Source organism: Stenotrophomonas sp. Pemsol (genome assembly GCF_003586545.1).
GTDB classification, from domain to species: Bacteria; Pseudomonadota; Gammaproteobacteria; order Xanthomonadales; family Xanthomonadaceae; genus Stenotrophomonas; species Stenotrophomonas sepilia.
Map to the genome: position 1 here is coordinate 4,099,667 of NZ_CP025780.1, position 111,990 is coordinate 4,211,656.

Below are 111,990 nucleotides of genomic sequence, written 5' to 3' on the forward strand. Positions count from 1 at the left end.
CCCTGCACGCCCAGCAGCAACATGCCGCGCGGCGGGTCCAGGCCGGCCGGTGCCGAGCCGGCGATGAAGGCCACCCGGCGCTGGCTGATCCAGCGCTTGAGCCGGTTGGCGCCGGCCACGTCGCCGAAGCGTGCGCTGTCGTGCTCGAAGAACAGGTGGCCGCTGCGGTTGAGCAGCTCGAACTTAAGCCGTGCCAGCTGCGGCAGGTCGTCGTCGCGCAGCGCGCCATCGGCGTAGATCAGCTGGCGGGCAATGCGGCGGGCATCGACCAGGCTCAGGCCCTGCAGGTTCTTCAGGATCTTCTTCACCGCCTCGCTGTCGACCTCGACACGGCGGCCGCCGTGTTCGCGCGCATAGGCGTCGGCCTCCTCGCGCAGCATCTTCAGCAGGGCGTTGGCATCGGGCAGGCGCGGGTTGAAGCGCACCGCCAGTGCTTCCAGCTCGGCCGGCAGCTCGACCTTGGCGCCGATCAGCACCAGCACGTGCGGCTCGCTGTGGCGGCGCTGGATCAGGTCGCGCAGTGCGCGCTGGTGGCTGGCATAGCCCAGGTAGGGGTGGAAATCGAGCAGCAGGTAGACACCGCGCTGATCAGCCTGGCGGATCATCTGCAGCGCGGCGCTGGCATCGGGCGGGCCGACCGGCGGATCCTCGCGGTCCAGGTCGATGCGGCGCAGGCCCTCGGTGATGGACCAGCGGTGCAGGGCCCGCCACACGTGCATCAGCGTCTGCCGGAACAGTTCAACGATGCGCCCCTCATCCTGGGTCTCGATCACGATCAGGGGGGTATTGGCGCGGATCAGTGCGCTCAGGTCCTGCAGTTCGCTCATGCCGGTTCGATCCTTCGGGGGCGCCACGATAGCAAAGGCGATGGCCACGGGTTCAGCACGGCGCTACCTCCCGTCACCACCGCCGGTGTACGCTCGGGGCACGTACCCGGAAGCGAGGCTGGCATGAAGACGATCCTGGTGGCCGGTTCCAAGGGCGGGGTGGGCAAGACCACCGTCGCCACCCACCTGGCCGCGTACGCGGCATTGCAGGGCAAGGCCACGGTGATCGCCGATGCCGACCCGCAGGGTTCCAGCACCCGCTGGGCACAACGGCGTGCCGGGCTGGAAAGCGCGGTGCTCCCCATCGATGTGTATCGGAAGAAGCAGTGGGCGCAGAAGCTGCCCGACGGTACCGATACCGTCATCATCGATGCACCCGCCGGTGCGCTGGCCGACGATATCCCCCATTTCCTGGACGCGGCCGACGCCGTGGTGGTGCCGGTGCTGCCCTCGGCGCTGGATATCGAAGCCATCGTCGGCTTCCTCAACAGCCTGGCCCAGAACCCGCGCGTGCACAGCCGCAAGCTGCCGGTAGGGCTGGTCCTCAACCGCACCAAACCCTGGACGCAGACCTCGCAGCAGGCATTGCAGATGCTGGCCGAATGGCCGTACCCGGTGGTCGCGCAGCTGCGTGACAGCCAGAGCTACGTGGTCATGACCGGCCTGGGCCGCAGCCTGTTCGACTATCGCTCCGCCCAGGTGCGCGAACACCAGGCCGACTGGGAACCGCTGCTGTCCTGGCTCAAGCTTTGATGCCTGCCTCACTTCTCCTGCTGCATCCTCTTCTCCATGGAAACCCGCGATGCGTGAACTGATCCTGCTGCGCCATGCCCATGCCGAACCCGCCGTTTCCGGCCAGGCCGACCTCGACCGGCCGCTGTCGCCGGTGGGGCTGGCCGAAGCTGAAGCCGCCGGCAAGTGGTTGAAGGAAAACAACCTGCTGCCGGACTGCGTGCTGTGCTCGCCGTCGCGACGTACCCGTGAGACCCTGGAAGCGGTGATGACGGCCATCGGCTATGTCGAGAAGCGCCTGGAAGACCGGATCTACGAAGCCACCCCGGGCACCCTGGCGGCGCTGGTGGACGAACGTCGCGACCTGGACCGGGTGCTGATCGTGGGCCACAACCCGGGCTTGGAGCAGCTGGTGGCCCTGATGACCGACGGCACCAGCAGCGACTACCGGGGCATGCCGCCGGGCGGCGTGGCCGTCCTCGGCTTCCCGCGCGAGGTCTCGATCGAGCCGGGCGTGGCCAGCCTGAACGCGTTCTGGTGGCCGTGATCCGATGAGCCAGGCGCGGCGCAGCCGCTTCCTGCTGCCCGCGTTGCTGGCGCTTGGCCCGGCCTGGGCCGCTGTGCCCCCACCAACCCCGTTGCCGCCGGTGTCCGCCGAAGCGCCGCGGGTACTGCGCCTGGATACCCAGCGCTCGCGGATCGGTTTCGAGGTGCGGACCCGTTTCGGCCAGCGCATCGAAGGCGTATTCCCGCACTTCGAGGGGCGCATCGAGATCCTGTCCGACGGGCGCCACCAGGTGCACCTGAAGATGTTCACCCGTTCGGTGGAGATCCCTGGCAAGGCGCGCTACACCGGCTGGATGCGCGGCGAAGAGTTCTTCGATGCAGGGCGCCATCCGGTGGTCGAGTTCGACTCGCTGCCGTACTGGCCGGAGACGGTGGAACAGGGGGGCGACATCAACGGCCGGCTGACCCTGCGCGGCGTCAGCCACCCCGAGTCGCTGCGTGTCGAGAAGGCGGAGTGCGCCCGACCCGGCTATGATTGCGATGTCGTCAGCCGCGGTACCGTGCAGCGAGGCCGGTATGGAATGGACAGCTGGCAGCTAGCCCTGAGTGACCGAGTGACCTTCGTATTACGTGCGCGCCTGAGCGAGGCGCCGAAACCGTGAACCTCCTGCTGCGTCTACTGGCGCTGGCAACGGTGTTGCTGGGCAGCGGTTGTGCATCGCTTTCGCATGCCGAGCGCGACCGTGCCGAAGCGATCGCCGTGCAGGCGCGCTCGACCGTGGTCGGCTGCCAGCGCGCCGACCGCTGCGCGCAGGACTCGCCGCTGCGTGCGCTGGCCGGGCGGGCGTTCACCGAATCCACTCCCGAACAGCCGCGCCACTACGCCACCCTGCTCGACGAGGGCGAAGGTGCGCTGGTGGCGCGCCTGAACCTGCTGCGCAGCGCTACCCGCAGCATCGACCTGCAGACCTACATCTTCGACAAGGACGACAGCGCCCGGCTGGTCATCGACGAGCTGCTGGCTGCATCGCGGCGCGGGGTGAAGGTGCGCGTGCTGATCGATCAGCTCTCGGCGATCTCCGACCTGCAGATCCTCGGCGCGCTGTCCGGCGCGCACCAGAACTTCCAGCTGCGGGTCTACAACCCGACCTTCGGCAAGGCCCGGCTGAACTACTTCGACTATGCCGGCAGCGTGCTGTGCTGCTTCCGCCGCTTCAACCAGCGCATGCACAACAAGCTGCTGGTGATCGACGATGCGATCGGCGTGGTCGGTGGCCGCAACTACCAGGACGACTATTACGACTGGGACCGCGAGTACAACTTCCGCGACCGCGACGTGCTGATCGCCGGCCCGGAGGCGCGGGCGATGGCCGCCAACTTCGATGCCTTCTGGCATGCCAGGCGCAGCGTGCCGGCCGAGCGCCTTAACGATGTCGGCCGCACCCTGCTGCGCGAGGGCGTGCCGACCCTGCCGCCGGCCAGCTTCCGCCGCCCCGAGCGGGTGCAGCGGGTCAGTGCCGAAGCCAATGACATGGACTTCGTCAGCCGTTCCTTCGTCGATACCGCCTTGCCGGTGGCCTCGGTGCGCTATGTCGCCGACCTGCCGCGCAAGCACCGGCGCGAGAAGGCCGATGCGCCACTGGCGGGCCAGCACGTGACCGAGCCGCAGCTGGATGCGCTGATCGCCGGCGCGCAGGAGGAAGTGATCCTGCAGACGCCGTACCTGGTGTTGTCCAAGCCGGCGCAGAAGCTGTTCCGCGAGCTGCGCAAGCGCCCGCAGCCGCCGCGGGTGGTGGTGTCCAGCAACAGCCTGGCGGCCACCGACAACCCGATCGTGTATGCGCTGTCGTACAAGTACAAGCGGCGCAACATGCGCGAACTGGGCTTCAACATCTTCGAATACAAGCCGTTCCCGCTGGATGCACCGGTCGACTACCGCAACCTGTTGCCTGATCCGATGGCCGCGCCCGGAGGTGACGACGACGGCGGGCGCAATCCGCTGATTGGCGGCAGCGCCGCGGGCAGCAATGCCGGCGACAGCCGCGATCGCGATGAGCATCCGGCACCCACCGGCAAGCAGGGGCCGGTGAACCACCCGCGCACCGGCAGTGCCTACCAGAACGCGCGCGAGCGCCGCCGCGCGGCCGGCAGCGAGGTCGAGACCCGCCTGCTGCGCACCGAGACCCGGCCCTCCTTCCTGGGCAGCAAGGCGGTCAACAAGCCGTTGCCGGTCACCCGCAAGGGCGCGCGCATGGGCCTGCATGCCAAGTCGCTGGTGGTCGACCGCCGCATCGGCGTGGTCGGCACCCACAACTTCGATCCGCGCAGCGAGAACTACAACACCGAAGGTGCGGTGATCATCGACGACCCGGCCTTCGCCGAGCAGCTGGCCGAGAGCATCCTGCGCGATACCCACCCGCAGAACTCGTGGACGGTGGCGCCGCGGGCCAAGCCGCCGGTGCTGTCCGGGCTCAACTACAGCGTCGGCAAGGCCTCCGAGGCACTGCCGATCCTCGACTTCTGGCCGTGGCGCTATGCCACCGACTACGAGTTCAAGCCCGGCCCGGACTGCCCGCAGCCGCTGCCCCGGCAGGACCCGGACTTCCACCGCTGCTATGTCGCCGTGGGCGATTTCCCCGAGGTCAATGTCGGCCCGAAATGGCTGCTGGTCCGAATGCTGACCGCATTCGGCGCCGGCCTCGTTCCCATCCTCTGAAGGTGCCCGCATGACCCTGGTGTTCCGCGAAGCCGTTTCCCTCGAGCAGCTCAACACGCTCAGCCGCAACACCGCGATCGAGTCGCTGGGCATCGTCTTCAGCGCGGCCGGCGACGATTGGCTGCAGGCCACCATGCCGGTGGACGAGCGCACCCGCCAGCCCTACGGCATCCTGCATGGCGGCGCGTCGGTGGTGCTGGCCGAGACCCTGGGCAGCAGCGCCGGCAACCTGTGCGTGGATACGGCCAAACAGATCTGCGTAGGGCTGGAGATCAACGCCAACCATGTACGCGCCGTGCGCTCGGGCACCGTGACCGGCACCGCTCGTGCACTGCACGTCGGCCGCAGCACCCAGCTGTGGGAGATCCGCATCGAGGACGAGCAGGGCCGCCTGGTGTGCATCTCGCGGCTGACCCTGGCGGTGGTGGCGGCCGGCCACGGCTGAGCCCCGGACGGCCGGTGACGGCAGCGGAACCCAGCGTTCCCCGCCGATTGCCCCGGTCGATGGGTGTTATGGCCTAAATCGGCTGGCAGCGATGACGGCCCTCCGGTATCGTGCGCGGATGACTTCCCCCACTCCGGCCCCCCGCGGCGGCGTGGCGCGTGTGTGCCGTTACCTGTACCGCGTACCGCTGCTGTTGGTCCACATCGTTGTGTTCCTGCCGCTCATCCTGATCGGCATGCTTCGGCCGTGGGGCGAACTGCGCGTGGGCGAGGCGACCCTGGGGGCCAAAGTGGTCAACTGGTGGCAGGGCGGGCTGATGTGGATCTTCGGCTTCCGCCTGGTGCAGATCGGCACGCCGCTGCCCGGCGCCGTGCTGTTCGTCGCCAACCACGTCAGCTGGGTCGACATCTGCATCCTGCACAGCCAGCGCATGATGGGCTTCGTCGCCAAGCGCGAGATCGCCAGCTGGCCGCTGGTCGGCTGGCTGGCCGCGCGTGGCCAGACCATCTTCCACCAGCGCGGCAACACCGAATCGCTCGGTGGCGTGATGCAGGTGATGGCCGATCGCCTGCGCGAAGGCAAGGCGGTGGGCGTGTTCCCGGAAGGGCGCACCCGCGGCGGCCACGAAGTGGGCCCGTTCCATGCCCGCATCTTCCAGGCTGCGGTTGAAACCGGCGTGCCGGTGCAGCCGGTGGCACTGGTGTACGGGCTCAAGGGTGATGCGCAGACCATTGTCGCGTTCGGCCCCGGCGAGAGTTTCTTCGCCAATTTCCTGCGCCTGCTCGGTGAGCCGGCGCGGCGTGCAGAAGTGCACTTCCTGGCACCGATCGGTGCGCAGGACCTGGAAGGCCGTCGGCGCATCGCGGAGACGTCGCGCGCGCGCATCGTGGCGGCCATGAGCACCGAGTGAGGGTGCGGTGGCCCTGATCCCGCCACCCGTCCTGGACGCCGGCACGCCGACGCTGCACGCGGCTGACTACCAGCCCCCGCGCTGGCTGCGCAATCCGCACCTGCAGTCGATGCTCAGCTCCAGCCGCATGCGCCTGCAGCGCGGCCTGCTGCTGCTGGCCGCGACCGGTGCGATCAGCGAAGAACTGATCCTCGACGGCGGTGATGGCGTGCGCCTGCAAGGCTGGCACAGCCACATCGAAGGCCGCGAACCCAAAGGCATGGCCCTGCTGCTGCACGGCTGGGAAGGCAGCGCCGAATCCAGCTACATGCGCATGGCGGCCGCGCGCATGCTCGAACAGGGCTTCGACGTGGTGCGGCTGAATTTCCGCGACCACGGCAATACCCATCATCTCAACCCTGGCATCTTCCACTCCAACCTGATCGACGAAGTGGTGCATGCCGCGGGCGATATCGCCCAGCGCTGGCCGCAGTTGCCGCTGGTGGCCGCCGGTTACTCGCTGGGCGGCAACTTCGTGCTGCGCCTGGCCCTGCGCGCGCCAGCGGCCGGCGTGCCGCTGCTGCGCGTGGCCTCGGTATGCCCGGTGCTGGACCCGGCGCTGACCATGGAGAGCATCGAGAACGGCCCGGCGATGTACGACTGGTACTTCCGCCGCAAGTGGGCCGGTTCACTGCGGCGCAAGCGCGACCTGTTCCCCGAACTGAGCGACTGCGACGACCGCGTACTGAAACTGGACATCCGCGCGCTGACTGCCTGGCTGGTCGAGCGCCACACCAGTTTCGGTTCGTTGCAGGCCTATTTCGATGGCTACTCGATTGCCGGCGATCGGCTGTCCACGTTGCAGGTGCCGGCCGACATCCTGATGGCGCAGGACGACCCGGTGATCCCCTACGCGACCTTCAGCGACTGGCAGCTGCCGCACCAGGCGCATCTGGAAACCGCCAGCTGGGGCGGACACTGTGGCTTCCTGGAAAACTGGCGCGGTGACGGCTTCTCCGAGCGCTGGGTGGCGCAGCGCCTGCAGCGCGTGCTGCAAGGCTGAACCGGCACGGGCGCGCAGGCCGCTACAATGCGGGTTTGCCCTTGAACCGGACCGCCATGCAAGACCAGATCATCCAAGCGTTGCGCCAGAACGAGGCCGACCAGGCCGTGCAGCTGGCCCAGGCGTGGACCCGTGATGAACCCGGCCAGGCCGAGGCCCACCGCTGGCTGGCGCTTGCGCTGCAGCAGCAGGGCAAGGCCGAGGACGCGATGGAGGCCCTGCAGCAGGCGCTGCAGCTGGCCCCGGACAACGCCCAGCTGCACCTGCAGCACGCCGGCCTGCTGCTGGCCCTGCGCCAGTTCGACGGCGCAGGCGAAGCACTGACGCGCACCACCGGGCTGGACCCGAACGCATTCGCCGCGTACCTGATGCAGGCCCACCTGGCGATCGGTCGCAACGATTTCGATGAAGCGCAGCGCCTGTCCACGCTGGCCTCGCGTGTCGAACCGGACCACCCGGAGCTGCTGACCATCGATGGCATGATCGCGCTGCGCCGCGATGATGCCGATCGCGCGCTGACGCTGCTGTCGGCCGCCAACCAGGCCCTGCCCAACGACATCCGCGTGCTTTACGCACTGGGCTTCGCCTACCTGGGCAAGAACATGCTGGCCTTCGCCGAGCAGGCGTTCCGCCGCGTGCTGGAACTGAACCCGACCATCGCCTCATTGCATGGCCTGGTGGTGCAGCTGGCCATGCGCCAGGGCAACCTGGACGCTGCGGCAGAAGCGATGCAGATCGCGCTGCAGCAGGAAGGCCTGGATACGCCTTCGATGCGCCGCCTGGCCGGCGAACTGGCACTGCGCAGCGGCCAGCCGCTGCAGGCGCTGGAGCACCTGCTGCCGTTGCTGGAATCGCTGCCTGATGACCGCGACGTGCTGCAGCTGCTGCTGATGTCCTGGCAGCGCCTGGGCCGCGAAGACGAGGCCCGCGCCCGCCTGGATGCCGCCCTGGAGCAGCACCCGCAGCTGCACGACCTGTGGCTGGCACGCCTGGCGGTGGAGGAGGTCGGCAGTGCCACCGCCGCCGCCACGGTCGAGCGCTGGATGGACGCGATGCCGGGCCACCTGCCGGCGCTGGAAGCGCGCCTGCGCCTGCACGACATGGTGGGCGAACACGCCCAGGCCGAAGCGATCGCTGAGCGCATCGTCAGCCTCGAACCGGGCCGCGTCAGCGGCGAAACCCGCCTGGTCGAAGGCCTGCTGCAGCGCGATCCGGCCGCCGCGGTCGCCCGCGTGCAGGCGCTGATCGACATGGCACCGGAAGGCCACCGCGCCGACCTGCGCACCTGGCTGGGTGAGATCCAGGATCGCGCCGGGCAGCACGAAGATGCGCTGCAGACCTGGCTGGCCCTGCAGGCCGACCAGGCCCCGCAGCGCCTGCCGCTGCCGCCGCAGGCCAAGGCACCGCCGAGCTGGCCGGACAAGGGCGAGATCGACGGCGATGCCACCTCCGCGCCGATCTTCCTGTGGGGCGCGCCAGGGTCGGGCGTGGAGCGCGTGGCGACCGGCCTGGCCGCGGCCAGCCCGGTGCTGCGCAGCGACCGCTATACCTCCAACGCACCCGACGACGCCTTCCAGAACTACCACACGCTGCAGGACCTCGCCTCCGGCGTGCTGACCCCGGAGCGGCTGGTGCAGCGCTGGCGCGAACAGCTGCCGTCGCGCGGCGTGCAGGACGACGCGATCATCGACTGGCTGCTGTGGTGGGACAACGCGCTGCTGTGGGCGCTGCGCCCGCAGTTGCCGCAGGGCCGCCTGCTGGTGGTGCTGCGCGACCCGCGCGACATGCTGCTGGACTGGGTGGCCTATGGTGCCGCCGCGCCGCTGGCAATGACCTCGCTGGCCGAAGCCAGCGAATGGCTGGCGCGCGCGCTGGCCCAGGTCGCCGCTTTGCACGAGGACGATCTGTACCCGCAGGTGCTGCTGCGCATCGACCAGATCGGCAACGATCCGCAGGCGATGGCCGAACTGCTGGGCCGACTGTTCGAGCGGCCGATGCCGCCGGCCGCGCAGCTGGGCGCGCCGCGCTTCCCGCCGGGCCACTGGCGCAACTACCGCGACGTGATGAGCGCCGCCTTCGCCAAGCTCACCCCGATCGCGGTGCGCCTGGGTTACCCGGAAGAGTGAGGACACGCCGATGCAACTGAGCAGCCACAGCCTGACCAACGGTGCACCGATCGACCGCGAATTCGCCGCAGGCGATGCGGCGGGCTTCGCACCGGACCGCAATCCGCACCTGGCCTGGAGCGATGTGCCGGAGGGCACCCGTTCGTTCCTGCTGGTATGCGTCGATCCGGACGTGCCGACCGTGCCGGAGACGGTCGGCCGCACCGACATGAGCGTGCCACGCGACCAGCCCCGCTGTGATTTCGTGCACTGGGTGATGGCCGATATTCCGGCTTCGGTGCGCGAGATTGCCGCAGGCAGCTGCAGCGACGGCTTCGTGGTGAAGGGCAAGACCACGCCGGCCGGGCCGGCCGGCAGCCGCCAGGGCCTGAACGACTTCACCGGCTGGTTCGCCGGCAACCCGGACATGGCCGGTGACTACCTGGGCTACGACGGCCCCTATCCGCCGTTCAACGACGAGCGCGTGCACCGCTACTTCTTCCGCGTGTTCGCGCTGGACGTGGCATCGCTGCAGCTGCCGGCACGCTTCACCGCCGCCGACGCGTACCGGGCCATGCACGGCCACGTGCTGGCCGAAGCGGCACTGCACGGCACCTACACGTTGAATCCGGCGCTGGGCTGAGGCGGCATAACGGGTCGTGCCGGCCGCTGGCCGGCAACGCCCGTGTGCTGCCGGATCCGCGCATGGCAGCCGGCCAGCGGCCGGCTCTACCCACAACGAAGAAGGGCGGCCTTGCGGCCGCCCTTCAAGTGCCAGCCGACTGACAGTCGGCTCTACATCACTTCTCGATGGCCGACTCGACCACCATGTCCAGCACGTACGCCTGCGACGGCGCATCGGCCGGCGGGTTCTTCACTTCGTAGCGCTTCACGCGCACTACGTTGCGCACGCCGTCTTCGTGGGTGTAGCCCTCGATGTTGCCGTAGAAGTTCTCGAACTTGCCCGGCTCACCCTGCTTCAGGCCCTTGTCGTCGAACTTCACTTCGCGCACCTGCAGGCACTGGTAGTCCGGGATCAGCGGGTGCGAGCACTTCTCGGTCTTCGCGGCCACTTCCAGGAACACGGTTTCGCCGGCACCGCCGTAGCGGGTTTCAGCGGTCGGTTCCGGGTTGAACACCAGCACGTCGCCCTTGGCATTGGTCAGGGTCAGCTTGCCATCGGCATCCTGCTCGGCCTTCAGTTCGCCCTGCAGGCGGCTCGACACGGCTTCGTCCAGCGCCATCAGCGCCTTGTCGGTGCAGGCCATCATGGTCGAGGCCATCGCACTGACCGTCAGCTTGCCGTCGGCCAGGGTGTAGCCGCCGCCCATGCGGTTGCAGGTGTTGCTGACCGACAGGCGGCCATCAGCGAAGTCCAGGGTGACCGGCTTGTCTTCGCGGGCGAACAGCGCGTCGATGCGCTTGCCGTCGGCGCCGGTGGCCTGCTGCAGCAGCCAGTGCTGGCTCTGCAGGCGCTGCGCATCCAGGTGCGCCAGCGTCTGCTGGTCCGCTGCCTTGGTCGCGGCCGGGGCCACGTCGTCGCCGCCATTGCCGGCCGGGGCCGGGGTCTGGCTGCAGGCGGCCATCAGGGCCAGCGGGAGGAGCAGGGTGAGCTTGCGGTTCATGGTGATTCTCCTTGGGGAACCGTGGGGAAAACGGGGTGGGGCCGGCAATGGGGTTACCGTGCGGCCGGCGCTGTTCAGCTGCCGGAGGGCAACCACAGCAGCAACGCAGCGCCCAGCGCGATGCGGTAGATCGCAAAGGCGGTGAACCGGTGCGACTTGATGTAGCCCATCAGCCACTTCACTACGACGAAGCCGGTGATGGCCGCGGCAAGGAAGGCCACGCCCACCTCGGTCCAGTTCTCGCTGCCCAGCTGCCCGGCCTTGGCCAGTTCCAGGAAGGTGTAGGCGCTGGCGGCGAACATGGTGGGAATGCCGACCAGGAACACGAACTCGGCGGCAGCGGCGCGACGGCTCAGGCCCAGCAGCATGGCCAGGAAGATCGCCGAGGCCGAGCGCGAGGTACCGGGGAACACGCCGGCCACGACCTGCGCCAGGCCCACGCCGATCGCCACTGTCCAGGTCACCTGGTCGCGGTCGGGCAGGCGCGCGGTGTAGGCCTCCACCAGCAGCATCCAGACGCCACCGATGATCAGTGCCCAGGCCACCGGGCTGACCGTCTCCGGCAGCGACCAGCCGGCCTTGCGCACCACCAGGCCGACCACGGCGGTGACCAGGAACGCAGCGCCCAGCTTGAACACGTACTCACGGTTCTCGCGTTGGTTCAAGCCGGTGGCCAGCTGCAGCAGGCGCTGGCGGAACACCAGCACCACGGCCACGATCGCGCCGGCCTGGATGACGATGTTGAAGAAGTCCGAGCGGGCACCCAGCCAGTGCTGGGCGATGAGCAGGTGGCCGGTGCTGGAGATCGGCAGGAATTCGGTCAAGCCTTCGAGGATGCCCAGCAGCAGGGCGGAGAGCAGGTCGGACATGGACGGTGCGGGCACGCGCGGCGGAAGGAAGAAGGTCGAGAGGATAGACGATCCCTGCTGCACCAAACGGGTGCGTCTGTTGGCGGGCGCACCGGTTTGGTGCGCACCGTTCTGCACCGGCGCGGGGCAGCCATATTGAAATCAACGACTTGCGGGTATCGAAAAGTTGGCACGGTCATTGCTTTACCTCAGCAGGCATTCATCCCCATCCGAGGTCGTACCGATGTCCGTGGAAAACGTTGAGAAGCTGATCAAGGACAACCAGATCGAGTTCGTCGATCTGCGTTTCGTGGATATGCGTGGCGTCGAGCAGCACGTCACCTTCCCGGTCAGCATCGTCGAACCGTCGCTGTTCGAAGAAGGCAAGATGTTCGACGGCAGCTCGATCGCCGGCTGGAAGGGCATCAACGAATCGGACATGGTGCTGCTGCCGGACCCGTCCAGCGCCTACGTCGACCCGTTCTACGCCGATCCGACCATCGTGATCAGCTGCGACATCCTCGATCCGGCCACCATGCAGGCCTATGGCCGCTGCCCGCGCGGCATCGCCAAGCGTGCCGAGGCCTACCTGAAGTCCTCCGGCATCGCCGAAACCGCGTTCTTCGGCCCGGAGCCGGAATTCTTCATCTTCGACTCGGTCCGTTTCGCCAACGAAATGGGCAACACCTTCTTCAAGGTCGACTCGGAAGAAGCGGCGTGGAACAGCGGCGCCAAGTATGACGGCGCCAACAGCGGCTACCGTCCGGGCGTGAAGGGCGGCTACTTCCCGGTTCCGCCGACCGACACCCTGCACGACCTGCGCGCGGAAATGTGCAAGACCCTGGAACAGGTCGGCATCGAAGTGGAAGTGCAGCACCACGAAGTGGCCACTGCGGGCCAGTGCGAGATCGGCACCAAGTTCAGCACCCTGGTGCAGAAGGCCGACGAGCTGCTGCGCATGAAGTACGTCATCAAGAACGTCGCGCACCGCAACGGCAAGACCGTCACCTTCATGCCCAAGCCGATCGTCGGCGACAACGGCAGCGGCATGCATGTGCACCAGTCGCTGTCCAAGGGCGGCACCAACCTGTTCTCCGGTGACGGCTACGGTGGCCTGAGCCAGCTGGCGCTGTGGTACATCGGCGGCATCTTCAAGCACGCCAAGGCCATCAATGCCTTCGCCAACTCGGGCACCAACAGCTACAAGCGCCTGGTGCCGGGCTTCGAGGCGCCGGTGATGCTGGCCTATTCGGCCCGCAACCGTTCGGCCTCGTGCCGCATTCCGTGGGTGTCCAACCCGAAGGCGCGCCGCATCGAAATGCGCTTCCCGGATCCGATCCAGTCCGGCTACCTGACCTTCACCGCGCTGATGATGGCCGGCCTGGACGGCATCAAGAACCAGATCGACCCGGGTGCACCGAGCGACAAGGACCTGTACGACCTGCCGCCGGAGGAAGAGAAGCTGATCCCGCAGGTCTGCTCCTCGCTGGACCAGGCGCTGGAAGCGCTGGACAAGGACCGCGAGTTCCTCAAGGCCGGCGGCGTGATGAGCGATGACTTCATCGACGGCTACATCGCGCTGAAGATGCAGGAAGTGACCAAGTTCCGCGCGGCCACCCACCCGCTGGAATACCAGCTGTACTACGCCAGCTGACCGGGCGCGATGGCGGTGGGTCCCCCCTCCCACCCGCCGCCATCGCTTCCGTTCTCGCGGCTGGGGAGCCGCGGTTGTAGGGGGTCAGATCCGTTTCGCGCCGCGAAAGGGCTCTGACCCCACCCCAGGGGCAAGAGAGAGACCGGATACGCGACCAGGGCCGCCCTCCCTCCCGCGTCGGTCGTGCAAGGAGAGAGGCACGGCCGTCCCGGCCCTGTACGTGTCCGGTGCAACAGCCACGGTCATCGCCCTGATGACCTGTGGTTGCCTGATGCCAACGCGCGCTGGCGCGCTGGCCCCATCCACCATCGGGACATGCGCATGAAACTGATCTCCGCCATCATCCGACCGTTCAAGCTCGACGAGGTCCGCGAGGCCCTGTCCGATGCAGGCGTGTCGGGCATCACCGTGACCGAAGTGAAAGGTTTCGGTCGCCAGAAGGGCCACACCGAGCTGTATCGCGGCGCCGAGTACGTCGTCGATTTCCTGCCCAAGATCAAGATCGAAACGGTGGTCACCGACGAGCGTGCCGACGCAGTGATCGAAGCGATCCAGTCGTCGGCAGGCACCGGCAAGATCGGTGACGGCAAGATCTTCGTCACCGCCGTCGAACAGGTCATCCGCATCCGCACCGGCGAAATCGGTGCCGACGCGCTGTAACCCCCTTCCGGAGACTCCCCAATGAAGATGCGCCTTCTCACCGGGTGGCAGGCCCGGTTCCACCTGGTGTGCCTGTTGATGCTGCTCAGTGCGCTGGCCGCAGGTGCGTGGCCGGGCAGCGCCCATGCCCAGGCACAGGTGTCGCCGCTGCCGAGCGAAACCGTTGCGGTCGAGCCGCTGCACGATCCGGCCGCCAGCGCCGCTGCGCCGGCCGTGGCCGAAGCGGCCGCCGCCTACGATCGTGGCGACGTCGCCTGGATGCTCACCTCCACGTTGCTGGTGCTGCTGATGGTGGTGCCGGGCCTGGCCCTGTTCTACGGCGGACTGGTGCGTTCGAAGAATGTGCTGTCGGTGCTCAGCCAGATCCTGGTGGTGTTCTCGCTGGTGCTGCTGCTGTGGGTGTCCTACGGCTACAGCGCGGTGTTCAGCGCGGGCAATCCATTCTTCGGTTCGTTCACCGAATTCGCCTTCCTCAAGGGCTTCACGCCCGACTCGGTGGGCAACACGCCGATCAAGGGCCTGCCGGACTACCTGTTCGTCGCCTTCCAGTCGACCTTCGCCGGCATCACCACCGCGCTGATCGTCGGTGCCTTCGCCGAGCGCATCAAGTTCCGTGCGGTACTGCTGTTCTCGGCACTGTGGTTCACCCTCAGCTACATCCCGATGGCACACATCGTCTGGGGCGGCGGCTACCTGGGTGAACTGGGCGCGATCGACTTCGCCGGTGGCACCGTGGTCCACATCAACGCGGGCGTGGCCGGCCTGGTTGGCGCGTGGTTCGTCGGCAAGCGCCTGGGCTACGGCCAGACCGCGCTGAAGCCGCACAACGTACCGTTTACCTACATCGGCGCCATGCTGCTGTGGGTGGGCTGGTTCGGCTTCAATGCTGGTTCCGCCGCCGCCGCCGATACGGTGGCCTCGCTGGCCTTCCTCAACACCGTGCTGGCCACCGCTGCCGCGGTGCTCGGCTGGACGCTGGTGGAAGCGATCGGCAAGGGCAAGCCGTCGGCACTGGGCGCGGCCTCGGGTGCGGTGGCCGGCCTGGTCGGCATCACCCCGGCCTGCGGCACGGTCGGCCCGCTCGGCGCGATCGTGATCGGCTTCGTCGCCGGCGTGGTCTGCGTGTGGGGCGTGACCGGCCTCAAGCGCCTGCTCAAAGTGGACGACACGGCCGACGTGTTCGGTGTGCATGGTGTCGGCGGCATCGTCGGCGCGATTCTCACCGGCGTGTTCAGTGCACAGTCGCTGGGCGGTACCAAGGCCGATCTGGATATCGCCCATCAGGTGTGGGTGCAGGTGGTCAGCGTCGGCTTGACCGTACTGTGGTCGGCGGTGATGACCGCGGTCATCCTGCTGGTGGTCAAGGTCGTGGTCGGCCTGCGCGTGACCGAAGAGGCCGAACGCACCGGCCTGGATGTGACTTCGCACGGCGAGTCTGCCTACGAGGCCTGATGCATGATGGGCGGCCCTGCGGGGCCGCCTTTTGCGTTTGGTCGGTGCCAGGCTTGCCTGGCACTGCTCCTGCTCTGGTGGGTGCCGACCGTTGGTCGGCACGGCCGGAGTGGCGCATCCACGCATGGCGTGGATCTACCGCATCCTCTCTGGTGGGTGCCAAGCTTGGTTGGCACGGCGGCATGCATCATCGGGCCTGATCGCGCACAATCGGGCCATGCACCCGATCCGCACGTCCCTGATGCTCTCGGCCTGCCTGCTGGTGGCCGCCTGCGCCTCCACGCCGCAGGAAACCCGCAACCCGCTCGCCACCTGGGTGCCGTCACCCAACCAGAACGCGCGCACGCCGGTCATCATCGTCATCCACCACACCGAGCAGAAGTCGGTGCAGCAGAGCCTGCATACGTTGCGCACCGCCAACAGCGGTGGACCGGTCAGTGCGCACTACCTGATCGGCGCCGATGGCCATCGTTACCAGCTGGTCGCCGATGAGCGCCGTGCCTGGCACGCCGGGGCCGGGCGCTGGGGCACCATCACCGATCTCAATTCGGCCTCGATCGGCATCGAACTCGACAACGATGGCCGCAGCCCGTTCAGTGCGGCACAGATCGAATCGCTGATCGTGCTGCTGCGCGACCTCACCACGCGCCTGAACATCCCGCCGCGCCAGGTGATCGGCCATGCCGACCTGGCGCCGACGCGCAAGCAGGATCCGAACCGCTTCTTCCCATGGCAGCAGCTGGCCGAGGCCGGCTTCGGCGTGTGGCCGCGCGCGGCCGACGGCGCGGCACCGGAAGGATTCGACGCGTGGAATGCGCTGACCCGCTTCGGTTATCCGCTCGACAACCGCGAAGCCACCGTCGCCGCCTTCCACCGCCGCTTCCGTGGCCGCGACGACCTGCCGAAGACGCTGGATGCCGAGGACGCCCGCATCCTGCATTCGTTGCTGCTGCAGATACCGTGACCCCGCGCATGAACGCTTGACCCCGCGCTGGGTTGCCGCCCAGCGGCCGGCACTCCACCATGGCGGCATGATCGATTCCGCTACCTTCTTCAAGCGCATGCACTGGACCCTGTTGGCAGCGGTGGTGCTCGCAGGCTGCTCCACCACCGCTCCGCGCGCAGGCTCCGAAGCGCCCACGCCGACCTCGCCGCCGGCGGCCACTTACGCCAAGGTCGACTGGAAAGCCCTGCCCGCAGTCTCCGATGCTGATCTGCAGGCCGGCTTCGTGGCTTGGCGCAGCAGCTGCGCCCGCCTGAAGAACGACGCTGTCTGGGCCAAACCCTGCGCCACCGCCGCCGCGGTGTCAGACAAGGACCCGGCCGCGATCCGCCAGTTCCTGCAGCGCGACCTCGATGCCTACGCGCTACGTGCCGGTGGCCATCAGGCCGACGGGCTGATTACCGGCTACTACGAGCCGATCTACCCCGGCAGTCTTACCCGTACCGATAAGGCCACGGTGCCGGTGTACGGCACGCCGGATGATCTGGTGGTGGTGCAGCTGGAGAGCCTCTACCCGGAACTGAAGGGCAAGCGCCTGCGCGGGCGCGTCGAAGGCAAAGTACTCAAGCCCTATGACGACGCCGGCACCATCGCGGCCAAGGGCGCCAAGGCGCCGGTGCTGGCCTGGCTGACCGACCCGATGGACCTGCAGCTGCTGCAGATCCAGGGGTCCGGCCGCGTGCGCCTGGCCGATGGCAAGCAGGTGCGGCTGGCCTACGCGGAACAGAACGGCCACCCCTACCGTGCGATCGGCCGTTGGCTGGTGGACCAGGGCCAGCTGAAGAAGGAAGACGTCACCATGGACGCCATCCGCGCCTGGGCCCGGGCCCATCCCGCGCGCGTACCGGAACTGCTGCGCAGTAACCCCAGCTACGTGTTCTTCGTGCGCAACCCGGACAGCCCGGAGGGGCCACGGGGTTCACTGAACGTGCCGCTCACTGCGGGCTACAGCGTGGCGGTGGACCGCACCGTGGTGCCGCTGGGCAGCCTGCTGTGGCTTTCCACCACGCGCCCGGACGGCAGTCCGGTGGTGCGCCCGGTGGCCGCGCAGGACACCGGCGGCGCCATCGCCGGCGAAGTGCGCGCCGACCTGTACTGGGGCAGCGGCGATGCCGCCGGCAAGCTGGCTGGCGACATGAAGCAGAAGGGCAACATCTGGATGCTGTGGCCGAAGGGCGTGCCCCTGCCCAACTGAACCGGCAAGGGTCGGATCCCTTCCAAAGGAAAGGGCTCTGACCCCGGATGCCTGATAATGGCGCCATTCCGTACTTTCCGGCCGCGCCTGCGGCCAGGGCTCCTGCAATGACCTACGCAAAGCACACCGCAAAATCCGGCGCGAAATCGGCCGCAAAGAAGTACTACAAGCACTGGGCCGAATCGGGCCTGGGCAAGGGCAATGTGCTGATGGAAGCGCGCGGCGAGAAGATCGTGCGGCAGGTGGAAATCTACGGGACCAAGATGGTCTGGGCCGACGAGCATGCCCACAGCGACGACCGCTTCCTGCTGGCCGACCAGCCAGTGTCGTTCCTGGATTTCGACGAGGACGACGAAATTTCCGCGCGTGAATTCGAAGCCGCCTGGAAGAAGGCACGGGAAGCCACCGGCTACCCGGTGTAATCCCCCCGGCACCCGCCCTTGTAACGCCGAGCCTTGCTCGACGCCGCAAAAATCGGGCGCGTGAAATGTTATATGATTACATTTCACCGTATCCGCCCCTTCCCATGAAGACTCCTACCCTGGTGGCCGCCCTCGCGGCCGCACCGTTCGCCCCTGAAGCCTTCGCACAGTCGGCCGACGCCGCGCTCACTCTCGGCAAGGTGCAGGTGCACCAGCACGGCGAAGGCCAGCTCAGTGCGCATCAGGTACTGACCTCGGTGGATGTCCTGGGTGCAGACCAGATCGAAAACCGCAACGTCTCGCACAGCTGGGAACTGCTCGGGCAGATGCCCGGCATCCAGCTCACCGAAACCCGGCAGGGCGCCGAATCGGGCAAGGTCAGCTTCCGCGCCTTCAACGGCGAGGGCTATCTCAATGCCATCAAGACGCTGATCGACGGCATCCCCAGCAACGTCAACAGCGGCAACCAGCGCTTCATCGACATGCTGTTCCCGCTGGACATCAGCTACATCGAAGTGGTGCGCGGTACCAACGACCCGCGCTACGGCCTGCACAACATCGGCGGCAACGTGAACTTCGGTACGCGCCAGGGTGGCAGCTACACCGATGCGCGCCTGGCCTACGGCAGCTATAACACCCGCGATGCGCAGCTGGCAGTCGGCCGTGAAGCCGATGGCTTCGCGCAGAACTATTTCGTCGGCACCCAGGCCAGCGACGGCTACCGCGACCACGACACCTCGAAGAAATATTCGCTGGGCGGCAAGTGGTTCTACGGCTCGCTGGACGACGGCCTGCGCGTGGGACTGACCGCGCGCGCGTACCACCACGAAGCCGACGAACCCGGCTTCATGACCGCCGACGAGCTGCGCACGCACCGCCGTGGCAGCGACCTGCGCAACGGCAACGATGGCGATGACCGCGACATGCGCCAGCTTGCCGCGCACCTGGACATGAAGCTGTCCGACGCAATCACCTTCGGCACCCGCCTGTACTACAACCGCTACGAAGACGACCGTCGCGTGACCTTCAGCGACCTGCCCACCGGCAACCTGCCGCGCCAGCGCCGCGTATGGGACGAGCGGCAGCATGGCCTGCTCAGCACGCTCACCTGGCAGGCCAGCCCCACGCTCACCGTCGAAGGTGGCCTGAACTACGAGCAGCAGGACAACGGCTACCTCCGCGAGCGCTACGCCTACGCCGAACCCACTGATTTCAGCCAGCCCCCCGCGCGGGTGCAGAACAATGATCGCCACAGCTTCGACAACTGGGGCGCCTACGTGCAGGCCGTCTACCAGCCCGTCGAGGCCTGGAAGATCGTGCCGGCCTATCGTATCGATCGCTTCAGTGGCAGCACGCACCTGATGAACGGCGTCAGCGGCCGCCTGCAGGACTACGGCAGCATCGGCCAGCCCAAGCTGAGCGTCATCCACAGCCTGGGCCAGACCACCCATGTCTACGCGAACTGGGGTCGCACCTTCCAGGTACTGACCGGCTCCACCGCACCGGCCTACCTCACCCCAGGGCAGGCACCGATGCAGCCGTCCACCAACACCGGCATGGAGCTGGGCCTGAAATTCCAGCCGTTTGCCGGTAGCCAGGCACGCCTGGCGGTGTGGCAGCAGGACGCGGAAAACGAGGTGTCCAACATGCCGGCAACCGGCACCACGGTCACCCTGGGCAAGACCCGCCGGCGCGGCGTGGATGCGCAGCTGAGCCTGCAGCTGGGCGAAGACTGGACGGTGTGGGCGTCGCACGCCTACCAGGAAGCGAAGATCACCCGCGACGACCGCGATGCCAGCATTTCACTGCAGGGCCGCGAAGTGGCCGCCACCCCGCGCCATATCAGCAACCTGGGCGTGGATTACCGCGCCCGTGATGCGCTGCGGTTGGGCCTGCAGGCACGTGCACAGGGCGATTACTACCTGGAAGAACGCAACGTGGCCGGCAAGTTCGGTGGTTTCGCCGTGCTCGACCTCAGCGCGGCCTACCAACTCACCCCGCGTTTCAGCGTGGACCTGCAGCTGAAGAACGTGACCGGCCGCGAGTACGCCTACGCCTGGTACGACAGCTTCTTCTGGGACAGCGCCCGCCCGATGTTCTCGCCGGCGCCGGGCCGCAGCGTGTTCGTCGGCCTGAACATGAAGCTGTAATCGGCCACGCACCCGGTAGTGGTCGAGCCTGCTCGACCTGCGGCAGGGGTCAGAGCCCTTTCCAGGCGGAAAGGGATCCGACCCCGGACCCCGCAGCGCATGCGGTCAGATCCCTTTCTGATCCCATCACCAAAGTAGGTGCCCACCGGAACCACAAAGTCTGTGCAGCCTGTTAGGGTTTGGACCATGCTTTGCCCCCCGTTGAGTGGCAAAGATTGTGTCGTGCGAGGCAAACGAGCGTAGCCCGCCGCAGCAGACAATGGTCCAGAACCATTGCGACAATGCGAGGCGGCCTAACAGCACTAGGTACTGGCTTAAGAGGGTCTATGCGTCGGAGTCAGGGTGCATCCGAGACGGGCGGCAGGCACCTGCCCAGAAGACAAACAGAACAGGGGGAGAGGGAATATGCTAGTGGTAGTTAGGCATGCGCAAAGCATGGCTAATGCGGGATTTGCAACCGCCGATCCCGAATCCATTGCCCTTACTGCCGCAGGGGAGGAGCAGGCTCGCGCATTGGCAATGACCTGGTCGGCTGCGCCTGACCGCATCTTTACCTCACCATTCCTCCGGGCTAGACAGACATCACAACCACTCGCCGAACGCTTCAAGATGGTCGTTGCGCCCCTGGGGGTCCACGAGTTCACTTATCTGTCGCCTGAGCGGTGCGTGGGCACCTCGGCAGCAGACCGCAAGAAGTGGGTAGAGGACTACTGGTCCCGTTGCGATCCAAACTATGTGGATGGACCTGGTGCCGAGTCATTTGCCCAGCTAGTTGCCCGCGCTGCGCGAGCGCTGCGCATTCTTAAATCCTATTCCGCGCATGAGCAGGTGGTCGTGTTTAGCCACGGCCAATTGATGCAGGCGATGCGCTGGATTTGCGGGAGCAAGGCTCCCTCAGTGGTGAACGCTGCAGCGATGGGCGCATTTCGAAAGCTGGATTTGGATCAGCCTATAGCCCATTGCCAGAGGGTATCTTTCGAATAGAAGGCGATCGCGGATACTGCCAACCTCCCGGCCCCGCTCCCCGGCCGCAGATCTTTGGCCTGGTCGGATCAGAAGACTACCCGTTACGCGCGAACAGCAAAGGCTGTTGATGAGGGGCGCACTTTTGGTATCGGTAGGAGATGATTGGGCTCACAGGCTCAGGGATGTGAACGCCACGCCTTTCAGCAGCCCGCCTCATCAAGTAGGAGGGCTCGTGGACGTCGTTCCGGATCTGATCCCAGATCACGTCGTCATTCACGTGAATTGGAAAGCTCGTGTCCGGCAGCAGGCGAAGAAGTTGCTTCGTCTGTGTGATCAACTCATGAGCGTATGGGCGCACTCTGGGATCTCTGCATGCTCCAGATAGTGCTCGTATCATGTGGCTTGCCGCATACCACTGGCGATCAGCCAACCGCTGCAAGTGGAACAGCCGATACGTGCACGTCAGCATGAGAAAGCCATAGATGTCACCTCGTTGGTAAAGGCCATCCAGGTCATATGCCATCACAGGCACGCGGTTCTCATCAGTACTGGTCCTATCGCCCGGGAATGAATAGCGGTCTCCGAGTAGTCCGGCGCTGGACGTAAATAGGCGATTCCAGCCAACAACTGTCCTCATATCCCACTCTCGATGGCTGAGGGCTGCAAAGGGCCACTTAACCACCTCCTCAAGCTGGGGATGCTGCAGGGCAAGGTGTTTGCGCCGCCTGGGTGATAGTGACCGCAATCCCTGCCGATATGCACTGAACTCATCGCTGCGCATCATTAACGGACCATCTAGGCTGTGGCGCCGAAGAACATAGCGTGCCCTCAGCTCTTCCTCACCGCCTTCCACCATAGACCATGTATTCCAGACAATCCTGGAGTGCAGCCTGTCCGATGCATCAGAAGCAGGGCGACCTAAACTGGAGCACTGCATCGCTTGGAGTGCTAGGCAAGCTTCGTGTAACTCCCCCATCGGAAACCTCCAAAAAAACTAGACGTTGGAAGGGCAATTTCTCTGGATGAAAAGGCTACGGTAGAGCGCTAGGGTTACCTGGAACTTAGCATCACTGGAGCTTACGTGAGCCTACCAAGTAAAGAGCCGGATGCATTGTCTGTGGCTTGGGTGGCGCAAACCTATGGCGGGCTGGTGCCGGCCAAAGACCTGTCGCGACTGCTCGGGTTCAATAGCCCGGCAGCACTTAGGCGGGCAAGCGCCACAGGTCGTTTGCCAGTGACGCTGTTTCGTCCACAAGGTCGTCGCGGATGGTTCGCTCACGCCGCCGATGTCAGCGCATACCTTCGATCTCAGGCACCTCAATCTCCGAGGGAGGCAGGCAGCCCATGACCTAGCCCAATCTGAACTTCCCTTGCCGGAAGTTGGAAAGAAAAAACCCGTGAGGTAGGACTCACGGGTTCTCAGATCGGCGACTTTGCAGGTCTTGCCGATACTTTCCCCTTCCCTGACTCCCCTGTCAAGCCTGCGCAGGCCTGCCACGGGCACCTATGTCCGACTCGCCTGGTAAGGCTCGCCCAGGCATTCTGGACGGTGGTCCCGTGGGGTGCGCATGAGGAATCGGCATGTCCACAGACGATCAATCTGATGGCCTATCGTTTGAAGACCGTCACCAGCTTTACACCCGCATAAAGGCAAGTGAGCTCAGTATCCGGCAGATCGAGAGCATGGTTGCCGGCAGCGGAACAAAGACTGTAGGCAAGGCGGCGCTAAGAAACGTTCGCGTTAGGCATAACTCAATCCGGAACGGTGGTGCGCGAACAGTTGAAAGCCATACGTGCGAGCTGGTCTTTGCCTATGAGCTTGAGCTTGACCCCGAGGTGCTGGGCTACTACGTACAAGTACCATGCCGCCGCGTGCAGCGCACCACGGCGTCCGGGCGCAATCACATCAGCACTGCACATGTGGATTTTCTTGTATTTCGCAGGGACCACGTAGAGCTAGTGGAGTGCAAGCCGCTATCGTGGCTGGAGAGCCAACTGGGGCTTCCGGACTCCCTTTGGGTCAAGCAGGACGCGGTATGGACCTATTTGCCCTACGCCCAATGGGCACAGCAGCATGGCCTGGTGTTCAGAGTCTGGGTACCGCCCACTCCAACCGGTGTGTACCTCCAGAACCTTGAAGCGTGCTACGCGGTAGCCGGTGATGCCCTTCAGCAACATGAAACTACCGCAGTATCCAAGGCAGCTCGGATAATCGCCAAGCGCCCCGTACTGCTGGACAGTCTCCTCGCCGAGGTGCCCGGATTCACACCGCGCCTAGCGCTTTGGATGCTGGGAAGATCGGCGGCCTTCGGTCCATTGCAGAGCACTCCCGTGGCTAGGACTGACCGCTTCCATCTGTATGGCACGAAGGAGCAGGCCAAGGAGGCGGACGGGCTACTGTTTGGAGCCATTGTCAAAGGTCAGTCGCAACCAGCTGTGGACGATCCATTGCTGGTCGCAACCGCTACCGACCTCCAGCGGGCACGCCAGCGACTCAGTAGGCTTGCGCTGATTGAGGCCGGAAGTCTGCCCGCAACACGACGGATGGGCGCTCTACAGCGACAGGTTCGAAAGGCTGTTGCCGAAGGAAGATCCGCGCTTTCGGCTTGTCTTACCAAATATGCCTTTAGCGGAAACCGAGCATCGCGCCTGCTTCCGGAACACGAGCAAGCCATAGAGACCGTCATCGCGCTGCACTGGAACACCGGGAGGGTACATAGACCGAAGGACTTGCTCTATGTGTTCGAAGAGGAGTGCCTTCGGTTAGGAGTTGAGCCTTGCGGTAGGGGCCGACTGGATGCCAGACGAAGAAGCGAGAGCCCAACGCGCCATGCCCTATCCACGGGCGGCTTTCGCGCCTACCACGCGACGCGTACACGCACCGATCCTCGCCATCGCTCGCTGCCTCCGATCGGATATGGCCACACACTGCACGTGGATGCGTCGGATCTAGATGTTCGCTGCGCGCCGAACCTGATTCACTGCTTCCCAGCAAGCAAAGCAAAGTTCTACATCGGCATAGATGGAGCAACGGGCTATCCGATGGCTCATGCATTGGTATTTGGCTCAGCAAGAACCGACGCATTGGCATTGCTCATGCGTGAGTACGTCAAAAGACAGGGCTTCCTACCCAAGTTGATCCATCTGGACAGAGGGCCGGAGAACACCTCCCGCTGGCTACAGGACTTCTGCCATGGCGAGATCAGTCTAAGGTTCTCACCAACGGCTGGTAGTGCCTGGAATGGCATTGCCGAGAACGCCATCAAGCAGGTCAACGAACAAGTAGCACAGCGATTCCAAGGAAGCACGCGGCCCGACCAGATGGGACGTAAGGTCGACGGCAAGTTCAAGAGCCGAAACAATGCCAGAACGGACTTTGTCCGCGTACACGAAGAATTCCTGAACTTCGTCTATCACGACCTTCCGATGACGCCGGGCCCGGATGATACAACGCCGATCGAGAGAAGGGCTGACGCGCTTGCAGCCTATGGCGCTCTAGGCACACCGTGCGAATGGAATGACGGATTCCTGATCAGAACTTCGATCAAGGTGGAGATCAAGAAGCGAATCGATCGGCAGCGTGGTGTACGTACCATCGATGGCTGGTTCACCAGCGACGAGCTCCTACAAGAGCTGCGAACTGAGGATGCCAGTGAAGTTCGTAGCGACTGCTGTGACCCAAATGTGATCTACGTGAAGGTTCACGGAAATTGGTTCAAGGCCTTCCACAACAAAGTGCAAAGCGATGCGCTTTTGTCGGATCAGGAGCGATTGTTTCATCTGCTCTGGGCACCCTCGTTGCGCTCACAATCGGCAAAAAGAAAAGAGGAAGTTGCCCGTGCGCGTCATTCACGCCGAGTGCAAGCCCAAGCGGCAAGGCCCGCAACAGAGCACCTTGCCCCGGTTCCAATGACCGGCAGCGATGAGAGGCTAGATATCGAACCAGTGCCACCTGCGATCGCACAGGACATCGTTCCGTTCGATGAACGGGAGGACTACTGATGAAGATGGTTCAGCACCCAGCCTACGAGGGCCCACGCAAGCGATTGCGAATGGCGCTCGACCGTCATAGGCCAGGACATATGGTGTTCATTATTGGGCCATCGGGCGTGGGCAAGACTACGATGAGGCGCTCGGTAATGCAGGAGATGTTTGGCAATCCAGCATGCTGGGATTGTGGGCGGATACCCCTGGTCGAGACATTCGCCACACTTCCTCACGGCGCGTACTTCAGTTCGCGTCAGCTCGCTGTCTCTATTCTGCAAGAGTTGCACGCGCCCACGTTGGCGTGGCTACTGGACGGAAGCTATCTCGGGGAGGATGCAAAACTGCGAATACGACGCGAGCTCGCCGCAGCAACATCGGAGTGGGCGTCCTTAGCGCGAACAAGACAGACAGAAGGCGAGTACTGGGGGATGGTGCAGCGAAGCCTGAGAGCGCGTAGTTGCAAGTACGTATCAATCGATCAGGTCACAGCGCTACTAGTCAACCACAGAGACAAGTCCCCCGCTGACCACACCCTCCATCTGATGGCGATAGCTGAAGCCACAGGCGTGATGTTCGTTATGACTGGGGTGCACAAAGCCACGCAGTTGTGGTCGGTCAACTCCGAGTTGCGACGCCGAGTCACAACTGTTTGGGTGCCTCCATATAGCGATAAGCGTCGGGATGACAAACTGCCGTTCCTTCGTTTGCTCAAGTCATTGGCCACTCGCTACGGGCTATCACAGGATGATCTGCTAATCCGGATGGCCAACGATATCCTTGCCGCTACCGGCGGCGTATTCGCTGAGGTGGTCGAACTACTGGGGCGGGCAGATATTGCTGCGAAGCAGGAGGGATGCAACAGAATTCTCAAGCGACACATCGAGATCTCCTACTACGGAAGTGAGGATCTTAGGAATCTATGGCGGGACATCGACGCCTTTGAGATGAGCATGGTTGCCGGCAGTGTCACTGAGCGATCAGAACATGTGAAGGCGCGCTGGGGATCTCCAACCTGAGGGAAGGAAATGGTGACTACCGACTCAAATCAGTTCCGGTGGGGCGCCGATGCAAGGCGGCGGCGCGACGATCTCGCGCGAAAACTGCACGCCAGGAGGCGGTTCGCGGCTGCATTCATCATTGCGATTGCACTCCTCTCCCACCTGGCAGAGCTGGCGGAATCCACCAGTCACGAGGGCCAAGACATAGGCCCTTCGCAGGAAGGTGTAGAAGCGCTCGACAAAGCGGAGGATTTCTGATGGAACTTCTCCAGCACTCAGCATACAGACGGCCGCGAGATCGACTGAGGGCAGCCCTAGACAATCACAGACCGGGGCATATGGTCTACGTCATCGGTCCGTCCGGTGTAGGGAAGACCACGATGCGTCGGAGCGTTATGCGTGAGATGTTTGGGAATCCAAACCTGTGGGAAAAGGGAAAAGTTCCTGCCATCGAGACGTTTGTGTGCTTGCCAGTTGGAGCATACTTCAGTTCGCGATATCTCGCCCGCGAGTTGTTGCAAGAGCTTAACGCGCCGACTCTGACTTGGGCGCTGGAGGGCAGATCACCTCGGTCAATTCCCCCTTCGGACATTCAAGCCGAAGTGCGCGACAGAGACCTTCAACTTGGACGGTATCAACTCAGGCTCACCGAAGCGGAGTGTTGGTCGTCTGTGAGGCGGTCCATGATTGCGCGTGACTGCAAGTATGTCGCTATCGATCAAATATCAGCGCTTCTGGTGAATCACAAAGACAAGTCACCTGCAGACCATGCATTGCACTTGATGACGTTAGCAGAGTCCGCCGGGTCGATGCTGATAATGAGCGGAATCCACAGGGCAGTTCAACTCTGGTCGATCGGATCCGAGCTTCGCCGAAGTGTGACGTCTATATGGGTTCCGCCATATAGCGTTAGAAGAAAGGAGGACCGGGCTCCATTCTTGCGCCTCCTTATGTCGCTAAGCGAAAGGCACAATTTCTCTAAACAGGACCTATTGATACGAATGGCGGCGGATCTACTGGTCGCGACGGGAGGTGTCTATGGAGAGGTGGCTCAACTTCTGTCGCGAGCTGCGGATGCGGCCAAGCAAGAAGGAAGCGAGCGGATCCTTAAACGTCACATAGAGGCCTCCTACTATTCAGACAACGATCTTGCCAACCTTTGGCGAGATATCGAGGAATTCGAGGATGCAATGGAGGCTGGAAGCGTCACAGCCAGAGCGAAACAGCTCAAGTCTAGTTGGGCCTCCTCTTATGGGGAGGTGTGCCGTGAAGTCTAGCATTCACCGATTTACCTGGTCGTCCTTGCCTCCACTTCAATTGAAGGGTGTGGGAACGTCGCGAGTTGAATCCTTGGAGCACTACGTTCTACGGCAAGCGTGGACAGTCGGCGTGACCATGGCCAATATGATGTCGATAGTCGGTCCAGCTATTGCTGGTGGGCGTAGAGGACAAGTCATGGGCTCGGGCAAGTATTGCGGTCCCAGCCGTGACTTCAGTCACCGTATCAGCACGCTCAAGATGCTGACCGCCCAGGACGACCTGCAGTGCGGCACATTCTGGGTTTTGGAGGACGTACTGGCAACCTACGGAGGAGGCCGAGACACAACGCGCCGCCGCTGGTGCCCAGTGTGCTACCGCGATTGGGATGATGATCTCTCATATGAGCCGCTATCGTGGATCGTCGACATTCAAGCTGAGTGTGACCTGCATAAATGCAAGCTCGAAACCACCTGTTCAAGGTGTGGCGCGGACCAGCCGAGCTCAACAGACTACCAGCGGCGCAGAAGATGCCACAAATGCAAGCAATCGCTTTCCGGTGATGGCGCCGCCGCAGCGATTACTGGCGACGAGGCATGGGGTCAGCAGCAGCTTGCATCCATAATCGAACTTTGCGCGACGCCCTCACAACCCCAGATTCCCTTCGAAAACTATGTTCGATTCGTGAAACTGCTCGTTGACGGCCATCCGATGAGGCGGGCATATCCTAACGCTCTCAAGGCGGAATTCTACCGCGCTACCAAGAACTTGAGCAGGGGTCGGACGACCATTCGTGCCATTGTCAATCTCTGCGCTCTCCAGTCCATCTCAGCACGCGACATCTTGCTAAGCCCGGATGCGGCGGCTTCCGAGCCGCTGTTGGATCTTTGGTTTAGCTATGCAACGTTAAAGCTACCTGTTGGGAGGCATGCGGAGCGGCTCGAGCGATGTGCCAAATGCTTTTCAGATGTTCTGAAAGCATCCGAGAAAGACCACTATGTGCCGCAGATGAAAGTTGTACTTAGACGCTTCAGGCTCAATAGGCAGTTGCTAAGAGAGATGCACCTTGACGTCTACGAGGAGTACAAATTGAGATACGAAGAGCAAGGTCCGTACAGTCAAAGAGTTCACTTGAACAGGGCAATGGATCTTGCGCTACAGATGGTTGAAGGAGATGCAGACCAAGCGGGATCCCACCGCAAACTTCAGCAGGCAGCCAAGCAAATCGGCCAGCGATGCAATGTGTCGCTGGATGTGGGATTCTCGGTGATGCTCGGAGCACGAAACGTGCTGAAGGCGCTAAGTGAAAACCGCTTACGAAAACAGCCGTCTGGTGGCCGGCGACCACATAGCGTCGCCTAGCCCTCGCGGCCTCTGTCAATTTTCATTCGTCTCGTGAGCCAGCCCCAACTCGGCGCGAATACGCTTCAAGACCAGATCGCGCAACGGTCTACGGAGCGAACCATCAATGGCTGCGGCATAGATGTCATCATCTCGATCTCCGATGGGCAGGCCCTCCAAGCGTAGCGAAGCCTGAGCTTCAATGATTGCTTGGCGAAGCTGACTTCTACTGGCCATTGCCGCCCCGGAGGTTTAGCTGATTCTAGCGAGAGTTCACATGACGAGGGTTTGCCATGAGGGCTCTAATCCTTCGGATCCGACGCAACTTTGACCTAACGCCGTTGCTTTCGGTGACGCTAGTAGGCTGTACCGCTCGACACCGGCGTCTCTTGGAACCTGGTGAAGTGACCGAGTTGCCTAGGATCGCAGCGGCCCGAAGCTATCCCGGCCGCATTGGCCCTGATCCAGGTCCGCTTCTGGCCAGAAGCGGATACTGCAATCATTGCTGCCTGAGCGCACTCTCCAAAGGCAAGGGGAGCGCCTGCTGTTCGCCCGCTGTCACATCAACTGCGACTAGCTGAAATCTTTGATCGCCTACCTGGCAGGGCATTCCGCGCACCAGCATCCTGTTCGATCTGATGACTAATGATTCTCAGGACTTGCTGCGGTACCGGTGTACGGCTGCCCCGCTATCACTACTTGATCAGGAAGTCATTCAGTGATTTTCCGCTTGCTACCAGCTCGGCTATCCATCGCGGTTGCCGCCCTCGACCGGACCACGTCTGGCCGCGCACTGCAGGATTGCGGTACTTGGGGGCGGTGTTGGGCACTGTCGATTTGGCAGACCTCCGATCACCTCGCTTCTTGGCGGTTTCGGAGGGCACGATCACTGAAGCGCCGTAGAGTTCCTCTATCGTGTATCCATGATCCTTGACGTACTTGTTGATCTTGGCGCGCATCGCTGTGGCCTTAGGGCGTGACAGCACTTTGGACTGCTGCTTCTCCGCCTGAGCAATCAGTGAGCGAAGTTCCTTGGCAGAAAGGCCGCTGATATCAATAGTCATGAATTCTTCCCCGGTGTCGAGGCCCTAGCCTATTCTCAAATGACATTGCGTGTCACTCCACATCCACTATGAGTCGCTCAATCACAGGATCGACTACTAAAAAGTGGATCGTGTTAGCTACTCTCTCACTGCACATGATTTTCAAGTGGCGTCGCCAAGAGTTCTTTGAGAACGCCAGTTTGAGGCATTGGATGAATCGACGTTAGACTCAAGTGCTTTCCGTAGCAGATCAGGGAGGCAAGGCGCATAACCGTGAGATCAATTCCCTTCATTGTCGCTGCCGCGTTGGCGGGAACTTCGCTGGCTGCAGATGCTTCTGAGGATAACCTCCATAGAGATCCTTACTTTGATCCAGGAGGCGCCGTCAGGTTCAACTATGGCTGGCTCGACTACGGGCCGACCAGCCGCCTGCAGCTTGAACTGCTGCGCGCAGATCTTGACGCTGGAACCGGACCGTTTTCCTTCTCTGCCCAGTACCGCTGGTACGATGGTTTCGACGCCGTGCATCACGCGTACGCGGGCTGGCAGTTCTCCGATGCTACCCAGCTGAAGGTAGGTATCCAGCAAGTCCCGTTCGGGCTGCTCCCTACCGTTTCGCAGAGTTTCTGGTTCGGCTCCGGCTACTACCTGGGCGTCGAGGATGATTACGATCCGGGCCTTATAGTGATTCACCGCAGCGGCAGCACAACTTGGCATCTTGGCTGGTTCTCCGGAGACGAATACGGGTCCGGGGCTCGCTACGATCGCTACTCCTTTGATGTCGCGCAGACCGAGGCGTTGCCGTATCGCGAGCGGCAACGACTGCATGCACGCGTGGAGAGCGCGCGCGACTGGGGCGGCGGCGAACTGTTGCTGGGCGCATCAGCGTTTGCTGGCAAGGTTCAGAACACTCAGACACGGCGTCACTACGGTCATCAGGGCGCGGCCCTCCATGCACAGTGGCAGCGCGATGGTTGGACCGCGCAGCTGCAGTGGGCGCGGTACCGGTATGACGTGCCCGGAGATCGCATCGCAATGTCGGCGTTCCAATCCCCCTTCCAGGTTGCAGCGCAGGCGGATGTGCCAAGCGCCAACATCGCCTATTCGTTCGGCCAGAAGGGCTGGCTGGATGACATCACCTGCTATAACAACCTCAGCATGACCCGCCCGGTCGGGCACCGCGCGGGGCTTCGTGATTCGTGGCAGAACGTGACCGGTTGCAGCCTGCAGAAAGGCATCATGCTCACCTATGTCGACTGGATCGCTGGCCGCAACATGTGGTTTGCTGGTGGTGATGGTATCGGCATCGACGAAGGAGGCCCTTCCAGCTGGCATTCGCGGCTGAACCTCAATATCGGCTTCTACTTCTGATCGGCCTCGCGCAAGCCGCAGGTTCTTCCACCCAATAACACGGAGGTATCCATGCAGAGCACGGCTCCGCAACATCCCCCCGTTCGCCAGCGGATCCTTCCGCAGGTGTTCATTCCCACGGCAGCCATCGTCATCGCGCTGCTCGCGCTTGCCGCCTTCGCGCCCGAAATGGCCACGCGGTGGTTCACCGCGGCCAAGTCATGGGCCGCCAATGATGCAGGTTGGTTCACCATCCTTGCAGTAGCCGGCTTCCTGGTCTTTGTCGTCGGCGTCGCCATCAGCAGTTACGGCCGCATCAAGCTCGGCCCTGACCACAGTACGCCGGACTACAGCTACGGCTCCTGGTTCGCAATGTTGTTCGCTGCCGGCATGGGCATCGGTCTGATGTTCTTTGGCGTTGCCGAGCCCATCATGCACTACGCCACGCCGCCGGTTGGTTCGCCTGAGTCCGCCGCCGCTGCCCGCCAGGCGATGCGCATCACCTTCTTCCACTGGGGCATCCACGCATGGGCGATCTACGCGGTAGTAGCGCTGTCGCTGGCGTACTTTGCGTACCGACACAATCTCCCGCTGCGTGTCCGCTCCGCGCTGTATCCGCTCATCGGCGACCGTATCCACGGCCCGTTGGGACATGCCGTAGACACGTTTGCCGCGCTGGGTACCATCTTCGGCCTGGCCACCTCGCTGGGACTGGGCGTCATGCAGATCAACGCCGGCCTGAACTACCTGTTCGGCCTGGAGGTCAGTACGCTCGCCCAGGTTGGCTTGATCACCGTCATCACACTGGTGGCCACCGGATCGGTCGTGGCTGGCCTGGACAGCGGCGTACGCAGGTTGTCCGAGCTCAACATGATCCTGGCGGCGGCGCTGCTGGCCTTCGTCCTGGTCTGTGGACCCACCGTGCACCTGATGCAGGCACTGGTGCAGAACACCGGCATGTACGTTTCCCAGCTGTTCTCGATGACTTTCAACCTTTATGCCTACGAACCCACCGGTTGGCTGGGTGGCTGGACGCTGTTCTACTGGGGCTGGTGGATTGCGTGGTCGCCCTTCGTTGGCATGTTCATCGCGCGCATCTCACGTGGACGCACCGTCCGTGAGTTCGTGGTAGGGGTGTTGCTTGTGCCGCTTGGCTTCACATTCCTGTGGATGACCATCTACGGCAACACCGCGTTGCACATGGTGCGGGCAGAGGGCATCCAGCAGTTGGTGCAGGCGGTCTCAACCGACAGCTCGATGGCGCTTTTCGAGTTCCTGGAACACCTGCCCCTGACCATGCTGACCTCTTCGCTTGCTGTCATCCTGGTTGCGCTGTTTTTCGTAACCTCAGCGGACTCCGGCGCCCTGGTAATCGACATGCTCACCTCGAAGGGTGAGGAGGAATCGCCGGTCTGGCAGCGGATCTTCTGGGCGCTGCTGGTCGGCGGCCTGGCAATTGCCCTGTTGGTGGCCGGCGGGCTGGAGTCGTTGCAGGCAGCCACCATTGCCAGCGCGTTGCCATTTACGATCGTCATGATCCTGATGTGCTGGGGACTGCTGAAGGCCATGCATCTCGATGCGACCAAGCGCTCGATCCTGCGGGAGGCACGTATCCTGCCGGGCACCAGCGAGGATTGGCGGGCGCGCCTGCGCCTGCTGGCGCACAACCCGTTGAAGATCGAGGTGACCGGCTTCATAGAGCAGCGCGTCATTCCTGCATTGGAAGAGGTTGCGGCTGAGCTGCGCAAGCAGGATCTTCCGGTCCAGGTCTCCAAGGGGGAGGATGGTCGTGCGTGGCTGCAGGTTGGCCATGGCGAGGAGATGGACTTCTTCTACTCCGTACGGCCCCAGCCCTATGAGCCGCCGACGTTCGCCCTGCAGGATCCCCGTCGACCGGTCAGCGAGGGTACCCGTCATTACCGAGCGGAGGTCTATCTGCGGGAGGGCGGGCAGGACTACGACGTCATGGGGTGGACCAAGGTTCAGCTTATCCACGATGTGCTCGATCAGTACGAGCGCCACCGTCAGTTCCTGGACAAGGTGCGCTCGTAGAATCCGTACACAGATGCCGCCCGGAGGAGCGGCATCTGCCTTGGGCCGGGCGTGACCCTGCGTTGACGTGTCCTCGGCGCCCGACCGTGTTATTGATGGCGCAACTGCCCAGGAAGTTGCCCGTGCTCACCAGATTGAGGCTTGCAGCCAGCAAAGTTACAAAGCGGATGTGGTTCCGCTCGACCCTGTATGGCGCCCTGGGCATCATCACGGCGTTGGCCGGCGCGTTCCTGAAGTTCCTCATTCCCACCGGCCTTGCCGCACGGATCGGCGCCGATTCCGTCGGTAACATTCTTGGCATACTTGCCGCGTCGATGCTGACGGTCACCACCTTCTCGCTGTCCACCATGGTCTCGGCCTACGGGTCCGCGTCGAGCAGCGCCACCCCGCGCGCGGCCCGCCTGCTGATCGAAGACACCCGGGCCCAAGGTGCGCTGGCCACCTTCATTGGTGCCTTCCTGTTCTCGATCGTGGGCCTCATCGCGCTCAGCACCGGCATCTACGGAGACAGCGGCCGGCTTGTGCTGTTCGGGGCGACCATCGCGGTCATCATCGTCATCACAGTGACGTTGCTCAGGGCTATCGAGCAGTTCTCACGCTTTGGCCGCGTTGGCGAAACCATCGATCTGGTGGAGCGGGCGACCAAAGCGGCAATGAAGCGCCGCGCCGAGGAGCCTCGACTCGGCGGAGCCAGTGCGGTCCCGGTAGGGGAGGGGGCGGTACTGCTGGTTGGCGATCAGGTTGCGTACGTTGAACATGTGGACGTCGCCCGGATCGACGGCATTGCACGGGAACATGATCTGCGCGTTCATCTGCTCTGCCAGCCGGGTACGTTCGCGACCCCAGCCCGTCCCTTGATAGCCATCGAAGGGAGCCCGCTTCCGGAAGTGCAGAGTGAAGTGATCTCAGCCATTTCCTTCAGTGACGCGCGCTCCATCGAGAATGACCCACGGTTCGGGCTGGTCGTGCTTGCGGAAATTGCCCAGCGAGCCATGTCACCTGCGGTGAACGACCCTGGCACCTGCATCGACGTCATCGGGACCTGTGTCAGGCTGCTCTGTGCATGGGCCAGCCACACCGGGGACGCTGAGACGTGTGATGTGCTCTATCCGCATGTGCACGTGCAGTGCCTCGATGTCCGCGACATGTTCGAGGATGCATTCACACCAATCTCCAGGGATGCGGCCGGCTCGCTGGAGGTCAACATCCGGCTGCAGAAGGCATTCGGGGCGCTAGCACGGTCAGCAGACCCCGCCGTTGTGAACGCGGCAGGAGAGCACGCCCGTACAGCACTGTCCCGAGCTATCCAAGCACTCGAATTCGAACTTGATCGAAAGGCAATTCAAGCCGCGGCGTTGGAGCGATGATCCTGCTGCGAGGTACTCTCAAGCTGGGGACAACCTGTGGCAGCTGGTTGAATTGGGCTTGCTAGCGAGCGTGAGTTGGTACCCGGGCGGTTCAGCCCTTGCTTGCGCGCAACCCTAAGTCCAGGCGCTCAGCGATGCCCTGCGGGCCGATGTCTCCAGCGCGATTGACAAGCACTACGACGGTTCGCCGCAGCGAACGAACGTGTCGGATGTATCCCGTAAAGCCTGCCGTCCCGCCGCCATGCCCCACCACGTCGCCGTCCTCAGCCAACTCCCAGCCAGCGCCCCAGCTGGCTGTGGTACCGTCGGCAAGGCGTGTGCCGCGCCACATCTCACGCAGCAATGTATGGGGCAGCAGATCGCCCCGGTCCAGCGCTACGGCGAAACGTGCCATGTCGTCGATGCTGGCGAGCAGCCCTCCAGCAGCCCAGGCGGAGCCCGGTGCGGTGAGGGGCGGATCGAGCCAATGTCCATCCTGGTAGAGGTGTCCTTGGGCAATGCTGCGGCGGTCGCCGGTGCGACGGGGCCCGGCATCGCGCATGTCCAGCGGCCCCAGGATTTCGTCCTGCAGAAACTGCCAGTAGTCCATGCCCGTCACCCGCTCAATGGCAAGGCCGAGAAGTATGTAGTTCGTATTCGAATAAGCGAATCGTGTTCCTGGGGCGAACTCGAGGGGCGCTTTCCCGACCATTGCCAATAGTTCTCTAGGCGCAGGATCCATCGGCATCAATTCGAGAAAGTTGCGCTCGTTCAGGTAGTTCGGAATGCCGGATGTATGGCTCAGCAGGCGCGACAGTGCAATGGGCTCCCATGCCACTGGTAGTGCATCCAAGTAGCGTCCTATAGGGGCGTCCGTATCAAGCCAGCCCCACTGCCGGAGCCGGAACACCAGCAGGGCAGTGAATACTTTGGTGATAGAGCCGATTTCGAACACGGTATGCCGATCGACCCGCGCGGCGCTGGCATCCCTGCGCAGTCCCGCAGTGCCTGTTTCGGCGACCCGTCCTCGCTCCACGACGACTGCAGCCATTCCCGGCTGGTGCTCAGCCTCAAGCAGGGCCGTCAACGACTGGCGGCTCCCAGACAGTCGCCTGCTTGCTCGGACGCCAGGCACAATCAGCCCAGCACCTGCGGTGAGCAGGGCGGTACAGAGGCGGCGTCGTGTCGGGGCGTTCGGCATCGGCGATGAGTTGTTGGCTCCGTAGGTGGCGATGATATAGGGACAATGACAGCCACGACTATTGACGGACCCTTTCCAACGCGCCGACTTTCCCCGTCTCTACGGATGGCATTCGCTGTGCACGCGATGAGGCGGTCCCACGTCGTCGGGCCGGCTGGGAGCTCAAGATCGGGAGCTTAGCCGCGAGGCCAACCAACCTTGAAAACGCGGATGCAGCTCGACAGTCTCGGATACCGCCACGTCTTCGCGCTTCTGCCGGAATACCGCAACGGCGCCGGAAAGTCCACGCCCAAGCAGTGACAGCTTCAGGCCCCTTCCACGTTGGTGGACGTTTCAGGCTCCGGCGTTGCAAGACCGATGAAGCCGAACGGTGCACGGAAGGCGGTCGAGTAGCCCGCAAACAGGGCGATGCCGGGAGCGAGATCGTACGTTGCCCCGAAGTGGGGAGACACATGGCTGAGGGTCTTGCCGTTGGCCACGCCGATATTGCTGTTCTCGACGGACTTCAGCGACGTCCAGCGCAGGGCGCCGGTACCAGCTTGAGCCGGTCGATCGGGTATATCACCGCCTGCACGTACGCACCGCGCGTATCCAGATCGAAGTCCCAGTCGCGCAGGGTAGCCTGGCGCTGGCGCTGCACGGTGCGGTAGCGCTGGACGATGTTGTCCTGCCATTGGCCATCCACACCAGCATTCACCACCAGCTCGGCCAGCGCGGTGTCCGGCCGCCAGGTGGCATTGAGGATCGGGCCGCGCTGGGTTTCATCGTTGAACTGCTCCTGCTGCGCGCCGCCCTCGGTGAAGGTGACCCAACGTAGGCCTTGGCGGGGGCTGGCATACATCCGGTCAGCTCACCTTCCACAGCATGTATGCGGCAGTAATGAAGATCAGTACTGCAAATACCGTGTTCAGGGCTCCACGATAGCTGGCAAGCTTCGTCGAAGTTGCTGCTCCTGCAGTACCGCCAGCCATTCCGGCAACGACGAAGACTGCCGCGAGCTTCCAGTTGATCAGACCTGCATGCGCGTAGTTCAATGCGGTGGTCATGCCAAATGCGGCGACGGCGACGAGCGAGCTTCCGACGGCGGCGATGATCGGCATTCCCGTCGCGGCCACCAGTGCGGGCACGATGAGGAACCCTCCGCCAATTCCAAAGAAGCCGGAAAGCCCGCCGGCGGTGGCGCCCAGCCCAATCAGTGCGGCCGCGTTGCGTCTGCCGAGCCGAGCGTCCGCGAAGCCAAGCGTGTTGCGCCTGCGAAGCATGGCGATGCCGACAATGATCATGACCACAGCAAACAGCGCCAACAGCCTCTTGCCGTCGAACGCCTTGCCCAAGCTGGAACCCAGGTAGGCGCCCGCGATCCCCGCCAGGGCGAAGACCGAGGCACAGGGCCAACGAACATTCCCTCTACGGGCATGTATCACCAGATTCGACACCGCATTGACCGCCACTGCCAGGGCGCTGGTGCCGATAGCCACATGCGGATCTTCCACTCCGACCACGTAGAGCATCAGTGGTACCGCCAGGATGGATCCGCCCCCGCCAACCACCCCGAGCACGAAGCCGACCAGGACGCCAGACAGGCCGCCCAGCACCCACTGCAGCAGAGATAGCGTTTCCATATGTCAGCCGCCGGACGCCGGTCCTTGCTGCAGCCGTGTTGCGATGGAGGAAAGGTCATAGCCTGCGTCCGAAGCAACAGACAGGACGTCGGCAAACGCCGCTCCATTGTGAACGACTTCCGACAGCGCCCAAAGCATCGCAGCACGGGTGCCGGTTCTGCAGTAGGCGGCAACAGGGCGCGGCAGCGCGTCGATCAACTTGGCAAAGGTCTTCACCTGATCATCGGTAATGACGCCAGGCACCACCGGAAGATAGGCAAACTGCATGCCCGCCTGGTGGCAGGCAGCCTGCAGCGCATGGTGACTGGGCTGCTCCGGCTGTTCGTCGTCGGGCCGGTTGCAGATCACGCTCGCAATGCCCTGCTCCTTCAGGGCTTCAATATTCCCTGGCAGGAGCTGGCCGGACACCTTGAGGCTGGCAGATAGTGGCTTGAGGTTCATGGTTGTCCCGTAGTTGTAGTGGGGCGATGAATGAGGCCATGCAGGAGCACACCAGCGATCATTGCCGTGGCGAAGATGATCGCGAAGGGCTGGCCGGTTCCCAGCAACGCAATGGCTGGGCCGGGGCACACACCAGCCAGTCCCCAACCCAGGCCGAATATCGCCGCACCAATGACCAAGCGCCGATCGATGATGCGATGGGTGGGAATGTGCAACGATGCGGCAAGCAGTGGTGTTCTGCGGGCGCGTATCCACAGGTAGGCTGCGCCGGAAGGAATCAGGGCGCCCAGCATGACCAGCGCCAGGGAGGGGTCCCAGGCGTCGCTCACATCAAGGAAAGCAAGCACGCGAGCTGGGTTGGCCATATCGGATACAACCAGTCCCAATCCGAAGAGTGCGCCGCACAGGAACGCGGCGAGACGGATCATGCCGGGCCCCCGGCCACAATCTGTACCAGGGTTGCCGTAGCCATGCCCATGAGCATGAACACGCAGGTCGCCACTAGCGATCGCGGCGATGCCCGGCCCAGGCCGCAGACACCGTGCCCACTGGTACAGCCAGCGCCAAGGCGGGTTCCGTAACCCACCAGCAGTCCGGCAGTCACCAATACCACTGCTCCGTTTGCGGACAGCGCCGGCAGTGGTATTGGCCTTGCCGCCAATGCCAACCCTGACGCCAGGCCAAGTCCTGCCAGGAACAGAGCAGCACTGCCGCGTTCGGCGTCACCGGACATGCCCAGTGTCCTGGCAAGCAGACCCGAGATGCCGGCAACGCGGCCGAGAAGGACTAGATAGGCTCCGGTCGCTGCTCCAATCATGGCGCCGCCAGCGAGCGGCCAATACCAAGCCAGATGAGAGAGCGTCATAGCAGGTCCACCGGCAGCTTGAGGTAGCGCACGCCGTTGTCCTCGGGTTCGGGCAGATGGCCGGCGCACATGTTGACCTGCACTGACGGCAGGATCAGCCGTGGCATCGGAAGCGTGGCATCACGAGCCTCCCGCAGTTCCACAAACATGGCTTCGCTCACGCCCTCGTGCACATGCATGTTTGTTGTCCTTTCGGCACCGATGGTTGTTTCCCATGCGAAATGGTCCCGGCCGGTGGCTTTGTAGTCATGGCACAGGAATACGCGGGTGGCGTCGGGTAGGGACAGCAGGCGCTGGATCGAGCGATACAACTGGCGAGCCGAACCACCTGGAAAGTCGCATCGGGCGGTGCCGTAGTCCGGCATGAACAGCGTATCTCCAGGAAACACGGCGTCGCCGATCACGTACGCCAGACAAGCGGGAGTGTGGCCTGGCACGTGCAGCGACATCGCCTGCAGATTACCGATTCGGAAGGAGGCACCGTCGGCGAACAGGCGATCGAACTGGCTGCCATCCCGCTTGAATGCAGTACCGGCATTGAAGACCTTGCCGAAGGTTTCTTGGACTGCGGTGATGTGTTCGCCAATAGCCAGCGCGCCTCCCACCTGCTCCTGCAGCCATGGAGCCGCGGACAGGTGGTCGGCATGCGCGTGGGTTTCCAGCAACCATTGCACCTGCAGGCGCTCGGCACGCACGTAGTCCACCAACGCCGATGCGGAGGAAGTGGACGTGCGGCCTGCGGCCATGTCGAAGTCCAGGACGCTGTCGATGACGGCGCACGCTGAAGAAGTTGGATCGCGTACGACGTGGCTGGCAGTGAACGTAGCAGGATCAAAGAACGTCTTCACGGAAGGCGAGGGAAGCAGGCCGGCACGCGCATCGCTGACTAGGCGCACAGCCTGCTCCAGGGGGGCGTCTGTCTCTACGGATGGGATCATGACTGGCTCCAGGAGGCTTCGTGGCCTGAGAATTACATAGTTACGTAATATGTGCAACTATTGAAACATGCTAGATTGAACGGGTTACCCATGGTGTTCGCATCACCTCAGCCGCCCAAGTTGCCATTGCCTGTGACCAGCCCCCCATTCAGCCCGTCTGACCTAGCCACGATGAAGGAGCGCGTGCCCGAAGTGGCCGAGTTGCTGCGCTTCATGGCCACCCCCTCGCGCCTGTTGCTGCTATGCCAGCTCGCGCAAGGTGAAATGACGGTGGGCGGACTTGAGGACGCAACTGGCATTCGACAGCCGGCGCTCTCCCAGCAACTGGCCGAACTCCGCCAACGAAAGCTTGTAGCGACCCGGCGGGAATCGCGGTCGATCATCTACCGCATGGCAGACCCGCGCGTTGCAGCACTGCTGGGCGCGATGCATGGGATTTTCTGTGCGGACGATGCATCAACTTGAAGTGGCCTAAGGCGTCCTAGAAGGTACGAGCTAGACTCACTGACCTAGGGGAATTTAGGCCATTGGCGTAGTCTGCCCCAAAACCAATTGACCGCAGCAGGCTCGAGGTCTGCTGCGGCCTAGGGATGTTTATCAGGGATGGGGTGGATGTCTGCTTATGGCCGGAAGCGGACATCGCCTCCCGCATTAACCCAACCCTAGAACTTCAGCCTCACGCCACCGTTCACCACAAACCCTTCCAGCGGCGCCCATGCTTCCACGGTCCACTGGCCATCGTCGGCGCGGCGAGGACGCAGCATCGGGTTGTAGCCGCTCTGGCGGACGTTGAGGATGTTTTCCAGGTTGAGGAACAGGCTGACTCTTCCCAGCACGATCTCTCCCAGTGCACCGACCTCCAGATACGGCCGGCTGCGTCGACGCCAGGGATTGTCATCAAGCGCCTGGATGCCGGTGTAGTAGGCTTCCAGGCCTATGCGGCCACGGTCATGCTGTTCCCACATGGCAACTAGGCCTGCGCTATGCCGGGGTGTGAGTGAAACCAGGCGGCGGCCGGTGCCCTCCTCACCAGGTTCGCGCGCATCGGTGTAGACATAACTGCCGGTCACCGTGATGTCCTGCCAGCGATAGCGCAGCAGCAACTCACTACCCCGGGTGCGGGTGACGCCCGCCACATTGACCAGTTGCACACGTTCACCCGGCGCGTTCGCAGATTCCACCAGGCGTACCGCATGGTCGATATCGGATGCGAACACGCTGAGGTTCATCTCCCAGGGGCCATGCACATAGCCTGCATCGATGGACCCGGTTGTAGCGATTTCCGCGCGGAGGCCGGTGAGCGGCTCCAGGCATGACAGGCCAGCGGCCTCGATCTGTTCGACGAAGGGCGTAGGCGCATAGAAGCCTCTGCCGATCGAAGCGCGCAGGGTCCACTCGTCAGGGCGGAACAACAGTGACACGCGCGGGCTGAAGTGCCCGCCGTAGACGCTGTGGTCATCCCAGCGCGCACTGCCGGAAAGTGTGAGGTCATCGCGCAGCGCCTGCTCTGCCTGCACGAACAGGGCGGGCACGGTGTAGCGGTAATCAAACTGCGGGTATCGGGCGGAATGGAACCGGTCCTGCTGCGCGGCAATACCCACCAGCCAGCTGGTGGCGCCTATGCCGGACGCATAGCTGATTTCCGCAAATCCGGTCTGATGGGTGTCGTTGTCCTGGTCAGGGCCGTACCCGTGGTCGTGATCGGTGAACATGGCCGACGCGCGCAGCTGCAGGCGGTCGCTCTCGCGCATTGGAACATCGACCACCGCGCCGGCATCAACGCGCTCCGTGCGCTGCGTGAGAGCGAAGGGCTGCCCGTCGGGTGCCCGTTGACCGGGCAGTGTTCCGCCCAGCCGGCTCTCGCGCGTTGCGCCTGCCGTCAGCAGTGCACGCGCTCCGTTTTCCGATTCCCAGAACAACCGCGGCCGGACCGCGGCACGCTCGTAGCCGGGAATGTCAGCCCAGCCGTCTCCGTCCAGGTCCTGGCGATGGTAGCCACCCACCACCGAGAGGCCCCAGTGCTCGGCCAGCGGCCCTGCTGCGTAGCCGGTTACGTCCTGCCCGCCACGGCTGGTGGCATTGAGCAGCATTTCGGCCTCGGCGGTTTCCTTGGGCCGGCGCGATATCAGGTTCACCACACCGCCCAACGCTGCCGGACCGTACAACGCCGACGCGCTGCCCTTGATGATCTCGACACTGCCAAGGTCGGTCGGGGGAATCTGCAGCAGGCCGATGGACGATGACTGGCCGCCGTACAGCGGCAGACCATCGGCCAGCAGCTGGGTATACCGGCCGCGCAGGCCCTGGATGCGGATGTTGGATGCGCCCATGCCCGGCGAGGTGTTCTGCACCCGCACGCCCGCCGTCTCCGCCACAAGCATGGAGACGTTGCCCGGCGACATCAGCAGCTTCTCTTCGATCTCTTCCTGCGATACGACGTCTACCCGTATCGGTTCGTCGGAAACGCGGCGCCCTGACCGGGTTGACTGCACCACCACCGCATCCAGCTCCACGGCCTCATCGTGGTGGTCGTCGTGCGCGGCGGGCGGTTCATGTGCATTGGCCGGGGCAACGGCGGACAGCAGGGGGGCGCTCAGCGCCAGGGCAAGCGGATGGGGCAGCAGGGTCATGGGTCGTCAGGGCGGCAAGGCCGCGCGGTGGCGAAGTAGCCCGGCGTTGTAAACCTTGATGCGGCTACAAGGTCAAGCGGCAGGCTGCGGCTGAAGGGCTTCCAACACCCTGCAGTCGGCCACGCGGCCGCCCGGGCAATTGCCGATCATCCGCTCCAGCTCGCCCTGCAACGCCTGCAGGTCCTGGATCCGGCGCGTGATGTCTGCGATGTGCGCTTTCACCACATCGTCCACCGAACTGCACTCGTGCTCCCGCTGTTCACCAAAGGCAATCAACTCGCGGATCTGTTCGATGGAGAAGCCAAGCTCGCGGGCGCGGCGCACGAACGACAGGCGCCTCTGGTCCTGCGCGCCGTAGTAGCGGTAGTTGCCCTCCGAGCGCAGCGGCGGCTGCAGCAGGCCGATCTTCTCGTAATAGCGGATGGTTTCGGCCTTGGTGCCGGTCTGGCGGGCCAGCTGGCCGATGGTGAAATGGCTGGGCATGGGCTTGACCTTGTAGTGGCTACAGGGTTGATAACGACTATCCCATCCTTTTTCAAGCCCGGCCACAGCCTGGCGGGAGACATCCATGGACCACTGCTGCGGCCACAAGCGACAGGAACTGGAAGCGCTGGCCCTTCACAGTGCGCAGCGGCGCGTGCTGGTGGCGGTACTCATCATCAACCTGGCGATGTTCTTCATCGAGTTCGGCGCGGGCATCGTGGCGCACTCCAGTGCCCTGCAGGCCGATGCCGTGGACATGCTGGGCGACGCGATCGTGTACGGCCTGAGCCTGTGGGCAGTGAACCGGGGGGCACGCTGGGAGGCCGGTGCGGCCCTCGCCAAGGGGCTGCTGATCCTGGCCTTCTTTGTCTTCATCGTGGTGGAGGTGGTCAGCAAGCTGATCCACGGCGTGCCCCCTTCCAGCGGCTTGATGCTGGGGTTCGGAGCCATCGCGCTGGTGGCCAACCTGGTGTGCCTGGCACTGTTGTGGCGGTTCCGCGCGCTCAACATCAACATGAAAAGCACCTTCGAGTGCTCCCGCAATGATGTCGCCGCCAACATCGGTGTGCTGGTGGCTGCCGGTGGCGTAGCGCTGACCGGAAGCGGCTGGCCAGACATCGCAGCAGGCGCGGTGATCGCATTGCTGTTCCTGAAATCCGCGCTGGGCGTGATCGGCGAGGCGTGGCCCGCGTGGCGTGCAGCGGTGAAGTAGCAAGGCGTTGGGGCAAGCGCTGGTTAGAACTGTGCCGAGCGGATGTCGGCTTCTGGCTGGAAGCGGACGTCGCTCTCTAGCCGAGCAGGCATGGTCTCTAGCGTGGCAGTCCTTGCGGGCTAGAAACCGAGTCAGCGGTAGCGCCGCATGCATTAGGCTCATTGGCGCCTTTCTCTTCGCGTACGTGATCAGCTTGGACTGTCTAATCGGCTATATGAACTGTCTAGAAGATGTGGGGACACAGAAAAAGCCCGCAGCTTGGCGCATACGGGCTTTCCATCACGGCGTTACTTCTCCCCTTGGGGAGTGTTACGAATTCACTTCGGCGCGGAAGGCAATCTCGATCAGCTGTTCAGGGAAGGCGAGCGCGGACACTCCGATGAGGTTGCTGGCCACCTGGGGGACAGCCTGACCGTAGACGGCTGGCCTGACCTTGCCGCTAGCGGCAAACGCGGCCGGTACATCGATTACGAAAAGGGTTTCTTCCACCACATCCGCCAGCGATGCACCCAGCTCGGCCAACAACACCTGGGCGTTCGCATAGGTGCGCTTCATCTGCGCCTCCATGGTGTCGAAATTGGCAGGCTTCCCATCAGCCCCCAGAGCAGCCGGAGCTACCAGCTGACCCTCCGGCGTGTGCGAGAGCTGGCCCGAGACGAAGATCGAATTGTTCACGCGAACGGCCTGCACGTATCCATAAGCCGATTCCCACGGCACGCCAAAGCTGGCCGTCTTGCGGTTGGAGGCGCTCATTTCGTTGTCCTTCCTGTGTAGAAGGCACCAGTCTGCCGGTAGGCGAGGTTGCCTACCTGCCCCGAAAGGGTGATACGAGAGCGTCTGCTCAGGCGGCGGGTGTCCGCTTCTGGCCGGAAGCAGAGATCCAGGCACTCAGTCGCTCAGAAGTCGCCGGCGCCACCCCTGAAGCGTTAGGTATTCAGCTGAGGGATCTTCGCGAATTCCTCAGCAATGAAGTCCATGAAGACGATGGCTCTCTTCGACACCAACCGATTAGCTGCGTATACGATCTGCATGGGCACCGGTGGTGCAGAGAACTCATCGAGAACGGTCTGCAGATCACCAGACCTGAGCCCTTCTTCGAACAGCCAAGCGGGCCCTTGGCCTATGCCAAGGCTCGCGCGCACCGATTCACGTGATGCCTCCGGCGAGTTGACGCGAATCCGGCCGGAGACCGGTATCTCCACCTCCTTGAAACGCCATGTGGCCCCTGATGCAAGCAGGGTGTAGAGGACGCAGTCGTGCTGTGTTAGATCAGACGGCACCTCAGGTATCCCTCGCTTGGCCAGATAGTCCTTGCTCGCTACGCACACGCGCTTGAAGGACCCGATACGCCGCGCGCGCAATGAGCTGCTGTCAAGATGACCGATACGGATGGCCAGCTCCGCGCCTTCGTCCAGCAGATTAACGAACCGGTCGCTGATCTGGAGATCGAGTTCCAGATCGGGATACCGCTTCAGGAAGCCGGGTACCAAGGGCATCACGTACATGTGGGACAGCGCCGTCGGACACGCCACCCGCAGTAGCCCCGACGGCATGACGTTCTCGCGCAGGGACATTTCCGATTCGGAGACCGCATCGAGTATTCGGCGGACCTCCGTGTAGTAGCGCTCACCTTCCGGGGTCAATACGAGCTTGCGCGTGGAGCGGTTGAGCAAGCGTGTCTGCAGATGGTCCTCCAATGCAGCCACATAGCGGCTGACGTTGGGCTGCCCGATACCGATGTCGCGGGCCGCAGCCGAGAAGCTGCCGGTTTCGACCGCCCGCGCGAAGCAGGTCATGAGCAGAAAACGATCCATCCAGCCCTCCGAGCTATGCGTCTGTCGCATAAATGCTATGCGCGGAACTGGTCTTATGGCAATCGGAGCATAGGTGCATGCTTTCCGCCAACGAAGATCCGCCACTCCGGCGAATCCAAACCTGACCCCCAAGGAGCATCCCCATGTCCCGTCTTACAGGCAAACGTACCCTCATCACCGGCGGCACCAGTGGCATCGGCCTGGAAACCGCCAGGCGATTCGTGGCCGAAGGCGCTCGCGTGATCGTTACCGGCGTCAATCCGGACTCCATCACCAAGGCGAAGGCGACCCTCGGCGGTGACGTTCTCGTCCTGCGGGCCGACTCCGGCAGCATCGCCGCGCAGCAGGAACTGGCCCAGGCCGTACAGGCCCATTTCGGCCAACTGGACGTCGCATTCCTCAACGCGGGCGTGGCGGTCTGGGCACCGATCGAACAGTGGAGTGAGCAGGCGTTTGATGCCTCCTTCGACATCAACGTGAAGGGTCCATATTTTCTCATGCAGTCGCTGCTGCCGGTCTTCGCGACGCCTGCGTCGGTGGTGTTCAACACCTCCGTCAGCGCCCACGTGGGCGCGGCCCAGTCCTCCGTCTACGCCGCGACCAAGGCTGCGTTCCTGAGCATGACCAAGACGCTTTCGGGCGAACTGCTCGGGCGTGGAATCCGCATCAATGCCGTCAGTCCCGGCCCGGTCCAGACGCCGCTCTACGACAAACTCGGCATCCCCGATGCCTATCGTGCGCAGGTCGACCAGGACATCGCAGCGAGCATTCCGCTGGGGCGCTTCGGCACGCCAGAGGAAATCGCCAACGCCGTGGTGTACCTGGCCTCCGATGAGTCGAGTTGGACCGTCGGCTCGGAAATCGTGGTCGACGGCGGACGCATGCTAAACGGCTGAGTGCGTCCTAGTCCCAAGAGGAGGCGGCCTGGACAGGTCGCCTCTGGGTCAGACTCCAACCCGACACACATGGCAGGCGCGTGTTTCCACTCACGCTGGCCATGGCGGACCTCGCCCCGGCGTCTGCCCTGACCCTGCCCCTGGCCGCCGACCGTGTCCGATCCATCCAAGCCCTCGCCTTCTGGTGCATATCGCCATGTCCGAACCCATGTTGAAGCTCATCAGCCATCCCCTTTGCCCCTTCGTGCAGCGCTCAGCCATCGTCCTGCTCGAAAAGGGCGTCGCGTTCGAGCGGATCCAGGTGGACTTGGCGACCAAACCCGACTGGTTCCTAGCGCTTTCGCCCACCGGAAAAGTTCCGCTGTTACTGGTCCGCAGGCCCGACGGCACTGAAGTGACCATCTTTGAGAGCATGGTGATTTGCGAGTACCTCGAGGAATCCCAGAGCGGCGCACCGATGTACTCAACAGATCCGCTAGCGCGTGCCCGCCAGCGGAGCTGGATCGAGTTTGCCGGCTCGACGTTGTCCGATGCATGGCAGTTTCTGCACGCCACCGATCGCCTCACGGCTGAGACAAGGCAGGCAGCCCTTAGAACGAAGCTGGAGCGGCTCGAGAGCGAGCTCGGCGCTGGTCCGTACTTCGACGGCTTCCACTTCAGCATGGTCGATGCCGTCTTCGCGCCGATCTTCCGCTACTTCGGAATGCTAGATCCGGCCTTATCAGGCCGCGTCTTCCACGAGCTACCTCGCGTGGACGCATGGCGTTACGCACTGGCTGATCGGCCCAGCGTGATCCATGCCGTCGGCGCGGACTACGGATCGAGGCTTCGGGAATACCTCCAGCAACAGCGTTCCATACATCTCGACTAATCGAAAGAAGCACAACGATTTCCGCTTCGGGTCTCAGGCCGACTACTTTGACCGGCCTCACGCCGACACTGGAATCTCTTAACAGGAGACTCCCATGCGCTCTCGACGCACGCCGTGGAACAAGGGGAAGCTGGTTGGCCAGAAGGCGCCGCTCCGGCTCAGCGACATTTGGTCCATTCGGGTCAGGCTACAGCTTGGTAAGAACGCCCGGGATTTGGCTCTATTCAACCTAGCGATTGATTCAAAGCTCCGGGCATGCGATCTCGTCAGCTTACGGCTGCGAGACGTATCGCTCGGTGCGGCAATTGCAAAGCGGGCAATCGTGCTGCAACGGAAGACTGATCGACCGGTGCAGTTCGAGCTCACAGACTTAACCAGAACCTCGGTTGCCGAGTGGGCCCGGCAGGCCCAGATTGTGCCGGGAGCCTACTTGTTTCCTGGTAGAGCCAAACGCGCCGGACATCTGTCGACCAGACAGTACGCTCGTATCGTCTCATCGTGGGTCACTGCCATTGGCCTCGACCGACACAGCTACGGCACCCACAGCATGCGCAGGACGAAAGCATCTCTAATATATCGGCGCACAAAGAACCTGCGGGCCGTCCAGATTCTTCTGGGCCACACTAAGCTCGAGAGCACGGTGCGCTACCTCGGGATCGAGGTCGAGGACGCGCTGGAGATGGCCGAGCAGACGGAAGCCTAGGTAGCAAACGGGTCCCAGGCGGCCTGTGAGTTCTGCTCCCAAGGCCGCTTTCGACCCAAAGGCGACATGCCCTGGTATCGAGTAGGAATCGCCCCTGAGACGAGACCTTCCGTCGATCGATGTGAGCGCTATTGATGCTCACCGCGCAGTTGCTAAGCTGCGCGGGTCGGGATGCTCTGGGGACAGCCATGTCGTTAGCGAAGAAGGCGGTCCGGCCGTGGCTGGCTGTTCTGCTGTGGATCCTGGCTGTCGCGCAGGGTACCGCGGCGGAGGCGCCGGCCAATCCAGCGGCGTGGGGCGTGTCTGCGTAGGTCGCGGGCAACTCCTGGAAAGGCGACCAGGGCGCCGTGGCGTGGGCCTGAGAGGCCGACGGCGCGCTGAAACAGTCGGACGCCGGCTCGACCAGCATCATCCGGCTGGGCGAACAGCCGGGGCAGCTGGTCCAGGAAAGCGGTGCGCTGTACACCTACGACGGATATGTTGCTGCGGACGGCTCGGTGCTGTGGCTGCGGCGCGGCCCGTTCAAGACGCCGATGCTGCTGTCGCTGAGGGACGGCCGAGTGGTGGCGGAGTCGGTCACGATCGATGACGCCCGCCGGGTGGTGAAGGTCACAGGCACGCGGACCTACGGGCCACTCGCGCAGACGGCATCGGCGCCGGTCTCCACAGGGCGTTCAGTGGTCGTGCCGCCACCGGCCGCGTCGTTAGCCGCCGATGTCATGACAGCGGGCAGGGTCGCCGCACGCTCACCCGCCGCGACGTCGGCTCCACCGTCCGCTTCCCTGCCACCGGCGCCAAAGTCAGGCCCACGCACCCTGTCCGAGGCCGACTTGGCGAGGCTGCGCGAGCGCATGCAGAGCGACAAGGCGCGGCGCGCGCAGGCGTTGAGCCAGGAGCAAGCGGCGGCCGAACAGCTGCGCCAGCAGATGGAGCAGATCCAGCAGATGGCCACCCTCGAGGCGGAAGCCTGGGAGGACGAGGAATCGTCCGCATCCGCACCGAACCTGGCCGAGGTGTTCCTCACCACGCTCGGCAACGAGATGGCCAAGAACCAGGCTGAGCGCGAAGCGCAGGACGCCTTCATACGCGATCTGCAGCGCCAACAGGCGGCCGCCGCAGAGCGTCGCCAGCGCGAAGAACAACGCCGTCGCGCAGAGGCCGAGCGCGCCCGGCAGCCGCAGTACGCTTATGCCCCGTCGCCGACGGCTCCTGCGGTGCCGGATGCGGCCGAGCAGGCGCGGCAGACCCAGGCCGCCGCGCGCGACCGCGAACTCGCCACGCAGGCGGCGGCGGAGCGGCAGCGCCTGCAGCAGCTGCGCTCTCAGCAGCAAGCGGCCGCGCCCACGAAGGCGCCCGCCGCGGCTACTGCGGCGGGTAGCGCGTCGTCCCCCGCGGCAGTCAAGCCGCTTAGGTTCATCCTGACTATCGGCCTGCTCAACATGCCGGGCGATACCGTCAATCCCACCTGCTACTCCAACTGCATCACCCGGCCGGGACCGCCGGGATGGAGTGCACCGGGCTTTCTTCCCCAGGGCTCGGGCGAGCAGGCACGCGCGGCGGTGTACGCGTTGAAGGACGCCTTCATCGCCCGGTGCCGCGCCAGCGCCCGAGAGATCACCAGCGATGGCAACTTCAACTACGTCTGGAACCAGACCAGTAGCGACGAGCAGACCCTGCAGGGCGTGCGACCGCGCTTCCGTGAAGACGTGTCGGTGTCGCTGTGACGCCACGCGCCGCACCCGCTTCCCATCGAGAAAATTCATGATCAGACCCGCCCTCGTGCTAGGTATGGCGCTTTCCGCTGTGTCGCTGTCGCTATCACCGGTCGCCCTGGCCCAGTCCGCGCAGACGGCTGAAGGGGCGCAGGCGTTCCTCGCGGCCATGGCCAAGCAAGGCTTCGCCCGCGCCACGTTCGTCGATGCGCTGGGCCGCCCCAACCACGTCACCGGCACCCACACGGTGGAGGTCAGCCGCATCAAGCTGTCGATCAAGGAAGAGAAGAGCACCGACACGGTGGAGAAATCGCTGGGCGAGTTCCCGGCGCCCGTCCTGTCCTACGGCGACGCCCAGGGCGCCGCCGATGCCTGCACCACCCGCATCGATGGGGTGCAGATGCCGGTTCGAGCACAACAGCACCTCATGGGAGGAGCCTGGGTTCCTAACCTCGGTGACGGTGCTGAAGAATGAGTCGTGGAACTACACGGAAGACTTCAAGAAATTCGCCGGCCCGCACTTTATCGACTGGCGGCAGGCGCAGGTCGTACGCAGCAACGACGGCAGTCTGATCGACGTGCGGGCGAAGGGTCGGGCCTTTCCGACAAACATTCTGTCCTTCGTGCCGGGCGATTCCGAACTTGCCGACCGCATCGAATACGCAGCGAAGTTCTTGCGAATGACCTGCGACGAAGCTGCTGCCACTGGGTTCTGAATTCGGCGGTGGCGTTGCTTTCGAGGAGATGATGTCCGCTTCTGGCCGGAAGCGGACACCTTGCCCGGCGGCTTCCGGGAGGCATCTGTCTGAGGGATACGCTATCTCTAGCAGTCCACCCGAGAGATAGATGCTCGACACCGCCTCGGAATCTCTGGACGCGACGGCTGACTTCGCGATCTATGCTTTCTCGCTCTTGGCGGAGAAAAGCTCTGCAGCCCATGCTATGAATGCTTGGACGATGGGCGATCCATAACGGTGGTGCGGGTAAAGGATCGAAACCGGCACCGACGGCGGACGCCACCGCTGAAGCACCTCAACCAGGCTGCCATCCTGCAACTGCTTCTCGACCAGTACGCCTTGCAACTGTGCCAGGCCGTATCCCTTCATGCACAGCTTGATGTACAGCTCGGTCTCATTGACGGCGACCGAGCCCTCCACTGGTACTACCTGTCTCTTCCCATCAGCTGAGAAGAGCAGGCTGCCACCGCCCCTCGAACCAGAGGAAAAATGGTGGACTGCGCGGTGCCCGGCGAGGTCTTCAAGTGATTGTGGGACGCCATACACCTCCAGATAGCTTGGTGCGGCGCAGGTGATCCAGCGGAAGTTCCCCAGCGGCCGGGCTACGAGGCTGGAGTCTTCCAGCGGCCCGGTCCGGATCACGCAGTCCACACCCTCCTGGACGAGGTCGACCGGCCGGTCACCCACGCCGATCATCAGATGGACCCCGGGATACTGACGGCGAAAGCTGTCCAGGTTCGGGAGGAGTATCGAGTGCGCGAGGCCGCCTGGCATGTCGATCCTCAACCGCCCCCGCAGGCCCTGTGGCGACGACTTCAGGCCGGTTTCCGCCTGTTCGATCTGGTTGAGGATCTCGCGGCACTGCAGGTAGTAGCGCTCGCCTTCCGAAGTGGGGCTGACGCTGCGCGTGGTCCGGTTGAGCAGGCGGACGCGCAGGTGCTTTTCCAAGCCCTTGATCAAGCCCGTGACGGTGGAGGGGGGCATGGAGAGAGCCTCGGCGGCACGCACAAAGCTCTTCGCTTCTACCACCCGCACGTACGCCTGCATCGCCAGAATCCGATCCATTTCGCTTCCACCCTACAGTTGACGGTCACCTCGATCCTGATTATGCGCGTTCTACGAATAATAAAAACGAAGAGCATGGATTTTTCGCAGGGTCAGCGGGGCATAGAGTTCACGCCATTCCAGAAATCGACCTTGCCCCAATGAGCACCCTCCCGCGAGACATTCTTCAGCAACCGACAACCGCAGCGGCCGAAAAGACGCTCATCCGTGGCGCAACCATCATCAGCATGGACCCGGCTGTGGGCAACCTCGTGAAGGGCGACATCCTGGTCTCCGGTCGGACCATCACTGCCGTTGGCGAGAACCTCAGCGCCGAGGACGCGTTCGTCATCGATGCCAAGGACATGATCGCCATCCCGGGCATGGTGGACTCCCACCGCCACGCCTGGGAGGGTCAGCTGCGCCGGATCAACTCCAACGCCGAGACCTTGGAGCACTACTCCAACGCCACGCATTTCTCGTTCGCCAAGCATTACCGTCCGCAGGACATGTATGTCGGCACCTTGCTGTCCGCGCTGGGCGCAATTGATGCTGGCATCACTACGGTCATCGACAACTCCCACAACAGCCGCACAGCCGCGCACTCCGATGCATCGGTTGAAGCTCTGCTCGATGCCGGCATCCGTGCGCTGCATGCATCAGGCGCTCCCGTGTCCGGCACTTGGGACCGCGCGCATTGGCCGGGAAACCTCGCCCGCCTGCAGGAAAAGTACTTCAAGGACCCGGCCAACGACCTGGTCACATTGGCGACCATGGCCAACATCGAGCCGGAGCTCTGGGCCGAAGCACGCCGCCTGGGTATCCCGATCGTCACCGAGTTCTTCGGTGAACAGATGGGCGCCCAGCTCCCTCAGTTGCATGCGCAAGGGCTGCTGGGCCCGGACAACATCTTCAACCACTGCACCTGCCTGAAGGATGAGGGCTGGGAGATCCTTCGCGATGCCGGTGTGCACATCAATGTCTGCCCGCGCTCGGATGCCCACTACGGTATCGAGGATGGCATGTTCGCCTGGGATGCGGCGGTTCGGCACGGGCTGCGACCCGGCTTCAGCGTTGACAACGAGACGTCCTACAGCGGCGACATGTTCATGGAAATGCGCGTGGCCTATTACCTGGAGCGCGTGCTGCGCGTCAATGCACGTCCCCCGCGTAGTGCCGGCACCCCACAGGATCCGCTCAATTCCCACCGCCTGCTTGAAGCCGCCACGCTTGATGGCGCGGCCTGCGCAGGGCTGCAGGACAGGATTGGCAGCCTGACGCCGGGCAAGCAGGCCGACATCGTGCTGTTCCGCACCGGCGACATCAACCTGTATCCGTCCAACAATGCGTTCGGAACAGTGGTGCATGCGGCGGAGCGCAGCAACATCGACACCGTGATGGTCGGCGGCCGGGTGCTGAAGCGGGGCGGCGAAATGTGCGGCCTGGACATGGGCAAGTTGCGCGCTGCGGTGGACGAATCCTGCGCGCACCTGTTCTCGGCTGCCGGCTACACGCCGGACGTGTTCGGCACTTCCTTCCCCGTTCTAACCAATCACTGAGAGTAAACATGAACAGCTTCGGTGCCTGGGCCTTTCCACTGGCAATGGTTGCGGGAATGGCCGTCACATTGCAGACCACGTTCAATGGTCAGTTGGCAAAGGGCCTGGGCGGCGATCCTGTTGCAGCCGCCATCTTCTCCTTCATGGTGGGGCTGTTGTCGCTCACTCTCGTCGGTCTCGTACGGGGCAACACCCTCGGCCTGCTTGCAGGCATCCCGGCGCAGCCGGCCTGGGTGTTGCTGGGCGGAGTGATGGGCGCATTTGCGCTGCTCAGCAACGTCATCCTGGTGCCCCGTATCGGCATGGCCGCCCTGGTGGGGCTGGTGATCGCCGGGCAGCTGCTGTCTTCGTTGGCCATCGACCATTTCGCATTGATGGGTTCTGCCCATCGTCCCGTCTCCCTCATCAAGCTTGCAGGCGCGCTGGTCATGCTGGCCGGACTTGCAATCTCGCTGTTTGGAGATCGCTGGTCCAGGTTGCTTGTGTGATTGCTCGAGGAACGGTGCAGGCGGCCGCGCGCTCGAACCCTGGCTTGACCGAAAACGTCCGCTTCTGGCCGAAAGCAGACACCCCGAGAGGGGGCTGCGCACTGCATCCTGTGCGATTTATTGCACAGCTTTATGTGCGCCAAAGCTTCTTGCTTTGTTGGGACACCTGCTTATCTTCCTCTCTTGCGCGAGGAGCCACTCATGTACTATTCAGTCGCCAAGCGACTTGCCAACCTAAAAGATTAGAACATGACCGTTGCTAAGGACACGATGTCGCGCATGCAGAGCTTGATCGTGGGCGCGGAATTGATCCACACGAATGCTATCGCTCTGTACTCGGAGGCACAGACTCTTGGGAAAAGCGGTGCCTTCGCCCGCGCCGCTACACTCCACCAAATTTCGATGGAGGAGTGTTCTAAAGTGGACATTTTAGGTGGCGCGGTTGTATCGATCCTCACAGGGAACGACTTCAATGAGGCTCAGCTCACGAGGAGCTTTCGCGACCACAAAGTAAAGAACCACGCAAACGCGTACAACGCAGAGCCAACGGACGAAGAACGATCTGCACGCGAGTGTCGCGACTGGGATGCCGCCCGCGCGGAATTCAAAAAGTTCCAGGACAAATTTCACAAGGAAATGAACGAAATAAAAAACACAGGGTTGTACGTAGACTATAAGGACGGCTCTTTCAGCGCTCCAATTAATACTATTAACGAGGAAATTGCCTCTGCATGCATGTACTTAAATGCGGACTTCCTCCGCCGAGGGGAGGGTTTTATTCGCTTACTAAAGCGAATCGAGGCGGATCCAGGGCGATTCGCGATGGTGGCAAGAGCTTTCTTAGACAATACTGAGGCAATGGACTTTAAGGGCCAGTTGAACGATGAGGCCATCATCGAGACCATTGTTGAACAGATGCGCCTGCAGCTTGAAAAACACCCCGAAACTGGGAGCTAGTTCTTAATAGGATGAGTGGCTTCTTTCATCGAGAGGCATGTGCGAAATCGCAACTCACTTCTAGAAGAAGATCATTAGTCTCGCGACGGCATTGCCCGAAACGCATCATCGGCGTCTGCACCTTCGTACTTCCCAAAGCGGATCAAGGCTTCACGCAGCACGTGCCCAGTCAACTGAGAAGCGACACGCCGATCGTCTGCAAATGACTTGAGACGGTCAACATGGTTGCCATGCAGCACTTGAGAGCGTCCATATTCGTAAATGCGCTTGATGAGACCCTCCATAGTCATGCTGAGCGCCCCGGACGTAACGACACTGCCTCGTTCGGCATTGATGAAATTGCATGCCATTTGAATAATGCCTTCCTTCTTACCGACGTACGAGAGGACATCGAGAGCCGTACCGATCTTCGCCAGCGCTACCGCATCGTCAGGCTCTCTGCATCCCTCGGCAAACCAGTTGAGTGCCGTCGCCCATCGTGCAGACAACTTTGGATGCGTTGCAGTGCGTTCGCTCAACAGGCCGTCCACTACCTTTTCAATAGCCCTCCGATGGCTGTTGACCTCCTCTGTCACGAACGAATTTTGGCGTGGTCCCATTTTATGGCGCAGATTCATATTGCCTGAGATTTCCAGATATCCGTCAACCTCAAACAGCGTACGACTGTCCAATGGACTCAAACGTTCATCGTAAAGACTCTGGCGCTGGAACACCTCGATACTCTGATGCAACAGAGAAACGGCGTCGAGACAGGTCTTGCTGACGATCCTGGCCAACTTGCGGGAGTACTCCATCTCAAAGCCGACCACGGGGACGACGATCACTGCGTCACAGGTGCCGAGCGCCTCCTCGATTTCATGCAATAAATTTGTTGTGCGACTTGCGCTCGGTCGAGGCGCACTACCAAGGAGAGCGTCCTTCCAAGTCGGATCGAGGACTTCATCGTCAATGCCGGAGTCTATCTCCACCAACTTCAGCCAGCCTCGAATATCGGTGATGATAAGTGGGCCAAGTGAGAAATACTTATTCGCTACGAAACCCGTCGTCCATGCTGGAAAATAGTGCGTAACGCGTCCTGCTGCAGTTTCGATGCTCGTGTCTAAAATATTCTTCAGTACTCGCTTGCTTGCGCGCAATAACTGCTCGTCGTCGCGACTCAAAAGACCATCAGCGAACGCATTTGCAGTCACGCGCCGCAATTGTTTGGTGAATTCTGGAAGTTCAATTCGTGTGGCCGACGGACTTCTACTTTTATGGAGCAACCTCGCCAACCTGTGCAGGCTTGCGAGCGCTGATCGAGTGAAGTGACACTGCTGACCATTGGTTGTTGTTACAAAGCTCGGGAAGTCGAACTCCTCGCTCCAATCGAAATCGACGCTTCCGCCGTTCGCTCTCTCAAGTTCGGCTAGCAATAGCGCCAGCTCTTCATCAACGGACAATGTACTCATTCGGGAAGCCGCGCACGGTACGGCGCGATCTTAACGAAGCCATCTTGATTCAATCCAACAATCTTGGAAGTCAGCGCGTACTGGTTCAAATAGATCTTAACAGGACGGTCGGTCTCAGCCTTCGCCCATTCGCGGGCGAAACCGTGGGCAACCGCATCCTTTTCCCCATCCGAACGAAATTCAAGGTGGGCATGCCGGTAGTGCAAGCCTAGGACTTCAGCGTCATCGCCCCCCCCGCACGCCAAGATCAGCTCGCGCTCGGCTCCCGTAGTGAGTGATTTGAAGTCTTCCAATGCGAGAGGTGGCAGTTCGTCAAACCACTTGACGCGACGTTGCTCGCGGCTGAGAAGCACCCTATCCGCAACTGCATCCATCACCTGTCGCAACGCGGCGATATCCCTGCCCTGCTGACTTGCCTGATCGCGCAGTTCTCGGATGACCCGCTCCCTGGACGCCACGACATAGAACAGCACCACACCAAGGAGTATAAGAACCAAGATTTCGACTAAGCCAGCCATAGCCCTCCCCTCCATAGACGTGACAAGTCTAGCGGCTTAACCGGCCAACACCACACCACACTGAAGTTGACAGGATGCAGTAGACAGGCCCGCCCTCACCGCGTGTCCGCTTCTTGCCGGAAGGGGGCATTTGCCAAAGCTTAGGCTTGGGGAGCAGATATCCAATTCTGGATCTACGGACTCTTATCGGGGGTAGCGAAGGCCAGTTTCCGACCCAAAGGGGCATTTAAGCCAACATCTCGCCTAGCCGACGCATCCAACCACGAACTTCGCCATCGGGATCACGCTCTTCCAACATGGCTGCTGTCATGCAAGGGAACGCATGCTGAGCCAACTTTCTCTTGGCGTTGGAGTCTTTAAGCGGACTGCCTACGCCAGCGTGGGCGACAAAAGCCTCCCCGAAGACCTTTGGAACAGCTTTGCCCGCCATGGGGTGATCAGTGACTTCAATCTCAAATCCGAACGCGAGCGCAATTGCGTCCTTGTGCAAGTAGCTCTCAATCTCATGCTTGGTTGTGACGACAGCCCATGACCCGTCCCCACGGTCATTGACCTGCTGCGCGCTTAGGGCATATGCCGGGACATCGCCGTCGTAGATGTGCACCTCCTGCTTGCCTAGGCCCCGCAGGTAGTGGTGATTGACCCAGTGCTCCAGCGTTCCACCGCCTAGGACAACAAATGCAAGTCGCTCATCGGATGAAAGATTTGGCAGGCTGGAGTCGACCTCGTGGAGCGCTTTGGAAAGGGCTTTCAAGGCTAGTACATCGGTTGGACCTTCGACGCACACTAGTACCTGGACCCGGCTGTCAGGCGTTACGCCCAATGCTTCAGCCACCTTACCGAACACGTCGACCCCCGACTCAACCTGCGGCTTCTTCGTGTCGGAGTGGCGAGAGATGTAACGAATGCTCTGCTGGGGTAGCGCCGAGGCAAATCCGGGACTGTGAGTGGTCAATATGACCTGACAGCCGGGGTCTTCTGACAACACCTTGAAGGAGTCGATGAGAATCCGTTGGTTGCTGGGGTGCTGAGCCGTCTCTGGCTCCTCGATCGCGTAGATGATGCTGCGCTTGGTGCTGGTTTTGAGCCGTCGCTCCGCTTCGGCTTTGAAGAAGCTCACCAGCACAAGCCGCCTGACGCCGCTGCCTCGCTTGTTCAACGGTATGCCATCGTCGGTGCTCAAGCCGAGCGAAAACAGTCCCTGCCACTTGGCGGCGGTGGGAGGGCTGAACTCTGGTGTAAGTTCGCTGGCAAGGTTGGGATCGATCGTGGTCAAAGCTCTGTGCGTGTTCTTCGCAATCTCTTCGGCCTTCTCGCGAACCTTTGTTTGGATTCGAGCAATGTCATCTTGGACCTCTGCAATGGCAGCAGCGACGGCTGCCTTCATCGGGCTTTGGACCTCGCTGTCCGAGTCCCGACTGCTCCGATCACTTTGGAAGAGAGCGAACATCGGCAAGTGAGGCTCAATCTGGTCCCAGATACGTTTGACGTCCTCCTTGGACTTGCCGACCGCGATTGCGACCTCTTGAAGCTTGAGGTCGCCAGCGGCCGCCCAAAGTGCGCGGCGCATGCCAGGGTTGCCCTTCAATGCAACCGCCAAGCCAAGATCTTTCACCCTCTTCTGGAGCTCCTTCTCCTTCAATTCCAGCAGGTTGTCGTAATTGGCCGCAGTGGGGTGAAACGCAAGCACCAGCACTTCTGCGGATGGCTTCTTGCTGGTGCAGTCGTAGGTTTTACGAATTTTCAGCCGGCCGTCCAAGGTCAAAAGATACTCATCGGCCAACGTGGTATCTGCCCCCGCGTCTAACGTCAGTGTTGGCGGAAGCTCCGAGAACTCACACGTGATCGAAACGGTCTTGTCTACGCTGTGAACATGAGCATCTCCCTGCTCCATGGCCACCACGTCTGCGTTGAAGAATATTTCCAGCGCTTCCAGAATCGCTGACTTGCCGATGTCATTCCGGCCGACAAAAGTAGTCAAGTCGTCCAGTTCGACCCGGATCTCATCCCCATAGCAACGAAAGTTGGTAATGCTGATTGCTTCCAAGCGCATATCTTCGCTCCCCCTGAGCGCCTTCCATGCAGCCAAGCCAGCCGCCACTAGATAGTGCCTCGAGGCTGCGGAAGCGGCAACCGAGGCAATCTGAGGGCCTGAGCAAGGGCGCTAGCCTTCGGCACCTAAGATGGCCCGCTAGTCTTAACGCTTCATTCTCACGAATGCGTTCTTGGCTGGCCAAACAGGCGTACGCTCTCAGCTGGTTCCGCAGTTCCCTGAACTGTCGAATCTGGGAACCCACCCTGAAACTACAGTTCGGCATAGTTCGTACTCATGCGATTCGCCATAGTTGGTGCCTACAGCACTGACTTTGCCAAAGCGTCCATTTCCGCGAGGAAAGGGCTCTGACCCCGAACCCCGCGTTTTGCACTACATTGGTGCAATGTCCGACCCCTCTCCCCCGCCGTCCCTCGATGCCCTGGGCACGCCGCTGGCCTGGGCCGGGGCCGATGGCTGCATCGCCGGCTGCAATCCGGCGTTCGCCCGCTGGCTGGGCGTCAGCGCCCGGCGACTGCTGGGTCGCCCATTGGCCGCGCTGGAAGTGCAGGGCGAGGCACTGGCCCATTTCCTGGCCCGCGATGAGCGCGACAGCCTGCGCTTGAACCGGCTGGCGCTGGCGGTGCCCGGCGAAGCGCCGCGCTTCGCCGAGGGCTGGATGAGCCGGCGCGACGATGGCGGCTGGTTGCTGGAGGCGCATCCGGTCGATGAATTCCCCGGGCTGGACCCGACCCAGGCCCTGCCCAGCGCGCTCAGCGCGGCGCTGAAGGGCTTGGCCCACGAGCTGCGCAACCCGCTGGCCGGGTTGAAGGGTGCGGCCCAGCTGCTGGCCCGGCGCGCCGCACAGCGCGAGGCCAGCGAACGCGAGCTGATCGAGCTGATCGGCTCGGAGATCGAACGTCTCAACGGCCTGCTCGACCAGCTGCTGTCGCCGGCCCCGGCCGCACCGCACGCCGAACTGAACATCCATGCCGCGCTCGAACGCGTGCTGCGCCTGGCCGAGAACGAGGCCGGCTGGGCGGTACGCCTGCAGCGTGACTACGACCCCAGCATTCCCGAATTCCATGGCGATGCCGACCGCCTCACCCAGGCGGTGTGGAACCTGGTGCGCAACGCAATCCAGGCCGGTGCCGGCAGCATCACCCTGCGCACCCGCGTGGAGCATGGCGTGCGCATCGCCGAGCAGCTGCACACGCTGGCGTTGCGCCTGGAGATCGCCGACGACGGCCGTGGCGTACCGGAGGAACTGGCCGAACACCTGTTCCTGCCCTTGGTGAGTGGCCGCGCCGAAGGCACCGGGCTGGGCCTGGCGCTGGCCCAGCAGGTGGCGCGCGAGCATCGCGGCACGCTGACCTACCGCTCGCGCCCGGGCCATACCGTGTTCACCCTGCTGTTGCCGATCGGCAACGGCGCCGCCCCGGCCGAGGAGGCCCCGCGCGATGTCTGAGTTCCCCACCACCGCGCAGCGCATCTGGGTAGTCGATGACGATCGTGCCGTGCGCTTCGTGCTGTGCACCGCGCTGCGCGAGGCGGGCTACCAGGTTGTCGATTTCGACAGCGCTGCGGCTGCCCTGCAGGCCCTGGGCGAAGGCGCGCCGCCGGCGCTGCTGTTCACCGATGTGCGCATGCCCGGCGACGATGGCCTGGTGCTGCTGGACAAGCTCAAGGCCGCGTTGCCGCAGCTGCCGGTGGTCGTGATGTCGGCCTATACCGATGTGGCCAGCACGGCCGGTGCGTTCCGCGGCGGCGCGCATGAATTCCTGTCCAAGCCGTTCGACCTGGACGATGCGGTGGCATTGGCGCAGCGGGTACTGCCGGCGGTGGCGCCCGCGCTGGCCGCTCCCAGTCCCGCCACCGAAGCGCCCAGCGACCAGCCGCCGCAACTGGTGGGTGATACGCCGCCGATGCGCGCGCTGTTCCGCGCCATTGGACGCCTGGCGCAGGCACCGCTGGCGGTGCTGATCACCGGCGAGACCGGCACCGGCAAGGAGCTGGTGGCCAATGCGTTGCATCGCGAATCGCCGCGCGCGCAGGGTCCGTTCGTCGCGCTCAATACCGCTGCAATCCCATCCGAGCTGCTGGAAAGCGAGTTGTTCGGCCACGAGGCCGGTGCCTTCACCGGTGCGCAGCGCCGCCATATCGGCCGCTTCGAGCAGGCCAACGGTGGCACGCTGTTCCTTGACGAGATCGGCGACATGCCGCTGCCGTTGCAGACCCGGTTGCTGCGCGTGCTGGCGCAGGGCGAGTTCTTCCGCGTCGGTGGCCGCGAACTGATCCGCGTCGACGTGCGCGTGGTGGCCGCCACCCACCAGGATCTGGAGGGACTGGTCGCGCAGGGGAAGTTCCGCGCAGATCTGCTGCACCGCCTGGACGTGGTGCGCCTGCAGCTGCCGCCACTGCGCGAGCGCCGCGAGGACATCGCGCAATTGGCCAGCACCTTCCTGGCTGCCGCCGCACGCAAGCTGGATACGCCGCCGAAGCGCCTCACCGCCGCGGCCCTGCAGGCGCTGCGCGAGCACGACTGGCCGGGCAATGTGCGCGAGCTGGAGAACGTGTGCTGGCGGATGGCCGCGCTGGCCGCCGCCGACACCATCGGCGTGGCCGATGTCGATACCGCGCTGAACCGCGCGCGTGGGCGCCGCAGCAGTACCAGCGCAGCCGATCCGGGGCAGTGGGAAGCGCTGCTGGCCGAATGGGCGCGCCGCCAGCTGGCCGAAGGTGTGGAAGGGCTGCATGCGCAGGTGCGCGAGCGGGTCGACCATGCGCTGCTGGAAGCGGCGCTTCAGATTACCCATGGCCGCCGCGCCGAGGCCGCTGCCCGCCTGGGCCTGGGCCGCAATACGCTTACCCGCAAGCTGGGCGCCGGGCGCCGCCGCGGGGGCCATTGAACGGTCCCTGCACGCGATCCTCGCACCGGCTTGCCGAACCGTTGATCGTTCATGGACGATGCCGTCCGTAGTGTCACCTGCAAGGAGTCTTCGATGCGTCTGTCCTTTGCCATCCTGCCGTTGTCCGCCGCCGTGCTGCTGTCTGCCTGTGGCAGTGCACCGAAGAAGGCCGAACCCACGCCGCCACCGCCGACCGTGGTCAGTGCTGCGAAGCAGGGCGAGGCCAATCTCGCGCCGGCCTCGGCCAGCATCGTCAGTGGCCGCATCGCGCTGATGGTGGAGCCCGGTGGCATCCACATCACCGGCCTGGTCGGTGGCCTGCAGCCGATGCAGCAGGCCGGCTTCCACATCCATGAGCGCGGCGACTGCAGTGCGGTGGATGCCAGCAGTGCCGGCAATCACTTCAATCCCGGTGGCGCTGCGCATGGCCGCGCCGGCACCGGCAAGCACCACCTGGGCGACATGGACAATCTGCGTGCCGATGCCCAGGGCCGCGCCAACGTCGATATCCACGTCAAGGGGGTTACCCTTGGCGGAGGCGCCGCCACCGATATCGCCGGACGCGCACTGGTCGTGCATGCCAACGCCGACGACTATCGCAGCCAGCCCGCCGGCAATGCCGGCGTCCGCATCGCCTGTGGCGTGATCCGGGTCGTCCGCTGATCACTGCAGGCATCATCGAGGGAGAGATTCCAATGCGTCTGATCCACACTTCGCTGTTTGCGGCCATCGCCGCGCTGGGCCTGGCGGCCTGCAACCAGCAGCCCGCCGCGCCGCAGACTGAAACCCCGCCGGCCGCGCCGGCTGACGGCGCCACCACCGAACCGGCTGCAGCGCCGGCACCGGCGGCTGCACCGACGGGCGATGCTTCGGCAACGGCCGAACTGGCACCGACCCAGGGCAACGAGACCAAGGGCAGCGTCACCTTCAAGGTGGTTGATGGCAAGGTCCACGTGACCGGCCAGATCACCGGCCTGAAGCCGGGCAGCGAACATGGCTTCCACATCCACGAGAAGGGCGACTGCAGCGCGCCGGACGGCATGAGCGCCGGCGGCCACTTCAACCCGGGCAAGCAGGATCACGGCAACGTCGCCACCGATCCGCACCACGGCGGCGACATGCCCAACATCAAGGCCGACGACAAGGGCGTGGCCACCATCGACGGCCCGGTGTCGAGCAACGTCAACATCGGCAAGGGTGATGACTTCGACATCATCGGCCGCGGCCTGATCGTCCACGCCGACGCGGACGACTACAAGACCCAGCCGACCGGCAACGCCGGCGCGCGCCTGGCCTGTGCGGTGATCCAGAAGGCCCCGTAAGAAACAAAGAACGCCGGCGCAAGCCGGCGTTTTTCCTGATGGGTAGTGCCGGCCGCTGGCTGGCAATCACAGATCCGGAGGGTGCCGGCCAGCGGCCGGCACTATCCACAGATCACCCGGATCAGCGCGCCAGCAGTTCGCGCGCGTCCTGCCCGGCCTCGCAGTGCACGAACAGTACCGGCACGCCATGTGCTTCCAGCACCGCGGCCATCTGTCGCTGGCGCATCAGGAACTGCTCGTAGATGCCCTTCAGGCGATCGCAGTCGTTCTTGCTGTGGCTGTAGTGCGCGCACCAACCGGCCGGGTCGAACAGCGCCATGCGTGCTTCGCCATGCGTATAGCGCAGCAGCGGCTCGGGCGCGGCATTGAGCCACTCGTCCTCGCCCGGCGCCATGATCGCGGTCTCGATCAGCGGCCACAGTGCGGCCAGGCCCTGGTTGTCGTACTGCATCGACATCATCGCGGCCAGGTCGTTCACGGTGAAATAGCGCGCGTGCTCGATGCGGGCACCGAAGGTGTTCTGCGCCATCAGCGCGGTGTCGGCGTGCGCCATGCCGTTGGCCAGCAAGGTTTCTTCCAGCGCATCGGCGACCGCGCTGGTGGTGGCCACGTCGCTGCCGGTCAGCAGGAACGGCACCACGCGCAGGCCACCGCCCACCAGCGTGGCATCGGCCTGGAACGGCAGTGGCACGTCACCTTCGGCATCGGTACCGAAGGCCAGCAGGCGCGGGCCCTGGTTGCGGCCCGGGGCACGCATCTGCAGTTCTTCCAGGCGGCGATGGATCGGCCAGCCCGGACGCAGCACTTCGGCCGGGTCGAAATGCGCGGCGGCGAACACCAGGTCCAGCTCGGCCACCTGTGGCACCAGCTTGGCCAGGTCACGGCCGACGCGTTCGGCCAGTTCACCGGCCTGTTCAGCGCTGAGCACCGCCTGGCGGGGGATTTCGCCGCCGGCCAGTTCCAGGGCCAGCACGCCAAGGGCATTCATCGCGGGGTCGGGTTTGCTCATGGTTCCACGGTTGGCCCATCACAGGGCGGCAGCTACACTTGGCTCCATTATGCCTGCTCCGTCGTGCAGGCCATGTTGCAGACACCCTCATCCATGCCAGGTATCTCCATGCCCAACGCTCGTCCCGTCGCCATCCTCGGTGGCGTCCGCATTCCGTTCTGCCGCCAGAACACCGCGTATTCGGATGTCGGCAACCTCGGCATGTCGGTCCGTACGCTGGGTGCGCTGGTCGAACGGTTCGGCCTGCATGGCCAGCAGCTGGGTGAAGTGGCGATGGGCGCGGTGATCAAGCATTCCAGCGACTGGAACCTGGGCCGCGAAGCCACGCTGTCGTCCGGCCTGTCGCCGCTGACCCCGGGCATCACCCTGCAGCGTGCCTGCGGTACCTCGCTGGACAGCATCATCACCGTGGCCAACAAGATCGCGCTGGGCCAGATCGAATCGGGCATCGGCGGTGGTTCGGACACCACCTCCGACGTGCCGATCGTCTACGGCAAGAAACTGCGTGCACGCCTGCTGGCGGCCAACCGCGCCAAGAGCACCGGCGACAAGATCCGTGCGCTCACCGCCGGTTTCAAGTTCTCCGAGCTCAAGCCCGAGTTCCCGGGCGTGGCCGAGCCGCGCACCGGCAAGAGCATGGGCGACCACTGCGAGGACATGGCGAAGGAGTGGAACATCTCGCGCGACTCGCAGGATGAGTGGGCGGTGTCGTCGCACAAGAAGCTGGCCGCCGCCTACGAGCGCGGCTTCTTCAACGACCTGATCGCACCGTTCCGTGGCGTCGAGCGCGACAACATCCTGCGCCCGGACACCTCGCTGGAAAAGCTGGCCACGCTGAAGCCGGCGTTCGACAAGGTTTCCGGGCGTGGCACGCTCACCGCCGCCAACTCCACCCCGCTGACCGACGGTGCCGCTGCAGTGCTGCTGGCCAGTGAAGAGTGGGCACGCGCGCATGGCCATGAACCCCAGGCTTACCTGCGTGACGCGCACGTCGCCGCGGTGGACTTCGTGCACGGCGAAGGCCTGCTGATGGCACCGACCATCGCGGTGCCGGAGATGCTCAAGCGCAACGGCCTGACCCTGCAGGACTTCGACATCTACGAGATCCACGAAGCCTTTGCCGCACAGGTGTTGTGCACCCTGCGTGCGTGGGAGAGCGAGGACTACTGCCGCAACCGCCTGGGCCTGGACGCGCCGCTGGGCCGCATCGACCCGGACAAGATCAACCTGCTGGGCTCGTCGCTGGCCACCGGCCACCCGTTCGCCGCTACCGGCGCACGCGTGATCGCCACGGCAGCCAAGCAGCTGGCCGAACGCGGCGGTGGCCGCGCACTGGTGTCGATCTGCACCGCTGGCGGCATGGGCGTGGTGGCGATCGTCGAACGCTGATCGCATCCATCGGTGGGTGCCGACCGTTGGTCGGCACGATCCGGCCGGCACTCCTGGAACTGAAAACGCCGCCCATCGGGCGGCGTTTTTTTGTTCGGATTGTTGCTCTGGTGGGTGCCAAATTCACCGGTGGATGCCGGCCAGCGGCCGGCACTACCCATCAGGGCAACCGCGGGTTGCCGAATTCGTCGCGCTCTTCGTTGGCGTCATACACCGGCGGCTGTGCAACGATGGGCTGCTCCTCCACCGTGGCGCGCAGCGGCGTCTCGGTGCCACGCACCAGTTCCACGCTGTCCTCGCCGCGCTGCAGGCGCAGCGCATTGGCCAGGCACTGCGCGGCCAGCGCGTGTTCGCCACGTTGCGCGAACACTTCACCCAGCGCTTCCCACGCCGGTGCACCGGCGCCCGCGGCAATGGCCTCGTGCAGGAACGCATCGGCGGCATCCCATTGCTGCTGGCCCAGGGCCACGCGGCCCTGTGCCAGGCGCAGGGCGGCCGAGTCATCGTGCACGTTGCGCCAGCGCGCCAGATTGGCCTGGCGGGTGGCCAGGCGCTCGGCGGGCAGGCGGCCATACAGCGTCACCAGATCGTCATTCCAACGCTGGTCCAGTGCCTGTTCCAGCGCCAGCAGCGCCGGCTCATCCCAGTCCAGCGCCACCGCACGGCTGGCATAGGCGCCCACCACGTCCGGGGTGGGGCGCAGCGCCTTCGGGGTGGCCTCCCACTGTGCGGCCAGCGCGTTGACGTCGGCCGCTTCCAGCAGCGCCTGTGCGGCCAGGCGTGCCTCCAGTTCGCTGTTCGCGTCGGCCGGCAGCACCTTGCTCTGGCGCAGCGCACCCAGCTGGCCATACGCTTCGTGGGCGCGGCCGGCCTGTGCCAGCGCTTCGGTACGCAGCCACAGGCCGCGCGGCGGCAGCGGCTGGATCGCCGCTACGTCCAGCGCATTGATCGCATCGACCGGCAGATCGCGCGCCAGCAGCTGTTCGGCGCGCAGCAGCGCCTGCAGGGTGGCGTCGCTTTCACCCAGGCGCTGCAGCAGCGCCTCTCCGGCGGGGCCATCGGCCCGTGCCTGCGCGCTGCGCACGGCGGTGGCCAGTGCCACCGCGCTCACTTCCGGGTCCCTGGCGGCGCCGTCCAGCAGCTTCTCCGCACGCTGCCACTGGCCATGCTCGTAGGCCTGCAGGCCGTCGATCAGGCGCACCCGGCCCTGCTTGCGGCGGTAGCGGCCCCAGGCACGGAACGGTGCAGCGATCAGGCTCCACAGCAGCCACAGCACCAGCACCGTGATCACCGCCAGCAGCGCTACCTTCGGCAGGTTGCTGTGATAGTCGTAGCCGCCGTAGCGCAGGGTCACTTCGCCGAAGCGGTTCAGGTCATCGGCGCCGAGCCATTGCGCGGCGACCACGCCGATGGCCACGGCCAGCAACAGCACGACCAGGGATTGCAGGGGTTTCATGCGGGCTTACCTCCGGTCGGTCTGGGTGCGCAGTTGTTGCAGGGTGCTGCCAAGGACAGCGTCGTTGGCCTGCAGCGGCAGTTCGCGCAAGGCCTTCAGTTCAGCACGTTGCGCGCGCAGGGCCGGTGAATCCGGCCAGCGCCGCTGTGCCCACTGCTCCACGCGGTCCAGAGCGGTGTTGCGGCCCGCGCGGTCGCCGCGCTCGATCGCGGCGCGCGCCAACGTCAATTCCAGCTGCAGTGCATCATCGGCGTTGCGCTTTTCGGCGGCCGTCAGCGGGCCGTTCTGGCGGCTCGGGGTGATGTCCACGAACGGTGCCAGCGTGGCCTGCCACCAGGGCTTGGCGGTGCTGCTGCCGGTCGTGCCGGTGATCTGCGAGGGCAGGCCCTGCAGCGCCCGGGCCACAGCATCCAGGCGCTGCAGCGACTGCACGCGCGGGCCGCTGCCCAGCGCATCCAGTGCCTCGCGCTCCTGCACCAGCGCCTGGCGCAGGTTCAGGCCGTCGGCGTCGGGCAGATCGGCCAGCGCGGTGGCGGCCTGTGCATACAGGCGGCGTGCGCCGTCCACGTCGTCGGCGTAGTTCAGGCGCTGCGCAGCCTGGGTCAGCAGCAGCTCGGCCTCATCGCGCTGCACCGCCTGGCGGCCCTGGTTGGCACTGTCGGCCAGCTTGGCCACGTTCTCTTCCAGCAGCGCGCTGCGCTGTGAGAGTCCCAGCATCTCGTCGCGCAGCACGCGGTTGGTGGTCGCCGCATCCTGCAGGCGCTGGCTGGTCGCGCGCTGGTCACGGCGCAGCGCATCCAGCGTGGCCTCCAGGCCCTTCAGCTGTACGGCCGTGGTCTGTGCCTGCGCTTCCTGTTCGCGCTGTTGCTGCTGCCAGACGTACCAGCCGGCATAGCCGCCCGCGCCGAGCACGACCACGGCGGCCAGCGGCAGCAGCCAGCGCACGGGTCGATGGGGCGGGGATGGCGGAGTATCGTTCATCGGGCTTCCTTGTCGGCAACGTCGCCGGTCGGGGGCCGGCAGGCCGCGTTGTGCACAGCATCACCGTTGCCGACGACAGCGGCAAGCGTGACCCACGTCCCTGTTCAGGTCGCTGCCGGGACGGTGAGCGTGGCGTGTGCGGCCGCCACCAGCTGCGCAGCGGTGGGGCCGGCGCTGCGTGTGATGCGCTGCAGGCCGAGCGCTTGCGCCTGTTCGCCGAGGCGGTCACTGGCAACCACCACGCGGGCAGACGCCCGCAGGCGCTGCTGCCCGGCCGGCGGAAGCTGTTGCCAGAAATGCTGCAGGGCTTCGCCACTGCTCACGGCCAGCACCCACGGCTGTGCTGAATGCGCCAATCGCGCCAGCGTTCGCGGGGGCAGTCGCAGCAGGCGACGCTGGTAGACATCGGCACGTTCGATCGTGGCGCCCGCCGCCTGCAGCTGCGCGGCAATCAGGCCACGCCCGCCGGGGGCGGTCACCAGGCCGATGCGCAGGCCCTGTACGTCGGCCAGCACCGGCAGCGCCAGCAGCCCCTCGCTGTCCATCCGCTGCGGCGCGTGCACCTCGGTGATGCCGTGTGCCTGCAATGCGCGCGCAGTGCCTTCGCCCACGGTCAGCCACGGGCTGCACTGCGCTTCGGCCAAAGGCAGCAGCGATGCCGCTGCGGCGACAGCGGCCGGGCTGGTGAACACCACCCGGTCGCAGTTCAGCGCGCGTTGCAGCTGGCGCACCACAGCCGTGCCATGCAGGCGCTGCAGGCGCCAGGGCGCCAGGGCCAGGACATTCCCGCCCAGCCCGGCAACGGCGCGGCGCAGCGCCACGTTCTGGCCCCGCGGGCGCAGCGAGATCAGGGTCCAGCGCGGGCCGGAACGGGTGGCGCCAGTGGGTATCGTATGGTCGACCATTGCCTGCATTATGCGGGCCCTTCGTTGTCGTGGTCGCTGCTCCGATGTCCGTTGATGCCCTGACTTCCTCGTTGGCCGCCCTGCAGGACGTGCTGGACTGCATGCCGGCGGTCCGCGCCATGCAGATCCAGCTCGACGGCTATGCCGATGGCGTGCTGCGCATCACCGCGCCGCTGGCGGCCAACGTCAATGACAAGGGCAACGCCTTCGGCGGCAGCCTGGCCTCGGTGCTGACCCTGTCCGGCTGGGCCTTGGTCAGCCTGCGCCTGCGCCTGGCCGGCCACGATGCCGAGGTCTACGTGGCCGACAGCAACCTGCGCTACCTGGCCCCGGTCTACGAAGACCTGCACGCCCACGCCGAAGCGGCCGAGGCCACCGGCTGGGACGCCTTCCTGAACACCTTCCGGCAGCGCCGCAAGGCCCGCATCAGCATCATCGCCACCCAGCCCGGTGCCGATGGCAAGCCCGCCGCCGAGTTCAGCGGTCGCTTTGTTGCCTTCGCCAAAGGGTAGGATGGCAGGCTGACGTCCTGGGGAAATCACCGATGCGCCGCTTCATCCAGTTCCTGATGTGTTCCCTGCTGCTGGTCAGCGCCGTGGCTTCGGCCGACGACCTCAGCCGCAAGCAGCGCAAGTTGCTGGAAGAGACCCAGATCGCCTACGGCGCGACCATCCGCTGGGGCAGCATGGACGATGCCATCGGCTACCTCGACCCCAAGCTGCGCAAGGAAAAGCCGCCGACCGAGTTCGAGCTCAACCGTTACGCGCAGCTGCGCGTGTCGTCCTATCGCGAGCGCAGCAGCGCCTCGCTGGACGGTGGCCTGGTCGAGCGCCGGGTCGAAATCGGGGTGATCAACCAGAACACCCAGGCCGAGCGCACCGTGGTCGTGGTCGAGCGCTGGCGCTGGGACCCGGAGGCCAAGCGCTGGTGGCAGACCGCCGGCCTGCCGGACCTGTGGAAGGGGCAGTGACGGGCCGCGTCCGGCTTGTGCGACAATCGGCGCCCGCTTAATCGACCCGTGACCTGAGTGAATTACGAAGAGTTGCTGGCCTTTGCAGGCCGAAACCCGATGCTGTCCGCGGCCCTGGTCGGCCTGACCGTGGCCATCATCGTCACCGAGATCCGCCGCCTGTTCCGGGGCTTCAAGGGCATCAAGCCCGCCGAACTGACCCAGCTGATGAACGCGGGCGGCACGGTGGTGGTCGACCTGTCGGCCAGCGGTGACTTCGAGAAGGGCCATATTGCCGGCAGCCGCAACGCCCAGGCCAGTGCCTTCGGCCCGGAGCACAAGCTGGTGGCCAACGCCAAGCAGTCGCCGGTGGTGCTGGTGTGCCGCAGCGGCAACGCTTCGGAAACCGCCGCCAAGGCGCTGAAGAAGGCCGGTTTCGAGAAGGTCTACGTGCTCGACGGCGGCATCCCCGCCTGGCAGCAGGCCGAGCTGCCGCTGGTCAAGGGCCGCAACTGATTGTCGCAGGTGGCGGATCCGGCCTTGTCTGGGCCGGGTCCCGCCCCCATCGCAGTAGTTCGACCATCGTTTTCATTGCATTCACCTGGAGTTACTGGAAATGTCCGAAGAGATCACCAACGGCGCCGCTGCGCCGGTCGATGCCGCTACCGGCCCCGCTTTCACCGTCGAGAAGATCTACGTCAAGGACGTCTCCTTCGAGTCGCCGAACGCACCGACCATCTTCAATGACCAGGTGCAGCCGGAGCTGCAGCTGAACCTGAACCAGCAGGTGCAGCGCCTGGGTGAGAACGCCTTCGAAGTCGTGCTGGCCGTGACCCTGACCTGCCAGGCCGGTGAGCGCACCGCCTACGTGGCCGAAGTGAAGCAGGCCGGCGTGTTCGGCCTGGTCGGCTTGGACCCGCAGTCGATCGACGTGCTGCTCGGCACCCAGTGCCCGAACATCCTGTTCCCCTACGTGCGCCAGCTGATCAGCGACCTGATCCAGGCCGGCGGCTTCCCGCCGTTCTTCCTGCAGCCGATCAACTTCGAAGGCCTGTACGCAGAAACCCTGCGCCAGCGCCAGGAGCAGGGCGACGCACCGTCGCTGGCTGACTCCGAGCCGGCCGGCAACGCCTGATTCCTGCCGCGACGTCACGGATGAGCACTCCCGCTGACAAGATCGCCGTGCTCGGCGCCGGTTCCTGGGGAACCGCCCTGGCCAGCCTGCTCGCACGGCACGGTCACCCGACCGTGCTGTGGGGGCGCGACGCGGCCGTGGTCGAGGCCATCGACCAGCGCCACGAGAACCCGCGCTACCTGCCGGGCATCCCGCTGCCGGACAGCCTGCGTGCCACCACCGATCTGGCGTCGGCGGTGCAGGGCGCGGCCTGGATCCTGGTGGTGACGCCGTCGCACGCGTTCGGCGAGACCGTGCGTGCGCTGGCGCCGCTGCGACCGGCCGGTGCCGGCGTGGCCTGGGCCACCAAGGGCTTCGAACCCGGTTCGGGCCGTTTCCTGCATGAAGTGGCGCGCGAAGTGCTGGGTGAGGATGTGCCGCTGGCCGTCGTCACCGGGCCGTCGTTCGCCAAGGAAGTCACCCAGGGCTTGCCGACCGCGATCACCGTGCACGGCGACGTGCCCGAGTTCGCGCAGACGGTGGCCGAGGCGATGCATGGCCCGGCGTTCCGCGCCTACACCGGCGACGACATGGTCGGTGCCGAGCTGGGCGGCGCGATGAAGAACGTGCTGGCGGTGGCCACCGGCGTGGCCGATGGCATGCAGTTGGGCCTTAACGCCCGTGCCGGCCTGATCACCCGCGGCCTCAACGAAATGCTGCGCCTGGCCGCTGCGATCGGCGCCAAGCCGGAAACGCTGATGGGCCTGGCCGGCCTGGGCGATCTGGTGCTGACCTGCACCGGCGACCTGTCGCGCAACCGCCGCCTGGGCCTGGCCCTGGGCCGCGGCCAGACGCTGCAGGATGCCGTGCGCGAGATCGGCCAAGTGGTCGAGTCGGTGCAGACCGCCGACGAAGTGATGCGACAGGCGCGCCGCCATGGCATCGACCTGCCGATCTCCGACGGTGTGCGCGCCGTGCTGCATGGCGAGCAGACCCCGGAAGAAGGCTTGCGCGCACTGCTGGCGCGGGAACAGAAACCGGAGTATCCGGACACGCTGTTCAAGTGAATCGAAAAACCCCGGCCAGGTGCCGGGGTTTTTTATGTGCGCGACCCATCCACGCATGGCGTGGATCTACTGCCGAACCCGCTTCTGGTGGCTGCCAACCTTGGTTGGCGCCCGACGGCGGCAATCACCGCGCCCGCGGCGGCGCGTTGCTGTTGTCCATGTCCGAAAAGATCAGCCACGGCCCATTCCCCGCGCGCTTCAACGTGAGCGTGAACTTGCCGGTATCGCCCACGTTGTTGCCGTAGCTGTACGCACCAACGATGTAGCCCGGAAGAAGCTGCGCGCCTTCTGCATCGTGGGCAATTGCCGGCGATGCCATCAGCAGGGCACCGCAGAAGATCATGGCGAGTCGTGTGCGGCGCATGCGTCCAGGCCCTGGCGATGATGGGAAGGCTTCAGACGCATCCTAGCGCCGCGCCGCTGGTTAGAATCACGCGGCCGCAGATTCGGTGGACGCGGCGCAGATCAGACAAGGACACGCGATGAAGACGCGAATCACAGGGATGGCGATGATGGCCGCGCTGCTGGCAGCCTGCGGACAGGCACCGGAGAAGACTGGCGAGGCCGCGCCTGCTGCGGCGCCAGCACCAACCACCGAAGCTCCGGCCGCCACGGCCACGGTGGTCGAGAAGGAACCGTCAATCGAAGACAGCGTGGACCCCGCGGTGTGGGACAGCGAGGGCGAACCGGAAGACCCGGGCGCCGGCGGCGAACTCACCTGCGCGGACAATCCGCTGGCGACCCACTTCTTCACCCTGGTCGGCGGCAGTACCGTGGACGACTGCGGCCGCAAGGACCCGAAGGTGCTGGCGGCCTTCAACGCGCTGATGAAGGACACCGCGGCAGCCGAATCCAGCGACAAGGAGATTCCCACGCTGCGCGAGCGCCTGTTGAGCGGACCCAGCGGCCCTGGCGAGCTGGTAGTGCTGCAGGGCGAGCCGTGGTGGTTCTACACCGCCTGCCAGGCCCACGACTGCCCCGGCACCGCGTTGGCGATGCTGTACTCACCCACGCAGGCGAAGATGGTCGGCCGTCTTACTGCGCGCTGCCGTGTGTGGTGGCTGGGCGAGCCGACGGCGGAACAGCGTGTGCAGATCGAGCAGCGCCAGCCACTGCAGGATGCCGCGCTGAAGGAAGACAGCGCGCTTTGCGAGTGATGTGGCGCCGGCGTCACCCGTCCGGCTGCATGCGCGCGCTGGCCTGTGCGTTCATCGTCAGGCACGCCATGATCAGCCCTTCCATCACCCGGTCGCCCACGTACTCGGCCTCCGCGCCGTTCTGACGCACGCGCTCGGCCGCCAGCAGCAGCTCCAGCGTCACGCGTTGGCCGGCCAGTGCACAGTCCGCATCGGCCAGCGCCATGCAACGGCCCGGCATCTGGTGACGCTCCGGCCAGGGTTGGCCATCGGCGGCCGCGCCTTTGCCGATGCGGTGAAGCGTGGCGATGAAGGCGTTCGGGTTGGTCGCAGCCGCGTGCTCTGAGGGCTCACCGCCAGTGGCGGACGAGCGATGCGGATGCAGGCGGGGGAAGTCCGGTGAGGTCATGGCAGTGCTCCGTGCAGGACAGACGGTAGCCGCCACGCAAAGGTGGCGGGCGGAGACGTGGCTCGAAAACCGGGAGATCACGAACAAGACCGGCAGGCGCAAGGCCTCCACGCTCCGCCCGCCATAGCCGGCAGACGGAATGCCAGCCGGCGCCACGCGGGGTGACGCCGGCTGGCAAGCGCAAACAACGTTCGTGATCTGACGGGTTTTCGAGGCCCGGCCACCCATCTTCCGGTGGCCCGCCATCTGTACCGCTGTCGCTGCGCAACGCCAATCAGACGAGTTGCAAACAGCGTTTGATCGAAGACGCTTTCAGCATTCTTGCACGCTGTTAAGCCGTCGCGGACGCAGGTGCCGCAACGTCCGTAGCAGCATGGGAAATATGCGACATGGTTCGAACTTGATGACAGGGATGTGGGTACCCCACCAAGCCGATGACGACAGTGCGGAGCGAAGAAGGTAAATCGAACTCGCCCCACTCTGGTTGTCAGCGCTCTTCGGGTCCTTCGTACCAAGCCTGAGTACGGTTCACGATCCGCACCACGGACAGCATGACCGGTACCTCGATCAGCACACCCACCACGGTGGCCAGCGCCGCTCCCGAGTGCACGCCGAACAGTCCCACCGCTGTGGCCACAGCCAGTTCGAAGAAGTTGCTCGCACCAATCAGCGCTGACGGGCCGGCCACGCAATGCGCCACGCCCAGACGGCGGTTCAGAAGGTAGGCCAGGCCCGAAGTGAAATAGACCTGGATCAGGATCGGCACCGCAATCAGCGCGATCACCAGCGGTTGCTTCACGATCTGCTGGCCCTGGAACCCGAACAGCAGCACCAGCGTCAGCAGCAGCGCGGACAGGGACAGCGGGCCCAGCCGTCGAAGCGCGCGCTGCAGGCCCGCCTCGCCGCTGCGCGAAAGCATCCAGCGCCGCAGCAACGCGGCCACCAGCACGGGCACCACGATGTAGAGGCCAACCGACAACAGCAGCGTGTCCCAGGGCACAGTGATCGCCGACAGGCCGAGCAGCAGCGCAACCACCGGTGCGTAGGCGACCACCATGATCGCGTCGTTCAACGCCACCTGGCTCAGGGTGAAATTCGCATCACCGCGGCACAGGTTGCTCCACACGAACACCATGGCGGTGCAGGGCGCGGCCGCCAGCAGGATCAGCCCGGCGATGTAGCTGTCGATCTGTGCTGCAGGCAACCAGTCCGCGAAGGCATGGCGCAGGAACAGCCAGCCCAGCAGCGCCATCGAGAACGGCTTCACGGCCCAGTTGATGAACAGTGTCACGCCGATGCCCTTCCAGTGCTGCTGCAACTGGCGCATCGCAGTGAAGTCGACCTTCAGCAGCATCGGGATGATCATCAGCCAGATCAGCACCGCAACCGGCAGGTTGACTTTGGCCACTTCGGCGGAGGCCAGCACCGCGAAGGCATCGGGCAGGACGTGGCCCAGCAGCGTGCCCATCGCAATGCACAGCACAACCCACAGCGTCAGGTGTCGCTCGAACAGACTCATGGCAGTGGCACCGTCACTGCGCGCCGTCGGTCGGCAGCAGCTGGCCGATCCGGTCCAGCGCGTGCTGCAGCGCTTCGCGTTCAGACCACACCGATTCGGGCAGTGCGAGCAGCGCACGCAGGCGCGTTTTCACGATGGCATGGGCCAGTGCGAAGGCTGCGGCCTTGTCGGCATCGCTGCCTGCCACGGCGGCCGGATCAGGCAGGCCCCAGTGGCTGCGGATGAAGTCACCGAACACCACAGGGCAGGCTTCGGCAGCGGCCGCGTCACACACGGTGATCACCAGGTCCATCGGGGCTGCGTCCACGAACTCATCCCACGACTTGCTGCGCAGCCCTTCAATGGGCATTCCTTCGGCCTGCAACTGGGCGAGCGCGAAGGGATTGATCTGGCCAGTGGGCTGGCTGCCCGCACTGAATGCGCTGAAGTGATCGCCGCCCCAGGCGCGCAGGGTGGCTTCAGCCAGCACGCTGCGCGCGCTGTTGCCGGTGCAGAGGAACAAGACATTGCGGGTCATGTGGCTTCCGTGGTCAGTGAGTGGCTTGGACATGCACAGCGCGCTGGCCGGGCAGAGACTAGTGAACTCGGCAGAGCTGCGGATCGCCTCCGCTATCTGCGCGCGATCGCATCCGGCATAGCCGTGCCGCGCAAACCACGGGCCTGCCGACGTCGTCAGCAGCACCAGTTCCCAGACCTGCATGCGGCGGGCCATGTCCTCGGCCGCTGACAGCAACGCGCGCCCAAGGCCGGTATTGCGTCGGTCGTCGGACACCACCAGCGAGCGAAGCAGGGCCGACGCGCCGAAGATCTGCAATCCAACGGCACCCACGGGAACGCCGTCGAGGTCTGCGACGAGAAACGCCACCTCGCTGCTTTCCAGATCGGCCACGGGCAACTGCGCCTGCTGCAGAAGGTCCCGGATGTAGGACAGGTCGTCGCGTGTGCCGGTACGAATCATCGGATCGGGTTTCATCTCAGCACCTGCATGCCGGTTCGTTCACCGTGCACCGCTCATCCGGGGAGCCCGCGCAGCAGTTGTGCGTCAGGTACTGGACCAAGCCGTTCATCGCATCGAAGTTGGCGCGGTAGCAGACGTGGCGGCCTTGGCTTTCGCTCTCCACCAGCCCGGCCTGCACCAGCTCCTTCAGGTGGAAGCTGAGCGTGGCTGGGGGTACCTGCAGGGCCGTGGCGATGTCGCCCGCCATGCGCCCTGCCGGGCCCGCCTCCACCAGCAGTCGGAAGGCAGCCAGGCGGGTGGCATGGCCGAGGGCGGTCAGGGCGGTGATTGCATTAGATGTTTCCATATTTCTAGAATAGTCGAATGAATGAGCCAATCACAAGCCTGGACCTGCCCAACCTGCTGGAATCGTCATTGCCCCAGCCCAATCATCACCAGCTCGCCGCGGCAGATCTGGGGCCGCCACGCATTCTCCTGCTCTACGGCTCGCTGCGGCCCCAGTCGTTCAGCCGCAAGCTTGCGCTGGAAGCCGAGCGGCTGCTGCGCCACTTGGGGTGCGAAACCCGGGTGTTCGATCCGCATGCGCTGCCGATGCTGGACAGCGTGGACAGGAATCACCCCGAAGTGCAGCGACTGCGCGAATGGTCACAGTGGTCGGAAGGGCAGGTCTGGGTCAGCCCCGAGCGGCATGGCACGGTCACCGGCGTGTTCAAGAACCAGATCGACTGGTTGCCGCTGGAAGATGGCAGCGTGCGGCCCACGCAGGGCAGGACGCTGGCGGTGATGCAGGTGAGTGGCGGCTCGCAGTCGTTCAACACCGTCAACACGTTGCGCGTGCTCGGCCGCTGGATGCGCATGCTGACCATCCCCAACCAGTCGTCGGTGGCCAAGGCCTGGCAGGAATTCGATGACGACGGCCGGATGAAACCCTCGCCGTACTACGATCGGGTGGTGGACGTGATGGAAGAACTGGTGAAGTTCACGCTGCTGACGCGGGGCCGGTCGGACTACCTGGTGGACCGCTACAGCGAGCGCAAGGGCGACGCGCACGCCGCGGCATTGGCGCAGGCTGCAGGGGCTACCGCTTCCTGAGTTCCAGCACGCGCGCTACCTGCTCGCGCGCTGCGCGCCCTTGCTGTTCTCGTCCTTTGCATCGCCACGGCTCTGCGCGAACGCGGGGAAGGTCTTTGCGATCGAATCCTTGTCCGGCAGGATGTAGAACACGCCGCCCTTCTGGAACGTGGATTGCACGATCTGTTCGTAGAAGCCGGGCGAAACGTTGATGCAGCCGTGGGTGACGCGGTTGTCGTCCGGCGTCGGCGTCGCCAGTCGTTCGGCGCGCTTTTCCTTCGGGCTGCCCGGTGGCAGCGGATGCATCGACACGGCGGAATCGTAGTCAACCCACAGCACGCGCCCGGCATCGTCGGAGGGGCCATAGGCGCCAATGAAGCGGCCCGCAGGCGTGGTGCGGTCGTGGCCGGGAATCGCGCTCAGGGCAAGCTTGGCGACGCCGGGTGCGGAATGATCGCCGATGGCCGAACCGAACAGTGCCGGCGCGGCGCCGCGCAGCTTGCCGTCGCCGCCGAAGACCAGGACCTGCGCGGCGGCCTTGTCCATGATCGCGAACGGATAACCCTGATTGTCCTTGCTGGCGACCACCCAGCCGGCCAGCTCGATCACTGTTTCGGAGACGCTCTGGTCGGGCGGAAGTTCATCAACGGCGGCTGCCGGTGGTGCGGGTGCGTCCTTGTCCCTGGCGTTGGCTACGCCGCTGCATGCAACGGCCAGTGCCACGGCCAGAGTGGCGTGCAGGGCGCGGTGTGCAGGGGAGGAGGAGGTACGAATGGGACGGCTCCTGGCAATGCAGATCTGAGGTGGAAGGACGCCAGTGGCCGGCGAGGGCCACTGGTTCCCGATACACAGGTGGATCAATTCAAACAGTGAGGGAGCGATCAGCCGCGCGGCTTGCGTCCGACGGGTGCCCTTTCAAGCTGCTGCACGCGGCCTTCGATCTGGTCCAGGCGCTGGTTGGCCTGCTGTGCCGACTGGTTGGCGGACTCGGCACTCTGTGCAGCGCCCTGCACCTTTACATCGAGCTGATCGAGGCGCGAGTTGATGGTTGCGAACTCGTCCTTGTAGGTGGCACAAGCGCCAAGGCTCACGGTGGCGATGAGCGCGACAGCAAGTGCGCGGGCCGTCTTCATGTGTTGCGGGTTCAGGTTCATTGCACTCCCTCCTTCGTCTGGGGAAGCTGGAATATAGCGGCGTTTGTTCCCCACGCTGACAAGCGCTTTCAGCTGAAATTGGAAGACGTGGAAGGATTGTGAAATGTATTCATCAGCAAAGCTTAACGAGTGAGATCAGGCGAGCTGATGTGCACAGAGGCGATGGCCTTGCGGTTGCTCGAATCGCCCAATTCATCAGCCTGAAGACGGCCTCATTCCTTCCCGTTTTCCACTGGCCCACACGCCGGGCGCCATTCACTTGCGGCAAGCAGTGCCGGCGCGCTTTCCGGACGCACCGCTAGCAGCGCGGCGACGGCACCAGCTTTATCATCGGCGCGGGCAACGTAGTCAGCGGCAATGCGGTAGCCGATCCAGTAGCCAAGATCGCCGCGGCGCGTTTCGTCGCCGGCTCCGTTGTAGAGCCATTGCGTCAGATCAGTACCGGCGCTTTCCCGGGCGAACTGGCGTTCCAGGGCGCATTCGCGGCCCTGCGTCCAACGACGCAGATGCGCGTTGGCCGGTTGCCCCGAGATCAGTTCGCCCACGTACTCGGCGCCGCCTTCAAGCAACGTCTGATAGAGCAGGGTGGGCTGCGCGACATCGACGCTCGCACCGGGCTGCTGCACGTGCACGTACTCATGGGCGATCAGGTGCACGAAACGATCGCCGATGTCGGGCTGCATCCAGTCGGCGTTGCACAGCGCCTCCAGTCCGATCACCACGCCGTCGGGCGTGGTGACACCGCCGCTGTTTCCCCGACCCACCAGCACGGTGACCGGCGGAAAACGTGCGGAGGGAAGCAGCGTGCCCAACCGATCGAGTGCCTTGGCAACCCGCTCGCGGATCTCCGGCAGCGCCGTCGCACAGGTACGGGCTTTGGCAAACAGCGCAGGTTTGTGCTGGATCGCATCTGCAAGACGATCCATCGAGCCGATACGGCTGTCAGTGAAGCTGCGTAGTGCATCCGTACCCGCATGCAGATAGCCGCGCTGCAGATCGTCGGCACTTGGCTTCCCTCCGCTTGCATCCAGCACGCTGAAGAAGCGCGCGACATCGTCGGTCTGAATCACGATGCGCCCGGAAGGGCGGGTACGTTCGGCTGCGTTGGCTACCTGCAGCATCATCGGCAGGGCGAAGAGCAGCAAAGCCCGCACTGTGCGCCGGGCATGAAGCGGAAACAGCAGTGACGCGATGGATGCGTGCGGCATGAGGAGTTCCCTGAACGCCAGCCTTATTTATACACCAGTCAGTTCAATATTCAGGGTCGATTAGACCCCCTAACGGATAATTCACACCTGTCGACCGCCTCCTCTCTCTCCCCCTCCCGGGAGGCGGCCGACGAAACCAAAATAATTAAAGGTGTGTCCCGATGAACAAGAATTCGCTGCTCGCCCTGGGTCTTCTGGCTGCCCTGCCGTTCGCTGCATCGGCAACCGATGGCCTGTCGTACAACTACGTTGAAGGCGGCTACGTGAACACCGATGCCAAGGGCGGCGACGCCGATGGCTGGAAGGTGAAGGGTTCCGTGGCGGTGCACCCGAACTTCCACATCTTCGGCGACTACAGCGCGCAGGAGACCGACAAGTTCAAGAACGACGTCGACCAGTGGCGCATCGGTGCCGGCTACAACTACGGCATCGCACCGAACACCGACCTGGTGGCCCGTGTCGCGTACCAGAAGTTCGACATGAAGCACGGCCTGGACTTCAACGGCTACTCGACCGAAGTCGGCGTGCGTACCGCGTTCAACCCGTACGTGGAAGGCTACGTGATGGCCGGCTACGAGGACTACACCAAGAAGCACGGCATCAACCCGGACGGCGAGTTCTACGGCCGCGTCGGCGCCACCGCCAAGTTCAACCAGAACTGGGGCCTGAGTGGCGAAGTGAAGCTGGCCAAGGCCGGCGACCGCGAGTGGTTCGTGGGCCCGCGCTTCACCTGGTAACAAACGCCTGTCGTTAGAGCGTGTTGTGCTGGCGTGTGACTCTCTCTCTCTCCCACACGCCAACCGAAGCCCGGCCTCGCGCCGGGCTTCTTCTTTTCTGTGCATCCGGTAGAGTGCAGGGCCGCAGGGCGGTCCTGCAGAGCCTGGCGCGGCGGATTCCAGCGCAATCACGATCAAGGGACATGATGAAGATGAAGGCGATCACCGCTGTGGCAGCACTGCTGCTGCTGGGAACGGCGCAGGCGCGTTCGAGCGCCGAATGGAATCTGAAAGGCGCCAACCGTTCGGAAGGCCGGGTTGTGCTGACCCTGGTGAGCAAGACGCCCGAACTGACACCAGCCAACCGGCAGGCGGCCGAACAGACCGCAACGCGCCAGTGTGCAACCTGGGGCCTTCCCGCTGCCGAACTGAACGGTGAGATCGAGCGTGCGTGCGATGGGCGCAGCCGTTTCGGCAAGTGCAAGCGGTGGCAGTTCACCATGCCCTTGCAGTGCAGTGCCGCGGTTTCACAGTGACGTCGTATCGTTTGCCGCAGGGCATGGGGGTGCCCCGACGAGGTGTTCGACTGGCTGCGCGAACGCGGTCTGCCAAGCGGTCGCTGCCAGCGTATCGCCCGGAGTGGGCCGCAGCAGTTCCATGTAGCGCAGGAATGCACGGTGCTGCGCGCAGGACGGAACGAGAACTGCTCCGTCGCCGGTCAGGCGGTTCCGCTATGATCCCGGCACGTCGCCATTGACGATGCACCCGCCTCAAGCCAGCAGGAACTGCCGTGAATTCCCAGCCCGCACCGATCACCGCCCTCAACCACACGCTCGACAACGAGCCGCAGCAGATCACCGCGCCACTCACCCATTCGGCGGCGTTCCTGGTGCTGAAGGTGAAGGACGACGTGGCGTCGATCGCCAAGGCGCGCGAGGTGCTGGCCAGTACCGACGATCTGATCAAGAACACCGCCATCCGCGAGATCGAGCGCACCTTCACCTGCAACGTGGCCATTGGCCATCGCGTGTGGCAGCCGCTGGTAGGGTCCACGCCGCCACGCGAGCTGAAGCCGTTCCGCGAGATCAAGGGCGCGACCCACACCGCTGTGTCCACGCCTGGTGACCTGCTGTACCACATCCGCGCACGTACGATGGACCTGATCGTGGCGTTCGAGCGCAACCTGCTGATGGCCTTCGGTGATGCGGTCGAAGCGGTCGATGACGTGGCCGGCTTCCGCTACTTCGATGGCCGCGACCTGCTCGACTTCGTCGACGGCACCGCCAACCCGGAAGGACTGTCGCTGCCGGAAGCCACCATTGTTGGCGATGAAGACCCGGAGCATGCCGGCGGCAGCTACGTGGTGGTGCAGAAGTACCTGCACAACCTCGATGCCTGGCGCGCGCAGAAGACCGAGGCGCAGGAGGCGATCATCGGCCGCACCAAGCACGACAACATCGAGCTGGACGATGCGCCGGCCGATGCGCAGAAGTCGCACAAGACGCTGTGCACCATCGAAGACGCCGATGGCGAGCACGAAATCCTGCGTGACAACATGCCGTTCGCCAACCCGGGCCGTGGCGAGTACGGCACCTACTTCATCGGCTACACGCGCCGCCTGTGGGTGATCGAGAAGATGCTCGAGCGCATGTTCATCGGCAATCCCGCGCCGCTGCACGACCGCATCCTCGACTTCTCCACCGCCACCACCGGCGTGACCTTCTTCGCGCCGTCGCGCAAGGTGCTGGCTGACCTGGGCGAGTGATCGCGCCGGGCCATCACGGCCCGCCATCTGCCTGTCATCTATGGCGCCGACCATGGCGCGCTGGATGGGAGTGCAGGAGGCTGGCGATGGTCATGGCAGGGAACAGGACCGGCGTACGCCGCTGGTGGCGGCCACTTGCCGCGTTGTTCGGGGCATTGGCACTGGGGAGTGCCAGCGTTTCCGCGCAGGAGGCTCCCGCACACTGGATGGCCTACGCCACCGCCGTGGGTGGCCAACTGCAGCAGCGCCTGCAGCAGGAGCAGGACCCGCAGGCGCAGCGCGTGCTGGAATGGCTGCAGGCACATCCGGACACACCGACGCCGCTACCGGTAAGCCTGTGGATCGCCGCGGACGGCCGCATTTCGAAACTGGAATTCGACAGCCTGGGTGATGCCCAGGTCGATGCCGACCTGCGCGCGACGCTGCAGGCTGCGCCGTTGCAGGCGGCCCCACCGGCCGACATGCGCCAGCCGCTGCGTCTGGGTTTGGCCCTGAGCCCGTAGATCCACGCCATGCGTGGATGGCGCGCCGATTGCCCGCAACAGCCACGCATGGCGTGGCTCTACTGCGTTGCCACCTGCGGCTCGCGCGCGGCCGCGCTCCATGCGCGCAGGCCGAACACGGCCAGGCCGAGGAAGAACACGTACAGCGCGGCGGTCACATGCAGCGACTTGAACAGGTACGCACCCACATAGACCACGTCCACGGCGATCCATACCCACCAGCAGGCGACGTGGCGGCGTGCCTGCCACCACTGGCCGACCAGGCTCAGTGCGGTCAGCATCGCGTCCAGCCACGGCAGCGCGGCATCGGTGAAGGTGTGCATCCCGGCGCCCAGCATCACGCCGCCGCACAGGCCGATGGCCAGGTCACGCAAGAGCTTGCCGCGCGCCAGCGGCACGATGCGGATGCTGCCCTCATCGGCGGCGTGCTGGCGCCAGTTGAGCCAGCCATAGACCAGGAAGCCACCGAAGGCGACCTGCAGCAGGGTGTCCGAGTACAGCTTGGCCTCGGTGAACACCAGGCCATACAGCGTGACCGACAGCAGGCCCACCGGCCATGCAGACAACCGGCGGCGGGCCATCAGCCAGACGCCGAGGATGCTGCACAGCGCTGCGCTCCACTCGAGCATCACGCTGCTCACAGCGCGAACGTCACCGACAGGCGGGCCTGTCGTGGTGCACCGGGGAACAGGTAGTAGTCACCGCCGCTGCTGCCGGTATCACGCCAGTAGAAGCGGTTGAACAGGTTGTCCACTGACAGGTTCCAGGTCACCGCGCGCTCGTGCAGGCGATGCTGGAAGCGCAGGCCGGCATCGAATACCGAATAGTCCGGTGCGCGCACGCCGCCGTCGGCACGTGCCACGTTGGCACCGGCATAGCGCCAGCCGCCGGTCACGTCCAGGCCCCGCACGAACGGCAGCGCGTAGGCCACGTGCACGCTGGCGCGTACCTTCGGCACGTTCACCAGCTGATGGCCTTCATAGGCTGGCGTGCCGGTGTCGCGCGCACGCGCCTGCAGCACGCTGGCGCTGGCCACGATCTGCAATGCATCCGTCAGCTGACCGTTGGCGGTCAGCTCCAGCCCGGTGTGGGTCTGCGTGCCTTCCTCGACGAAGGTGTAGCCCACGTCGCTGTTGTCCGGCTTGGCGTACTGGTACGGCTGCGAAATGCGGAACACGGCTGCGCCCAGCGCCAGCGCCTCGACCGGCACGTACTTCAGGCCCACTTCCAGCTGCCGCGACTGCACCGACGGCAGGAAGGTATCGGCATTGCTGGTCCAGAACGGCGCTTCCTGGCCCAGCGAAATGCCGCGCACGTAACTGGCGTAGGCGTTGAGCTGGTCGGTGGCTTTCCACACCACGGCGGTCTGTGGCAGGAAACGCGACAAGCGACTGTGGCGTTGCGGGGTGCCGCGCTTGTCATAGGCGCGCTCGTCCAGGCGGACGAAGCGTCCACCGGCCAGCCACTGCCAGTCGTCACCGAAGCTCATCCGGTCCAGCGCGAGGAACGCGGTCTGGCGGCTGTCCAGGCGTCGTGCGGATGGGCCCGGCATCTTCGGCGATGGCGCGAACACCGGCACCGGTGCGTCGTGGATGTTGCTGGTGCCGACGTACTCGTTGACGCTCGGGCGCCTGTCCACGGTGCGGCGGAAGTAGTCGGCACCGAGGGTCAGCTGGTGGCCGACGCTGCCGGTCTCGAAGCGGCCACGCAGTTCGGCACGGGCCTGCTGGTTGCGGCGGGTGTCGTCCGGGCTGCGGTAGTCGTAGACGTCATAGTCGCCGTTCGGCGCGAAATAATTGCCCGGCACGCTGCCGTCGGCGCACTGCGTGGCGTAGTAGCAGCCGTAGGCGAAGGCGACGTTGTCATCGATCACCGAGCGGCTATGGCCCACCGAGACGCGCGACTGCCAGGCCTCATTGAAGTCGTAGGTGTGCAGCGCGGTGATGTTGGTGCTGGCGATATCCACCGGGCGCTGCCACGGCTGGTAGCCGAGCAGATGCTCGCGGTCGACACCGCGCGGCAGGTCACGCGCACCCAGCAGCTGGTAGCCGGACACCGAGCGCTGCGAGCTGGTCTGGTAGTTGGCATCCACTTCCAGCTTGCCGCGCTCGCCGATCAGCCAGTCGGCGGCCAGCGAGTAGAAGTTGCGGCGGCCATCGGCGTGCTCGACGTAGGAATTGCTGGAATCCCATGCGGCATTCAGGCGCAGGCCGAAGCGCGGGGTGATCCAGTGGCCGACATCGACGGCGACGTAGCGCGAGCCTTCCGAATCGGTACCGAGCGTGGCGGTGCGCACTTCGGCCGGGCGCTTGCCGATGTAGTTGATGATCCCGCCCGGCGCCATCACGCCTGCCGCCAGGCCGGCTTCACCCTTGAGGATCTCCACCGACTGCACGTTCTCCAGCGCCAGGCGTTGTTCGCCGGCGATGGACAGCCCGTTGAAGCGGTAGCCGGTGGCCGCGTCCAGTGCGAAGCCTCGGATGGCGATGTTCTGGTAGTAGCCCACCGGCGCGTAGGCATCACCCAGCGAGGCATCGTTGCTGGCCAGCTCGGACAGCGAACGTACCTGGCGGCGGTCGAGGTAATCGCGCTCGAGCACGTTCATCGACGCGGGCGTGTCCTTCCAGCTGCCGCCACCGAAGGCATTCACGCGCGAGGTATCGGCCTTCGGTTTGCCGGCCTGCACGCGCACCGCCGCCAGTTCGGTCGGCGAGCGCTCGGCGCCGGTGGCAGCCGCATCGGGGGACGCTTCGGCCTCGCTGGCGTGCAGCGGCAGCGCGGCGCAGAGTGCGAGGGAGAGCAGGGTGGGGCGCAGGCAGCGGTTCATTCGGTTCGTCTTCGGACAACAAGGGAGACGAAGCGACGGCGCGCAGGTGCACCGGCCCATGACGGGGGTGTGGCTGCGGCTCAAAGCTCCCTACGCCGGTGCAAACCGGATCAGGTTCCAAGGGACTCTCTCAGCCTGGCAGATCCAGGCACCCCCGCTTCAGGTGATCATTTCACTACAAATGGTACGGATTTGCGAGCGCCACCCAGGGTCAGATCCCCTTCCTGCGGAAAGGGATCTGACCCCAACGCTGCGTCAACCGGATCACGCGGCGGCGTGCAGGGCCTGCAGCAGTGCCTGCCCCGGGGCGGTATGGAACCACGCCGGATGGCCGAGCATGAAGGGCTGCCACGCCACATCGGCATTGGCGGTCGAGCCTGTGACGCCCTCGAAATACTCCACTTCGGACAGTGCGAAGTCGAAATGCACCATCGGCAGCAGGTCGGCCAGCAGGTGGACGCGTGCCGCCGACAGCGGCAGCACCTGGCGGTAGCCATCGAGCAACGCCAGCGCGATATCGATGCGCACCGCCTCCATGCCGCGCTCCAGCTCCAGCCATGCCACGGCGTTGCGCTCGATTGCGGTAGCCAGGTCGAACAGTGCACTGGTGGGCGAGGCCAGGCCGAAATCCAGCACGGTGCTGACCTGCCCGTCGCGCCACAGCAGGTTGGAGACATGCCAGTCGTTGTGCGCCCACAGCCGTGGTTCGTCGCGCAGGCGCTCGGCCAGTCCCGTGTGCCACGGCAGCACGTCACGCCGCAGCTGTGCTTCCCACGGAATGCGCGCGAGATAGCGGGCCAGGCCGGGGCGCGCGTGCAGACCTGCCTTGATTGCGGCGATCGGATCGTCGGCGCGGATCAGGTCGTCGCGCGCCACCAGCAGATGGGTGCTGCGCTGGGGCGCGTGGTAGCTGGCGGCGGCGCGATGCAGCTGTGCGAGTGCGCGTCCGGCTTCGTGGGCCTGCGCGACATCGGTCAGCAGCGACCACGACACCGCGTCGCGGTACAGGTCATCGCCTGCGCCGACGTCGTGCAGTTCAAACGTCCAGTCACCGTGTTCGACCGCGGTGTGACCATCGGTCGCTGCCAGCACCTGCGTCACCGGCACGCCAGCAGCGTCGAGATGGGCGATGAAGCGGTGTTCTTCTTCCAGGCAGGCCGCGTTGCGCACGCTGTGGTGATGGCGCTTGATGAATACCGCGCCGCGCGTGCCATCGACGATGGCGGCAGCCGACAGCGGTCGCGGGCTGTGCCAGCGCGGTTGGCTGCCGCTGTCCAGCTGCGGATAGCACTGCCGCAACCACGCGATGTCCGCCGCGCTGATCGGTGGCCAGTCGGCAGCGACCTCGTCGTTGTTGAGGCCCTGCACGCGGTGGGAGGTAGACGTCATGCCGCAGCCCGAGAGGGGAAAGTCACATCCAAGGCTGCGCATTCAACGCCATGCGCGCGGCCAACGCAAACGGGCGGGTCATCGACCCGCCCGTTTCTACCATCGGCAGGGTAACGCCGCCGTGCCGCTTACCAGCCGCGATGGCGATCGCGGTCGTGGTAGTAGCGGTTGTCGTAGTAACGCTCGCGCTGCCAGCGGCGGTCGTCGCCACGGTTGTAGTAGCCGCTGCGGTAGTAGCCACGATCATAACGGCGGTCGTAGCGATTGTCGTAATAGCGACGGTCGCGGCGGTCGGAGGTGGTCAGATTGCCGATTGCGCCACCGGCCACGGCACCGCCGACGGTGGCCGCAGGGTCGCCGTTGGAGAGCAGGTTGCCGGCCACGCCACCGACCACGGCGCCGACCAGGGTGCGCTTGTCCTTCCTCGACATCGCGCTGGCATCGCTGACCACGGCGACACCGGCAACCAGTGCCAGAGCCATCGCCAGACCACGGAAGCTGAGTGTGGAAGTACTGAGCATGTTCGTTCTCCTGTGAGGTGCATGCCACGCTGGGCAGGGAGGGCGCGGGGCGCCCCGGCTGCCGTGATGTCCACGCTGGCGTTCCAACATTGCCGGAACATTGCCTGGTGCACCGAGCGGCTTGCGCATTCATCTAGCGGCAGGCGGCATGAAGCAAGGCTGAAAGCGGCTGCGGCCGCTCAGCTGGCGGAAAGGAAAAGGGCCGCGGAGGTGGCCCCTCCCTTCTCTGCCAGGGCGTTGGCATGTCCGACGCCCATCGCTTTCTGGGCCTGCCGCGCCTGCTCCTGCGGGGTCTCCTGCTGCGGCTGCAGCACGTCAGGCGCGCTCTGCACCGCACCGCTGCGAAGCGCCAGGCTCTGCCCGCTGGCGGCCGGACATGCGCCGGTCGATTCCTTCGACCTCGCATTGTTGCCGGTGCGATTATGTGAATCGCGTCTCAGATTTTCCCGTCACGCAGATAGTCGAACAATTCGGCATCGCCCTTCAGCCCCAGCTTGAGCATCGCATCGCCTTTCTGCCGGCTGATGGTGCTGACGCTCTTGTGCAGCAGCAGCGAAATCTCCTTTACCGTCATGCCGGTGCCGAGCAAGCGCAGCACCTCCACCTCGCGCGGGGACAGCGGCTTGCCGTCGCCCTCGCGCATGCGCCAGCTGCCGGCCGCTTCCACCCGCTCGCGCAGGCTGCGGCTGATGTAGGGCTGGCCGCGGTAGACCGACTGGATGGCCTGTGGCAGTTCGTCCATCGACGAACTCTTGTCGACCAGGCCGAGCACGCCGCTGTCGAGCACCATGCGCAGGATCGCCAGGTTGCTGGAGACGCTGAGCATCAGCACCGGCAGGTCGGGATGGCGGCGGCGGATCATGCCGATCATGGCGAAGCCGTCGGCCTGCGGGCTGCCCGGCATGGAGTAGTCGGTGACCAGCAGGTCACAGGGCTGGCTGGCGAGCAGGGTCATCAGCGCCTGCGCGCTGTCGGCCTCGCCGACCACGCGGCCGACGCCGCTCGACTCGATGACGGCGCGGGTACCGATACGGACCACGGGGTGATCGTCTGCGATGATGATGCGCAAGCTCATGCTCTAGTATGGCCATCGGGCACGCCGGACCGCGACCATCGCGGTCCCTGGCAGGATTCTAGGAGATCGACGCAGATGCGTAGGTGGGCTGTTCGCGGGCTGCTCCTGCTGCTGGCGGTGCTGGCGCTGCCCGTGGCCCAGGCACAGCCGGCCCCTGGCCTGCTGCCGCTCAGCCCGTTGCAGCGCGAATACCTGGTGGCGCATCCGACCATCGTTGTCGGGCAGTATGACAGCGGCTGGCCGCCCTTCGAGTCCCTCCGTGATGGCGAGCAGGTCGGACTGGGACCGGACTACCTGTCGCATCTTGCTCGCCAGCTCGGTGTGAAGGTCGAGGCGCGCCGCTATCCGGACTGGACATCCGTGCTGGATGCGGCATGTCGTGGCGAAATCGACGTGGTGATGAATGTCGGCCTCAGTGCCGACCGCACCCGCTGCATGGTCTATACCGCGGCCTACAGTGAGGCGCCGCTCGCTCTGGTGGGCCGGCCCGATGACCTGCGTGCCTCCGACATGCCGGACCTGGATGGGCTGAGGGTGGTGATCGAACAGGACTTCCTGACCGGTCCGCAGGTGCGCGCCCGATTCCCGCGTGCCCGCCAGCTTGTCGCAAACGACACGTTGAGCGCATTGCAGATGGTCATAGACGACAAAGCGGACGTCTACATCGGCAATGCCTTCGTCGCCACCGAGCTGATTGCCAGCCGGCGCCTGCAGGGCGTGGCGCTGTTGCGGCCGAGCGACCTGCCCCCCGAACGGTTGCACTTCGGCATTCCCAACAGCAAGCAACCCCTGGCCGAAGCCCTGGACCTGGCGCTGGCCGCGACCAGCCAGGCCCAGCGCGATGCCCTCGCACAACGCTGGTTGTCACCGCCGCACTGGTCGGCATCGGCGCAGCTGGCGCTGAGCCAGGCCGAGAAGCGTGTGCTGGAGCAGCCGCTGATGATCGGTTTCGCGCCGAATGCCGCGCCCCTGTCGTTCACCGGCGAGGATGGCCGGCCCAGTGGCCTGGCCAGCGAGTACCTGCAGCGCCTGATGCAGGCCGGCGCCAACCTGAAGGTCGAGAACAGCCACGACTGGTACGAGGTGCGTGAGAAGGCCCGCCGCGGTGAACTGCAGGCGGTGATGGGCATACCCGTTGATTCGCGCTACCTGGGCCCGGACTGGGTGTTCAGCCAGCCCTTCATCAGCGTGCCGAACGTGATTGTGGTCAGGAGCGATGGCGAATCGCTGCTGGGCCTGGCCGACCTGCAGGGCAAGCGCGTGCTGCTGTCCGACCCGGAGCGCGTGCGTGGCTATGTGCAGCAACAGGCGCCGCAGGCCCGGATCATTGCTGCGCGGAGTGCCGAGCAGGCGCTGCAGCGCCTGCTTGAGGGTGAAGCCGATGCCTATGTGGGCAACCTTGCCGTGGTCGATCACCTGCTGCGCAGCCGTTTCCCGGGGCGGATGCAGGTCGCGGCTCCGGCCGGTTTCAACGACCAGCTGGCGCTGGCGGTGGATCGCCGCCATGCGGCCCTGGCCACGACCTTCGATCGCCTGCTGCTGCAGATGACCCCACGCAAGCGCGAGGCGTTGCGCAGCGCCTGGCTGGCGGTGGAGTACCGCAATGGGGTCGACTGGAGCAATCTGCTGCGGTGGGGCGTGCCCGTGCTGATGGTGCTGCTGACCGCACTGCTGGTGCATGGCGTGGGCCATTGGCGGCTGCGCCGTGAGGTGGCAGGACGCCGCCAGCTGGAGCAGCGCCTGGCCGAGGTGACCGACAACCTGCCGGCGGTGGTCTACCAGGCCCGTCGCGATGCCGATGGCACGCTGAGCTTCCCGTTCATCGCCGGTGACCTGCCTGCGTTGTTCGGTATCACCCGTCAGCAGGCCGAACAGGATGCGAGGGTGTTGCTGGAACGCGTCGAGCAGGAGGACCGCGCGCGCATCCTGCATTCCATCGAGCAGGCCGCGCACCAGTTCGCGCCGTTGATCCTGGAGTTCCGCCTGCGCAGCGACGGGGAAGGCGTGCGCTGGGTGCGCAGCCAGGCCCATCCCTACGCCGCCGAAGAAGGCGCGGTGATCTGGAGCGGGTACTGGGTGGATGTAAGCGAGGCGCGGATGCAGGCCGATGCACTGGCGGCGGCGAAGGCGGACGCCGAGCAGGCCGCTGAGGCCAAATCGCGTTTCCTGGCCACGATGAGCCACGAGATACGTACGCCGATGAGCGGCGTGCTGGGCATGCTGGAGGTGCTGGCACACTCACCGTTGGACAGCGAGCAGCAGCGCATCCTCGGCGTGATCGAGGATTCGGCGCAGATGCTGCGGCAGATCCTCGACGACATCCTCGATTACTCGCGGCTGGAAGCGGGTGCACTGCGCCTGGAGCCGGTACCGCAACCGCTGCGGCCGCTGCTGGAAAGCGTGTGCCGGTTGATGTCGGCGCAGGCCAGTGCACGCGGGCTGGAGCTGCATGTGCAGATCGACCCTCAGCTGGCGGCAGCGCACGAAGTGGATGGCGTGCGCCTGCGCCAGATCGTGTTCAACCTGCTCAGCAATGCCATCAAGTTCACTGCGCGCGGCGAAGTGCGGCTGCAGCTGGAGGTACTGGGCCCGACCGCCGACGATGGCAGCCAGCCGCTGTGCCTGAGCGTCACCGACACCGGCATCGGAATCGCACCGGAACAGCTGCAGCACCTGTTTGCGCCGTTCACCCAGGCCGGTGCCTACATCCAGCGCGACCATGGTGGTACCGGCCTCGGCCTGAGCATCTGCCAGCGCCTGGTGCAGATGATGGGCGGCGAGCTGGAGCTGCACAGCACGCTGGGCGAGGGCACCCGCGCCGAGGTGCGGCTGGCGCTGGTGGAGGCAGGCAGGGGTGACGTTGAAGCGCTGGTTGCGGAGCAGGAGCAGGCGGCGCTGCTGCCGCTGGCGCTGCGCGAGGCACGCGTGCTGGTGATCGAGGACCACCCGACCAACCAGGCGATGATGGCGTGGCGGCTGCAGCAGCTGGGCGTACCTCATGTGCTGCTGGGCGATGGCCAGCAGGCACTGGACCGCTTGTCATCGGAGGCCTTCGACCTGGTCATTACCGACTGCCGCATGCCGGTACTCGACGGCTTCGGTTTCACCCGCCTGTTGCGCGAGCGCGAGGGCCGTACCGGCCAGCCGCGGCTGACGGTGCTGGCGCTGACCGCCAGCGTGCTGGACGACGATGCGCGCCGCTGCCGCGAAGCCGGCATGGACGAGGTGCTGGCCAAGCCGCTGTCGCTGGCCACGCTGCGCACCGCGCTGCTGCGCTGGCTGCCGCAGGCACAGGGCCAGTCATTCGATGCGCCGGTGCAGGAGACTGCCGCCGACGACGCTGAAGTGCTGCCTGATCTGGCCACCCTGCAGCAGCGCTATGGCTCGCGCGCCGTGGCCGAGCAGCTGCGCGACAGCCTGTTGCAGGCCAGTGAAAGTGATCTGGCGGCGGTGCAGCGCGCCGTGCGGGCCGGTGACCGCGAGACTGCGGCGCTCCACCTGCATCGCCAGGCGGGCGGTCTGGGGGCGATCGGGGCAAGCGCACTGGCCGGGCAGGCCAACGCGCTGGTCGAGCGCCTGCAGGATGCGACCGAGGCCGATCCGGGACCGGTACTCGCCGCTGTAACGGCGTTCGTGGCACGGCTGCAGCATCAGCTGCAGCGACTGGCTCACTGAGCCGACTGCTGTTGCAGGTAGGCGATCACCAGCGCGCGGCGTTCGGCGCTGGGAAAGGCGTTGTACATGCGCGTGCCGGGCACCACGTGGGTGGGCGACTGCAGGAACGCGTCCAGGGTCTGCGCGCTCCAGGTGATGTCGGCGCGGCGCATGCCGTCGGAATAGCCGTAATCGGGCAGGCTGCCGGCGCGACGGCCGATCACGCCGTGCAGGTTGGGGCCGAAGCGGTGGATGCCGCCAGGCTGCACGGTGTGGCAGCCGGCGCACAGTTCGAACGCGCGCTGCATGGCCTGCTGGCGGGCCTGTTCGGGCGTCGCCGGCGCCGCAGGCGGGCGCTGGCAGGCCGTGGCAAGCAGGGCCACGGCAACGGTGGTGAGCAGGCGGGAGGCACGCATGGGCGGGCAGGATAGCGGTGCGGTGGAGCGGCCGGGCTGCGACACGCGGTCGCAGCCCGGGGCGATCACATGCCCGAGTAGTTCGGGCCGCCGCCGCCCTGCGGGGTCACCCAGACGATGTTCTGGGTCGGATCCTTGATGTCGCAGGTCTTGCAGTGCACGCAGTTCTGCGCGTTGATCTGCAGGCGCGCGTCGCCGGCGTCGCCGACGAACTCGTACACGCCGGCCGGGCAGTAACGGGCTTCGGGACCGGCGTACTCGGCCAGGTTCACCTTCACCGGAATGCTCGGATCCTTCAGCGTCAGGTGGCTGGGCTGGTTCTCGTCGTGGTTGGTGCTGCTCAGGAACACCGAGCTGAGACGATCGAAGGTCAGCACGCCATCGGGCTTGGGGTAGGCGATGCGGGTGTGCTGCGACGCCGGCTCCAGGCAGGCGTGGTCCGGCTGGGTGCGGTGCAGGGTCCACGGCGGGTTGCGCACGCCCAGCTTCGGCAGCAGCCACTGCTCCACGCCGGTCATCAGCGTGGCAACGGTCTGGCCCTTCTTGAACCACTGCTTGAAGTTCTTGGCCTGCTGCAGTTCGGTGAACAGCCAGCTGGCTTCAAACGCCTTCGGGTAGGCGCTCAGTTCATCGTGCTGGCGATCGGCGGCCAGCGCGTCGAACGCGGCGTCGGCGCACAGCATGCCGGTCTTGATCGCGGCATGGCTGCCCTTGATGCGGCTGGCGTTGAGGTAGCCGGCCTCGCAGCCGACCAGCGCCCCCCCGGGGAACACCGTCTTCGGCAGCGACAGCAGGCCGCCGGCGGTGATCGCACGCGCGCCGTAACCGATGCGGGTGCCGCCCTCCAGGTGCTTGCGGATGGAGGGATGGGTCTTGAAACGCTGGAACTCCTCGAACGGGCTCAGCCACGGGTTCTTGTAGTCCAGGCCGACCACGTAACCAATGGCGACCTTGCCGCCGTCGGCGTGGTACAGGAACGCGCCGCCGTAGGTGTCGCTGTCCAGCGGCCAGCCAGCCGCATGCACCACCAGGCCCGGCTCATGCCTGGCCGGGTCGATCTGCCACAGCTCCTTGATGCCGATGCCGTAGGCCTGCGGGTCCTTGCCTTCGTCCAGTTTGTAGCGGGCGATCAGCTGGCGACCGAGGTGGCCGCGCGCACCTTCGGCGAAGATCGTGTACTTGGCGTGCAGCGCCATCCCACGCTCGAAGGCCGGACCGATGCTGCCGTCCTTCTCGATGCCCATGTCGCCGGTGGCCACGCCGATCACCTCGCCGTTGTCGCCGTACAGCACTTCTGCAGCGGCGAAGCCCGGGAAGATCGCAACCTCCAGCGCCTCGGCCTGCTGCGCCAGCCAGCGGGTCACTTCGCCCAGGCTGATGATGTAGTTGCCTTCGTTGTGGAAGCACTCCGGCAGCAGCGCATTGGGGGTGCTGCGCGCGCCGGTCTCGCTGAGGAACAGGAATTCGTCGCGGGTGACCTTCTGCTTCAGCGGTGCGCCGCGCTCGGCCCAGTCCGGGAACAGCTCGGTCAGCGCGCGCGGATCCATCACCGCGCCGGACAGCACGTGCGCGCCCGGTTCGGAGCCCTTCTCCAGCACGCACACCGACAGCTCGCGGCCGGCTTCGAGCGCGCGCTGGCGCAGGCGGATCGCGGTGGCCAGGCCGGCGGGGCCGGCGCCGACGATCACCACGTCGAACTCCATTACTTCACGCGGGGGCAGGGCGTTGGCTTCAGCGCTCATCGATTGCATGACTCGTGGGTAGGGCCGGCATCGGGGCCACCGGCGGTGCCTGGGAATCGCGCGTGCGGCCACGGGCGAAACGGTTGTTTGAATGTGTCAGGGTACCGGGCCGCGCGTGATCGAGCTAGATCGACGATGTTCACGTCATGATTGCTGCATTGCAGCGAACGCGGCTTCGGTGGTCGCCAACCTTGGTTGGCACCGGCAGAAAATACCAGCGCCGACCAAGGTCGGCCTCTACCCGTGCACCAACGCTGCGCGGATGACCGACAATGGCCGGGTCCTGACTGCGTGTGAGTGCCATGGCTTTGCATCCGTACGATCTGTTCGATGTCCGTTCCCTGCTCAACGAGGAAGAGCGCGCAGTGCAGGAGAGCGTCGCCCGCTTCACCAACGAGCGCGTGCTGCCGATCATCGGCGATGCCTTCGACCAGGCCCGCTTCCCCGATGAACTGGTGCCTGAGATCGCCTCGTTGGGCCTGCTGGGCGCGACCCTGCCGGCCGAGTACGGCGGCGGTGGCCTCGGCGCGGTCAGCTATGGCCTGATCTGCCAGGAGCTGGAGCGCGGCGATTCGGGCCTGCGCAGCTTCGTGTCGGTGCAGAGCTCGCTGTGCATGTACCCGATCTACGCCTATGGCAGCGAGGAACAGCGCCAGCAGTGGCTGCCGGCGATGGCGCGCGGCGAACTGATCGGCTGCTTCGGCCTGACCGAGGCGCACGGCGGTTCCGATCCGGCCAGCATGAAGACCCGCGCGGTGCGCGACGGCAGTGACTGGCGCATCAGCGGCAGCAAGATGTGGATCACCAGCGGCCCGGTGGCCGACCTGGCCATCGTCTGGGCGCAGACCGAGGACGGCATCCAGGGCTTCGTGCTGGAAAAGGGCATGGCCGGCTTCACGACGCAGGAGATCAAGCACAAGATGAGCCTGCGCGCGTCGCTGACCGGCGCGCTGTTCTTCGATGACGTGCGCGTGCCCGACAGCCATCGCCTGCCGAACGTGAAGGGCCTGAAGGGGCCGCTGGGCTGCCTGACCCAGGCCCGTTACGGCATCAGCTGGGGGCCGATCGGTGCGGCGATTGCCTGCCTGGATGAAGCACTTGGCTATGCCAAGGAGCGCGTGCTGTTCGGTCGCCCGCTGGCCGCCACGCAGAGCGCGCAGATCAAGCTGGCCGAGATGGCCCGCCGGATCACCACCGCGCAGTTGCTGGCGCTGCAGCTGGGCCGGCTGAAGGAAGCCGGCCAGCTGCAACCGCAGCAGGTCAGCCTGGCCAAATGGAACAACTGCCGCATGGCGATCGACATCGCCCGCGAGTGTCGCGATCTGCTCGGTGGGGCTGGGATCACCACCGAGCACGTGGCGATCCGGCATGCGCTGAACCTGGAATCGGTGATCACCTATGAAGGCACCGAGACCGTGCACCAGCTGGTGATCGGCCGCGAACTGACCGGCATCAACGCGTTCTGAGTGCACCGGTAGTGCCGGCCGCTGGCCGGCATTGCGGGTAGGGTGGGCGGCAAGGGACGCCTATCCGGAGATGCAAGCTGAATGAAGAACAATTCCGCTGTGAGGCAGCTGTTGTGCCTCCCGCTGCTCTTCCAAGCCTCCGTGCTGCAGATGGCATGGGCAGGCAACAGGGATGGGGCATGGGCAGGCAGTTATTCGCAGGCGAGCGATCTGTGTACCGAACCGGGCAGCGGGCGTAGTTGCCGCGATGGGTTCAGGGACAGCCTGTCGATTGTCGAAGAATCACTGGGCTATACGGTTGAGCTGCACAGTACCCAGGCGATGCAGCACGTCTGCTCCTTCGTGCTGCATATGAAGCCAGAAGGCGGAAAACTGATTCATCAGTCCGAACCAGGCACAGTGGCTATCGAGAAACATGCAGGTGTACTGAGAGTCTCATCCGGCGGGATCGACCCGACGGTGACGGGCTTGGGCATGTGCGGTGCGCATGCCGATATTGATGGCCTGGAGTTTTCTTCTGTGGGCAATCGCACGCGTTCCGGGCAACGCGATGGCGCGCGCCCCTGATTGATCCAGGCGGAACGCATCCACGCATGGCATGGATCTACTGCGCGGCTGTCGGGTCCGCCTTGAAGCGAGCCGAGCACCGCAGGTCCGGCGGGGGCGAAGAGGCGCGGGTGTCTGAGCGCAGCGAGTTCCGCGCCGTCCCCCGGCGGGCCGAGGAGCGCAGGGTACCGGTGCGCAGCACCAGCTCGCAGACGGCGGCGCGTTTCTTTTGGTTACTTTTCTTTCCGCGCGGAAAGAAAAGTAACGCCCATGAACGCATGCGCCCGCCACAGCAACAATCAGGCAGAAGAGAGACGCGTGGCGCTACGCCCCACCGGCAAACCCATGCTGCCGCCACGCCTCGTACATCACCACCGCAACGGTGTTGGAAAGATTGAGGCTGCGGTTGTCCGGCCGCATCGGCAGGCGCAGGCGGCGGCCATCGGGCAGGGCATCGAGCATCTCCTGCGGCAGGCCACGGCTTTCCGGGCCGAACAGGAACGCATCACCGTCTTCGAAGGCCACGCTGTCATAGCGGACGCTGGCACGCGTACTCAGGGCGAACAACCGCTTTGGTGCGATCCGCGCCAGCGCGGTGTCCAGGTCGGGGTGCACCTGCAGGCGCGAGTACTCGTGGTAGTCCAGGCCGGCGCGCTTGAGCTGCTTGTCTTCCAGTGCGAAGCCGAGTGGCTCGACCAGGTGCAGCTGCGCGCCGGTGTTGGCGCAGAGCCGGATCACATTGCCCGTGTTGGGCGGGATTTCCGGTTGGAACAGGATCACGTGGAACTGGGGCGCGGCATTCATCGGCGCAGTGTACCTGCGACGACCGCCGCCTTTACGGCGCACGCCCTGCACGGGGCAGGGCGGCACCGGTTACGGGCGCAGCAGGACCTGGGCGGTTTCGGTGGCCAGGGCCTGCAGGTCGGCGGCGCTCGGGCGCACCTGCAGGGCCGGCAGGTTGACGATGACCGAGTTGGCGACGTTGGTGGCAGCGGCAGCCAGGGTGGCGGCGTAGCGCTGGGCTTCCAGTTCGGCGGCCAGGGCGACGCGCTGTTCCAGGCTCGGGCGCACTTCCACCGAGGCCAGCGTGGTGATCGGCATCGCGGCGGCGACCGGGGCGGCGACGTAGCCGTTGCGCTCGGCCAGCTGGTCGGCGCTCGGGCGCACTTCCACGGTGGCCAGGGTCGGGATGCCGCTGGCCTGTTCCCAGGCCTGCTGGGCCAGCTGGTCGGCGGCCGGGCGAACCTGCACGGTGGACAGGGTCTTGATGGATTCGGAGGCCTGCACCGACGAAACAACCGCGGTGCCGGCGATCAGGGCGATGGCGATGGCAATGGTCTTGGCGTTCATGACGGGGCCTGTTTAGTGTTGGTGAGCAGTGGTGTGGTAGTAAGGTAGTACACCAGTTCTGGGCATGCAAGAGAAATTTTCGATTTCCTGCATCTGTTCAGTCTTCAGTCAGCTTTTGTCTGAAGCCCTTCCTGGCGCAGGAAGTACCAAGCAATCCGCGTGCCAACTTTTAGTTATTGATTTGAAAGGCTTTTATGTGGTCCCGAAAGTGTCCGCTGGGCGGACACCTGTCCATTCGATAAGCCGCGGACACTGTCCGGACGCCTTCAGCCGGCGTCTGTGACGTTTCAAGAGCGCCCCTGGGCGTCGGGCTGGATGGTCATCTGGGCAAACACCCCCAGTGACTGGCGACCGATTCCGGCCGCCGCGCGCGCAGGCTAGGATCGGGGTTCACCTTCGTGACCAAGGATCCGGATATGTCTCTCGCCCTTCGCCCGCGCGCTGCACTGCTGGCCGTCGCTCTCAGCACCGCCCTGGGCACGCTCGCGCCCACCCATGCGCTCGCCGCCAAGCCGGCGGCACCGGCCAAGGTCGATATCCCGTACGAGCAGTTCACCCTGCCCAACGGCCTGCGCGTGATCGTGCATACCGATCGCAAGGCGCCGATCGTTGCGGTCAACGTCTGGTACCACGTGGGCAGCAAGGACGAGCCGGCTGGCCGTACCGGCTTTGCGCACCTGTTCGAACACCTGATGTTCCAGGGCAGCGAAAACCACGATGGCGAGTTCTTCGAGCCGTTCAAGCAGGTGGGTGCCACCAACCAGAACGGCACCACCAACACCGACCGCACCAATTACTTCGAGAACGTGCCGACCACCGCGCTGGACATGGCTCTGTGGATGGAATCGGACCGCATGGGCCATCTGGTCGGTGCGATCGACCAGGCCGCGCTGGACGAGCAGCGTGGCGTGGTGCAGAACGAGAAGCGCCAGGGCGAGAACCAGCCCTACGGCCAGGCCTGGGACCAGCTCAACAAGGCGCTGTACCCGGTGGGCCACCCGTACCACCACGGCGTGATCGGGTCGATGAACGATCTGAACGCGGCGTCGCTGGATGACGTGAAGACCTGGTTCCGCACCTGGTACGGCCCGAACAATGCGGTGCTGGTGCTGGCCGGCGACATCGACCTGGCCACCGCCAAGGAAAAGGTCGCCAGGTACTTCGGCAGCATCCCGGCCGGCCCGACCATGGCGCAGCCGGCGGTGAACGTGGCCAAGCGTAGTGCCGACACGCGCGAGACGATGACCGACAAGGTGCCGCAGGCGCGCATCTACCGCGCCTGGAACGTGCCGCAGGTCGGCACCACCGAGGTCGATCAGCTGCAGTTGTTCGCGCAGGTGCTCGGCGGTGCGAAGTCTTCGCGCCTGAGCCAGCGCCTGCAGCACCAGGACAAGCTGGTGGACAGCATCGCGTCGGGCCTGTCGACCTCGCAGTTGGGCTCGAACTTCGTGATCATGGCGACGGTCAAGCAGGGCCAGGACCCGGCCAAGGTCGAGAAGATCATCGACGAGGAACTGGACCGGCTGATCAAGCAGGGCCCGACCGCGGCCGAACTGGAGCGTGCCAAGACCGGTGCCCGCGCAGGCTTCATCCGCGGCATCGAGCGCATCGGTGGCTTCGGCGGCAAGGCCGACGCCCTTGCAGAATGTGCGGTGTTCACCGGCGACCCGGGCTGCTTCCGTACCTCGCTGGCCAACATCGAGAAGGCCAGTGCTGCTGATCTGAGCCGGCTGGGCGCGCAGTGGCTGGACAAGGGCAGTCACACCCTGGTGATCGCACCGGGTGAGCGCGTGGCGCTGAAGGAAGACCCGAGCCAGGCGCCGAAGCCGTTCACCGTGCCGGCGGTGGACCCCAAGTACAGCACCCTGCCCGAGCAGGTCGACCGCAAGGCCGGCGTGCCGCAGACCCGCGAGTTCCCGCAGCTGAAGTTCCCGGCGCTGCAGCGTGCCACGCTGAAGAACGGCACCCAAGTGATCCTGGCCGAGCGCCACGAGATTCCGGTGGTGCAGTTCAGCTACCAGTTCCCGGGCGGCTTCAGTGCCGACCAGGGCCGCAAGCCGGGCACCGCCAACTTCACCATGAGCCTGATGACCGAAGGCGCCGGCAAGCTGGGCTCGCTGGCCTTCGCCGACGCCGCGGATGCGCTGGGCGCCAGCCTGGATGCTTCGGCCGGCCTGGATTCGATGAGCGTGGACCTGTCGGCACTGAAGGAAAACCTGGCACCGTCGCTGGCGCTGTACCGCGACCTGCTGCGCGAACCGCGCTTCGAGCAGGGCGAGATCGACCGGGTCAAGGCGAGCTGGATCGCTGGCATCCAGCAGGAGAAGGTGAACCCGGGTGCGGTGGCGATGCGCGTGCTGCCCCCGCTGCTGTATGGCAAGGGCCACCCGTATGCCATTCCGTTTACCGGTAGCGGTGACGAGGCGGCGATCAACGGCCTGACCCGCGAGGACCTGGTCGACTTCCACCACGACTGGCTGCGCCCGCAGAACGGCACCCTGATCGTGGTCGGCGACACCACCCTGGCCGAGATCGTGCCGCTGCTGGACAAGCAGCTGGGCGACTGGAAGGCCAGTGGCGAGGCCCCGCAGGTGAAGGCGGCCACCGACGTTGCGCTGCCGGAGGGCCCGCGCGTGTTCCTGATCGACCAGCCGGGCGCGGTACAGGCCAACCTGTTCGCCGGCCAGGTGGTGGCACCTTCCAGCGCCACCAGTTCGACCCGCTTCGACATCGCCAACGGCGTGATCGGCGGCGACTTCACCTCGCGCCTGAACATGAACCTGCGCGAGGACAAGCACTGGTCGTACGGTGCGCGCAGCAGCGCGGTCAATTCGGTGGGCCAGCGCCCGTGGATGGCCAGCGCGCCGGTGCAGATCGACAAGACCGGCCCGGCATTGGCGGAAATGCGCAAGGAAATCGCCGCGTTCGCCGATGGCAGCAAGCCGGCCACCGCTGCCGAGGTCAACCGCATCCGCAACATCCAGACCCTGAGCCTGCCCGGTGCCTACGAGACCGCCAGTGCGGTGGCGTCGACCATCGGTTCGATCGTGCAGTTCAAGCGCCCGGACGACTACGTGCTGCGGCGCAAGGCCGAGATCGAAGCGATGACCCCGGCGCAGGTGCAGCAGGCCGCCGCCGAGATCAAGCCGCAGGCCCTGACCTGGGTGGTGGTGGGTGACCTCAAGCAGACCGAAGCGGCCGTGCGCGCGCTGAACCTGGGCGAGGTGACGGTGATCGACGCCGAAGGCAACCCGGTCAAGAAATAAGGCAAGACCCGGCCCGCCATGTGGCGGGCCGGCTCCCCCCGGGTAGTGCCGGCCGCTGGCCGGCAACTCCGTGACCCGAAGGCGGGGTCAGAGCCCCCTGCGGGGGATCCGACCCCTCTGCCGATCTGGGGTCGGATCCCCCGCAGGGGGCTCTGACCCCGGCCCCGGCTACCCCCGATTCAGGCTGTTCAGGCAGAATCCCCCCATACCCTTCCAGGATCTGCCCATGCGCGTTCTGCTGCTTTCCTCCCTGCTGCTCACCGTCACCGCCTGTACCTGGGTGCCGATCGAACCGGCCGGCAAGGCAACCCGCGTGCTGCCGGCAGGGCCGGTTCCGGCCGGCTGCATCGCCAAGGGCGAGGTGGTGGTCACCGTGAAGAGCAAGGTCGGCTTCTACAACCGCAACCCGCTGCGGGTGCAGGAAGAGCTGGAAACCCTGGCCCGCAACGAGGCCCCGAGCGCCGGCGCCAATGCCGTCCAGGCCGCTGCGGCCCCCGCCGATGGCAGCCAGCGCTTCGCCGCGTTCCAGTGCCCGCCGCGCTGAACGCTTCACCATACGGCCGAGGCTGAATTCGTAAAGATGCGGTGAAAGCGCGGGGGTTATAGAATAGCGCCCCCTTTTGCCTGAGCCTTGGCGCTAACCTCGATGCTCTTCAAGAATGTCTCGATCGCCGGCCTGGCACACGTCGACGCACCGCATACGCTGACGACCAAGGAAATCAACGAACGCCTGCAGCCGACGTTGGATCGCCTGGGTATCCGCACCGATGTGCTCGGCGACATCGCCGGCATCCACGCCCGCCGCCTGTGGGACAACGGCGTGCTGGCGTCGGACGCCGCCACCATGGCCGGCCGCAAGGCACTGGAAGACGCGGGCATCACCGCGACCCAGGTCGGCCTGCTGGTCAACACCTCGGTCAGCCGCGACTACCTGGAGCCGTCCACGGCCTCGATCGTGTCGGGCAACCTCGGTGTCAGCGACGAATGCATGACCTTCGACGTCGCCAACGCCTGCCTGGCCTTCATCAACGGCATGGACATCGCGGCGCGCATGATCGAGCGCGGTGATATCGACTACGCGCTGGTGGTGGACGGCGAGACTGCCAATCTGGTGTACGAGAAGACCCTGGAGCGCATGACCGCCCCGGACGTCACCGCCGATGACTTCCGCAACGAGCTGGCCGCGCTGACCACCGGGTCGGGCGCCGCCGCGATGGTGATGGCGCGCGCGGAGCTGGTGCCGGACGCGCCGCGCTACAAGGGCGGCGTGACCCGCTCGGCCACCGAGTGGAACCAGCTGTGCCTGGGCAACCTGGACCGCATGGTCACCGACACCCGCCTGTTGCTGATCGAAGGCATCAAGCTGGCGCAGAAGACCTTCAGCGCCGCCAAGATCGCACTCGGCTGGGCCGTGGAAGAGCTCGACCAGTTCGTGATCCACCAGGTCAGCCAGCCGCACACCGCCGCGTTCATCAAGAACTTCGGCATCGACCCGAAGAAGGTCATGACCATCTTCGGCGAGCACGGCAACATCGGCCCGGCCTCGGTGCCGATCGTGCTGAGCAAGCTCAAGCAGCTGGGCAAGCTGAAGAAGGGCGATCGCATCGCGCTTCTGGGTATTGGCTCGGGCCTGAACTGCTCGATGGCTGAAGTGGTCTGGTAAGCAGCCCGTTGCCCGACCTCCTGTAGAGCCGAGCCATGCTCGGCTCACGCGCGCAGCGCGGCTCTTCCGCAGCGGACCGGAGAGCAGCCGAGCAACGGCTCGGCTCTACATTGCGCCGCGACTCTCCTTAGGTGCTCCGCATGCGCGATCTTCCCGGTTACCCCGCCCACCCGCAGCGCTTCGAGGTCCGCCCCGGCCTGTCGATGAACTATCTCGACGAGGGCCCGCGCGATGGCGAGGTGGTGGTGATGGTGCACGGCAACCCGTCGTGGAGCTATTACTGGCGCACGCTGGTGGCCGGCCTGTCGGACACCTACCGCTGCATCGTGCCGGACCACATCGGCATGGGCCTGTCGGACAAGCCGGACGACAGCCGCTATGAGTACACGCTGCAGTCGCGCGTGGACGATCTTGATGCGCTGCTGAAGCACCTGGGCATCACCGGCCCGGTGACCCTGGCCGTGCACGACTGGGGCGGCATGATCGGGTTCGGCTGGGCGCTGTCGCACCACGAGCAGGTGAAGCGCCTGGTGGTGCTCAACACCGCTGCCTTCCCGATGCCGGCGGCAAAGAAGATGCCGTGGCAGATCGCACTGGGTCGCCACTGGAAGATCGGCGAGTGGATCATCCGCACCTTCAACGCGTTCTCGTCCGGTGCCTCTTGGCTTGGGGTGGAGCGCAGGATGCCGGCCGATGTGCGCCGCGCCTACGTGTCGCCGTACAACAGCTGGGCCAACCGCATCAGCACCATCCGCTTCATGCAGGACATCCCGCTGTCGCCGGCCGACAAGGCCTGGTCGCTGCTGGAACGCGCCGGCAAGGCGCTGCCGTCGTTCGCCGACCGTCCCGCCTTCCTCGGCTGGGGCCTGCGCGACTTCGTGTTCGACCATCATTTCCTGAAGGGCTTCCAGGCCGCGCTGCCGCAGGCCCAGGTGCATGCCTTCGAGGACGCCGGCCACTATGTGCTGGAAGACAAGCACGAAGTGCTGGTACCGGAGATCCGCGCGTTCCTGGACGCCAACCCGATCTGAGCGGTGTGCCGACCAACGGTCGGCACCCACAAGTGGAAGGTATGGGTGGGTGCCGACCGTTGGTCGGCACACCGGATTATGCGGCGACCGGTGCCTGCGGCGGCGAGGACGGGCTGTTGCCGTTGTCGTCCGGATGATCGTCGTCATTGTCGGCGTCATCGCGCCAACGCCAGTCGGCCGGCGTCAGCGGATCCAGGCCATAGGCAATGCGCGCCTTGTCGCACTGCGGGCTGGCCTTGCCGTATTCCCACGATGCATCCACCTCACGGCACACGCTGGGCCGGTTGGGGTGGATCGTGCAGCGTGAATACACGCCGATCTGCGCATCCAGCGCGACGCAGCGCACCGGCTTGGAATGGGTGCCGCGCATGCACAGGCGATGCGGGTCCAGCACCTCGGTAAGCTGGTGCGGCACGCCGCCGGGGGTGACCTCGTCCGATTCCATCCAGTGGAAGGCCACGCGGTACTGGGTGCAGCAGGCGCCGCAGGTCATGCAGGGATGTTGCATGGGCAAGCCGCCTCGGGCGGCAGTCGGAATCGGGAACGAGGGTGCGGATTTTCCACGAAGTGGGCCGCCGCGCAAGAAATTCCGTAAGCGGCGACAATGAACGGATGAACCGACCCTGCAACATTGCGGCCCGTTTGCCTGAACTGGCGCGTGAACGCCCCGACCAGATCGCCATCCGCTGCCCGGGCCGCCGCGGCGCCGGCAACGGCATGGCCGCCTACGATGTCACCCTCGATTACCGTCAGCTGGACGCCCGCAGTGATGCCATGGCCGCCGGCCTGGCCGGCTACGGGATCGGCCGTGGCGTGCGCACGGTGGTGATGGTGCGGCCTTCTCCGGAGTTCTTCCTGCTGATGTTCGCGCTGTTCAAGCTGGGCGCAGTGCCGGTGCTGGTCGATCCGGGCATCGACCGGCGCGCGCTGAAGCAGTGCCTGGACGAGGCGCAGCCGCAGGCCTTCATCGGCATTCCGCTGGCGCATGTGGCGCGGCTGGTGCTGCGCTGGGCGCCGTCGGCCACCCGGCTGGTGACGGTCGGCCGCCGCCTCGGCTGGGGCGGTACCAGCCTGGCCGCGCTGGAACGTGCCGGTGCCAAGGGGGGGGCCATGCTGGCCGATACCGATGGCGAGGACATGGCGGCGATCCTGTTCACCAGCGGCTCCACCGGCGTGCCCAAGGGCGTGGTCTACCGCCACCGCCACTTCGTCGGCCAGATCCAGCTGCTGGGCAGTGCCTTCGGCATGGAAGCGGGTGGGGTGGACCTGCCGACCTTCCCACCGTTCGCGCTGTTCGACCCGGCGTTGGGCCTGACTTCGGTGATCCCGGACATGGACCCGACGCGGCCGGCGCAGGCCGACCCGGGACGCCTGCACGATGCCATCCAGCGCTTCGGCGTAACCCAGCTGTTCGGCTCGCCAGCGCTGATGCGGGTGCTGGCCCGGCACGGGCGGCCACTGCCGACGGTGACCCGGGTGACCTCGGCCGGGGCACCGGTGCCGCCGGACGTGGTCGCCACCATCCGCAGCCTGCTGCCGGCCGATGCGCAGTTCTGGACTCCCTATGGCGCCACCGAGTGCCTGCCGGTGGCGGTGGTCGAAGGCCGCGAACTGGAGCGCACCCGCGCGGCGACCGAGGCCGGTGCCGGCACCTGCGTGGGCAACGTGGTGGCCCCCAACGAGGTGCGCATCATCGCCATCGACGACGCACCGTTGGCCGACTGGTCGCAGGCACGTGTGCTGGCCACCGGCGAGGTGGGCGAGATCACCGTGGCCGGGCCGACCGCCACCGACAGTTACTTCAACCGCCCGCAGGCCACCGCCGCCGCGAAAATCCGCGAGACGCTGGCCGATGGCAGCACCCGCGTGGTGCATCGCATGGGTGACGTTGGTTATTTCGATGTGCAGGGCCGCCTGTGGTTCTGCGGGCGCAAGACGCAGCGCGTGGAAACCGCGCGCGGGCCGCTGTACACCGAGCAGGTCGAGCCGATGTTCAACACCGTGGCCGGCGTGGCGCGCACTGCGCTGGTTGGCGTGGGTGCCGCTGGTGCGCAGGTGCCGGTGCTGTGCGTGGAACTGCAGCGTGGCCGGTCCGACAGCCCGGCACTGCAGGAAGCGCTGCGTGCCAAGGCCGCCGCATGCCTGGCCGGAGCCGGGCTGGAGCACTTCCTGGTACACCCTTCGTTCCCCGTCGATATCCGTCATAACGCCAAGATCGGCCGCGAGAAGCTCGCCGTCTGGGCCAGCGCCGAACTGGAGAAGCGCGCATGAAGATCCTGGTCACCGGTGGCGGTGGTTTCCTTGGGCAGGCGCTGTGCCGCGGGCTGGTCGAGCGTGGCCACCAGGTGCTGGCGTTCAACCGCAGTCATTACCCGGAACTGCAAGCGATGGGCGTGGGCCAGATCCGCGGTGATCTGGCCGATGCGCAGGCGGTGCTGCATGCGGTGGCCGGCGTCGATGCGGTGTTCCACAACGGCGCCAAGGCCGGCGCATGGGGCAGCTATGACAGCTACCACCAGGCCAACGTGGTCGGCACCGACAACGTCCTCGCGGCCTGCCGCGCGCATGGCATCAACCGGCTGGTCTACACCTCCACGCCCAGCGTGACCCATCGTGCCACGCACCCGGTGGAAGGCCTCGGGGCTGACGAGGTGCCGTACGGCGAAGATTTCCAGGCGCCGTATGCGGCTACCAAGGCAATCGCCGAACAGCGCGTGCTGGCCGCCAACGATGCAGCGTTGGCGACGGTGGCGCTGCGTCCGCGCCTGATCTGGGGCCCCGGTGACCAGCAGCTGGTGCCGAGGCTGGCCGAGCGTGCGCGGCAGGGACGCCTGCGCCTGGTCGGCGATGGCAACAACAAGGTCGATACCACCTACATCGACAACGCCGCGCTGGCGCACTTCCTCGCCTTCGAGGCACTGGCGCCGGGCGCTGCGTGTGCGGGCAAGGCCTACTTCATCTCCAATGGCGAGCCGTTGCCGATGCGCGAGCTGGTCAACAAGCTGTTGGCTGCGGTGGGTGCGCCATCCGTGGACAAGGCGATCAGCTTCAAGACCGCGTACCGTGTTGGCGCCATCTGCGAGCGGCTGTGGCCGCTGCTGCGCCTGCGTGGCGAGCCGCCGCTGACCCGCTTCCTGGCCGAGCAGTTGTGCACGCCGCACTGGTACAGCATGGAACCGGCACGCCGTGACTTCGGCTACGTGCCGCAGGTCAGCATCGAAGAGGGGCTGCGCAGGCTGAAGGCTTCATCTGCTGCATAGATCGCCGTCACTGGTTGCACACCGCAGGATCGGGAGGATGGACCCACGCCATCCAAGGCTCGACCACCCGCGAGGAGCGCCATGCTGCACTACGCCATCATCTTCTTTGTCATCGCCATCATCGCCGCTGTTCTGGGTTTCTCCGGAATCGCCGGCGCCGCAACCAACATCGCCTGGATCCTGTTCGTGGTGTTCCTGATCCTTGCTGTGATCTCGATGTTCCGCAAGCGCGGCTAGCCGGTAGTGCCGGCCGCTGGCCGGCATCGCTTTCCGCAGAGTCGAGCTATGCTCGACTCTGCGGGCGATCACGACGTTACACAGCGCTCTGCAGCCCGCGATCGGCCTCATGGCGCTCCAGCGCCAGCTCGATCAGGCGGGTGATCAGCGTGGTGTAGTCCACGCCGCTGGCACCCCACAGCTTCGGGTACATGCTGATGCGGGTGAAGCCCGGCAGCGTGTTGACCTCGTTGATGATGATGTCGCCGCCCGCAGTGAGGAACACATCCACGCGCGCCATGCCGGCACACTCCAGCGCCTGGTAGGCCCGCAGCGCGATCTGCTGGATGCGTGCCTGTGTTGCAGCATCGATATCCGCGGGTACCACCACTTCGGCACCATCGGCGTTGATGTACTTGGTGTCGTAGGCGTAGAACTCGTCGTGCACCACCACCTCGCCGCACAGGCTGGCCTGCGGATGTTCGTTGCCCAGCACCGCGCACTCGATCTCGCGGCCGATCACCGCCGATTCCACCAGCACCTTGTGGTCGTAGCGCAGCGCCAATGCCAGCGCTTCGGCAAAGCCCGCCGCATCCTTGACCTTGCTCACGCCTACCGACGAGCCTTGGTTGGCCGGCTTCACGAACAGCGGCAGGCCAAGCTGGGCAATCACCGCATCGACATCCACCTCCGCCACCTGGTGGCGGCGGATGCACAGCCACGGCGCCACCTGCAGCCCGGCGTCGCGCAGCAGGCGCTTGGTCACGTCCTTGTCCATCGCCACTGCCGAGCCCAGTACCGGCGAACCGACGAAGGGCAGGTTGGCCATGCGCAGCAGGCCCTGCAGCGCACCGTCCTCGCCCAGAGGCCCGTGCACGATCGGCAGCACCACATCGATCTGGCCCAGCACGCTGGCCGCATCGGAGGGCTGCAGCTGTGCCTGCTCGGCACCGGGAAGGACCGCCAGCGACTGGCCGGAGCGATGCAGCGCGATGCGTGCCGGATCATCGGCATTGAGCAGGAAGGTCGCAGGCTCGCTCAGATGCCACTGGCCCTGCTTGTCGATGCCGACCAGCACCGGCTCGAAGCGCTCGCGATCAAGCGCATCGAGGATGTTCTTCGCCGACTGCAGTGAAACTTCGTGCTCGGAAGACTTGCCCCCGAAGATGATGCCGACCCGGGTCCGTGCCATGGGGAATGCGATGTCCTGTGCGTTGCGTGGCCGTATAGCATGAACCTTCATCGGCCCACCGCGTGAGGCACAGATGAACCAGAAATCCATCCACGCATGGCGTGGATCTACCGTCCTCATGGCCCATCAACAGGGGTCGGAGCCCGTTGCGCAACAACGGGATCCGACCCCACGGACGACAGGAAACTGTCGAAGGCGGGATGGGTCCGGTTGCGGGGGTGTCCGCGGCATGGATGCCGCGGCCAAGCCCCCACGGACGGTTTTACGGCGTCCCCCGCAACCGGACCCATCCCGCCATCCCACGGATAGCCAGCTTTTGATGTTGATCTTGCCGGCCAGCGGCCGGCACTACTGCGGGTGCCGGGCGGCAGCCCGGCCCAAGCCCCCCACCCACGCAGGTAGAATGCGCCCATGGCTCTTTCCCTGCTCAAGTCCCTCAAGCCGGTCGCTGGCCGCGCCCTGCAGATCGCCCTGAACCGCGCGCTGGCGCTGGATCCGGATACCCGCCATGCCCTGGCCAGCCTCGATGGCCGGCACATCGACCTGACCCTGGAAGCGCCGTCGCTGGCGATGCGCATCAGCGTCGACGGCGACCAGCTGCGGGTCGGCCCGGTGGATGCGCAGGAAGCCGACCTGGCCGTGCGCAGCAGCCTGGCCGGCGTGCTGGCGCAGCTGCCGCTGCTGGCCAACGCACGGCGCGGCGAGTCCAACAACAAGGGCCGTGTACGCGTGGCCGGTGACGCCGAACTGGCGCGGCGCCTGCAGCAGCTGGCCAAGGGCTTCGACCCGGACTGGCAGCAGCCGTTCGTCAGCGTATTCGGCGAGGTACTGGGCGTGCAGGTCGCCAACACCCTGCGCAGCGCCCTGCAGCACGCGCGCCAGGGGGCGATCGACCTGGCCCACAGCGCCGCCGAATTCATCACCGAGGAATCGCGCGACGTGGTGCCGCGCGCCGAACTGGATGCCTTCCATGATGATGTGGACGTGCTGCGCGATGACGTCGAGCGTCTTGGCGCGCGCGTGCAGCGCCTGCGGGGTGCCGCATGAAGGCCGTGCTGCGGGCGAGCCGCATCGGCCGGGTGATCCTGCGTTACCGCCTTGACGACCTGCTGCAGGGCACGCCGGCCGAGCGTTGGCTGCGCCTGGCCAAGCCGTTCGTGCCGCGTGCCTCGGCCGACATCGCCGCACAGTCGCGCGGTGCGCGCCTGCGCCTGGCGCTGCAGGATCTCGGCCCGATCTTCGTCAAGTTCGGCCAGATCCTCTCCACACGCCGCGACCTGGTGCCGCCGGATGTGGCCAATGAGCTGACCCTGCTGCAGGACCGGGTCAAGCCGTTCGACGGTGACACTGCGCGCCGCATTGTCGAGGAAGCGCTTGGCCTGCCGGTCAGCGAGGCGTTCGCCAGCTTCGATACCGAACCACTGGCCTCGGCTTCGATCGCGCAGGTGCATGCGGCCACGCTGGCCGATGGCCGCCAGGTGGTGGTCAAGGTGCTGCGCCCGGGCATCGAGAAGCAGATCGACGCTGATATCGCCCTGCTCAACTCGCTGGCCGCGCTGGTCGAGCGTACCCATCCGCGTGCCGACAAGATCCGACCGCGCGAAGTGGTGGCCGAAGTCGAGAACACCCTCGCCGCCGAGCTGGACCTGCAGCGCGAAGGCGCCAATGCCAGCGTGCTGCGCCGCTTCTGGGAGAACAGCGACGACCTGTACGTGCCGGAAGTGATCTGGAGCCATACCGCCGAGCGCGCGCTGACCCTGGAGCGCGTGTGGGGCATTCCGTCCGACGACGTCGCCGCGCTCGACAAGGCGGGCATCGACCGCAAGGCACTGGCCGCCAAGGGCGTGCGGGTCTTCTACACCCAGGTGTTCCGCGACAACTTCTTCCATGCCGATGCGCACGCCGGCAACATCTGGGTCGACACCGATCCGGGCCGCCGCGCCAACCCGCGATTCATCGCGCTGGACTTCGGCATCATGGGCCAGCTGTCGCAGGAGGATCAGTACTACCTGGCTGAGAACTTCATGGCCATCTTCAACCGCGATTACCGCCGCATCGCCGAACTGCACGTGCAGGCGCGGTGGATGCCCGATCACGTACGCATCGATGATCTGGAAGCGGCCGTGCGTTCGGTGTGCGAGCCGTACTTCACCCGCCCGCTGTCGCAGATCTCGCTGGCCGAAGTGCTGATGAAGCTGTTCCGCGTGGCGCAGCGCTACCAGCTGACCCTGCAGCCGCAGCTGATCTTGCTGCAGAAGACCCTGCTGAACATCGAAGGTGTTGGCCGCCAGCTGGATCCGCAGATCGATATCTGGGCGGTGGCCAAGCCGGTGCTGGCGAAGATCCTGCGCGAGCGCTACAGCCCACGCCGGGTGGTGCGCGAGATCGGCAAGCGGTTGCCGGAAATCATGACCCACGCGCCGGACATGCCGCGCCTGGTACACGCTTGGCTGACCCAGCAGGTGGAGGGGCGCCACGAGCTGGCGATGCGCTCGCGCGATCTGGTTGCGCTGGATGCCAGCGTGCAGCGCCTGCAGAAGCGCGCGGTCGGCGCGATCACCGGCGTCGGCCTGCTGGCCATCGCCGCGCTGATGTACGTGCTGCAGCCACCGGGCTGGTACTGGGGCGACCTGCCGATGTGGAGCTGGGTGTCTGGTGCCGTCGGCGCGGCGGCGCTGGCGCGCGCGTGGTGGCGCTGATCCCCGTTGATCCACAGTCGGCGGCGTCGCGCGCCGCCGACCGGCCACGGCTCTACCAGTGATAGCCCAGGCCCAGGTGCGACTGCACGCTCTGGAAGCGGTCCAGGCGCGTCCTGTGCCAGGTCTTGCCGATGCCCATGTCCAACACCAGATGCTCGCCCAGCGGCTGGCTGCGGCGCAGGAAGGCACGTCGTGCATCGTGTTCGCGCAGCAGCAGCGGATCGGCATCGGCGGTGTAGCCGGAAGTACCGCTGCCCAGCCACAGCTGGGTCGACCCACGGCCCTGCGCATCCTTCAGGCGCAGTGACAACGTGGTGCCATGGCCGTCGGGCCCATTGGACTGGCGATGCCGCTCGTGGCGCAGTGAGGCGGTCACGCGCGGGAAGTAATGCGCTGCGCCCACCGACCAGCCGCTCACGTATGCACCGGCATGGTACTGGGCGTACTTGCCGCCTACGCTCAGCACGGTCTGCGGTGCCACGTGCCACTGCAGGTCCTGGTTGACCTGGCGGTTGACGAATACCGGGTCATCGTTGGAGGCAGTGAAGGCAGTGCGGGTCGAGACGCGAGGACTCCAGCGCTGGTGCAGCGAACCCTGCACGCGATTGCCGCCGAAGCGCTTGCTGCCGTAGTCGCGTTCGCCATGGGCCAGGCCAAGATGCCAACGGCTGTCACCGCTGCGGCCGGCCACGTCCACGGTCTGTACGTCACGCTTGCCGAAGCCGTCGGTGTAGTCGGCATGGTCCAGTTGCACCGAGAGCCGGTCGATGCCGGCGTGGGCGCTGGACACAGCCAGCAGCAGGGCACACGGCAGTGCGCCACGGATGATCAATCGCATGGGGTTACTCCAGGGGTTGGGAATGCAGCGACTGCAGCAGCCGGTAGCGACCGGGCGGCAGGTTTCGTTCCACGGTGATGCGCGGTCCGAACTGGCTGCCCGGCGCGACGATGCGACCGGGCAGGATGATCACGCCGACACCCAGCGCGGCGCCCTCACCGATCCAGGCGCCGAGCTTGTCGCGCTGGCTGTCGATGACGGTATTGCCGATGTGGACGGCGACCGTCGCACCATCCAGGCGATGGTTGCTGGTGCGTACCAGCGCGCCCAGGTAGGCACGGGCGTCGACGCGGCTGTCGGCGATGAAACATTGCGGGCCGATGCAGGCGCCGTCGCCGATCAGTGCGTTCTTCAGTTCACCTGCAAAGCCGATGCGCACGCCGTCACCGATACGCAATGGGCCGCGCAGCAGCGCATTGTTGCCGATCAGGCAGTCGCGGCCGATCGATACCGGCCCCTGCAGCTGGGCGCCGTCGCAGATGCGGCTGCCGGCGCCGATCCTCACCTTGCCCTGCACCATCGCGCGCGGCGAAACCTGTGCAGTGGAATCGACGTGCGGTGGCAGCGTCGAAAGCGCGGCGGCCATCGCGGCCAGGTCATTCCACCACATGCGGATACCTGGTCGGTTTGTCGCGCAGCGGTTCGCGTCCGGTGAACAGCCCGGCCACGCCGTGCGTCAACCAGATCGCGTAGGCGAGCAGCACGTACAACATCGAGAACGCGGCGGCGGGTACCAGCCACGCCCGGCGGTGATGGATCGCACTGATCACCGCCAGCAACATGACGATGCCAATCCAGAACAGCGGCATCACCGACAGGGCGAGGCCACCAGGCCCATGCAGCAGGGCCGCACCGAACCAGACCTGTAGGGTCAGCACGATGCCGGCCAGCGCGAGCAGCATCATCGGCAGGATGCTGAACAGGCCGAATCGGGTCAGCAGCAGGCCGCGATGCAGGCGCATGCACACCGCATAGCCGACGATCCAGCGCCGCCA

Annotated in this window: 109 protein-coding genes, 2 pseudogenes and 1 riboswitch (2 of these 112 only partly in view); of the genes and pseudogenes, 64 read left to right on the forward strand and 47 right to left on the reverse strand. The window is 65.1% G+C overall.

Going from position 1 to position 111,990, the window contains the following annotated elements; translation table 11 throughout:
* Positions 1–827, reverse strand: the 5' portion of a protein-coding gene (locus PEM_RS18855; RefSeq protein ID WP_005420987.1) for an AAA family ATPase. It extends 658 nt beyond the left edge of the window; 827 of the gene's 1,485 nt are visible here — the first part of the coding sequence; its start codon is at positions 825–827; its stop codon lies off the left edge, out of view.
* 123 nt (positions 828–950) lie between these two features.
* On the opposite strand from PEM_RS18855, the gene PEM_RS18860 reads away from it, so the two are divergent.
* The 9 genes from PEM_RS18860 to PEM_RS18900 all read left to right on the forward strand — a co-directional run bounded on the left by PEM_RS18860 (position 951) and on the right by PEM_RS18900 (position 9,927).
* Entirely contained in the window at positions 951–1,580 is a 630-nt protein-coding gene (locus PEM_RS18860) for a ParA family protein (protein WP_005420986.1), read from the forward strand.
* A gap of 49 nt (positions 1,581–1,629) precedes the next feature.
* Entirely contained in the window at positions 1,630–2,106 is a 477-nt protein-coding gene (locus PEM_RS18865) for a histidine phosphatase family protein (RefSeq protein ID WP_005420985.1), read from the forward strand.
* A 4-nt stretch (positions 2,107–2,110) separates the two neighbouring features.
* On the forward strand, positions 2,111–2,728 hold the full coding sequence (locus tag PEM_RS18870) for a YceI family protein (protein ID WP_005420984.1): 618 nt from the start codon (positions 2,111–2,113) through the stop codon (positions 2,726–2,728).
* Positions 2,725–4,782, forward strand: a complete 2,058-nt coding sequence (locus PEM_RS18875; protein ID WP_065185545.1) for a phospholipase D family protein — start codon at positions 2,725–2,727, stop codon at positions 4,780–4,782. The genes PEM_RS18870 and PEM_RS18875 overlap by 4 nt, the downstream gene beginning before the upstream one ends.
* Before the next feature lie 10 nt (positions 4,783–4,792).
* Positions 4,793–5,227 carry a hotdog fold thioesterase gene (locus PEM_RS18880; protein ID WP_049414459.1) on the forward strand — a complete coding sequence of 145 codons (435 nt, stop codon included), beginning with the start codon at positions 4,793–4,795 and terminating at the stop codon, positions 5,225–5,227.
* A 118-nt stretch (positions 5,228–5,345) separates the two neighbouring features.
* On the forward strand, positions 5,346–6,137 hold the full coding sequence (locus tag PEM_RS18885) for a lysophospholipid acyltransferase family protein (RefSeq protein WP_111127194.1): 792 nt from the start codon (positions 5,346–5,348) through the stop codon (positions 6,135–6,137).
* 52 nt (positions 6,138–6,189) lie between these two features.
* Entirely contained in the window at positions 6,190–7,179 is a 990-nt protein-coding gene (locus PEM_RS18890; RefSeq protein ID WP_050562730.1) for an alpha/beta fold hydrolase, read from the forward strand.
* A 56-nt stretch (positions 7,180–7,235) separates the two neighbouring features.
* Complete coding sequence (locus PEM_RS18895) at positions 7,236–9,305, forward strand: tetratricopeptide repeat protein (protein WP_111127192.1); 2,070 nt, start codon at positions 7,236–7,238, stop codon at positions 9,303–9,305.
* A gap of 10 nt (positions 9,306–9,315) precedes the next feature.
* Positions 9,316–9,927 carry a YbhB/YbcL family Raf kinase inhibitor-like protein gene (locus PEM_RS18900; RefSeq protein WP_005420969.1) on the forward strand — a complete coding sequence of 204 codons (612 nt, stop codon included), beginning with the start codon at positions 9,316–9,318 and terminating at the stop codon, positions 9,925–9,927.
* 157 nt (positions 9,928–10,084) lie between these two features.
* On the opposite strand, the gene PEM_RS18905 is transcribed toward PEM_RS18900, so the two are convergent.
* A complete protein-coding gene (locus PEM_RS18905) occupies positions 10,085–10,909 on the reverse strand; it encodes an META and DUF4377 domain-containing protein (protein WP_005420968.1) in 825 nt (274 codons plus the stop codon).
* Between the two features lie 74 nt (positions 10,910–10,983).
* Positions 10,984–11,778: an undecaprenyl-diphosphate phosphatase gene (locus PEM_RS18910; RefSeq protein WP_005420966.1), complete on the reverse strand. Its 795-nt coding sequence runs from the start codon at positions 11,776–11,778 to the stop codon at positions 10,984–10,986.
* A gap of 223 nt (positions 11,779–12,001) precedes the next feature.
* Here PEM_RS18910 and glnA point away from each other — a divergent pair, with 223 nt between their 5' ends.
* The 13 genes from glnA (at position 12,002) to PEM_RS20375 (ending at position 28,863) form a co-directional block, all read left to right on the forward strand.
* Positions 12,002–13,411, forward strand: a complete 1,410-nt coding sequence (glnA, locus tag PEM_RS18915) for a type I glutamate--ammonia ligase (RefSeq protein ID WP_005420964.1) — start codon at positions 12,002–12,004, stop codon at positions 13,409–13,411.
* 321 nt (positions 13,412–13,732) lie between these two features.
* Positions 13,733–14,071 (forward strand): P-II family nitrogen regulator, encoded by a 339-nt coding sequence (locus PEM_RS18920; protein WP_004134334.1) that lies wholly within the window; start codon positions 13,733–13,735, stop codon positions 14,069–14,071.
* 21 nt (positions 14,072–14,092) lie between these two features.
* Positions 14,093–15,523: an ammonium transporter gene (amt, locus tag PEM_RS18925; RefSeq protein WP_111127190.1), complete on the forward strand. Its 1,431-nt coding sequence runs from the start codon at positions 14,093–14,095 to the stop codon at positions 15,521–15,523.
* Between the two features lie 217 nt (positions 15,524–15,740).
* On the forward strand, positions 15,741–16,487 hold the full coding sequence (locus tag PEM_RS18930) for an N-acetylmuramoyl-L-alanine amidase (RefSeq protein WP_095378436.1): 747 nt from the start codon (positions 15,741–15,743) through the stop codon (positions 16,485–16,487).
* Between the two features lie 67 nt (positions 16,488–16,554).
* Positions 16,555–17,721, forward strand: a complete 1,167-nt coding sequence (locus PEM_RS18935) for an MltA domain-containing protein (protein WP_065196051.1) — start codon at positions 16,555–16,557, stop codon at positions 17,719–17,721.
* A 107-nt stretch (positions 17,722–17,828) separates the two neighbouring features.
* A complete protein-coding gene (locus tag PEM_RS18940) occupies positions 17,829–18,143 on the forward strand; it encodes a hypothetical protein (RefSeq protein ID WP_005420957.1) in 315 nt (104 codons plus the stop codon).
* Positions 18,144–18,247: 104 nt separating this feature from the next.
* Positions 18,248–20,293, forward strand: a complete 2,046-nt coding sequence (locus tag PEM_RS18945) for a TonB-dependent receptor (RefSeq protein ID WP_111127188.1) — start codon at positions 18,248–18,250, stop codon at positions 20,291–20,293.
* Positions 20,294–20,698: 405 nt separating this feature from the next.
* Positions 20,699–21,277, forward strand: a complete 579-nt coding sequence (locus tag PEM_RS18950) for a histidine phosphatase family protein (RefSeq protein WP_075675705.1) — start codon at positions 20,699–20,701, stop codon at positions 21,275–21,277.
* Positions 21,278–22,840: 1,563 nt separating this feature from the next.
* Complete coding sequence (locus tag PEM_RS18960; protein WP_119706135.1) at positions 22,841–25,261, forward strand: DDE-type integrase/transposase/recombinase; 2,421 nt, start codon at positions 22,841–22,843, stop codon at positions 25,259–25,261.
* Entirely contained in the window at positions 25,261–26,262 is a 1,002-nt protein-coding gene (locus PEM_RS18965; RefSeq protein ID WP_049441968.1) for an AAA family ATPase, read from the forward strand. The genes PEM_RS18960 and PEM_RS18965 overlap by 1 nt, the downstream gene beginning before the upstream one ends.
* A 9-nt stretch (positions 26,263–26,271) precedes the next feature.
* Positions 26,272–26,502, forward strand: coding sequence for a hypothetical protein (locus tag PEM_RS18970; protein WP_119706136.1), 231 nt, complete (start codon positions 26,272–26,274; stop codon positions 26,500–26,502).
* Between the two features lie 80 nt (positions 26,503–26,582).
* On the forward strand, positions 26,583–27,521 hold the full coding sequence (locus PEM_RS18975; protein WP_276117344.1) for an AAA family ATPase: 939 nt from the start codon (positions 26,583–26,585) through the stop codon (positions 27,519–27,521).
* A 112-nt stretch (positions 27,522–27,633) separates the two neighbouring features.
* On the forward strand, positions 27,634–28,863 hold the full coding sequence (locus tag PEM_RS20375) for a hypothetical protein (protein WP_162911602.1): 1,230 nt from the start codon (positions 27,634–27,636) through the stop codon (positions 28,861–28,863).
* 674 nt (positions 28,864–29,537) lie between these two features.
* Here PEM_RS20375 and PEM_RS18980 read toward each other — a convergent pair.
* Positions 29,538–29,906, reverse strand: coding sequence for an H-NS histone family protein (locus PEM_RS18980; RefSeq protein WP_075675701.1), 369 nt, complete (start codon positions 29,904–29,906; stop codon positions 29,538–29,540).
* A 252-nt stretch (positions 29,907–30,158) separates the two neighbouring features.
* Here PEM_RS18980 and PEM_RS18985 point away from each other — a divergent pair, with 252 nt between their 5' ends.
* The 3 genes from PEM_RS18985 (at position 30,159) to PEM_RS18995 (ending at position 34,654) form a co-directional block, all read left to right on the forward strand.
* Entirely contained in the window at positions 30,159–31,256 is a 1,098-nt protein-coding gene (locus tag PEM_RS18985) for a hypothetical protein (protein ID WP_119706138.1), read from the forward strand.
* Positions 31,257–31,307: 51 nt separating this feature from the next.
* Positions 31,308–33,287 (forward strand): choline BCCT transporter BetT, encoded by a 1,980-nt coding sequence (gene betT / locus PEM_RS18990; protein ID WP_049468424.1) that lies wholly within the window; start codon positions 31,308–31,310, stop codon positions 33,285–33,287.
* 122 nt (positions 33,288–33,409) lie between these two features.
* On the forward strand, positions 33,410–34,654 hold the full coding sequence (locus tag PEM_RS18995) for a DUF2254 domain-containing protein (protein WP_119706139.1): 1,245 nt from the start codon (positions 33,410–33,412) through the stop codon (positions 34,652–34,654).
* Positions 34,655–34,745: 91 nt separating this feature from the next.
* Here PEM_RS18995 and PEM_RS19000 read toward each other — a convergent pair whose 3' ends face one another.
* The 8 genes and pseudogenes from PEM_RS19000 to PEM_RS19030 form a co-directional block, all read right to left on the reverse strand.
* Complete coding sequence (locus PEM_RS19000) at positions 34,746–35,768, reverse strand: serine hydrolase domain-containing protein (RefSeq protein ID WP_269767708.1); 1,023 nt, start codon at positions 35,766–35,768, stop codon at positions 34,746–34,748.
* Positions 35,769–36,139: 371 nt separating this feature from the next.
* Entirely contained in the window at positions 36,140–36,313 is a 174-nt protein-coding gene (locus PEM_RS20520) for a TonB-dependent receptor (RefSeq protein ID WP_232463067.1), read from the reverse strand.
* A 50-nt stretch (positions 36,314–36,363) separates the two neighbouring features.
* A pseudogene (locus PEM_RS20525) lies at positions 36,364–36,648 on the reverse strand (TonB-dependent receptor); the annotation flags it as partial.
* A 31-nt stretch (positions 36,649–36,679) separates the two neighbouring features.
* Positions 36,680–37,441 (reverse strand): sulfite exporter TauE/SafE family protein, encoded by a 762-nt coding sequence (locus PEM_RS19010; RefSeq protein ID WP_083663114.1) that lies wholly within the window; start codon positions 37,439–37,441, stop codon positions 36,680–36,682.
* A gap of 18 nt (positions 37,442–37,459) precedes the next feature.
* On the reverse strand, positions 37,460–37,897 hold the full coding sequence (locus tag PEM_RS19015; protein WP_075675697.1) for a TIGR01244 family sulfur transferase: 438 nt from the start codon (positions 37,895–37,897) through the stop codon (positions 37,460–37,462).
* On the reverse strand, positions 37,894–38,325 hold the full coding sequence (locus PEM_RS19020) for a YeeE/YedE family protein (protein ID WP_119706141.1): 432 nt from the start codon (positions 38,323–38,325) through the stop codon (positions 37,894–37,896). The genes PEM_RS19015 and PEM_RS19020 overlap by 4 nt, the downstream gene beginning before the upstream one ends.
* Entirely contained in the window at positions 38,322–38,762 is a 441-nt protein-coding gene (locus PEM_RS19025; protein WP_119706142.1) for a YeeE/YedE family protein, read from the reverse strand. The genes PEM_RS19020 and PEM_RS19025 overlap by 4 nt, the downstream gene beginning before the upstream one ends.
* Positions 38,759–39,700 (reverse strand): MBL fold metallo-hydrolase, encoded by a 942-nt coding sequence (locus PEM_RS19030; RefSeq protein WP_239683842.1) that lies wholly within the window; start codon positions 39,698–39,700, stop codon positions 38,759–38,761. Before PEM_RS19030 ends, PEM_RS19025 begins: the two co-directional genes overlap by 4 nt.
* Positions 39,701–39,871: 171 nt before the next feature.
* On the opposite strand from PEM_RS19030, the gene PEM_RS19035 reads away from it, so the two are divergent.
* On the forward strand, positions 39,872–40,165 hold the full coding sequence (locus PEM_RS19035; protein WP_049441866.1) for a metalloregulator ArsR/SmtB family transcription factor: 294 nt from the start codon (positions 39,872–39,874) through the stop codon (positions 40,163–40,165).
* Positions 40,166–40,362: 197 nt separating this feature from the next.
* Here the strand turns inward: PEM_RS19035 and PEM_RS19040 are convergent, their stop codons facing one another.
* Together PEM_RS19040 and PEM_RS19045 are read right to left on the reverse strand one after the other, a co-directional pair.
* Entirely contained in the window at positions 40,363–42,330 is a 1,968-nt protein-coding gene (locus PEM_RS19040) for a TonB-dependent receptor (RefSeq protein WP_119706143.1), read from the reverse strand.
* 72 nt (positions 42,331–42,402) lie between these two features.
* On the reverse strand, positions 42,403–42,813 hold the full coding sequence (locus PEM_RS19045; protein WP_119706144.1) for a helix-turn-helix domain-containing protein: 411 nt from the start codon (positions 42,811–42,813) through the stop codon (positions 42,403–42,405).
* A gap of 85 nt (positions 42,814–42,898) precedes the next feature.
* On the opposite strand from PEM_RS19045, the gene PEM_RS19050 reads away from it, so the two are divergent.
* The gene (locus tag PEM_RS19050) at positions 42,899–43,525 is read left to right on the forward strand and encodes a cation transporter (protein WP_119706145.1); all 627 of its coding nucleotides are present in this window, start codon (positions 42,899–42,901) and stop codon (positions 43,523–43,525) included.
* A gap of 309 nt (positions 43,526–43,834) precedes the next feature.
* On the opposite strand, the gene PEM_RS19055 is transcribed toward PEM_RS19050, so the two are convergent.
* Complete coding sequence (locus PEM_RS19055) at positions 43,835–44,278, reverse strand: Rid family hydrolase (RefSeq protein ID WP_032959372.1); 444 nt, start codon at positions 44,276–44,278, stop codon at positions 43,835–43,837.
* Between the two features lie 173 nt (positions 44,279–44,451).
* On the reverse strand, positions 44,452–45,339 hold the full coding sequence (locus tag PEM_RS19060; RefSeq protein ID WP_119706146.1) for a LysR family transcriptional regulator: 888 nt from the start codon (positions 45,337–45,339) through the stop codon (positions 44,452–44,454).
* Between the two features lie 143 nt (positions 45,340–45,482).
* Between PEM_RS19060 and PEM_RS19065 the strand changes: the two genes are divergently transcribed.
* The 6 genes from PEM_RS19065 (at position 45,483) to PEM_RS19095 (ending at position 50,237) form a co-directional block, all read left to right on the forward strand.
* A complete protein-coding gene (locus PEM_RS19065) occupies positions 45,483–46,235 on the forward strand; it encodes an SDR family oxidoreductase (RefSeq protein ID WP_119706147.1) in 753 nt (250 codons plus the stop codon).
* A 196-nt stretch (positions 46,236–46,431) separates the two neighbouring features.
* The gene (locus PEM_RS19070) at positions 46,432–47,106 is read left to right on the forward strand and encodes a glutathione S-transferase family protein (protein ID WP_119706148.1); all 675 of its coding nucleotides are present in this window, start codon (positions 46,432–46,434) and stop codon (positions 47,104–47,106) included.
* A 94-nt stretch (positions 47,107–47,200) separates the two neighbouring features.
* On the forward strand, positions 47,201–47,809 hold the full coding sequence (locus PEM_RS19075) for a tyrosine-type recombinase/integrase (RefSeq protein ID WP_119706149.1): 609 nt from the start codon (positions 47,201–47,203) through the stop codon (positions 47,807–47,809).
* A 497-nt stretch (positions 47,810–48,306) separates the two neighbouring features.
* Positions 48,307–49,533, forward strand: coding sequence for a hypothetical protein (locus tag PEM_RS19085; protein WP_162911603.1), 1,227 nt, complete (start codon positions 48,307–48,309; stop codon positions 49,531–49,533).
* Between the two features lie 37 nt (positions 49,534–49,570).
* The gene (locus tag PEM_RS19090) at positions 49,571–49,996 is read left to right on the forward strand and encodes a hypothetical protein (RefSeq protein WP_162911604.1); all 426 of its coding nucleotides are present in this window, start codon (positions 49,571–49,573) and stop codon (positions 49,994–49,996) included.
* Positions 49,977–50,237: a hypothetical protein gene (locus tag PEM_RS19095; RefSeq protein WP_162911605.1), complete on the forward strand. Its 261-nt coding sequence runs from the start codon at positions 49,977–49,979 to the stop codon at positions 50,235–50,237. The genes PEM_RS19090 and PEM_RS19095 overlap by 20 nt, the downstream gene beginning before the upstream one ends.
* Positions 50,238–50,417: 180 nt before the next feature.
* Here the strand turns inward: PEM_RS19095 and PEM_RS19100 are convergent, their stop codons facing one another.
* A complete protein-coding gene (locus PEM_RS19100; protein WP_115875143.1) occupies positions 50,418–51,323 on the reverse strand; it encodes a LysR family transcriptional regulator in 906 nt (301 codons plus the stop codon).
* A gap of 140 nt (positions 51,324–51,463) precedes the next feature.
* Here PEM_RS19100 and PEM_RS19105 point away from each other — a divergent pair, with 140 nt between their 5' ends.
* The 3 genes from PEM_RS19105 (at position 51,464) to PEM_RS19115 (ending at position 54,306) form a co-directional block, all read left to right on the forward strand.
* On the forward strand, positions 51,464–52,861 hold the full coding sequence (locus PEM_RS19105) for an amidohydrolase family protein (protein WP_032959369.1): 1,398 nt from the start codon (positions 51,464–51,466) through the stop codon (positions 52,859–52,861).
* A gap of 8 nt (positions 52,862–52,869) precedes the next feature.
* Positions 52,870–53,349, forward strand: a complete 480-nt coding sequence (locus PEM_RS19110) for a DMT family transporter (RefSeq protein WP_115875139.1) — start codon at positions 52,870–52,872, stop codon at positions 53,347–53,349.
* Positions 53,350–53,598: 249 nt separating this feature from the next.
* Positions 53,599–54,306 carry an AbiV family abortive infection protein gene (locus tag PEM_RS19115; protein WP_075675695.1) on the forward strand — a complete coding sequence of 236 codons (708 nt, stop codon included), beginning with the start codon at positions 53,599–53,601 and terminating at the stop codon, positions 54,304–54,306.
* 74 nt (positions 54,307–54,380) lie between these two features.
* Here the strand turns inward: PEM_RS19115 and PEM_RS20380 are convergent, their stop codons facing one another.
* From PEM_RS20380 to PEM_RS19130, 3 genes are all read right to left on the reverse strand, one after another.
* Positions 54,381–55,754 carry a hypothetical protein gene (locus PEM_RS20380; RefSeq protein ID WP_162911606.1) on the reverse strand — a complete coding sequence of 458 codons (1,374 nt, stop codon included), beginning with the start codon at positions 55,752–55,754 and terminating at the stop codon, positions 54,381–54,383.
* Positions 55,751–56,272: a hypothetical protein gene (locus tag PEM_RS19125; protein WP_119706155.1), complete on the reverse strand. Its 522-nt coding sequence runs from the start codon at positions 56,270–56,272 to the stop codon at positions 55,751–55,753. Before PEM_RS19125 ends, PEM_RS20380 begins: the two co-directional genes overlap by 4 nt.
* A 226-nt stretch (positions 56,273–56,498) precedes the next feature.
* Positions 56,499–58,325, reverse strand: coding sequence for an ATP-binding protein (locus tag PEM_RS19130; RefSeq protein WP_119706156.1), 1,827 nt, complete (start codon positions 58,323–58,325; stop codon positions 56,499–56,501).
* Between the two features lie 385 nt (positions 58,326–58,710).
* Here PEM_RS19130 and PEM_RS19135 point away from each other — a divergent pair, with 385 nt between their 5' ends.
* The 4 genes from PEM_RS19135 to PEM_RS19150 all read left to right on the forward strand — a co-directional run bounded on the left by PEM_RS19135 (position 58,711) and on the right by PEM_RS19150 (position 62,535).
* Complete coding sequence (locus PEM_RS19135) at positions 58,711–59,772, forward strand: ATP-binding protein (protein WP_005420952.1); 1,062 nt, start codon at positions 58,711–58,713, stop codon at positions 59,770–59,772.
* On the forward strand, positions 59,765–61,213 hold the full coding sequence (gene ntrC, locus PEM_RS19140) for a nitrogen regulation protein NR(I) (protein ID WP_111127186.1): 1,449 nt from the start codon (positions 59,765–59,767) through the stop codon (positions 61,211–61,213). Before PEM_RS19135 ends, ntrC begins: the two co-directional genes overlap by 8 nt.
* A gap of 93 nt (positions 61,214–61,306) precedes the next feature.
* Positions 61,307–61,876, forward strand: a complete 570-nt coding sequence (locus PEM_RS19145; protein ID WP_065178703.1) for a superoxide dismutase family protein — start codon at positions 61,307–61,309, stop codon at positions 61,874–61,876.
* Between the two features lie 32 nt (positions 61,877–61,908).
* A complete protein-coding gene (locus tag PEM_RS19150; RefSeq protein ID WP_053497798.1) occupies positions 61,909–62,535 on the forward strand; it encodes a superoxide dismutase family protein in 627 nt (208 codons plus the stop codon).
* 121 nt (positions 62,536–62,656) lie between these two features.
* On the opposite strand, the gene PEM_RS19155 is transcribed toward PEM_RS19150, so the two are convergent.
* Positions 62,657–63,544 (reverse strand): hypothetical protein, encoded by an 888-nt coding sequence (locus PEM_RS19155; RefSeq protein WP_065178704.1) that lies wholly within the window; start codon positions 63,542–63,544, stop codon positions 62,657–62,659.
* A 93-nt stretch (positions 63,545–63,637) separates the two neighbouring features.
* Here PEM_RS19155 and PEM_RS19160 point away from each other — a divergent pair, with 93 nt between their 5' ends.
* Positions 63,638–64,933, forward strand: coding sequence for an acetyl-CoA C-acetyltransferase (locus tag PEM_RS19160; RefSeq protein ID WP_005420942.1), 1,296 nt, complete (start codon positions 63,638–63,640; stop codon positions 64,931–64,933).
* A gap of 160 nt (positions 64,934–65,093) precedes the next feature.
* On the opposite strand, the gene PEM_RS19165 is transcribed toward PEM_RS19160, so the two are convergent.
* The 3 genes from PEM_RS19165 to PEM_RS19175 all read right to left on the reverse strand — a co-directional run bounded on the left by PEM_RS19165 (position 65,094) and on the right by PEM_RS19175 (position 68,284).
* Positions 65,094–66,389 (reverse strand): heme biosynthesis HemY N-terminal domain-containing protein, encoded by a 1,296-nt coding sequence (locus PEM_RS19165; protein ID WP_111127184.1) that lies wholly within the window; start codon positions 66,387–66,389, stop codon positions 65,094–65,096.
* A gap of 6 nt (positions 66,390–66,395) precedes the next feature.
* The gene (locus PEM_RS19170; protein WP_111127182.1) at positions 66,396–67,370 is read right to left on the reverse strand and encodes a uroporphyrinogen-III C-methyltransferase; all 975 of its coding nucleotides are present in this window, start codon (positions 67,368–67,370) and stop codon (positions 66,396–66,398) included.
* A gap of 104 nt (positions 67,371–67,474) precedes the next feature.
* On the reverse strand, positions 67,475–68,284 hold the full coding sequence (locus tag PEM_RS19175; protein WP_111127180.1) for a uroporphyrinogen-III synthase: 810 nt from the start codon (positions 68,282–68,284) through the stop codon (positions 67,475–67,477).
* A 35-nt stretch (positions 68,285–68,319) separates the two neighbouring features.
* Between PEM_RS19175 and PEM_RS19180 the strand changes: the two genes are divergently transcribed.
* From PEM_RS19180 to PEM_RS19200, 5 genes are all read left to right on the forward strand, one after another.
* Positions 68,320–68,787 (forward strand): YiiD C-terminal domain-containing protein, encoded by a 468-nt coding sequence (locus tag PEM_RS19180; RefSeq protein ID WP_005407593.1) that lies wholly within the window; start codon positions 68,320–68,322, stop codon positions 68,785–68,787.
* A gap of 32 nt (positions 68,788–68,819) precedes the next feature.
* Complete coding sequence (locus tag PEM_RS19185) at positions 68,820–69,245, forward strand: hypothetical protein (protein ID WP_111127178.1); 426 nt, start codon at positions 68,820–68,822, stop codon at positions 69,243–69,245.
* A 57-nt stretch (positions 69,246–69,302) separates the two neighbouring features.
* Positions 69,303–69,740, forward strand: coding sequence for a rhodanese-like domain-containing protein (locus tag PEM_RS19190; protein WP_005420930.1), 438 nt, complete (start codon positions 69,303–69,305; stop codon positions 69,738–69,740).
* A gap of 100 nt (positions 69,741–69,840) precedes the next feature.
* The gene (secB, locus tag PEM_RS19195; RefSeq protein WP_005407596.1) at positions 69,841–70,359 is read left to right on the forward strand and encodes a protein-export chaperone SecB; all 519 of its coding nucleotides are present in this window, start codon (positions 69,841–69,843) and stop codon (positions 70,357–70,359) included.
* A 20-nt stretch (positions 70,360–70,379) separates the two neighbouring features.
* Positions 70,380–71,405 (forward strand): NAD(P)H-dependent glycerol-3-phosphate dehydrogenase, encoded by a 1,026-nt coding sequence (locus PEM_RS19200; protein WP_065195990.1) that lies wholly within the window; start codon positions 70,380–70,382, stop codon positions 71,403–71,405.
* Between the two features lie 124 nt (positions 71,406–71,529).
* On the opposite strand, the gene PEM_RS19205 is transcribed toward PEM_RS19200, so the two are convergent.
* Positions 71,530–71,769: a hypothetical protein gene (locus PEM_RS19205; RefSeq protein ID WP_240431564.1), complete on the reverse strand. Its 240-nt coding sequence runs from the start codon at positions 71,767–71,769 to the stop codon at positions 71,530–71,532.
* A 118-nt stretch (positions 71,770–71,887) separates the two neighbouring features.
* Here PEM_RS19205 and PEM_RS19210 point away from each other — a divergent pair, with 118 nt between their 5' ends.
* The gene (locus PEM_RS19210; RefSeq protein WP_111174777.1) at positions 71,888–72,562 is read left to right on the forward strand and encodes an Ivy family c-type lysozyme inhibitor; all 675 of its coding nucleotides are present in this window, start codon (positions 71,888–71,890) and stop codon (positions 72,560–72,562) included.
* A gap of 13 nt (positions 72,563–72,575) precedes the next feature.
* Here the strand turns inward: PEM_RS19210 and PEM_RS19215 are convergent, their stop codons facing one another.
* The 5 genes and pseudogenes from PEM_RS19215 to PEM_RS19230 form a co-directional block, all read right to left on the reverse strand.
* Positions 72,576–72,950 (reverse strand): hypothetical protein, encoded by a 375-nt coding sequence (locus tag PEM_RS19215; RefSeq protein WP_111127172.1) that lies wholly within the window; start codon positions 72,948–72,950, stop codon positions 72,576–72,578.
* A gap of 487 nt (positions 72,951–73,437) precedes the next feature.
* Complete coding sequence (gene arsB, locus PEM_RS19220; protein WP_111127170.1) at positions 73,438–74,469, reverse strand: ACR3 family arsenite efflux transporter; 1,032 nt, start codon at positions 74,467–74,469, stop codon at positions 73,438–73,440.
* Between the two features lie 13 nt (positions 74,470–74,482).
* The gene (locus PEM_RS20530) at positions 74,483–74,986 is read right to left on the reverse strand and encodes an arsenate reductase ArsC (RefSeq protein ID WP_065178735.1); all 504 of its coding nucleotides are present in this window, start codon (positions 74,984–74,986) and stop codon (positions 74,483–74,485) included.
* Between the two features lie 36 nt (positions 74,987–75,022).
* Positions 75,023–75,442, reverse strand: a pseudogene (gene arsN2, locus PEM_RS20535) (arsenic resistance N-acetyltransferase ArsN2); the annotation flags it as partial.
* Position 75,443: 1 nt separating this feature from the next.
* Complete coding sequence (locus PEM_RS19230) at positions 75,444–75,773, reverse strand: metalloregulator ArsR/SmtB family transcription factor (RefSeq protein ID WP_065178712.1); 330 nt, start codon at positions 75,771–75,773, stop codon at positions 75,444–75,446.
* A gap of 17 nt (positions 75,774–75,790) precedes the next feature.
* Here PEM_RS19230 and arsH point away from each other — a divergent pair, with 17 nt between their 5' ends.
* The gene (arsH, locus tag PEM_RS19235; RefSeq protein WP_111127166.1) at positions 75,791–76,519 is read left to right on the forward strand and encodes an arsenical resistance protein ArsH; all 729 of its coding nucleotides are present in this window, start codon (positions 75,791–75,793) and stop codon (positions 76,517–76,519) included.
* A 15-nt stretch (positions 76,520–76,534) separates the two neighbouring features.
* Here arsH and PEM_RS19240 read toward each other — a convergent pair whose 3' ends face one another.
* From PEM_RS19240 to PEM_RS19250, 3 genes are all read right to left on the reverse strand, one after another.
* Positions 76,535–77,221: a L,D-transpeptidase gene (locus tag PEM_RS19240; RefSeq protein ID WP_053497771.1), complete on the reverse strand. Its 687-nt coding sequence runs from the start codon at positions 77,219–77,221 to the stop codon at positions 76,535–76,537.
* Between the two features lie 158 nt (positions 77,222–77,379).
* Positions 77,380–77,652 (reverse strand): hypothetical protein, encoded by a 273-nt coding sequence (locus PEM_RS19245; protein WP_005420910.1) that lies wholly within the window; start codon positions 77,650–77,652, stop codon positions 77,380–77,382.
* A gap of 212 nt (positions 77,653–77,864) precedes the next feature.
* On the reverse strand, positions 77,865–78,860 hold the full coding sequence (locus tag PEM_RS19250; protein ID WP_240431565.1) for a DUF2268 domain-containing putative Zn-dependent protease: 996 nt from the start codon (positions 78,858–78,860) through the stop codon (positions 77,865–77,867).
* 161 nt (positions 78,861–79,021) lie between these two features.
* Here PEM_RS19250 and PEM_RS19255 point away from each other — a divergent pair, with 161 nt between their 5' ends.
* The 4 genes from PEM_RS19255 to PEM_RS19270 all read left to right on the forward strand — a co-directional run bounded on the left by PEM_RS19255 (position 79,022) and on the right by PEM_RS19270 (position 81,844).
* Positions 79,022–79,597: an Ax21 family protein gene (locus tag PEM_RS19255; RefSeq protein ID WP_005411880.1), complete on the forward strand. Its 576-nt coding sequence runs from the start codon at positions 79,022–79,024 to the stop codon at positions 79,595–79,597.
* A gap of 191 nt (positions 79,598–79,788) precedes the next feature.
* Positions 79,789–80,112 carry a YecR family lipoprotein gene (gene yecR / locus PEM_RS19260; RefSeq protein WP_162911607.1) on the forward strand — a complete coding sequence of 108 codons (324 nt, stop codon included), beginning with the start codon at positions 79,789–79,791 and terminating at the stop codon, positions 80,110–80,112.
* Between the two features lie 254 nt (positions 80,113–80,366).
* Positions 80,367–81,341, forward strand: a complete 975-nt coding sequence (locus PEM_RS19265; protein ID WP_095378422.1) for a Dyp-type peroxidase — start codon at positions 80,367–80,369, stop codon at positions 81,339–81,341.
* Positions 81,342–81,427: 86 nt separating this feature from the next.
* The gene (locus tag PEM_RS19270) at positions 81,428–81,844 is read left to right on the forward strand and encodes a hypothetical protein (protein WP_065195993.1); all 417 of its coding nucleotides are present in this window, start codon (positions 81,428–81,430) and stop codon (positions 81,842–81,844) included.
* Positions 81,845–81,903: 59 nt separating this feature from the next.
* Here PEM_RS19270 and pnuC read toward each other — a convergent pair whose 3' ends face one another.
* The 5 genes from pnuC to PEM_RS19295 all read right to left on the reverse strand — a co-directional run bounded on the left by pnuC (position 81,904) and on the right by PEM_RS19295 (position 87,656).
* The gene (pnuC, locus tag PEM_RS19275) at positions 81,904–82,473 is read right to left on the reverse strand and encodes a nicotinamide riboside transporter PnuC (RefSeq protein ID WP_111127248.1); all 570 of its coding nucleotides are present in this window, start codon (positions 82,471–82,473) and stop codon (positions 81,904–81,906) included.
* An 8-nt stretch (positions 82,474–82,481) separates the two neighbouring features.
* Complete coding sequence (locus tag PEM_RS19280; protein ID WP_111127164.1) at positions 82,482–84,671, reverse strand: TonB-dependent siderophore receptor; 2,190 nt, start codon at positions 84,669–84,671, stop codon at positions 82,482–82,484.
* 70 nt (positions 84,672–84,741) lie between these two features.
* Positions 84,742–84,837, reverse strand: a riboswitch (TPP riboswitch).
* A gap of 98 nt (positions 84,838–84,935) precedes the next feature.
* Positions 84,936–86,060, reverse strand: coding sequence for a phosphotransferase (locus tag PEM_RS19285; protein ID WP_032954694.1), 1,125 nt, complete (start codon positions 86,058–86,060; stop codon positions 84,936–84,938).
* Between the two features lie 128 nt (positions 86,061–86,188).
* The gene (locus PEM_RS19290) at positions 86,189–86,581 is read right to left on the reverse strand and encodes a glycine zipper 2TM domain-containing protein (protein WP_111127162.1); all 393 of its coding nucleotides are present in this window, start codon (positions 86,579–86,581) and stop codon (positions 86,189–86,191) included.
* 436 nt (positions 86,582–87,017) lie between these two features.
* Positions 87,018–87,656: a response regulator transcription factor gene (locus tag PEM_RS19295; RefSeq protein WP_005420808.1), complete on the reverse strand. Its 639-nt coding sequence runs from the start codon at positions 87,654–87,656 to the stop codon at positions 87,018–87,020.
* 75 nt (positions 87,657–87,731) lie between these two features.
* On the opposite strand from PEM_RS19295, the gene PEM_RS19300 reads away from it, so the two are divergent.
* Positions 87,732–91,331, forward strand: coding sequence for a transporter substrate-binding domain-containing protein (locus PEM_RS19300; RefSeq protein WP_119706157.1), 3,600 nt, complete (start codon positions 87,732–87,734; stop codon positions 91,329–91,331).
* Here the strand turns inward: PEM_RS19300 and PEM_RS19305 are convergent.
* Positions 91,325–91,726 (reverse strand): c-type cytochrome, encoded by a 402-nt coding sequence (locus PEM_RS19305; RefSeq protein ID WP_053497753.1) that lies wholly within the window; start codon positions 91,724–91,726, stop codon positions 91,325–91,327. The two genes, PEM_RS19300 and PEM_RS19305, sit on opposite strands and share 7 nt — an antisense overlap.
* A gap of 65 nt (positions 91,727–91,791) precedes the next feature.
* Entirely contained in the window at positions 91,792–93,468 is a 1,677-nt protein-coding gene (locus PEM_RS19310) for an electron transfer flavoprotein-ubiquinone oxidoreductase (protein WP_095378416.1), read from the reverse strand.
* 302 nt (positions 93,469–93,770) lie between these two features.
* On the opposite strand from PEM_RS19310, the gene PEM_RS19315 reads away from it, so the two are divergent.
* The gene (locus tag PEM_RS19315; protein ID WP_005420799.1) at positions 93,771–94,934 is read left to right on the forward strand and encodes an acyl-CoA dehydrogenase family protein; all 1,164 of its coding nucleotides are present in this window, start codon (positions 93,771–93,773) and stop codon (positions 94,932–94,934) included.
* 81 nt (positions 94,935–95,015) lie between these two features.
* Positions 95,016–95,501 carry a hypothetical protein gene (locus tag PEM_RS19320; protein WP_111127158.1) on the forward strand — a complete coding sequence of 162 codons (486 nt, stop codon included), beginning with the start codon at positions 95,016–95,018 and terminating at the stop codon, positions 95,499–95,501.
* Positions 95,502–95,804: 303 nt separating this feature from the next.
* Here the strand turns inward: PEM_RS19320 and PEM_RS19325 are convergent, their stop codons facing one another.
* A complete protein-coding gene (locus tag PEM_RS19325; RefSeq protein ID WP_111127455.1) occupies positions 95,805–96,284 on the reverse strand; it encodes a tRNA (cytidine(34)-2'-O)-methyltransferase in 480 nt (159 codons plus the stop codon).
* Between the two features lie 69 nt (positions 96,285–96,353).
* Positions 96,354–96,830, reverse strand: a complete 477-nt coding sequence (locus PEM_RS19330; RefSeq protein WP_014035556.1) for a hypothetical protein — start codon at positions 96,828–96,830, stop codon at positions 96,354–96,356.
* Between the two features lie 416 nt (positions 96,831–97,246).
* On the opposite strand from PEM_RS19330, the gene PEM_RS19335 reads away from it, so the two are divergent.
* The 4 genes from PEM_RS19335 (at position 97,247) to PEM_RS19350 (ending at position 102,790) form a co-directional block, all read left to right on the forward strand.
* A complete protein-coding gene (locus tag PEM_RS19335) occupies positions 97,247–100,096 on the forward strand; it encodes a pitrilysin family protein (RefSeq protein ID WP_111127451.1) in 2,850 nt (949 codons plus the stop codon).
* A 226-nt stretch (positions 100,097–100,322) separates the two neighbouring features.
* The gene (locus PEM_RS19340; RefSeq protein ID WP_005407628.1) at positions 100,323–100,640 is read left to right on the forward strand and encodes a DUF4156 domain-containing protein; all 318 of its coding nucleotides are present in this window, start codon (positions 100,323–100,325) and stop codon (positions 100,638–100,640) included.
* A gap of 102 nt (positions 100,641–100,742) precedes the next feature.
* Complete coding sequence (locus PEM_RS19345; protein WP_005420782.1) at positions 100,743–101,759, forward strand: 3-oxoacyl-ACP synthase III; 1,017 nt, start codon at positions 100,743–100,745, stop codon at positions 101,757–101,759.
* 140 nt (positions 101,760–101,899) lie between these two features.
* A complete protein-coding gene (locus PEM_RS19350; protein ID WP_111127447.1) occupies positions 101,900–102,790 on the forward strand; it encodes an alpha/beta fold hydrolase in 891 nt (296 codons plus the stop codon).
* A 76-nt stretch (positions 102,791–102,866) separates the two neighbouring features.
* Here PEM_RS19350 and PEM_RS19355 read toward each other — a convergent pair whose 3' ends face one another.
* A complete protein-coding gene (locus PEM_RS19355) occupies positions 102,867–103,298 on the reverse strand; it encodes a YkgJ family cysteine cluster protein (RefSeq protein ID WP_005407630.1) in 432 nt (143 codons plus the stop codon).
* Between the two features lie 104 nt (positions 103,299–103,402).
* Here PEM_RS19355 and oleC point away from each other — a divergent pair, with 104 nt between their 5' ends.
* The 3 genes from oleC (at position 103,403) to PEM_RS19370 (ending at position 106,287) form a co-directional block, all read left to right on the forward strand.
* Complete coding sequence (gene oleC, locus PEM_RS19360; protein ID WP_005420778.1) at positions 103,403–105,061, forward strand: olefin beta-lactone synthetase; 1,659 nt, start codon at positions 103,403–103,405, stop codon at positions 105,059–105,061.
* The gene (gene oleD, locus PEM_RS19365) at positions 105,058–106,050 is read left to right on the forward strand and encodes a 2-alkyl-3-oxoalkanoate reductase (protein WP_069138107.1); all 993 of its coding nucleotides are present in this window, start codon (positions 105,058–105,060) and stop codon (positions 106,048–106,050) included. The genes oleC and oleD overlap by 4 nt, the downstream gene beginning before the upstream one ends.
* Before the next feature lie 81 nt (positions 106,051–106,131).
* On the forward strand, positions 106,132–106,287 hold the full coding sequence (locus PEM_RS19370; protein ID WP_005407633.1) for a DUF1328 domain-containing protein: 156 nt from the start codon (positions 106,132–106,134) through the stop codon (positions 106,285–106,287).
* A 76-nt stretch (positions 106,288–106,363) separates the two neighbouring features.
* Here PEM_RS19370 and ddlA read toward each other — a convergent pair whose 3' ends face one another.
* Positions 106,364–107,458, reverse strand: a complete 1,095-nt coding sequence (ddlA, locus tag PEM_RS19375) for a D-alanine--D-alanine ligase (RefSeq protein WP_111127440.1) — start codon at positions 107,456–107,458, stop codon at positions 106,364–106,366.
* Between the two features lie 411 nt (positions 107,459–107,869).
* On the opposite strand from ddlA, the gene PEM_RS19380 reads away from it, so the two are divergent.
* Entirely contained in the window at positions 107,870–108,505 is a 636-nt protein-coding gene (locus PEM_RS19380) for an SCP2 sterol-binding domain-containing protein (protein WP_005420772.1), read from the forward strand.
* Complete coding sequence (gene ubiB, locus PEM_RS19385; protein ID WP_111127436.1) at positions 108,502–110,157, forward strand: ubiquinone biosynthesis regulatory protein kinase UbiB; 1,656 nt, start codon at positions 108,502–108,504, stop codon at positions 110,155–110,157. The genes PEM_RS19380 and ubiB overlap by 4 nt, the downstream gene beginning before the upstream one ends.
* Positions 110,158–110,209: 52 nt before the next feature.
* On the opposite strand, the gene PEM_RS19390 is transcribed toward ubiB, so the two are convergent.
* The 3 genes in view from PEM_RS19390 to PEM_RS19400 are tightly spaced (at most 4 nt apart) and all read right to left on the reverse strand, a layout consistent with a single transcriptional unit that may run on beyond the window.
* Entirely contained in the window at positions 110,210–110,995 is a 786-nt protein-coding gene (locus tag PEM_RS19390; protein ID WP_111127433.1) for a YaiO family outer membrane beta-barrel protein, read from the reverse strand.
* Positions 110,996–110,999: 4 nt separating this feature from the next.
* Entirely contained in the window at positions 111,000–111,605 is a 606-nt protein-coding gene (locus PEM_RS19395) for an acetyltransferase (RefSeq protein WP_069138105.1), read from the reverse strand.
* A protein-coding gene (locus PEM_RS19400) for a glycosyltransferase family 2 protein (RefSeq protein ID WP_119706159.1) crosses the window boundary here: on the reverse strand, positions 111,592–111,990 show its 3' end. The gene runs 741 nt beyond the window's last position; the window shows 399 of its 1,140 coding nt (coding positions 742–1,140); its start codon lies off the right edge, out of view — the gene reads right to left on this strand; its stop codon occupies positions 111,592–111,594. The genes PEM_RS19395 and PEM_RS19400 overlap by 14 nt, the downstream gene beginning before the upstream one ends.

Bases quoted from the DNA above. Each gene is read 5' to 3' on its own strand.
- PEM_RS18860 (WP_005420986.1), top strand. From the start codon at position 951: ATGAAGACGATCCTGGTGGCCGGTTCCAAGGGCGGGGTGGGCAAGACC.
- PEM_RS18865 (WP_005420985.1), top strand. From the start codon at position 1,630: ATGCGTGAACTGATCCTGCTGCGCCATGCCCATGCCGAACCCGCCGTT.
- PEM_RS18870 (WP_005420984.1), top strand. From the start codon at position 2,111: ATGAGCCAGGCGCGGCGCAGCCGCTTCCTGCTGCCCGCGTTGCTGGCG.
- PEM_RS18880 (WP_049414459.1), top strand. From the start codon at position 4,793: ATGACCCTGGTGTTCCGCGAAGCCGTTTCCCTCGAGCAGCTCAACACG.
- PEM_RS18885 (WP_111127194.1), top strand. From the start codon at position 5,346: ATGACTTCCCCCACTCCGGCCCCCCGCGGCGGCGTGGCGCGTGTGTGC.
- PEM_RS18895 (WP_111127192.1), top strand. From the start codon at position 7,236: ATGCAAGACCAGATCATCCAAGCGTTGCGCCAGAACGAGGCCGACCAG.
- PEM_RS18900 (WP_005420969.1), top strand. From the start codon at position 9,316: ATGCAACTGAGCAGCCACAGCCTGACCAACGGTGCACCGATCGACCGC.
- PEM_RS18905 (WP_005420968.1), bottom strand. From the start codon at position 10,909: ATGAACCGCAAGCTCACCCTGCTCCTCCCGCTGGCCCTGATGGCCGCC.
- PEM_RS18910 (WP_005420966.1), bottom strand. From the start codon at position 11,778: ATGTCCGACCTGCTCTCCGCCCTGCTGCTGGGCATCCTCGAAGGCTTG.
- glnA (WP_005420964.1), top strand. From the start codon at position 12,002: ATGTCCGTGGAAAACGTTGAGAAGCTGATCAAGGACAACCAGATCGAG.
- PEM_RS18920 (WP_004134334.1), top strand. From the start codon at position 13,733: ATGAAACTGATCTCCGCCATCATCCGACCGTTCAAGCTCGACGAGGTC.
- amt (WP_111127190.1), top strand. From the start codon at position 14,093: ATGAAGATGCGCCTTCTCACCGGGTGGCAGGCCCGGTTCCACCTGGTG.
- PEM_RS18930 (WP_095378436.1), top strand. From the start codon at position 15,741: ATGCACCCGATCCGCACGTCCCTGATGCTCTCGGCCTGCCTGCTGGTG.
- PEM_RS18935 (WP_065196051.1), top strand. From the start codon at position 16,555: ATGATCGATTCCGCTACCTTCTTCAAGCGCATGCACTGGACCCTGTTG.
- PEM_RS18940 (WP_005420957.1), top strand. From the start codon at position 17,829: ATGACCTACGCAAAGCACACCGCAAAATCCGGCGCGAAATCGGCCGCA.
- PEM_RS18945 (WP_111127188.1), top strand. From the start codon at position 18,248: ATGAAGACTCCTACCCTGGTGGCCGCCCTCGCGGCCGCACCGTTCGCC.
- PEM_RS18950 (WP_075675705.1), top strand. From the start codon at position 20,699: ATGCTAGTGGTAGTTAGGCATGCGCAAAGCATGGCTAATGCGGGATTT.
- PEM_RS18960 (WP_119706135.1), top strand. From the start codon at position 22,841: ATGTCCACAGACGATCAATCTGATGGCCTATCGTTTGAAGACCGTCAC.
- PEM_RS18965 (WP_049441968.1), top strand. From the start codon at position 25,261: ATGAAGATGGTTCAGCACCCAGCCTACGAGGGCCCACGCAAGCGATTG.
- PEM_RS18970 (WP_119706136.1), top strand. From the start codon at position 26,272: ATGGTGACTACCGACTCAAATCAGTTCCGGTGGGGCGCCGATGCAAGG.
- PEM_RS18975 (WP_276117344.1), top strand. From the start codon at position 26,583: ATGGTCTACGTCATCGGTCCGTCCGGTGTAGGGAAGACCACGATGCGT.
- PEM_RS18980 (WP_075675701.1), bottom strand. From the start codon at position 29,906: ATGACTATTGATATCAGCGGCCTTTCTGCCAAGGAACTTCGCTCACTG.
- betT (WP_049468424.1), top strand. From the start codon at position 31,308: ATGCAGAGCACGGCTCCGCAACATCCCCCCGTTCGCCAGCGGATCCTT.
- PEM_RS19015 (WP_075675697.1), bottom strand. From the start codon at position 37,897: ATGAACCTCAAGCCACTATCTGCCAGCCTCAAGGTGTCCGGCCAGCTC.
- PEM_RS19020 (WP_119706141.1), bottom strand. From the start codon at position 38,325: ATGATCCGTCTCGCCGCGTTCCTGTGCGGCGCACTCTTCGGATTGGGA.
- PEM_RS19025 (WP_119706142.1), bottom strand. From the start codon at position 38,762: ATGACGCTCTCTCATCTGGCTTGGTATTGGCCGCTCGCTGGCGGCGCC.
- PEM_RS19030 (WP_239683842.1), bottom strand. From the start codon at position 39,700: ATGATCCCATCCGTAGAGACAGACGCCCCCCTGGAGCAGGCTGTGCGC.
- PEM_RS19035 (WP_049441866.1), top strand. From the start codon at position 39,872: ATGAAGGAGCGCGTGCCCGAAGTGGCCGAGTTGCTGCGCTTCATGGCC.
- PEM_RS19040 (WP_119706143.1), bottom strand. From the start codon at position 42,330: ATGACCCTGCTGCCCCATCCGCTTGCCCTGGCGCTGAGCGCCCCCCTG.
- PEM_RS19045 (WP_119706144.1), bottom strand. From the start codon at position 42,813: ATGCCCAGCCATTTCACCATCGGCCAGCTGGCCCGCCAGACCGGCACC.
- PEM_RS19050 (WP_119706145.1), top strand. From the start codon at position 42,899: ATGGACCACTGCTGCGGCCACAAGCGACAGGAACTGGAAGCGCTGGCC.
- PEM_RS19055 (WP_032959372.1), bottom strand. From the start codon at position 44,278: ATGAGCGCCTCCAACCGCAAGACGGCCAGCTTTGGCGTGCCGTGGGAA.
- PEM_RS19060 (WP_119706146.1), bottom strand. From the start codon at position 45,339: ATGGATCGTTTTCTGCTCATGACCTGCTTCGCGCGGGCGGTCGAAACC.
- PEM_RS19065 (WP_119706147.1), top strand. From the start codon at position 45,483: ATGTCCCGTCTTACAGGCAAACGTACCCTCATCACCGGCGGCACCAGT.
- PEM_RS19070 (WP_119706148.1), top strand. From the start codon at position 46,432: ATGTCCGAACCCATGTTGAAGCTCATCAGCCATCCCCTTTGCCCCTTC.
- PEM_RS19075 (WP_119706149.1), top strand. From the start codon at position 47,201: ATGCGCTCTCGACGCACGCCGTGGAACAAGGGGAAGCTGGTTGGCCAG.
- PEM_RS19090 (WP_162911604.1), top strand. From the start codon at position 49,571: ATGATCAGACCCGCCCTCGTGCTAGGTATGGCGCTTTCCGCTGTGTCG.
- PEM_RS19100 (WP_115875143.1), bottom strand. From the start codon at position 51,323: ATGGATCGGATTCTGGCGATGCAGGCGTACGTGCGGGTGGTAGAAGCG.
- PEM_RS19105 (WP_032959369.1), top strand. From the start codon at position 51,464: ATGAGCACCCTCCCGCGAGACATTCTTCAGCAACCGACAACCGCAGCG.
- PEM_RS19110 (WP_115875139.1), top strand. From the start codon at position 52,870: ATGAACAGCTTCGGTGCCTGGGCCTTTCCACTGGCAATGGTTGCGGGA.
- PEM_RS19115 (WP_075675695.1), top strand. From the start codon at position 53,599: ATGACCGTTGCTAAGGACACGATGTCGCGCATGCAGAGCTTGATCGTG.
- PEM_RS20380 (WP_162911606.1), bottom strand. From the start codon at position 55,754: ATGAGTACATTGTCCGTTGATGAAGAGCTGGCGCTATTGCTAGCCGAA.
- PEM_RS19125 (WP_119706155.1), bottom strand. From the start codon at position 56,272: ATGGCTGGCTTAGTCGAAATCTTGGTTCTTATACTCCTTGGTGTGGTG.
- PEM_RS19130 (WP_119706156.1), bottom strand. From the start codon at position 58,325: ATGCGCTTGGAAGCAATCAGCATTACCAACTTTCGTTGCTATGGGGAT.
- PEM_RS19135 (WP_005420952.1), top strand. From the start codon at position 58,711: ATGTCCGACCCCTCTCCCCCGCCGTCCCTCGATGCCCTGGGCACGCCG.
- ntrC (WP_111127186.1), top strand. From the start codon at position 59,765: ATGTCTGAGTTCCCCACCACCGCGCAGCGCATCTGGGTAGTCGATGAC.
- PEM_RS19145 (WP_065178703.1), top strand. From the start codon at position 61,307: ATGCGTCTGTCCTTTGCCATCCTGCCGTTGTCCGCCGCCGTGCTGCTG.
- PEM_RS19150 (WP_053497798.1), top strand. From the start codon at position 61,909: ATGCGTCTGATCCACACTTCGCTGTTTGCGGCCATCGCCGCGCTGGGC.
- PEM_RS19155 (WP_065178704.1), bottom strand. From the start codon at position 63,544: ATGAGCAAACCCGACCCCGCGATGAATGCCCTTGGCGTGCTGGCCCTG.
- PEM_RS19160 (WP_005420942.1), top strand. From the start codon at position 63,638: ATGCCAGGTATCTCCATGCCCAACGCTCGTCCCGTCGCCATCCTCGGT.
- PEM_RS19165 (WP_111127184.1), bottom strand. From the start codon at position 66,389: ATGAAACCCCTGCAATCCCTGGTCGTGCTGTTGCTGGCCGTGGCCATC.
- PEM_RS19170 (WP_111127182.1), bottom strand. From the start codon at position 67,370: ATGAACGATACTCCGCCATCCCCGCCCCATCGACCCGTGCGCTGGCTG.
- PEM_RS19175 (WP_111127180.1), bottom strand. From the start codon at position 68,284: ATGCAGGCAATGGTCGACCATACGATACCCACTGGCGCCACCCGTTCC.
- PEM_RS19180 (WP_005407593.1), top strand. From the start codon at position 68,320: ATGTCCGTTGATGCCCTGACTTCCTCGTTGGCCGCCCTGCAGGACGTG.
- PEM_RS19185 (WP_111127178.1), top strand. From the start codon at position 68,820: ATGCGCCGCTTCATCCAGTTCCTGATGTGTTCCCTGCTGCTGGTCAGC.
- secB (WP_005407596.1), top strand. From the start codon at position 69,841: ATGTCCGAAGAGATCACCAACGGCGCCGCTGCGCCGGTCGATGCCGCT.
- PEM_RS19200 (WP_065195990.1), top strand. From the start codon at position 70,380: ATGAGCACTCCCGCTGACAAGATCGCCGTGCTCGGCGCCGGTTCCTGG.
- PEM_RS19205 (WP_240431564.1), bottom strand. From the start codon at position 71,769: ATGCGCCGCACACGACTCGCCATGATCTTCTGCGGTGCCCTGCTGATG.
- PEM_RS19210 (WP_111174777.1), top strand. From the start codon at position 71,888: ATGAAGACGCGAATCACAGGGATGGCGATGATGGCCGCGCTGCTGGCA.
- PEM_RS19215 (WP_111127172.1), bottom strand. From the start codon at position 72,950: ATGACCTCACCGGACTTCCCCCGCCTGCATCCGCATCGCTCGTCCGCC.
- arsB (WP_111127170.1), bottom strand. From the start codon at position 74,469: ATGAGTCTGTTCGAGCGACACCTGACGCTGTGGGTTGTGCTGTGCATT.
- PEM_RS20530 (WP_065178735.1), bottom strand. From the start codon at position 74,986: ATGACCCGCAATGTCTTGTTCCTCTGCACCGGCAACAGCGCGCGCAGC.
- PEM_RS19230 (WP_065178712.1), bottom strand. From the start codon at position 75,773: ATGGAAACATCTAATGCAATCACCGCCCTGACCGCCCTCGGCCATGCC.
- arsH (WP_111127166.1), top strand. From the start codon at position 75,791: ATGAATGAGCCAATCACAAGCCTGGACCTGCCCAACCTGCTGGAATCG.
- PEM_RS19245 (WP_005420910.1), bottom strand. From the start codon at position 77,652: ATGAACCTGAACCCGCAACACATGAAGACGGCCCGCGCACTTGCTGTC.
- PEM_RS19250 (WP_240431565.1), bottom strand. From the start codon at position 78,860: ATGCCGCACGCATCCATCGCGTCACTGCTGTTTCCGCTTCATGCCCGG.
- PEM_RS19255 (WP_005411880.1), top strand. From the start codon at position 79,022: ATGAACAAGAATTCGCTGCTCGCCCTGGGTCTTCTGGCTGCCCTGCCG.
- yecR (WP_162911607.1), top strand. From the start codon at position 79,789: ATGAAGGCGATCACCGCTGTGGCAGCACTGCTGCTGCTGGGAACGGCG.
- PEM_RS19270 (WP_065195993.1), top strand. From the start codon at position 81,428: ATGGTCATGGCAGGGAACAGGACCGGCGTACGCCGCTGGTGGCGGCCA.
- pnuC (WP_111127248.1), bottom strand. From the start codon at position 82,473: ATGCTCGAGTGGAGCGCAGCGCTGTGCAGCATCCTCGGCGTCTGGCTG.
- PEM_RS19280 (WP_111127164.1), bottom strand. From the start codon at position 84,671: ATGAACCGCTGCCTGCGCCCCACCCTGCTCTCCCTCGCACTCTGCGCC.
- PEM_RS19285 (WP_032954694.1), bottom strand. From the start codon at position 86,060: ATGACGTCTACCTCCCACCGCGTGCAGGGCCTCAACAACGACGAGGTC.
- PEM_RS19290 (WP_111127162.1), bottom strand. From the start codon at position 86,581: ATGCTCAGTACTTCCACACTCAGCTTCCGTGGTCTGGCGATGGCTCTG.
- PEM_RS19295 (WP_005420808.1), bottom strand. From the start codon at position 87,656: ATGAGCTTGCGCATCATCATCGCAGACGATCACCCCGTGGTCCGTATC.
- PEM_RS19300 (WP_119706157.1), top strand. From the start codon at position 87,732: ATGCGTAGGTGGGCTGTTCGCGGGCTGCTCCTGCTGCTGGCGGTGCTG.
- PEM_RS19305 (WP_053497753.1), bottom strand. From the start codon at position 91,726: ATGCGTGCCTCCCGCCTGCTCACCACCGTTGCCGTGGCCCTGCTTGCC.
- PEM_RS19310 (WP_095378416.1), bottom strand. From the start codon at position 93,468: ATGAGCGCTGAAGCCAACGCCCTGCCCCCGCGTGAAGTAATGGAGTTC.
- PEM_RS19315 (WP_005420799.1), top strand. From the start codon at position 93,771: ATGGCTTTGCATCCGTACGATCTGTTCGATGTCCGTTCCCTGCTCAAC.
- PEM_RS19320 (WP_111127158.1), top strand. From the start codon at position 95,016: ATGAAGAACAATTCCGCTGTGAGGCAGCTGTTGTGCCTCCCGCTGCTC.
- PEM_RS19325 (WP_111127455.1), bottom strand. From the start codon at position 96,284: ATGAATGCCGCGCCCCAGTTCCACGTGATCCTGTTCCAACCGGAAATC.
- PEM_RS19330 (WP_014035556.1), bottom strand. From the start codon at position 96,830: ATGAACGCCAAGACCATTGCCATCGCCATCGCCCTGATCGCCGGCACC.
- PEM_RS19335 (WP_111127451.1), top strand. From the start codon at position 97,247: ATGTCTCTCGCCCTTCGCCCGCGCGCTGCACTGCTGGCCGTCGCTCTC.
- PEM_RS19340 (WP_005407628.1), top strand. From the start codon at position 100,323: ATGCGCGTTCTGCTGCTTTCCTCCCTGCTGCTCACCGTCACCGCCTGT.
- PEM_RS19345 (WP_005420782.1), top strand. From the start codon at position 100,743: ATGCTCTTCAAGAATGTCTCGATCGCCGGCCTGGCACACGTCGACGCA.
- PEM_RS19350 (WP_111127447.1), top strand. From the start codon at position 101,900: ATGCGCGATCTTCCCGGTTACCCCGCCCACCCGCAGCGCTTCGAGGTC.
- PEM_RS19355 (WP_005407630.1), bottom strand. From the start codon at position 103,298: ATGCAACATCCCTGCATGACCTGCGGCGCCTGCTGCACCCAGTACCGC.
- oleC (WP_005420778.1), top strand. From the start codon at position 103,403: ATGAACCGACCCTGCAACATTGCGGCCCGTTTGCCTGAACTGGCGCGT.
- oleD (WP_069138107.1), top strand. From the start codon at position 105,058: ATGAAGATCCTGGTCACCGGTGGCGGTGGTTTCCTTGGGCAGGCGCTG.
- PEM_RS19370 (WP_005407633.1), top strand. From the start codon at position 106,132: ATGCTGCACTACGCCATCATCTTCTTTGTCATCGCCATCATCGCCGCT.
- ddlA (WP_111127440.1), bottom strand. From the start codon at position 107,458: ATGGCACGGACCCGGGTCGGCATCATCTTCGGGGGCAAGTCTTCCGAG.
- PEM_RS19380 (WP_005420772.1), top strand. From the start codon at position 107,870: ATGGCTCTTTCCCTGCTCAAGTCCCTCAAGCCGGTCGCTGGCCGCGCC.
- ubiB (WP_111127436.1), top strand. From the start codon at position 108,502: ATGAAGGCCGTGCTGCGGGCGAGCCGCATCGGCCGGGTGATCCTGCGT.
- PEM_RS19390 (WP_111127433.1), bottom strand. From the start codon at position 110,995: ATGCGATTGATCATCCGTGGCGCACTGCCGTGTGCCCTGCTGCTGGCT.
- PEM_RS19395 (WP_069138105.1), bottom strand. From the start codon at position 111,605: ATGTGGTGGAATGACCTGGCCGCGATGGCCGCCGCGCTTTCGACGCTG.